This is a genomic window from Methylobacterium sp. V23, from assembly GCF_002917135.1.
GTDB lineage: Bacteria > Pseudomonadota > Alphaproteobacteria > Rhizobiales > Beijerinckiaceae > Methylobacterium.
On record NZ_PDHT01000001.1, the window covers coordinates 503195 to 615455 of the forward strand.

The 112261-nt window shown below is 70.7% G+C and carries 109 protein-coding genes (2 of these 109 cut by a window edge); 63 read left to right on the forward strand and 46 right to left on the reverse strand.

Annotated elements, in window-relative coordinates:
• Positions 1-1546, forward strand: partial view of an efflux transporter outer membrane subunit gene (locus tag CRT23_RS02305; RefSeq protein WP_103708392.1) — the 3' portion only. 14 nt of this gene lie to the left of the window's left edge; 1546 of the gene's 1560 nt are visible here — the last part of the coding sequence; its start codon lies off the left edge, out of view; it ends in the stop codon at positions 1544-1546.
• A 137-nt stretch (positions 1547-1683) separates the two neighbouring features.
• Positions 1684-3210, forward strand: coding sequence for a glucose-6-phosphate dehydrogenase (gene zwf, locus CRT23_RS02310; protein ID WP_103708393.1), 1527 nt, complete (start codon positions 1684-1686; stop codon positions 3208-3210).
• Here zwf and CRT23_RS02315 read toward each other — a convergent pair.
• From CRT23_RS02315 to CRT23_RS02325, 3 genes are all read right to left on the reverse strand, one after another.
• Complete coding sequence (locus CRT23_RS02315; RefSeq protein ID WP_103708394.1) at positions 3190-4005, reverse strand: restriction endonuclease; 816 nt, start codon at positions 4003-4005, stop codon at positions 3190-3192. The two genes, zwf and CRT23_RS02315, sit on opposite strands and share 21 nt — an antisense overlap.
• Before the next feature lie 342 nt (positions 4006-4347).
• Positions 4348-4842 (reverse strand): MucR family transcriptional regulator, encoded by a 495-nt coding sequence (locus tag CRT23_RS02320; protein ID WP_055947609.1) that lies wholly within the window; start codon positions 4840-4842, stop codon positions 4348-4350.
• Between the two features lie 585 nt (positions 4843-5427).
• Positions 5428-6111 carry a class II aldolase/adducin family protein gene (locus tag CRT23_RS02325; RefSeq protein ID WP_103708395.1) on the reverse strand — a complete coding sequence of 228 codons (684 nt, stop codon included), beginning with the start codon at positions 6109-6111 and terminating at the stop codon, positions 5428-5430.
• A 166-nt stretch (positions 6112-6277) separates the two neighbouring features.
• Here CRT23_RS02325 and CRT23_RS02330 point away from each other — a divergent pair, with 166 nt between their 5' ends.
• Complete coding sequence (locus tag CRT23_RS02330; protein ID WP_103708396.1) at positions 6278-8908, forward strand: bifunctional acetate--CoA ligase family protein/GNAT family N-acetyltransferase; 2631 nt, start codon at positions 6278-6280, stop codon at positions 8906-8908.
• 18 nt (positions 8909-8926) lie between these two features.
• On the opposite strand, the gene CRT23_RS02335 is transcribed toward CRT23_RS02330, so the two are convergent.
• Entirely contained in the window at positions 8927-9880 is a 954-nt protein-coding gene (locus CRT23_RS02335; protein WP_103708397.1) for an AraC family transcriptional regulator, read from the reverse strand.
• A gap of 526 nt (positions 9881-10406) precedes the next feature.
• Between CRT23_RS02335 and CRT23_RS02340 the strand changes: the two genes are divergently transcribed.
• The 3 genes from CRT23_RS02340 (at position 10407) to CRT23_RS02350 (ending at position 11481) form a co-directional block, all read left to right on the forward strand.
• A complete protein-coding gene (locus CRT23_RS02340; protein WP_055947623.1) occupies positions 10407-10616 on the forward strand; it encodes a cold-shock protein in 210 nt (69 codons plus the stop codon).
• A 134-nt stretch (positions 10617-10750) separates the two neighbouring features.
• Positions 10751-11113: a DUF6481 family protein gene (locus CRT23_RS02345; RefSeq protein ID WP_280951942.1), complete on the forward strand. Its 363-nt coding sequence runs from the start codon at positions 10751-10753 to the stop codon at positions 11111-11113.
• Between the two features lie 173 nt (positions 11114-11286).
• Entirely contained in the window at positions 11287-11481 is a 195-nt protein-coding gene (locus CRT23_RS02350; protein ID WP_055947626.1) for a hypothetical protein, read from the forward strand.
• Positions 11482-11578: 97 nt separating this feature from the next.
• Here CRT23_RS02350 and CRT23_RS02355 read toward each other — a convergent pair whose 3' ends face one another.
• Positions 11579-12499 carry a L,D-transpeptidase gene (locus CRT23_RS02355; RefSeq protein ID WP_055947629.1) on the reverse strand — a complete coding sequence of 307 codons (921 nt, stop codon included), beginning with the start codon at positions 12497-12499 and terminating at the stop codon, positions 11579-11581.
• Positions 12500-12833: 334 nt separating this feature from the next.
• On the opposite strand from CRT23_RS02355, the gene CRT23_RS02360 reads away from it, so the two are divergent.
• From CRT23_RS02360 to CRT23_RS02370, 3 genes are all read left to right on the forward strand, one after another.
• Positions 12834-13082 (forward strand): hypothetical protein, encoded by a 249-nt coding sequence (locus tag CRT23_RS02360; protein WP_103708398.1) that lies wholly within the window; start codon positions 12834-12836, stop codon positions 13080-13082.
• Between the two features lie 212 nt (positions 13083-13294).
• Complete coding sequence (locus CRT23_RS02365) at positions 13295-16045, forward strand: PAS domain S-box protein (RefSeq protein WP_103708399.1); 2751 nt, start codon at positions 13295-13297, stop codon at positions 16043-16045.
• Between the two features lie 272 nt (positions 16046-16317).
• Positions 16318-17574: an MFS transporter gene (locus CRT23_RS02370; RefSeq protein ID WP_103708567.1), complete on the forward strand. Its 1257-nt coding sequence runs from the start codon at positions 16318-16320 to the stop codon at positions 17572-17574.
• Between the two features lie 10 nt (positions 17575-17584).
• On the opposite strand, the gene CRT23_RS02375 is transcribed toward CRT23_RS02370, so the two are convergent.
• Positions 17585-18349, reverse strand: a complete 765-nt coding sequence (locus tag CRT23_RS02375; protein ID WP_103708400.1) for a ComF family protein — start codon at positions 18347-18349, stop codon at positions 17585-17587.
• 49 nt (positions 18350-18398) lie between these two features.
• The gene (locus CRT23_RS02380; protein WP_103708401.1) at positions 18399-18629 is read right to left on the reverse strand and encodes a hypothetical protein; all 231 of its coding nucleotides are present in this window, start codon (positions 18627-18629) and stop codon (positions 18399-18401) included.
• Between the two features lie 115 nt (positions 18630-18744).
• Here CRT23_RS02380 and CRT23_RS02385 point away from each other — a divergent pair, with 115 nt between their 5' ends.
• Positions 18745-19626, forward strand: a complete 882-nt coding sequence (locus CRT23_RS02385) for a methyltransferase domain-containing protein (protein ID WP_055947643.1) — start codon at positions 18745-18747, stop codon at positions 19624-19626.
• Positions 19623-19982: a DUF427 domain-containing protein gene (locus CRT23_RS02390; RefSeq protein WP_103708402.1), complete on the forward strand. Its 360-nt coding sequence runs from the start codon at positions 19623-19625 to the stop codon at positions 19980-19982. The genes CRT23_RS02385 and CRT23_RS02390 overlap by 4 nt, the downstream gene beginning before the upstream one ends.
• 13 nt (positions 19983-19995) lie before the next feature.
• On the opposite strand, the gene CRT23_RS02395 is transcribed toward CRT23_RS02390, so the two are convergent.
• The 4 genes from CRT23_RS02395 to argJ form a co-directional block, all read right to left on the reverse strand.
• Positions 19996-21504 carry a DUF6880 family protein gene (locus tag CRT23_RS02395; RefSeq protein ID WP_103708403.1) on the reverse strand — a complete coding sequence of 503 codons (1509 nt, stop codon included), beginning with the start codon at positions 21502-21504 and terminating at the stop codon, positions 19996-19998.
• A gap of 125 nt (positions 21505-21629) precedes the next feature.
• A complete protein-coding gene (gene mutT, locus CRT23_RS02400) occupies positions 21630-22052 on the reverse strand; it encodes an 8-oxo-dGTP diphosphatase MutT (protein ID WP_055947651.1) in 423 nt (140 codons plus the stop codon).
• Positions 22053-22054: 2 nt separating this feature from the next.
• Entirely contained in the window at positions 22055-22762 is a 708-nt protein-coding gene (locus CRT23_RS02405; RefSeq protein WP_245435929.1) for an SIMPL domain-containing protein, read from the reverse strand.
• 29 nt (positions 22763-22791) lie between these two features.
• Entirely contained in the window at positions 22792-24042 is a 1251-nt protein-coding gene (gene argJ / locus CRT23_RS02410; protein WP_103708405.1) for a bifunctional glutamate N-acetyltransferase/amino-acid acetyltransferase ArgJ, read from the reverse strand.
• Between the two features lie 383 nt (positions 24043-24425).
• On the opposite strand from argJ, the gene CRT23_RS02415 reads away from it, so the two are divergent.
• Positions 24426-24860 carry a histidine kinase gene (locus CRT23_RS02415; protein WP_103708406.1) on the forward strand — a complete coding sequence of 145 codons (435 nt, stop codon included), beginning with the start codon at positions 24426-24428 and terminating at the stop codon, positions 24858-24860.
• Positions 24861-25069: 209 nt separating this feature from the next.
• Here CRT23_RS02415 and CRT23_RS02420 read toward each other — a convergent pair whose 3' ends face one another.
• Positions 25070-25618, reverse strand: coding sequence for a PRC-barrel domain-containing protein (locus CRT23_RS02420; protein ID WP_103708407.1), 549 nt, complete (start codon positions 25616-25618; stop codon positions 25070-25072).
• A 191-nt stretch (positions 25619-25809) separates the two neighbouring features.
• Between CRT23_RS02420 and CRT23_RS02425 the strand changes: the two genes are divergently transcribed.
• On the forward strand, positions 25810-26403 hold the full coding sequence (locus CRT23_RS02425) for a glutathione peroxidase (protein ID WP_103708408.1): 594 nt from the start codon (positions 25810-25812) through the stop codon (positions 26401-26403).
• A gap of 5 nt (positions 26404-26408) precedes the next feature.
• On the opposite strand, the gene CRT23_RS02430 is transcribed toward CRT23_RS02425, so the two are convergent.
• The gene (locus CRT23_RS02430) at positions 26409-26633 is read right to left on the reverse strand and encodes a hypothetical protein (RefSeq protein WP_103708409.1); all 225 of its coding nucleotides are present in this window, start codon (positions 26631-26633) and stop codon (positions 26409-26411) included.
• Positions 26634-26762: 129 nt separating this feature from the next.
• Between CRT23_RS02430 and CRT23_RS02435 the strand changes: the two genes are divergently transcribed.
• Together CRT23_RS02435 and CRT23_RS02440 are read left to right on the forward strand one after the other, a co-directional pair.
• Positions 26763-26993 (forward strand): hypothetical protein, encoded by a 231-nt coding sequence (locus tag CRT23_RS02435; protein ID WP_245435912.1) that lies wholly within the window; start codon positions 26763-26765, stop codon positions 26991-26993.
• An 86-nt stretch (positions 26994-27079) separates the two neighbouring features.
• The gene (locus CRT23_RS02440) at positions 27080-27319 is read left to right on the forward strand and encodes a hypothetical protein (RefSeq protein WP_055947672.1); all 240 of its coding nucleotides are present in this window, start codon (positions 27080-27082) and stop codon (positions 27317-27319) included.
• A 24-nt stretch (positions 27320-27343) separates the two neighbouring features.
• Here the strand turns inward: CRT23_RS02440 and CRT23_RS02445 are convergent, their stop codons facing one another.
• Positions 27344-28681 (reverse strand): diguanylate cyclase, encoded by a 1338-nt coding sequence (locus tag CRT23_RS02445; protein ID WP_181017234.1) that lies wholly within the window; start codon positions 28679-28681, stop codon positions 27344-27346.
• A 321-nt stretch (positions 28682-29002) separates the two neighbouring features.
• Here CRT23_RS02445 and CRT23_RS02450 point away from each other — a divergent pair, with 321 nt between their 5' ends.
• Together CRT23_RS02450 and CRT23_RS02455 are read left to right on the forward strand one after the other, a co-directional pair.
• Positions 29003-29602 carry a nitroreductase family protein gene (locus CRT23_RS02450; RefSeq protein WP_055947679.1) on the forward strand — a complete coding sequence of 200 codons (600 nt, stop codon included), beginning with the start codon at positions 29003-29005 and terminating at the stop codon, positions 29600-29602.
• Positions 29603-29612: 10 nt separating this feature from the next.
• Positions 29613-31229 (forward strand): AMP-binding protein, encoded by a 1617-nt coding sequence (locus CRT23_RS02455; protein ID WP_103708411.1) that lies wholly within the window; start codon positions 29613-29615, stop codon positions 31227-31229.
• 3 nt (positions 31230-31232) lie between these two features.
• Here CRT23_RS02455 and CRT23_RS02460 read toward each other — a convergent pair whose 3' ends face one another.
• Entirely contained in the window at positions 31233-31640 is a 408-nt protein-coding gene (locus CRT23_RS02460; protein WP_103708412.1) for a hypothetical protein, read from the reverse strand.
• Between the two features lie 243 nt (positions 31641-31883).
• On the opposite strand from CRT23_RS02460, the gene ahcY reads away from it, so the two are divergent.
• The 6 genes from ahcY (at position 31884) to addA (ending at position 45343) form a co-directional block, all read left to right on the forward strand.
• Positions 31884-33314, forward strand: a complete 1431-nt coding sequence (ahcY, locus tag CRT23_RS02465; RefSeq protein ID WP_055948829.1) for an adenosylhomocysteinase — start codon at positions 31884-31886, stop codon at positions 33312-33314.
• 312 nt (positions 33315-33626) lie between these two features.
• Positions 33627-36125 (forward strand): PAS domain-containing sensor histidine kinase, encoded by a 2499-nt coding sequence (locus tag CRT23_RS02470; protein WP_103708569.1) that lies wholly within the window; start codon positions 33627-33629, stop codon positions 36123-36125.
• 192 nt (positions 36126-36317) lie between these two features.
• Entirely contained in the window at positions 36318-37844 is a 1527-nt protein-coding gene (tsaE, locus tag CRT23_RS02475) for a tRNA (adenosine(37)-N6)-threonylcarbamoyltransferase complex ATPase subunit type 1 TsaE (protein WP_103708570.1), read from the forward strand.
• Between the two features lie 77 nt (positions 37845-37921).
• Positions 37922-38659 (forward strand): nucleotidyltransferase family protein, encoded by a 738-nt coding sequence (locus CRT23_RS02480; protein ID WP_103708413.1) that lies wholly within the window; start codon positions 37922-37924, stop codon positions 38657-38659.
• Positions 38660-38726: 67 nt separating this feature from the next.
• Positions 38727-41861: a double-strand break repair protein AddB gene (gene addB / locus CRT23_RS02485; protein WP_103708414.1), complete on the forward strand. Its 3135-nt coding sequence runs from the start codon at positions 38727-38729 to the stop codon at positions 41859-41861.
• Positions 41858-45343, forward strand: coding sequence for a double-strand break repair helicase AddA (gene addA, locus CRT23_RS02490; protein ID WP_103708415.1), 3486 nt, complete (start codon positions 41858-41860; stop codon positions 45341-45343). Before addB ends, addA begins: the two co-directional genes overlap by 4 nt.
• A gap of 121 nt (positions 45344-45464) precedes the next feature.
• On the opposite strand, the gene cobT is transcribed toward addA, so the two are convergent.
• The 3 genes from cobT to CRT23_RS02505 form a co-directional block, all read right to left on the reverse strand.
• Positions 45465-47366, reverse strand: a complete 1902-nt coding sequence (gene cobT / locus CRT23_RS02495; protein WP_103708416.1) for a cobaltochelatase subunit CobT — start codon at positions 47364-47366, stop codon at positions 45465-45467.
• Between the two features lie 37 nt (positions 47367-47403).
• Positions 47404-48387 (reverse strand): cobaltochelatase subunit CobS, encoded by a 984-nt coding sequence (gene cobS / locus CRT23_RS02500; protein WP_055947706.1) that lies wholly within the window; start codon positions 48385-48387, stop codon positions 47404-47406.
• Between the two features lie 254 nt (positions 48388-48641).
• Positions 48642-49268 carry a DnaJ domain-containing protein gene (locus CRT23_RS02505; RefSeq protein WP_055947709.1) on the reverse strand — a complete coding sequence of 209 codons (627 nt, stop codon included), beginning with the start codon at positions 49266-49268 and terminating at the stop codon, positions 48642-48644.
• A 134-nt stretch (positions 49269-49402) separates the two neighbouring features.
• Here CRT23_RS02505 and CRT23_RS02510 point away from each other — a divergent pair, with 134 nt between their 5' ends.
• Both CRT23_RS02510 and arfB read left to right on the forward strand, forming a co-directional pair.
• Complete coding sequence (locus CRT23_RS02510) at positions 49403-49687, forward strand: BolA family protein (RefSeq protein WP_055948837.1); 285 nt, start codon at positions 49403-49405, stop codon at positions 49685-49687.
• Between the two features lie 70 nt (positions 49688-49757).
• On the forward strand, positions 49758-50180 hold the full coding sequence (arfB, locus tag CRT23_RS02515) for an alternative ribosome rescue aminoacyl-tRNA hydrolase ArfB (protein WP_103708417.1): 423 nt from the start codon (positions 49758-49760) through the stop codon (positions 50178-50180).
• Positions 50181-50188: 8 nt separating this feature from the next.
• Here arfB and CRT23_RS02520 read toward each other — a convergent pair whose 3' ends face one another.
• The gene (locus CRT23_RS02520; protein ID WP_055947714.1) at positions 50189-50926 is read right to left on the reverse strand and encodes a YoaK family protein; all 738 of its coding nucleotides are present in this window, start codon (positions 50924-50926) and stop codon (positions 50189-50191) included.
• A 193-nt stretch (positions 50927-51119) separates the two neighbouring features.
• The gene (locus tag CRT23_RS02525) at positions 51120-52055 is read right to left on the reverse strand and encodes a methyltransferase domain-containing protein (RefSeq protein ID WP_103708571.1); all 936 of its coding nucleotides are present in this window, start codon (positions 52053-52055) and stop codon (positions 51120-51122) included.
• Positions 52056-52096: 41 nt separating this feature from the next.
• Between CRT23_RS02525 and CRT23_RS02530 the strand changes: the two genes are divergently transcribed.
• The 3 genes from CRT23_RS02530 to CRT23_RS02540 are packed head-to-tail and all read left to right on the forward strand — an operon-like array spanning position 52097 to position 55328.
• Entirely contained in the window at positions 52097-53140 is a 1044-nt protein-coding gene (locus CRT23_RS02530) for a ligase-associated DNA damage response exonuclease (protein ID WP_103708418.1), read from the forward strand.
• A complete protein-coding gene (locus CRT23_RS02535; protein ID WP_103708419.1) occupies positions 53137-54861 on the forward strand; it encodes a cisplatin damage response ATP-dependent DNA ligase in 1725 nt (574 codons plus the stop codon). Before CRT23_RS02530 ends, CRT23_RS02535 begins: the two co-directional genes overlap by 4 nt.
• Entirely contained in the window at positions 54858-55328 is a 471-nt protein-coding gene (locus CRT23_RS02540) for a secondary thiamine-phosphate synthase enzyme YjbQ (protein ID WP_103708420.1), read from the forward strand. The genes CRT23_RS02535 and CRT23_RS02540 overlap by 4 nt, the downstream gene beginning before the upstream one ends.
• 12 nt (positions 55329-55340) lie before the next feature.
• Here the strand turns inward: CRT23_RS02540 and CRT23_RS02545 are convergent, their stop codons facing one another.
• Complete coding sequence (locus CRT23_RS02545; RefSeq protein WP_103708421.1) at positions 55341-55787, reverse strand: DMT family transporter; 447 nt, start codon at positions 55785-55787, stop codon at positions 55341-55343.
• A 95-nt stretch (positions 55788-55882) separates the two neighbouring features.
• Between CRT23_RS02545 and CRT23_RS02550 the strand changes: the two genes are divergently transcribed.
• The 3 genes from CRT23_RS02550 (at position 55883) to CRT23_RS02560 (ending at position 58685) form a co-directional block, all read left to right on the forward strand.
• Positions 55883-56803: a LysR family transcriptional regulator gene (locus tag CRT23_RS02550; protein ID WP_103708422.1), complete on the forward strand. Its 921-nt coding sequence runs from the start codon at positions 55883-55885 to the stop codon at positions 56801-56803.
• Positions 56804-56879: 76 nt separating this feature from the next.
• A complete protein-coding gene (locus CRT23_RS02555) occupies positions 56880-58052 on the forward strand; it encodes a zinc-dependent alcohol dehydrogenase (protein ID WP_103708423.1) in 1173 nt (390 codons plus the stop codon).
• 33 nt (positions 58053-58085) lie between these two features.
• The gene (locus CRT23_RS02560; RefSeq protein WP_245435913.1) at positions 58086-58685 is read left to right on the forward strand and encodes a cyclase dehydrase; all 600 of its coding nucleotides are present in this window, start codon (positions 58086-58088) and stop codon (positions 58683-58685) included.
• A gap of 147 nt (positions 58686-58832) precedes the next feature.
• On the opposite strand, the gene CRT23_RS02565 is transcribed toward CRT23_RS02560, so the two are convergent.
• Both CRT23_RS02565 and CRT23_RS02570 read right to left on the reverse strand, forming a co-directional pair.
• Complete coding sequence (locus tag CRT23_RS02565) at positions 58833-59819, reverse strand: catalase family peroxidase (protein WP_103708424.1); 987 nt, start codon at positions 59817-59819, stop codon at positions 58833-58835.
• A 92-nt stretch (positions 59820-59911) separates the two neighbouring features.
• Entirely contained in the window at positions 59912-60754 is an 843-nt protein-coding gene (locus tag CRT23_RS02570; protein ID WP_103708425.1) for a porin family protein, read from the reverse strand.
• 641 nt (positions 60755-61395) lie between these two features.
• Between CRT23_RS02570 and CRT23_RS02575 the strand changes: the two genes are divergently transcribed.
• On the forward strand, positions 61396-62148 hold the full coding sequence (locus CRT23_RS02575; RefSeq protein ID WP_103708426.1) for a bacteriorhodopsin: 753 nt from the start codon (positions 61396-61398) through the stop codon (positions 62146-62148).
• A 5-nt stretch (positions 62149-62153) separates the two neighbouring features.
• Positions 62154-63134 (forward strand): Brp/Blh family beta-carotene 15,15'-dioxygenase, encoded by a 981-nt coding sequence (locus tag CRT23_RS02580; RefSeq protein ID WP_103708427.1) that lies wholly within the window; start codon positions 62154-62156, stop codon positions 63132-63134.
• Here CRT23_RS02580 and queC read toward each other — a convergent pair.
• Genes queC through queE form a run of 3 tightly spaced genes read right to left on the reverse strand, consistent with a single transcriptional unit; the run spans position 63089 to position 64877 of the window.
• Positions 63089-63823, reverse strand: a complete 735-nt coding sequence (gene queC, locus CRT23_RS02585) for a 7-cyano-7-deazaguanine synthase QueC (RefSeq protein ID WP_245435914.1) — start codon at positions 63821-63823, stop codon at positions 63089-63091. The two genes, CRT23_RS02580 and queC, sit on opposite strands and share 46 nt — an antisense overlap.
• Positions 63820-64200 (reverse strand): 6-carboxytetrahydropterin synthase QueD, encoded by a 381-nt coding sequence (gene queD / locus CRT23_RS02590; RefSeq protein WP_103708429.1) that lies wholly within the window; start codon positions 64198-64200, stop codon positions 63820-63822. Before queD ends, queC begins: the two co-directional genes overlap by 4 nt.
• Before the next feature lie 44 nt (positions 64201-64244).
• Entirely contained in the window at positions 64245-64877 is a 633-nt protein-coding gene (gene queE / locus CRT23_RS02595) for a 7-carboxy-7-deazaguanine synthase (RefSeq protein ID WP_103708573.1), read from the reverse strand.
• Between the two features lie 368 nt (positions 64878-65245).
• Between queE and CRT23_RS02600 the strand changes: the two genes are divergently transcribed.
• The 3 genes from CRT23_RS02600 to CRT23_RS02610 all read left to right on the forward strand — a co-directional run bounded on the left by CRT23_RS02600 (position 65246) and on the right by CRT23_RS02610 (position 69385).
• Positions 65246-66820 carry a D-alanyl-D-alanine carboxypeptidase family protein gene (locus CRT23_RS02600; RefSeq protein ID WP_103708430.1) on the forward strand — a complete coding sequence of 525 codons (1575 nt, stop codon included), beginning with the start codon at positions 65246-65248 and terminating at the stop codon, positions 66818-66820.
• Between the two features lie 339 nt (positions 66821-67159).
• Positions 67160-68302: a GTP-binding protein gene (locus CRT23_RS02605; RefSeq protein WP_103708431.1), complete on the forward strand. Its 1143-nt coding sequence runs from the start codon at positions 67160-67162 to the stop codon at positions 68300-68302.
• 108 nt (positions 68303-68410) lie between these two features.
• Positions 68411-69385: a hypothetical protein gene (locus tag CRT23_RS02610; RefSeq protein ID WP_103708432.1), complete on the forward strand. Its 975-nt coding sequence runs from the start codon at positions 68411-68413 to the stop codon at positions 69383-69385.
• 38 nt (positions 69386-69423) lie between these two features.
• On the opposite strand, the gene CRT23_RS02615 is transcribed toward CRT23_RS02610, so the two are convergent.
• From CRT23_RS02615 to CRT23_RS02635, 5 genes are all read right to left on the reverse strand, one after another.
• Positions 69424-69744: an HPr family phosphocarrier protein gene (locus tag CRT23_RS02615; RefSeq protein WP_055947757.1), complete on the reverse strand. Its 321-nt coding sequence runs from the start codon at positions 69742-69744 to the stop codon at positions 69424-69426.
• A 117-nt stretch (positions 69745-69861) separates the two neighbouring features.
• A complete protein-coding gene (locus tag CRT23_RS02620) occupies positions 69862-70263 on the reverse strand; it encodes a PTS sugar transporter subunit IIA (RefSeq protein WP_055947765.1) in 402 nt (133 codons plus the stop codon).
• 125 nt (positions 70264-70388) lie between these two features.
• Complete coding sequence (locus CRT23_RS02625; RefSeq protein ID WP_103708433.1) at positions 70389-70910, reverse strand: hypothetical protein; 522 nt, start codon at positions 70908-70910, stop codon at positions 70389-70391.
• A gap of 55 nt (positions 70911-70965) precedes the next feature.
• Positions 70966-72690 carry a sensor histidine kinase gene (locus CRT23_RS02630; protein WP_082512813.1) on the reverse strand — a complete coding sequence of 575 codons (1725 nt, stop codon included), beginning with the start codon at positions 72688-72690 and terminating at the stop codon, positions 70966-70968.
• A 96-nt stretch (positions 72691-72786) separates the two neighbouring features.
• Positions 72787-73497: a response regulator transcription factor gene (locus CRT23_RS02635; RefSeq protein ID WP_055947774.1), complete on the reverse strand. Its 711-nt coding sequence runs from the start codon at positions 73495-73497 to the stop codon at positions 72787-72789.
• A 404-nt stretch (positions 73498-73901) separates the two neighbouring features.
• On the opposite strand from CRT23_RS02635, the gene CRT23_RS02640 reads away from it, so the two are divergent.
• Positions 73902-74717 carry a DUF2470 domain-containing protein gene (locus CRT23_RS02640; protein WP_103708434.1) on the forward strand — a complete coding sequence of 272 codons (816 nt, stop codon included), beginning with the start codon at positions 73902-73904 and terminating at the stop codon, positions 74715-74717.
• Between the two features lie 119 nt (positions 74718-74836).
• On the opposite strand, the gene CRT23_RS02645 is transcribed toward CRT23_RS02640, so the two are convergent.
• The 3 genes from CRT23_RS02645 to CRT23_RS02655 all read right to left on the reverse strand — a co-directional run bounded on the left by CRT23_RS02645 (position 74837) and on the right by CRT23_RS02655 (position 77342).
• Positions 74837-75076, reverse strand: a complete 240-nt coding sequence (locus CRT23_RS02645; RefSeq protein WP_103708435.1) for a hypothetical protein — start codon at positions 75074-75076, stop codon at positions 74837-74839.
• A 137-nt stretch (positions 75077-75213) separates the two neighbouring features.
• Positions 75214-76626 carry an ATP-binding protein gene (locus CRT23_RS02650; RefSeq protein ID WP_103708436.1) on the reverse strand — a complete coding sequence of 471 codons (1413 nt, stop codon included), beginning with the start codon at positions 76624-76626 and terminating at the stop codon, positions 75214-75216.
• Positions 76623-77342: a response regulator transcription factor gene (locus CRT23_RS02655; RefSeq protein WP_245435915.1), complete on the reverse strand. Its 720-nt coding sequence runs from the start codon at positions 77340-77342 to the stop codon at positions 76623-76625. Before CRT23_RS02655 ends, CRT23_RS02650 begins: the two co-directional genes overlap by 4 nt.
• A gap of 388 nt (positions 77343-77730) precedes the next feature.
• On the opposite strand from CRT23_RS02655, the gene lepA reads away from it, so the two are divergent.
• The 3 genes from lepA to CRT23_RS02670 all read left to right on the forward strand — a co-directional run bounded on the left by lepA (position 77731) and on the right by CRT23_RS02670 (position 81273).
• Positions 77731-79536, forward strand: a complete 1806-nt coding sequence (lepA, locus tag CRT23_RS02660) for a translation elongation factor 4 (protein ID WP_055948858.1) — start codon at positions 77731-77733, stop codon at positions 79534-79536.
• 16 nt (positions 79537-79552) lie between these two features.
• On the forward strand, positions 79553-80419 hold the full coding sequence (locus CRT23_RS02665; RefSeq protein WP_103708438.1) for a glycosyltransferase family 2 protein: 867 nt from the start codon (positions 79553-79555) through the stop codon (positions 80417-80419).
• 182 nt (positions 80420-80601) lie between these two features.
• Positions 80602-81273 (forward strand): L,D-transpeptidase, encoded by a 672-nt coding sequence (locus CRT23_RS02670; protein ID WP_055947785.1) that lies wholly within the window; start codon positions 80602-80604, stop codon positions 81271-81273.
• Between the two features lie 66 nt (positions 81274-81339).
• On the opposite strand, the gene CRT23_RS02675 is transcribed toward CRT23_RS02670, so the two are convergent.
• From CRT23_RS02675 to CRT23_RS02695, 5 genes are all read right to left on the reverse strand, one after another.
• On the reverse strand, positions 81340-81747 hold the full coding sequence (locus CRT23_RS02675) for a GGDEF domain-containing protein (RefSeq protein WP_103708439.1): 408 nt from the start codon (positions 81745-81747) through the stop codon (positions 81340-81342).
• A 183-nt stretch (positions 81748-81930) separates the two neighbouring features.
• Entirely contained in the window at positions 81931-82362 is a 432-nt protein-coding gene (locus tag CRT23_RS02680; RefSeq protein ID WP_103708440.1) for a hypothetical protein, read from the reverse strand.
• A gap of 168 nt (positions 82363-82530) precedes the next feature.
• The gene (locus CRT23_RS02685; RefSeq protein ID WP_103708441.1) at positions 82531-82917 is read right to left on the reverse strand and encodes a hypothetical protein; all 387 of its coding nucleotides are present in this window, start codon (positions 82915-82917) and stop codon (positions 82531-82533) included.
• Between the two features lie 66 nt (positions 82918-82983).
• Complete coding sequence (locus CRT23_RS02690) at positions 82984-84843, reverse strand: methylmalonyl-CoA mutase subunit beta (protein WP_103708442.1); 1860 nt, start codon at positions 84841-84843, stop codon at positions 82984-82986.
• Between the two features lie 169 nt (positions 84844-85012).
• A complete protein-coding gene (locus CRT23_RS02695; RefSeq protein WP_055948865.1) occupies positions 85013-85816 on the reverse strand; it encodes an undecaprenyl-diphosphate phosphatase in 804 nt (267 codons plus the stop codon).
• Between the two features lie 255 nt (positions 85817-86071).
• Between CRT23_RS02695 and CRT23_RS02700 the strand changes: the two genes are divergently transcribed.
• The 4 genes from CRT23_RS02700 to CRT23_RS02715 all read left to right on the forward strand — a co-directional run bounded on the left by CRT23_RS02700 (position 86072) and on the right by CRT23_RS02715 (position 90068).
• On the forward strand, positions 86072-86764 hold the full coding sequence (locus CRT23_RS02700) for a glutathione S-transferase family protein (RefSeq protein WP_055947796.1): 693 nt from the start codon (positions 86072-86074) through the stop codon (positions 86762-86764).
• Positions 86765-86898: 134 nt separating this feature from the next.
• The gene (gene queG, locus CRT23_RS02705) at positions 86899-88032 is read left to right on the forward strand and encodes a tRNA epoxyqueuosine(34) reductase QueG (RefSeq protein WP_244477202.1); all 1134 of its coding nucleotides are present in this window, start codon (positions 86899-86901) and stop codon (positions 88030-88032) included.
• Entirely contained in the window at positions 88029-88892 is an 864-nt protein-coding gene (locus tag CRT23_RS02710; protein WP_103708443.1) for an SDR family oxidoreductase, read from the forward strand. The genes queG and CRT23_RS02710 overlap by 4 nt, the downstream gene beginning before the upstream one ends.
• 84 nt (positions 88893-88976) lie before the next feature.
• Positions 88977-90068 carry an acyltransferase gene (locus CRT23_RS02715; protein ID WP_146056309.1) on the forward strand — a complete coding sequence of 364 codons (1092 nt, stop codon included), beginning with the start codon at positions 88977-88979 and terminating at the stop codon, positions 90066-90068.
• Between the two features lie 12 nt (positions 90069-90080).
• Here CRT23_RS02715 and CRT23_RS02720 read toward each other — a convergent pair whose 3' ends face one another.
• Together CRT23_RS02720 and CRT23_RS02725 are read right to left on the reverse strand one after the other, a co-directional pair.
• Positions 90081-91127 carry a GNAT family N-acyltransferase gene (locus tag CRT23_RS02720; RefSeq protein ID WP_103708445.1) on the reverse strand — a complete coding sequence of 349 codons (1047 nt, stop codon included), beginning with the start codon at positions 91125-91127 and terminating at the stop codon, positions 90081-90083.
• Positions 91128-91341: 214 nt separating this feature from the next.
• Positions 91342-91812: a DUF2267 domain-containing protein gene (locus CRT23_RS02725; RefSeq protein WP_280137525.1), complete on the reverse strand. Its 471-nt coding sequence runs from the start codon at positions 91810-91812 to the stop codon at positions 91342-91344.
• 112 nt (positions 91813-91924) lie between these two features.
• Here CRT23_RS02725 and CRT23_RS02730 point away from each other — a divergent pair, with 112 nt between their 5' ends.
• From CRT23_RS02730 to CRT23_RS02795, 14 genes are all read left to right on the forward strand, one after another.
• The gene (locus CRT23_RS02730) at positions 91925-93457 is read left to right on the forward strand and encodes a helicase HerA-like domain-containing protein (protein WP_103708446.1); all 1533 of its coding nucleotides are present in this window, start codon (positions 91925-91927) and stop codon (positions 93455-93457) included.
• Positions 93458-93680: 223 nt separating this feature from the next.
• A complete protein-coding gene (gene rplU, locus CRT23_RS02735) occupies positions 93681-93995 on the forward strand; it encodes a 50S ribosomal protein L21 (RefSeq protein ID WP_103708447.1) in 315 nt (104 codons plus the stop codon).
• 39 nt (positions 93996-94034) lie between these two features.
• Positions 94035-94301: a 50S ribosomal protein L27 gene (rpmA, locus tag CRT23_RS02740; protein ID WP_055947817.1), complete on the forward strand. Its 267-nt coding sequence runs from the start codon at positions 94035-94037 to the stop codon at positions 94299-94301.
• Between the two features lie 149 nt (positions 94302-94450).
• Positions 94451-95485: a GTPase ObgE gene (obgE, locus tag CRT23_RS02745; protein ID WP_103708448.1), complete on the forward strand. Its 1035-nt coding sequence runs from the start codon at positions 94451-94453 to the stop codon at positions 95483-95485.
• Between the two features lie 76 nt (positions 95486-95561).
• Positions 95562-96698: a glutamate 5-kinase gene (proB, locus tag CRT23_RS02750; protein WP_103708574.1), complete on the forward strand. Its 1137-nt coding sequence runs from the start codon at positions 95562-95564 to the stop codon at positions 96696-96698.
• A 108-nt stretch (positions 96699-96806) separates the two neighbouring features.
• Entirely contained in the window at positions 96807-98105 is a 1299-nt protein-coding gene (locus CRT23_RS02755; RefSeq protein WP_103708575.1) for a glutamate-5-semialdehyde dehydrogenase, read from the forward strand.
• A gap of 30 nt (positions 98106-98135) precedes the next feature.
• Positions 98136-98759, forward strand: a complete 624-nt coding sequence (locus CRT23_RS02760) for a nicotinate-nucleotide adenylyltransferase (protein WP_103708449.1) — start codon at positions 98136-98138, stop codon at positions 98757-98759.
• 63 nt (positions 98760-98822) lie between these two features.
• Positions 98823-99266 carry a ribosome silencing factor gene (gene rsfS / locus CRT23_RS02765; protein WP_103708450.1) on the forward strand — a complete coding sequence of 148 codons (444 nt, stop codon included), beginning with the start codon at positions 98823-98825 and terminating at the stop codon, positions 99264-99266.
• A gap of 16 nt (positions 99267-99282) precedes the next feature.
• Entirely contained in the window at positions 99283-99783 is a 501-nt protein-coding gene (rlmH, locus tag CRT23_RS02770; protein ID WP_103708451.1) for a 23S rRNA (pseudouridine(1915)-N(3))-methyltransferase RlmH, read from the forward strand.
• Between the two features lie 29 nt (positions 99784-99812).
• Positions 99813-101135 (forward strand): peptidoglycan DD-metalloendopeptidase family protein, encoded by a 1323-nt coding sequence (locus CRT23_RS02775; protein ID WP_245435916.1) that lies wholly within the window; start codon positions 99813-99815, stop codon positions 101133-101135.
• The gene (locus CRT23_RS02780) at positions 101135-102457 is read left to right on the forward strand and encodes a S41 family peptidase (RefSeq protein ID WP_103708453.1); all 1323 of its coding nucleotides are present in this window, start codon (positions 101135-101137) and stop codon (positions 102455-102457) included. Before CRT23_RS02775 ends, CRT23_RS02780 begins: the two co-directional genes overlap by 1 nt.
• 132 nt (positions 102458-102589) lie before the next feature.
• Positions 102590-103804, forward strand: a complete 1215-nt coding sequence (locus tag CRT23_RS02785; RefSeq protein WP_103708454.1) for a divergent polysaccharide deacetylase family protein — start codon at positions 102590-102592, stop codon at positions 103802-103804.
• A 104-nt stretch (positions 103805-103908) separates the two neighbouring features.
• The gene (locus tag CRT23_RS02790; RefSeq protein WP_103708576.1) at positions 103909-104454 is read left to right on the forward strand and encodes an RNA pyrophosphohydrolase; all 546 of its coding nucleotides are present in this window, start codon (positions 103909-103911) and stop codon (positions 104452-104454) included.
• 14 nt (positions 104455-104468) lie between these two features.
• Positions 104469-105080: a DUF2939 domain-containing protein gene (locus tag CRT23_RS02795; RefSeq protein ID WP_103708455.1), complete on the forward strand. Its 612-nt coding sequence runs from the start codon at positions 104469-104471 to the stop codon at positions 105078-105080.
• A gap of 14 nt (positions 105081-105094) precedes the next feature.
• Here the strand turns inward: CRT23_RS02795 and CRT23_RS02800 are convergent, their stop codons facing one another.
• Genes CRT23_RS02800 through CRT23_RS02810 form a run of 3 tightly spaced genes read right to left on the reverse strand, consistent with a single transcriptional unit; the run spans position 105095 to position 107069 of the window.
• Positions 105095-106171 carry an ROK family protein gene (locus CRT23_RS02800; RefSeq protein WP_103708456.1) on the reverse strand — a complete coding sequence of 359 codons (1077 nt, stop codon included), beginning with the start codon at positions 106169-106171 and terminating at the stop codon, positions 105095-105097.
• A 55-nt stretch (positions 106172-106226) separates the two neighbouring features.
• Positions 106227-106589, reverse strand: a complete 363-nt coding sequence (locus CRT23_RS02805) for a photosystem reaction center subunit H (protein WP_103708457.1) — start codon at positions 106587-106589, stop codon at positions 106227-106229.
• Positions 106590-106640: 51 nt separating this feature from the next.
• Entirely contained in the window at positions 106641-107069 is a 429-nt protein-coding gene (locus CRT23_RS02810) for a response regulator (RefSeq protein ID WP_055947850.1), read from the reverse strand.
• 168 nt (positions 107070-107237) lie between these two features.
• On the opposite strand from CRT23_RS02810, the gene CRT23_RS02815 reads away from it, so the two are divergent.
• From CRT23_RS02815 to CRT23_RS02835, 5 genes are all read left to right on the forward strand, one after another.
• The gene (locus CRT23_RS02815; protein ID WP_103708458.1) at positions 107238-107909 is read left to right on the forward strand and encodes a YoaK family protein; all 672 of its coding nucleotides are present in this window, start codon (positions 107238-107240) and stop codon (positions 107907-107909) included.
• A 33-nt stretch (positions 107910-107942) separates the two neighbouring features.
• Positions 107943-108944 carry a WD40 repeat domain-containing protein gene (locus CRT23_RS02820; RefSeq protein WP_103708459.1) on the forward strand — a complete coding sequence of 334 codons (1002 nt, stop codon included), beginning with the start codon at positions 107943-107945 and terminating at the stop codon, positions 108942-108944.
• Positions 108945-108949: 5 nt separating this feature from the next.
• A complete protein-coding gene (locus CRT23_RS02825) occupies positions 108950-109231 on the forward strand; it encodes a hypothetical protein (protein ID WP_103708460.1) in 282 nt (93 codons plus the stop codon).
• Between the two features lie 73 nt (positions 109232-109304).
• Entirely contained in the window at positions 109305-109832 is a 528-nt protein-coding gene (locus tag CRT23_RS02830; protein ID WP_103708461.1) for a DUF2937 family protein, read from the forward strand.
• Positions 109833-109943: 111 nt separating this feature from the next.
• On the forward strand, positions 109944-111182 hold the full coding sequence (locus CRT23_RS02835) for a peptide ABC transporter permease (RefSeq protein ID WP_103708462.1): 1239 nt from the start codon (positions 109944-109946) through the stop codon (positions 111180-111182).
• A 4-nt stretch (positions 111183-111186) separates the two neighbouring features.
• Here the strand turns inward: CRT23_RS02835 and CRT23_RS02840 are convergent, their stop codons facing one another.
• Entirely contained in the window at positions 111187-111606 is a 420-nt protein-coding gene (locus tag CRT23_RS02840) for a metallopeptidase family protein (RefSeq protein ID WP_103708463.1), read from the reverse strand.
• Positions 111603-112261: the 3' portion of a pyrimidine 5'-nucleotidase gene (locus tag CRT23_RS02845; RefSeq protein ID WP_103708464.1), read on the reverse strand. 70 nt of this gene lie beyond the right edge of the window; only the last 659 of its 729 coding nucleotides appear in the window; its start codon lies beyond the right edge, outside the window; the stop codon is at positions 111603-111605. Before CRT23_RS02845 ends, CRT23_RS02840 begins: the two co-directional genes overlap by 4 nt.

Sequence of the window (112261 nt, forward strand, 5' to 3'; positions counted from 1 at the left end):
TCGGCTGATAGGGCCCGCTCGCGATTCCCGCTCTCCCGCACAGGGCGGTGCGCGCGCGGGCGCCCTCCGCGCCACCGCCATCCTCCTGGCCACCACCGTCTCGGGCTGCATGGTCGGTCCGGACTATGCGCGTCCCTCGGTGGAGACGCCCCTGGCGTTCAAGGAGGGGGGCACCCGCGAGGACAGCGCCGCCTACGTGGCGAGCCGCAAGGGCTGGCGTCCGGCCGCGCCCAATGACGGGGCCGAGCGCGGAGACTGGTGGCGGGTGTTCCGCGATCCCACCCTCGACCGGCTGATCCGCCTCGTGGATGTCGACAACCAGAGCCTACGGGCCCAGGTGGCCGCCTACGAGCAGGCGCGCGCCTTCGTCGCCCAGGCCCGTGCCGCCCTGTTCCCCACGGTCACGGGCGCCCCCAATGTCTCGCGGTCCCGCTCTCTCGGGATCGAGCGCACCAACGTCTCGCTCCAGGGTCAGGCAAGCTGGGAGCTCGACCTGTTCGGCCGCATCCGCCGCAACATCGAGAGCGAGGTCGCCACGGCCCAGGCCAGCGCCGCCGAACTCGCCCTGGTGCGCCTGACGCTCCAATCCGAGGTCGCGATCAACTACCTGACGCTGCGCTACCAGGATTCGCTCCAGCGCGTGCTCAACGAGAACATCGAGGGCTACAAGAAGAGCCTCGCGATCACCGAGAACCAGTACAATGCCGGCGTCGCCGCGCGCTCGGACGTGATCACGGCCCAGACGCAGCTCCAGACCACACAGGCCCAGGCGATCGCCATCGGCCTGCAGCGCGCCACCTTCGAGCACGCCATCGCGCTCCTCGTGGGCCGCCCGCCCTCCGAATTGAGCCTGCCGGTGGCGCCGCTCGCCGCGCGGCCGCCCGCAGTGCCGGTCGGCATTCCTTCGACGCTCCTCGAGCGACGTCCCGACGTCGCGCAGGCCGAACGCACCGTCCAGGCCCAGAGCGAGCAGATCGGCGTCGCCGTGGCGGCGTTCTACCCCACGGTGACGCTCTCGGCCTCCGGCGGGATCTCGGGCAGCCCGGCCAACGGCCTGTTCTCCGCCGTCAATCAGGTCTGGTCGGTGGCGGCCGCCGGCACGGAGGTGTTCTACGACGGGGGTGCCCGCGCGGCGGCCCTGCGCATCACCCGCGCGGCCTATGACGCCAGCGTGGCCAGTTACCGCCAGACCGTGCTCACCGCCTTCTCGGAGGTCGAGAACGGCCTTGCGGGCGTGCGCATCCTGGCCCGGCAGCAGGTGGCCCAGGACGAGGCCGTCGCCTCGGCCCGCCGCGCCGTGGAGATCACCCTGAACGAGTATCGAGCCGGAACGCAGAACTTCACCACCGTGGTCACGGCGCAGGCGCTCGCCCTGAACAACGAGGTCGTCGCCCTGCAGATTCGCCTCAACCGGTTCACCACGGCCGTCTCGCTCATCCGTGCGCTGGGCGGCGGCTGGGACGTCCGCAGCCTGCCGAGCGGCGACGAGCTGAAGAACGCGCGCCTGCCGGTGGATTCCGGCCAGGCGGTCCGCACCGACGAATAGGGGCCTGCCCCGCGTCCCGGTCGGGTCAGCCCATGCGTTCGGACACGACCTTGGCCGGAACGTCGCCGGACGCGGCAGGTTGACGAGCGGATTTGGCCGGCGCGTCGCGCGGCAATCGCGAGTGGAGGCCGTGGGCCATGGACCAGACACCCCCCGCCAAGGCACCCGCCGGGACACCCGAGCATCAGCCCGTCCCGGCGGCACCCCCCTGCACGCTGGTGATCTTCGGGGCCTCCGGCGACCTGACGAAGCGGCTGCTGATGCCGGCGCTCTACAACCTCGCGGCCGGTGGCCTGCTCGACCCGCAGTTCCGCATCATCGGCGTCGATCACAACGCCAACACCGATGCGGGCTGGCGCCAGGACCTGACGGAGACGATGCAGTCCTTCACCACGGACCGCACCTCGGAATTCCACCCCGACCACATCGACCCCAAGGCCTGGGGCTTCGTCGGCGAGCGCCTCAGCTTCCGCCAAGGCGACTTCACCGCCGCCGACACCTTCACAAGCCTCGCTCAGGCGCTGTCCGGCAACGTCATCTTCTACCTCGCGGTCTCGGCCCGCTTCTTCGGGCCGATCGTCGACGCTCTGGGTCAGGCGGGGCTCCTGAAGGAGGACAAGGGCGCGTTCCGCCGGGTCGTCATCGAGAAGCCGTTCGGGAGCGACCTTGATTCCGCCCGAGCCCTGAATGCGCGAATCCTCAAGCAGGGGGCCGAGAGCCAGTTCTTCCGGATCGATCACTTCCTCGGAAAGGAGACGGTTCAGAGCATCCTGGCAATCCGGTTCGGTAATGGACTGCTCGGGCCGGTCTGGCATCGCGACCACGTCGACCACGTGGAGATCACCGCGGCGGAGACGATCGGCGTCGAGGCGCGCGGCGCCTTCTACGAACCCACCGGCGCGCTGCGCGACATGGTACCGAACCACCTGTTCCAGCTGCTCTGCATGGTGGCGATGGAGCCGCCCAAGACGCTCGATGCCGAGGACGTCCGGGACGAGAAGGCCCGGCTGATTCAGGCGGTGCAGCCGGTTCAGCCTGAGCAGGCGGTTCGCGGCCAGTACGGGGCGGGCCAGGAGCACGGGCACGCGGTGCCGGCCTATCGCGACGAGCCCAACGTCGCGCGGGATTCCCGCACCGAGACCTACGTCGCCCTGAAGCTCGCCATCGACAACCCGCGCTGGAAGGACGTTCCGTTCTACCTGCGCACGGGGAAGCGAATGACCGACCGCGTCACCGAGATCGCCCTTCATTTTCGGCCCCCGGCGCACTCGCCCTTCGCCGCTCCGGGCGCGCCCGTCACCCCCGACGTCCTGCGCTTTCGCATCGACCCCGAGCAGGGGATGGACATCGTGATGAACGCCAAGCGCCCCGGACCGCGCCTGGAGCTCGGCCGTGTCACCGCGGCGTTCGATTACGGGGATTTCTTCCAGGAGACGCCGAGCGTCGGATACGAGACGCTGCTCTACGATTGCCTGATCGGCGACGCGACCCTGTTCCAGCGTGCGGACAGTATCGAGGCCGCCTGGGCGGTGGTCGATCCCCTGCTGAAGGCCTTGGCCGATGCACCGGTGGAACCCTACGCCGCCGGGAGCGACGGCCCGGAGAGAGCGACTTTGCTCCTGGCCGCGCAGGGCCATCGCTGGCTACCGCTCGGCAAGGGCTGAGGGCGAAGGCCGAACGCCGCGCCGCTTGGCGCCGGCCGGCGAGGCAAGCGGCGCCGGCTGCATCTCGGCAAGGGCGTCGTGGTGCAGCAGCAGGACACCGGTGGCGGCGGCGAGCTTGCGCGCCGCCGGGGTGAACCCGGCATTCGAGACGACCGCCGCCCTGTCGGCGGACCAGTACCGCATCGCCGCCGCGATCTCCTGCACGGCGCCGTTGCCCACCGGCCGCCCGTAGCGCTTGCACTGGACCACGAGACGGATTCCGGCCTGCTCCGCGACGATGTCGGCGCCCTGGTCGCCGCTGGCCTGGGTGGCGCGCGCGTTCCAGCCGGCCTCGCGCAGGCGTCCCGCACAGTAACGCTCGTAGGCGATGCCCTCCTCGGGGGCTTCGCTCTCGTCCGGCAATTGCACCGCATCCGCCACCCGATCGATGATGGCGAGAATGTCGTCCCAGGCTCCATCGATCTCGCCGCCACGGCCCCGGGCCTCCAACTGCGGCACCACCGTGCGCTCGGCGAAGTAGGTTCGCTCGCGCTCCCAGCCGTCGCTGATCAGGTTGCCGTAGGCATCGATGAAGCATTCCTGCCGCCGCCGCAGGGCCAGGGTCGGCGCATGCGGGCGTGCGATCCTCCGGATCAGCCGGCGCAGGCGCCGCGGCCGGTCGAGATGGTGGAGGACGACACCGGCGAACGCCAGTCCGGCCCCGATGGCGCCGGGCTGCCCGAACCACAGGGCGCAGCCCCCTCCCAGTACGGACGTCCAGAACAGGCGCGCCACGAGGCGCGATCGACCCGACATGTGGTGGTCCCAACCGGAGGTGGGCCGAGATCGTTCGACGCTCGGCCGCGTCGGACCCGACCGTGGCAGCGGAGGGTTGCGCGTTCTCTAACGCCGCCCGGGCTGGGGAGGGCAGGGACGAATCCGGATGCCCGAAGATCTTGCGGACCGGCGCATCGGTTCTGCGATCACGCCGCGGCAAGCCGATTCGAATACCAATCTGATCTATGAAAGGTACGCTTCCACCGTATCTGCCAAGGTCAGGGCAGACGCGGTCGACAAGCTGTGGACAAGACGAACAAGGCCGAGGCAGAGCGCCCCGGCCTTGTTCGTCGCCGGTCCGGCATCCGTTGCTTCCGGACGTCAGGCCTGCGCCGCCACCTTGGGACGACGTCCGCGCGGCGTCGACCCTGCCTTGGCCTCGATCTCGGCCGGCAGGCTCTCCTGCTTCCGACGCTGCTGACCGAGACCCATGTTCTTGGCCAGTTCCGAACGGGCGGCCGCGTAGTTCGGGGCGACCATGGGATAATCGCTCGGGAGGTTCCACTTGGTGCGATACTGCTCGGGCGTCATCTCGTAGCGCGTCCGCAGGTGACGCTTGAGCGACTTGAACTTCTTTCCATCTTCCAGGCAGACGACGTAGTCGGGCGTGATCGAGCGCTTGATGGAAACCGCCGGGGTCAGAGGCTCCGCCTTCTCTTCGGTCCCGACCTGGTTGAGCTTGCCCAGGGTGGCGTGCACCGAGCCGATCAGGGCCGGCAGGTCCGCGATCGGAACCGAGTTGTTGCTCACGAATGCCGATACGATGTCGGCCGCGAGTTCGATGTAGTCCGGCAGGATTCCGTTCTCGGCGCTCATTCTGAATCTCTCGTTGCGTTTTGAAGACCGCCCAGCCCGACGGCGTCCTGCCGTTTGGGAGGTTTGGATGCCGCGGTCTGGTTGTGACTTGCTGGTTGCTATGATGCAGCAAAGCAAAAGGCAAGAGGCTCAGCAGGTCTCGTATAGGTTGCATTGGGCCGATTTCTGGTGAACTCGAATAGACCAGCAACCAGTGCCATTCCGAGAAACCGGACTAAATTTGCGCGATTTTCTCTGATCCTGCACGAACTGGGGGATCGACGGCTCTAAAGCCTCAAGGTTCGTATCGACGAACCGAAAAAATAATTTTCTATGGGAGGGAATATGATCTCATACAGACCAAGTCTGGGGAGAGATTTGAGCCGAAGCGGACCTCAAGGCCCTATTGCGGGCAAAACAGGCCCAAGGACTAATTTGGTTCTTGAATACAAAATCTATACGCACGCATGGCCGTGCAGGCTGTGGAGACCGCGCGTATTTTTTTCTGCAGCCACGCGCGGATCTGCGTAAAAATTTACGTAGGTCGGACCGAAAAGGTCCCGAACGGACGTTTTCAACGCCCGCTTCAGGCAATGCGAGACCTGATCACCCTTCCGTTCGGCTACGCGGACCGTAGGATTTGAACCGTTCTACCGTTCTCCAGATCTCGTCATCTGGCAGCACGACGGGGTTTCCGACCTGAAGCGCGACCGCATATTGGCGGCAGAGCGCTTCCACTTCGACCGCGAGCCAGAGGGCCTTCCGGAGATCGGAGCCGATGGCGATCATGCCGTGATTGGCGAGGAGGCAGGCCATCCGTCCCTCCAGGGCCGTCAGGGCCGCCGCCGACAGGGCTTCGGTGCCGTAGGGCGCGTAGGGGGCACAGCGCACGGTCGGTCCGCCTGCCGCCGCGATCATGTAGTGCACGGCCGGAATGTCCCGACCGCAGATCGCGAAGGCGGTGCAGTGGGTCGGGTGCGCGTGGACCACCGCGTTCACGTCCGGACGTGCTGCGAGGATGTCGCGGTGGAAGTGCCACTCGGAGGAGGGGGCGAGCGGGTGGGTGAACCCGCCGTCGAACTGCATCGCCACGATATCTTCCGGCCGTAGGGTCTCGGCCGGAATCCCGGAAGGCGTGACGAGGAAGCCGTCGCCCGCCCGCACCGATACGTTGCCGGAGGTGCCCTGGCTCAGACCGAGCGTGAGAAGATCACGCATGGCGGCGACGATGTCGGTACGGATCGTTCCGTCCGCTGTTTCAGAGGCGGGCGAGGAGGGCTGGGACGGCATGCAGGTCTCCGGACGCGAACGCCCTACCGGTCGGGCGCAGGCGGTCTATAACACCGCCTGCCGGACGTGCTCGCCGTCCGACCCGGTTACCAAGCCGGTGACGCTCCTGAGGCCGTGACGGTTCAGGGGCGGCCGCCCCGTCACCCGAGCAGAGGCAGTTCGGCCGATGAGTACGTACCGCTTCGAGGCGCTGGTCGCCCCGCGCGCGATCGCCCTGGTCGGCCTTGAGGCAGGTCCGGAGGGGCTGGCCGAGGCGGCCCTGACCAATCTGCGGCGCGGCGGCTTTCCGGGGCCGATCCATTGCCTCGGCTCCGATGCGGCCGCCGGTCAGATCCCGCGCTTCGCCGACCTTCCCGAGGCACCGGACCTCGTCATCCTGGCGACCCCGGCCGGAGCGATTCCCGGTCAGATCGCGGAGGCCGGGCTGCGCGGAGCGGCCAGTGCCGTCATCCTCACGCCGGACGTCAGCGACGCGATCTGCGAGGCGGCGCGGGCGGAGGCTCGCCACCACGGCCTGCGCCTCCTCGGGCCCGGCAGCATCGGCCTCTCGGTTCCCGGCGCCCACCTCGATGCCAGTCTCCTGGCCCGGGCCCCCAAGGCCGGCGACCTGGCGCTGGTGTCGCAGTCGGGCACCGTCGCCGCCGGCATCGTCGAATGGGCGGCACGCCGGGACGTGGGCTTCTCGGCCGTGCTGTCCCTCGGCATCGCCTGCGATATCGACGTTGCGGACTGCCTCGACCACTTCGCCGCCGACATCCGGACCCGGGCGATCCTGCTCTCCCTCGATGCGGTCGTGGATGCGCACAAATTCATGTCGGCCGCGCGGGCGGCCGCGCGCGCCAAGCCGGTCGTGGTGCTGCGGGCGGGGCGCCACCGGGCCCCGGCCCGGCACGCCGCGACCCATACGGGCGCGCTCGCCCGGCCCGACACCGTCTACGAGGCAGCCTTCCGCCGCGCCGGGCTGCTCGCGGTCGAGAGCCTGGATGCGATGTTCTCCGCGGTGGAAACCCTCGGGCGGCAGCGCCCCTTTCCGGGGCATCGTCTCGCGATCCTGGGCAATGGACGCGGCATCGGCGCCCTGGCGGCCGACCGCCTCGCCGATCGCGGCGGCACCCTCGCGGCGGCCGGGACGCTCGGCAATCCCGTCGATCTCGGCGTCGCCGCCGGACCGGAGGCTTACGCCGCCGCCCTCGCGCCCCTGCTGGCGGATCCGGGCAACGACGCGGTGCTCGCGGTCCATGTGCCGACGGCGCGCTCGGACGGCACTGAGGTCGCGGGAGCGATCGCCGACACCGTGACCCGGATCCGTCGAAACGGCGCCCGCAAGAAGCCGGTCTTCGCCGTGACGATCGGTGAGGAAGCCGAGGCGGTCGGACGCCTCGCCGCCGCGGGCATTCCGCGCTTCTCCACCGAGGACGCGGCCGTCGAGGGATTTCTGCACCTCGTGCGCTATCGCGAGGCGCAGGACGACCTGATGCGCACGCCGGATTCGCTGCCGCGCGACTTCTCCCCGGACATCGAGGCGGCCCGCGCCGTCGTCGCGCGCGCCGTGGCCCAGGGGCAGACCTGGCTCGACCCCGTCGCGGTGGCCGACCTTCTCGCCGCCTACCGCATCGACAGCGTACCCCTGACGCTGGCGCCCGACATCGATGCCGCCGCGACGGCCGCATGGCCCATCATCGCGCAGGGCGGCGCCGTGGCCCTCAAGGTCGTCTCGCCCGACATCGTGCACAAGTCCGACATCGGCGGCGTGCGTCTCGATCTCACCAGCGAGGCCGACGTACGGCTGGCCGCCGCCGACATCCTCTCCCGGGCCCGGCGGCTGGCGCCGGAGGCGCGGATCACCGGATTTGCGGTCCAGCCGATGATCCGGCGCGGCAAGCAGCGCGAGTTGATTGCGGGGCTCGCGGAGGACCCGACCTTCGGGCCGGTGGTGGTGTTCGGGCGCGGCGGCACGGCGGTGGAGGTCATCGACGACCGGGCCCTCGGCCTGCCGCCCCTCGACCTGCGCCTCGCCTCGGAGCTGATCGACCGGACCCGCGTCGCCCGGCGTCTCGCGGCCTATCGCGACGTGCCGGCCGTGAACCGCCACGCGGTGGCGCTGGTCCTGGTGAAGCTGGCGCAACTGGCGGCCGACTGCCCCGAGGTGCGCGAACTCGACATCAATCCGCTCCTCGCCGACGAGACCGGTGCTCTCGCGCTCGATGCCCGCGTGATGGTAGGGGCCGAGACCGCGGCCGGCCGGCGCCCCCGGGGCGCCTACCATCCGCGCTTCGCGATCCGGCCCTATCCGGTGGAATGGGAGCGCACCCTTCACCTTCGGGGCGAGACCATCACGGTACGGCCGGTGCGGCCGGAGGACGAGGCGCTGTTCCTGACCTTCTTCCAGTCGGTCAGCGCCGAGGACCTGCGCTTGCGCTTCTTCGCCCCGGTCCGGGACTTCAACCACGCCTTCCTGGCCAAGCTCACGCAGCTCGACTACGCCCGCGCCATCGCCTTCGTGGCGATCGACGCGGCCACCGGGGTGATGCTCGGCGCCGTGCGTCTGCACGCTGATGCCAATCATGAGAGCGGCGAATACGCCATCCTGATCCACGGCGACCGGAAGGGGACAGGCCTCGGCCATGCCCTGATGAGCCTGATGATCGACTGGGCCCGGGTCGAAGGGCTCTCCCGGGTCGAGGGGACGGTCCTGCGCGAGAACCGCGCCATGCTGGCGGTTTGTCGCCAGCTCGGTTTCGCGGTCCGCCCGGACAAGGAGGATGGCGCCGTGGTCAAGGTTTCCCTGGCCCTGTAGCGGTTCGGCCGACCCGCTTCACGCCCGCTCGGTGATCCGGCGGACGCCGCCGGGATCGGCGCTGGCGCTGAATTGCGACGGCGTCATCCCGTAATGCTGTCGGAACAGGCGGCTCAGCTGAGCCGGGCTGCGGAACCCGACTGCCTCGGCCAGCACCGCGATGGGGTGCGGTTGCGCCGGCGCGCTGAGTGCCGCCTTGATCCGCTGCAGCCGGGCGGAGCGGATGAAGCACTCGACCCCGCCGACCGGCTGGAACATCGCGAAGAGCTTGGAGCGCGAGGCGCCGATGCTGCGTGCGACCTCCGCGGCGCTCAAGTCGGGATTGCCGAGATTCGCCTCGATATACAGGCGGGCTTTCTGGTGCAGCCGCGCCGGATCGCTGAGGGAGGTGCCGTGACCGAGGGCGGCGGTGATGGCCTGGGCCATTAGGGTTGCGGTGTGGGCGAGGGTCTCGGCATCGAGCGCGGCCAGATGCGGCAGGCGGTCGCGCAAGCGCAGGAGGTGGGTGGTGTAGGGCGCAGCGATGTCCGGCGGAATGACGAGGCCGTGGAGCGCATCCAGGGGGCCGAACCAGCGGCGGGCGAAGGCGCGCGGCATGCTGACGAAGTTGCGTCGCTGCTGCGGGATGTCCTGGGCGTCGCGGATGATCGCCGGCCGGGAGAAGTCGATGGCGTAGACGGAGCCGGCTCCGGTCCGCACGTCGCGGCCATCGAAGTTGCCGATGATGCTGCCGGTCTCGACATGTTGCAGGATGATCGCGTCGAGGCCGTCGAAGCCGAGTTTCTGCGCGGGCCGGTGAAAGATGAACGGGACGCCGTCCATGAAATGAAATCGCAGGTGTTCCGACCAGAAGCTGGTGATGTCCACGTGGAAGGGCGTCACCAGGGGCGTCACCAGCGCCGCGCTGGCGAACATCAGCTGATAGACCTGCGCGGCGTCGTCCTGTGGGTAATCGCAGCTTGAGAACTGCACGCGTCGGAGCGGGAAAGTCCCGTCTGCAGGGTGTTGGTCCGATGGCGAAGCGTGCAAGGCCGGGTCACGACTGTTGGGCGCGGGATCGACGTCATTACGAGGATCGACGTCATCTGGTTCCGCTCCGTCGACCGTATCGCCTGGAAAGGCTGCGGCGCCGACGGGCGCGGTGCGGTCGGCGCGACCCGCGCCCGACGATCCAGACCGCACGAACCTGATGCCACCGCGGGACTGCGAACAGAATTTCAAGCCGGATTCCAGCAAAGAACGCGGGAGATACACCCTGCGGGCACAGATATCTCGGCCGCGGGATTTGCGCCGTGTGTCGGCTGATTTGAAATTCGATTTGCTAATCGGCTGCGAAGCGCGTAGACATTCAATATCAATTCAGCGGCAGAACCTCGGTGGCGCGGTTTCGTTATGAAATCGTGTGCCAGAGATCTATGTCTTGAGTTGGTAACGGAGACGGCCGCGCATGATCGCGTGGACCTCCGGTAGATGAAGCCCGCAAGGGCGAAGGAATACGATGGCTGTCGGTACTGTTAAGTGGTTCAACGAGACAAAGGGTTTCGGTTTCATCCAGCCGGATAACGGCGGGAGCGACGTGTTCGTGCACATCTCGGCCGTCGAGCGCGCCGGCATGCGCGGCCTCGCGGAAGGCCAGAAGGTCTCCTACGAGATGGAAACCGACAAGCGCAGCGGCAAGCAGTCCGCCGGCAGCCTCCAGACCGTCTGATCACGGCGGGCTCCCTCGTGGAGCCCGACCTGTTTCGAGAGCCGCTTCCCGAATGGGAGGCGGCTTGCTTGTGTTCTGAGACCCGATTCCAGGGGAGCGCGCCCGAGGCGGCCTCCCGCATGACAGGATCCTGTGTGAGCCAATTCAACCCGAACTCGATGACCGACCGCCTCAAGGCCGCGACCGAAGCCCGCGCCGCGGCGCTGGCCCGCTTCCGGGACCGCCCGGCTGCCGATGATCCGGCCGTGCTCGCCCGCAAGGCGGAGCGGGCTCAGATCGCCCGGGAGCGCGAGGTTCGCGTGGCGGCCCGCGAGCAGGCCCGGCTCGAGGCCGAGGCTCAGCGCGCTGCGGAAGCCGAGGCCGAGCGCGAGCGCCAGGCCGCCGAGGAGGTTCGCGCCGCCGAGGAGAAGGTGGTGCAGGCCGCCGCCGCACGCCTGGAGCAGAAGGCTCAGCGCGACGCGCGCTACGCCGCCCGCAAGGCCAAGGCGCGCCGCTGAGGGTTTTCGTCGCCGGGATCGTTCGATCCCGCGACCACACGGCGGATCCGGGGCGGGTCCGCCCGACGGTGCGTCCCTCGGGACGGGCCCGCATCACCGGGACCGCTGCAGCGAGCGGGTCCATCCCGGGCGCGACGTCAGTCCGCCCAACCTCCAGCGAGGAGACAAGCGCCATGTCCCACAAGTTCAAGATCGGCCAGCGCGTGCGCCGCGCTCAGATCGGCTACACCGCCCCGAAGAGCGATATCTCCGACGTCTTCGAGATTGTCCGCCTCGTCCCCGAAGATCAGACCGGCGAGCCGTTCTACCGGATCAAGTCCGGGAGCAGCGAGCGCGCGGTGCGCGAAGGCGAGATCACCGAGGCCTGAGCGGCGTTCCTTCGCGCCCGGCGCGGAGGCACGGACCAGCAGAGCGAAGGTAGGCCGCGGCCTCCCCCTCATGATGCGAGGGGGAGGCCGTTTTTCGTCAGCTCATCACCACCACGCGCGAGCCGATCTCGACGCGGCCGTAGAGATCGATGACGTCCTGGTTGATCATCCGGATGCAGCCCGACGACACGCTCTTGCCGATCGACTCCGGCTCCAGGGTCCCGTGGATGCGGTAGAGCGTGTCCTTGTTGCCCTGCCAGAGGTAATGGGCCCGCGCCCCGAGGGGATTGTGCGCGCCGCCGGGCACGCCGAGGCCGCTCTGGAGCTGGGAGACGGAGCGCGCCAGCTTCGGCGTCCGCGCGATCATCTCCTTGGGCGGATACCAGTCCGGCCACATCTGCTTGGAGTTCACCGTCGAGGCGCCGGACCACGAGAAGCCCTGCTTGCCCACGCCCACGCCGTAGCGCCGCGCCCGGCCATTGGGCTGGACGAGGAAGAGGTGATGCGCCCGCGGGTCGACCACGATCGTGCCCGGGGTCTCGGACCCCGTATAGGCGACCTCCTGGCGGAGGAAGGACGGGTTCGCTTTGCGCCAGTTGAAGGCATAGACCGGAAAGGGCTCATCGGTGATCGCCGCGTAGGCGCGGTTGAAGTCGATGGGGCCATCGTCGATGGGCTTGGCCGGGGCGGCCTGCTGCGCCGAGGCCGGCGGCACCTGCCGCGGGGCGTAGAGATCCGCATCCGGATCATCCGCCACGGCGCGGCCGCGCTGGCTTCGCACCGGATCGAGCCCGCGATCCGCGCCGCGCTCGGAATAGGGCACGTACTGGCCGCCCCGACGACGATAGAGCCGTCCCTCCTCGTCGCGATACAGGCGCTCGTCGTCGTAGGGGCCATCCCCCGCGAGGGCACCGCCGAAGAGGCCACGCCCCTGCGCCAGGGCGGACCCGACAGGCGTGAGGAGCGCGAGGCTCGTCGTCGCCCCGGTGAGAAGCGTGCGGCGGGTCGTCTGGGACATGGACGTTGCTCGGAAGATAGTCAGAGAAGGGTCGTTCGAGCCTGGGCCTAGCAAGTCGACGCAGAGACGTCACGTCATCTGAACGATGGGCAGCCCTGCATGGGCACCAAAGTTCGGGGGCGATGCAGTGCGGGCACAATCATAGGGTTTGGAAACCATCCAGAAAACCTTTCGAAGACCCGCGCGAATACGCCGGCATCGCGCTTTCACCATGTCTGCGAAAAAGCGGTGATCGACCCCCGGCCGGAATGGTCGATCGATTGCAAAACGAAGCGGCGTGCCGACATAGGTGGTCGTCCGCAGAGCCCTCTCCCCAGATCATGGAACGCGACCCGTGCCGGTCCCCCCGCGTCCCCGTCACCGCGCGCGCCCTGCGGCGCTCGCGTTCCTCCTGCTCGTCTGCCTCATGCCCTCGGAAGGGCAGGCGGGCCGCAGCCGAACCGCGCGCGTCGCGGAGCCCGCTGCTCCGGTGACGAGCTGGACCTCCAGCGAGCCGGAGAACCCAACCTGCCAACGCACCCGGCGCAAGCTCTGGCAGGCGGGCGAGGGCTGGGTGGTCCGCAGCATCACGGTCTGCCGGTAGAGCTCCGGGTGCACCGCTCGCTCGCACGCGTGCAAAATTGATTTGCGCGAAATTGATGATCTGCCTGCGGTTGAACGTAGGACAATCGCGCGCGCTTCGCTAAAGCTGGCGGGGTCCGCGTCGGGTCGACCGTCCACGGTCGCGTGCGAGGATCAAGGGCGCAGGATTGTCCGAGGCGCAGTGCATCGGGGGGAGCGTGGCCGGAGGGACGATTGAGTAGGACCGGCGACGCGCCCGAGACGGGCCCCGAGGCCCTGGCGCGCTACGACATCCTGGATACCGGGCCCGAGGACGGGTTCGAGGATATCGTGACGCTCGCATCCCGTCTGCTGGAGATGCCGGTCTCCCTGGTCTCGCTGGTCGATACCGATCGCCAGTGGTTCAAGGCCCGCGTCGGCTTTGCGCGGTCCGAGACCTCGCTCACGGAGTCGATCTGCGCCCACGCCGTGCGGCAGGACGGGCTCTTCGTCATTCCCGACACCACGCGGGATTCGCGCACCGCGGACAATCCCCTCGTCACCGGCGAACCGCATGTCCGCTTCTACGCCGGGATGCCCCTGCGCACGCCGGAGGGGACAGCCCTGGGGACCCTCTGCGTCCTCGACACCCAGCCGCGCCAGCTCTCCGAGGCGCAGGGCTTCATCCTGCGCACCCTCGCGGGCCGGGTGATGACCGAGCTCAACCTGCGGCGCGCCCTGAAGGAGCGTCGCGCGAGCGACCGGCACAATGCGGCGATCATCGGGAGCGCCATCGATTACGGCATCGTCACCCTGGACCTCGCCGGCCGGGTCACGAGCTGGAATACGGGCGCCGAATGTGTCCTCGGCTGGAGCCAGGCCGAGATGCTGGGCCAGCCGGCCGACCTCTTCTTCACGCCGGAGGACCGCGCACGCGGAATGCCCGATCACGAGATGCGCCTCGCCCGTGATCTCGGACGGGCCAACGACGAGCGCTGGCACATGCGCAAGGATGGCTCGCGCTTCTGGGGCATGGGCGAGATGATGCCCCTCAAGGACGAGGCGGACCGGCAGGTCGGCTATCTCAAGATCCTGCGCGACCGCACGCCCCAGCGCCAGGCTGACGAGGCGCTGCGCAGGCAGACGGCCCTCCTGCAGACCGTGACCGACCATCTCAGCGAGGCGGTGGTCCGCCTCAGCGAGGACGACGTCGTCATCTTCGCCAACCCCGCCGCCGAGGCGATGCTCGGCTGGCCCCTCGGCAGCCTGATCGGCCGCAACCTGCACGACACGGCGCATCATCATCATCCCGACGGGCGTCCGTTCCCTCGCGAGGAGTGCGAGGTCGTCCGCTCCCTGCGCAGCGGCGTCGCCCTGCGCGACCGCGAGGCGACGTTCTTCCGGCAGGATGGATCGCCCATCGACGTCATCACCAACAACGCCCCCATCATCGAGGACGGGGTGGTGCAGGGGGCCGTCCTGACCCTGACCGACATCACCGAACGGAAGGCGGCCAATGCCCGCCTGCGCCGGAGCGAGGAGCGTCTGAGCCTCGCCCTCAATGCGTCCGGCATGATCGGCACCTGGGACTGGGACCTGCGCGAGGACGTGATCTATGCCGATCCGAACTTCGCGCGGATCTACACCGTCGATCCGGAGCGCGCGGCCCTGGGCGCGCCCCTGGCGGAGTACATCCGCAACTTCCACCCCGACGACATGCCGCGCTTCCAGGCGGAGCTCGACCGCCTGTTCGCGGGTTCCAAGGAATTCGCCTGCGAGTACCGGATCCTCCAGCCGGACGGCTCCCATCGCTGGGTGATCGCCCGCGGGAGCCTGGTGCGCGCCGCCGACGGGACGCCCCTGCGGTTTCCGGGCGCGTCGGTCGACATCACCGAGCGCAAGCGCGCCGAGGAGCGACAGGCCGCCCTGGTCGAGCTCGGCGAGCGCCTGCGAGAATTGCAGGATCCCGGCGAGATCGCCTTCGTGGCCGCCGAGATCGCGGGCCGGACCCTGGGGCTGACCCGCGCCGCCTACGGCGTCCTGGACGATTCGGGAGCCTATCTCGACGTCGTCCGGGACTGGACCGTGCCGGGGGCGAGTACCCTCGTCGGGCGCCATCGCTACGCCGATTACGGCTCCTACCTGCAGGAGCTGCGCCAGGGGCGCGCCGTCGTCATCGCGGACGTGGAGAGCGACCCGCGCACCGCCGACCGATCCGGCGCCTTCCGCGCCCTCGACGTGCGCACCGTGATCAACCTGCCCTTGATGGAGCGCGGGCAGCTCGTGGCGGTGTTCTGCCTGCACGATTCGAAGCGGCGCGACTGGACGCCGGACATCCTCGATTTCGTGCGCAACGTCGTCGACCGCACCCGCGCCGCCGTGGCCCGCCTCCGCGCCGAGGAGCAGCAGGAGCTGGTCAACCGCGAACTCAGCCACCGCATGAAGAACCTGCTGGCGATGGTGCAGTCGATCGCGACCCAGACCATGCGCAGCGCCATCGATGTCGACACGGCCAAGGAGGTGCTCGCCGGCCGCCTCATCGCCCTCGGCCAAGCCCATGACCTGCTGATGGGCGGCGCCCTCGGCAGCACCCTGATCGGCCCGGTGGTGCGGGGGGCCCTGAAGCTGCATGAGGATCGCGAGGGGCGTTTCCGCCTCGATGGGCCGGACCTCGAAATCGGTGCCAAGCCGGCCCTGTCGCTGGCGCTGATGCTGCACGAGCTCGCCACCAACGCGGCCAAGTACGGGGCGCTCTCGGATGAGGTTGGCCACGTGGCGATCCGCTGGGAGGTCCGTGACGAGGCCGGCGAGCCGACGCTGGCCTTCTCCTGGGCCGAGATCGGTGGCCCCCCGGTGACGCGGCCGACACGCAAGGGGTTCGGATCGCGCTTCATCGAGCGCGGGCTCGCCGGCCAGGTCGGCGGCACCATCGCCCTCGATTTTCCTGCCGACGGCGTCACCTGCGCCATCGCCGCGCCGCTGGCGGCCTTCCAGGCCGACGGCTGACTCCGCGCATGCCTGCTGCGACCCTGGACACTTCCTGGGCACTGCCGTCTCGCGCGGCACTCGGGCGCCGCTGGCAGTGGCAGGTGACGGTCCATGCATCGGCCCGGCCTGACGGCGAACGGCATCCCTGAAACTGGCACGTTCGGTGCTTGGCTCGATCCGTCGCCGCTCGGCGACGCGCGGAGCAAAGGCGCTCCGCATGCGGACGGCGTGAGTCCGGATCCCTTGGCATGCACGGCCGCGCCGCGGCCGCGAACCTCGAGACGCACTCCATGGCCAGCTTCAAGACCGTGATGAAATCCGGTCATCCCCCGACCCTGTTCGCCGCCTTCCTCTACTTCGATTTCTGTTTCGCGATCTGGGTGCTCAACGGCGCCATGGGCCCGTTCATCACCGAGACCTACAAGCTGACCCCCGCCCAGACCGGGTTCATGATCTCGCTGCCGATCCTGGCCGGCGCGATCATGCGCTTCCCGCTCGGCGTGCTGGCGCAGTATATCGGTCGCAAGAACGCCGCCATCACCGAGATGACGTTGATCATGATCGCGATGGCGTTCGGCTTCTTCTACGTGAACACTTACGACGAGGTGCTCGCCATGGGCGTGCTCCTCGGCATCGCCGGGGCCTCCTTCGGCGTCGCCCTGTCCCTCGGCTCGGGCTGGTTCCCGAAGGAGCACAAGGGCCTGGCCATGGGCATCGCCGGCGCCGGCAATTCCGGCACCGTGCTCGCCGTGCTGTTCGCGCCGCCCCTGGCCCAGGCCTATGGCTGGCAGACCGTCTACGGCTTTGCCGGCTGCGTCATGGCGATCCCGCTCATCGTCATGGTCGTCTTTGCCAAGGAGCCGCCGGACGCCGAGCACCAGTCCTTCAAGGAGCACGTCTCCTGCCTGTTCCAGAAGGACGGCTGGGCCTTCAACCTGATCTACATCATCACCTTCGGCGGCTTCATCGGCCTGTCGAACTTCCTGCCGACCTTCTTCTACGAGCAGTTTGCCGTCACCAAGATCGAAGCGGGCCGGTTGACCATGTTGGCGGCCCTGATGGGCTCGGGCATCCGCGTCGTCGGCGGCTACTTCGCCGACCGGATCGGCGGCATCCTGGTGCTGTCCGTCGTCCTGATCGCGGCGGTCGGCTCGTTCCTGCTCCTCACGGCCTCGCCCTCCCTGGCGCTCACCACGGCCCTGTTCATGCTGTGCTTCGCCGCCCTCGGGGCCGGCAACGGCGCCCTGTTCCAGCTCGTGCCCCTGCGCTGGCCCGCCAACACGGCGGTGGCCGGCTCGATGATCGGCGAGGTCGGGGCCCTCGGCGGCGCGATTCTGCCCAACGTGATGGGCCTGTCGAAGCAGTATACCGGCTCCTTCGCCCTCGGCTTCGTCGGCTACGCCATCTTCGCCGCCCTGGTGCTGGTCTGCCTGCTGGTGTGGCAGCGCAAGTGGGTCGGCACCTGGGTCGGTCCGCGCGGCAAGGTGCTGACGCCCGGCACGCCGGCCGCTGCCGAGGCCGGCCGCCTCGATCCGCTGACGGCCTGAACCGCGTCGCTCAGCCGATTTCCTCCGCCACCAGCGCGAAGGTCAGGACATCCACCGCTGCCGCACCGCCGCGCAGGAGTACCCGCGCGGCGGCGTTGGCCGTGGCACCGGTGGTCATGACGTCGTCGATCAGGAGAATGCGCCGGTCCTGCAGCCGGGGGCGCATCGCCTCCGGCACCCGGAAGGCGCCCTGGAGGTTCGTCGCCCGGGCCACCCGGCTCAGCCCCACCTGCGGGCGGGTCGCCTTCACGCGCGCAAGGTAGCCCGGCTCGGAAGGCCGCCCGGCGATCCGGCCGATCCGGCGCGCCAGGAGCGCGGCCTGATTGAAGCGGCGGCGCCACAGGCGCCATCGGTGGAGCGGGACCGGCACGAGGCAATCCGCGCGGGCGAGGAGCTCCGCGCCGGCACCCGCCATCATCCCGGCGAGGACGGGGCCGAGATCCAGACGGTCCTCGTATTTCAGCCTTTGCACGAGGTCGCGGGCGACGCCCTCGTACAGAGCCACCGCCCGCGCCTGGGCGAAGACCGGCGGATCGGCGATCGCGCGGGGAGAGAGCAGCACACCGGTGCCGTGATCGACGGCGAAGGGCGTCCCGAAGCGGTCGCAGCAGGGCGGCGCGATCAGATGCAGCCCCGACCAGCAGCGGGCGCACAGGGCATGCGGATCGGCGATGGCACCGCTGCAGCCCGGGCAGGTCGGCGGATAGATGAGTGCGAGGCCGCCGCGCAGGGCGGCCCGCAATCCTGTGGTGACGGCGCGGGCAGCAGGAGCCATGACGGCGACCCTACCACCCGCGTGAACAATCTGCGACCTCTGGTTGTTCTCAGCGCGCCGGCTGCTGCGGCTGCGCCTGGTTCTGCTCGCGGTCGCGCTTGTTGGCCTGGTGGCGTCCGACGGCGCAGCCCGCGGCGGCACCCATCACACCATGGCCCGCCATGTGGCCGGCAACGCCGCCCACGAGCGCGCCCTTGATGCAGCCCTTGGCCTCGGCCCCGGTGGTGGCAAGGCTGATCCCCGCGAGGGTGAGGGCCGCGCCGAACAAGATGGACTTCATGGTGTCTGATCTCCTTGATTCGTCGTCGAATCGCTGGGCCTTAACAGCGAGGGACGGATTCACGTTCCGTCCCGGTTGCCGCTGGCGCCCGCGGTGTCGGCGCGCCATCTAGATCGTGATGACCGCCCCTCCGTTGTTCGATACGGGCCTCGCCCGCCGCCGCCTCGCCCGGGCCCACCGGGCCGGCTATGCCGACTTCCTGCTGCGCCGGGTCGTCGACGATCTCGACGACCGCCTCGGCGCCGTGCTGCGGACCTTCACCGAGGCCGTCGATCTCGGCAGCCCGTCCGCCCTCGCCGCAGAGCGCCTGCGCGCCTCCGGCCGGGTCGGACGCGTCACCCGCCTGGCACCCCGGGCGGAGGCCGGTGCGGTGCTGGCCGACCTCGAGGCCCTGCCGCTGGCGCCGGCCCGGTTCGACCTCGCCGTCTCGCTCCTCGCCCTGCAGCACGTCAACGACCTGCCCGGCACCCTGGCGCAGTTGCGCCGGTCCCTGCGTCCCGACGGGCTGTTCATCGGCTGCCTTCTCGGCGGCCGGACCCTGACCGAGCTGCGCCAGGTCTTCGGGCAGGCGGAGAGCGAGGTGGAGGGAGGCGTCAGCCCGCGCGTGGCCCCCTTTGCCGAGGTCCGCGAGATGGGCAGCCTGCTGCAGCGGGCCGGGTTCGCCCTGCCGGTCACCGATGTCGAGACCGTCACGGTCCGCTACCGCGACCCCTTCGCCTTGATGCACGACCTGCGCGCCATGGGTCTGACCAATGTCCTGCTCGACCGGCGTCGCACCCCCCTGCGCCGCGACACGCTCCTGCGCGCCGCCGCCCTCTATGCCGAGCGCTTCGCCGATCCCGATGGGCGCCTGCGCGCCAGTTTCGAGATCCTCTGGCTCTCTGGCTGGGCCCCGCACGAGAGCCAGCAGAAGCCCCTGAAGCCCGGAACCGCCCAGACGCGCCTCGCCGAGGCCCTGGGCACCACCGAACGCAAGCCCGAAGGACAAGACCCATGAAAGAGCCCGGACCCGACCACCCGATCACCATCGCGCCGCATCCGGGCCGGTTGCGTCTCCGGCTCGCCGGGACGCTCCTCGCCGAGACCGAGTCCGCCCTGGTGCTCACCGAGGCCAACTACCCGCCGGTGTTCTACATTCCGCGGGCCGACGCCCGCTGGGCGCATTTCAGCCCGAGCACCCGCCGCAGCCAATGCCCGTACAAGGGCGATGCCAGCTACTTCACGCTGACGACGCCGGACGCGACCCGGCCGGACGCGGTCTGGAGCTACGAGGCGCCCTATCCGGCGGTCGCGGCCATCGCCGGGCATCTCGCGTTCTATCCCGACAAGATCGACCCGATCGAGCAGGATTGAGCAGGCTCGGCCTTCAATCCCGAACCTGCGACCAGAACGCGGCCTTGCGCCCGTGCAGCCGGCGCAGCGTGCCGCGGTAGGCCTCCGGATCTTCCGTCAGGCCGTCGAGGGCTTCGAGGTAGCGGGCGGCGTGGCCGTAGGCGGCGCTGCGCCCGTGTTCCAGGATGGCATCGATGAGCAGGCGGTAGAGTTCGGCTGCCGCCTCCGGCTGCGTCCGCTCCAGGGCCTCGGCGGCGGGCGCCAGGATCTCGTAGCGGCTTCCGTCCCAGCGGCCGCGATGGGCCATGACCAGGCGCGCGGCACGAGTGGGATTCGGCCAGTGGGTGAAGAAGGCGAGCGCCCGGTAGCGATCGGGGTGGGCCTGCGCCTGGTCGAAGGCGCGCGCCAGTGCCTCGTCGTCCTCGAAGTCGGGCAGCTTGGCGAGGTAGGCCCGCAGCATCGCGGGATCGAGGTGACGCGCGAAGGCCTCCCAACGCAGGGTCTGTGCGGCCTCCGTCTGGCCGAGGCTGTCGAGGATGCGGATCTCCACGGCCTGTCGGGCCCGCTCGGGGGCGTCGTGGTCGAAATGCCCCGTGAGCAGCGCCTCCCGGGTGACCACCACCGGTCCGCGCTTCTGCGGGCGGCGGATCCAGTCCAGCGCCTCGGGGGCCCGGTTCGCCCCCAGCAGTCGCTCGGCGATCCGCACGCGGTCCGGCTGCTCGGGCGACACCGCCTGCTCGAAGGCGATGAAGGCATCGACATCGCCGGCCCGGTCGGCGAGGGCCTGGCGCATGCGGACGAGGCGGCTGCGGGCGAGCTGAGAGGCCCAGGCCTTCTGGCCGCCGGCCCGGCCTTCGGAGGCCGGGGGTGTGGCATCCGCCAGGGCCGCATCGAGGGGCGCCAGCGCCGCCTCGGGCAGCCGCGGGATCAGGTCGTGCATCAGGGCTTCGACGAAGCCGTGACCGTCGGCGCCGAGGCGGGTCACCAGCCCGGTGGCGACCCCTGCCGCCTCCTCCGCGGGGAGATCGACGATCAGGGCGGCGGCCGCATCGGCCGCGCGTTCATAGACTCCGTGGAGACGTCCGCTCGAATCCTCCGCACGCCCAAGGACGTCGCCGGCTCCGCCGAGGAAGCGGATCAGCCGGTCGAGGGCTGCCCGCGGGTCCAGGGCGGCAAGCTCGGTCACCACCGTGGTGAGCATGGCGTCGAGGTCGGCCGCGAAGGCCCGCTGCTTCTGCCAGTCGATGTAACCCTGGCCCCGCTCCAGGGCGGTGAGGCGCCGGTCGATCAGCGCCGCGATGGCGTCCGGTCCCTGCAGGCTCGCCACCGCCGCCGTCACCAGCTTCTTGAAGGTCGGATTCCGCGCCGTCTCGGACAGGACGAGGCCGATCAGGCGCTCCAGCCCGAGCGCCGTCAGGGTCTCGGGGCTCGGCGTGGTCTTGCGCGAGGCGCGTTTGGGTTTGCTGGCGGCCGACTTGTCCCCAACGGGCGGCTGAACGGAAGCCGCCTTCGCCGCCGGTTTCGCCGCTGCCCTGCGTGCCATGCACTGCGCTCCCTCTCCCGACGGGGCAACTCCGTTCCCGGCCGAGGCAACTTCTTTCCCGACCGAGCAAGTCCTCTCCCGACAGGACAGGTCGCGCCGGACGGGATCGACGCTTCAGAATTGGATCAGGGGCCGAGCAGATCCAGCAGAAAGGGGATCAGCGGGGCATCGGCCGGCGGCATCGGCTGATCCTTGAGATCGCGTGGACGCACCCATTTCAGCGCCTGACCCTCCATCGAGCGCGGCAGCCCTTCCCAGCGCCGGCAGATGTAGAGCGGCATCAGCAGGTGAAAATCCGGATAGGCGTGGCTCGCGAAGGTGAGGGGGGCGAGACAGGCCTCCTGCACGGTGATGCCCAGCTCCTCGGCAAGTTCGCGGATCAGGGTCTCCTCCGGCCGCTCGCCCGGGTCGACCTTGCCGCCGGGAAATTCCCAGAGTCCGGCGAGCTGCTTGCCGGGCGGGCGTTGGGCGAGGAGCACGCGTCCATCGGTGTCGACCAGCGCCACGGCGACGACGAGGAGGATGCGCAGGGGCGCCGGCGTCGTCATGGTCATGGTCGTGGGGCGATCGCGAAGGTCGCGGCGACATCGGCGGCCGTCTCGATGGTGCCGGCGACCAGGGGCACCGGAGCACCGCCGCGCTTGGCGCGCATCGGCGCGGGCGCCGCGAAGGCGATCGGCGGACCCGAGGCCGTCGCCGGCGACTGGATCGACACCACCCGCCCGAGGGTGACGCCGGCGGCCTCGGCCAGCCGCTCGGCCTGGAGCCGGGCATCCTTCATCGCCGCGCTGCGCACGGCGCTCTCGGCCGCGTCGGGATCGCGCAGGCCGAAGCCGACGCCGTCGATGCGGTTCGCGCCCCCGTCGAGGGCCCGGCGCATCAGGTCACCGAGGCGGCCCATGTCGGCGAGGCGCACCCGCACCGTATTGGCGGCCCGGTAGCCGTCCGGTTTCTCGGTGAAGGATCCATCCGCCTGGCGAACCGAGCGCGTGACCGGCTGCAGGGTGACGGCGGAGGTGCCGAGATCCGCATCCGGCACTTTGAACTCGGCGGCCAGGGCCAGGAGCGCCTTGGCGGCGGTGCTGGCACCGTCGAGGGCCGCGGCCGGGGTTGCGCCCCTGACCTCGACGCCGATCTCCACCGAGGCGAAGTCCGGCGCCACCTCGGAGCGTGCGCGCCCGACGACGCTGATACGGCCCTCGGCCGTCCCCGCTGCGTCCTCGGCCCGTGCCTCGCCACCGGGGCCCAGCAGCGACAGGGCGAGGAGGACGGCGGCGCCAGCGCGCCTCACGAGCGGTAATCCCCGTTGATCTCGATGTAGAGCTTGGTCAGGTCGCAGGTCCAGACGCGCCCGCTGCCCTCGCCGAGGCCGAGGTCGACCCGCACGGTGACGTCGGATTCGCGCATCACGGCGCTCGCGGCCGCTTCGCTGTAATCGGGATCGCGGGCGCCCTCGCGGGCGACGCGCACGTCGCCGAACCAGATCGCGAGGCGGTCGCGGTCGGCCGGCTCTCCGGCCTTGCCCACCGCCATCACCACCCGGCCCCAGTTGGCATCCTCGCCCGCGATGGCGGTCTTCACCAGGGGCGAATTCGCGATCGATAGGGCGATGCGATGGGCCGAGGCGTCGCTGGTCGCGCCCGTGACGCGCACGGTGACGAATTTGCGGGCGCCCTCGCCATCCCGGGCGACGAGCTGGGCCAGCTCGACCAGGAGGTCGTCGAGGGCGGCGCGGAATGCGGACAGGCGCGGATCGCCGGCATCGGTCACCGCGGCGTTGCCGGCGGCGCCCGTCGCGAACAGCATCAGGGTGTCGGAGGTGGAGGTGTCGCCGTCGACGGTCACGCAGTTGAAGCTGGTGGCCGTGCCGGCGGAGAGGAGCGCCTGGAGCACCCCCTGGGGCAGGGCGGCATCGGTGAACACGAAGCTCAGCATCGTCGCCATGTCGGGAGCGATCATGCCCGCGCCCTTGGCGATGCCGTTGAGGGTGACGGTGACGCCGTCGATGGCGGCTTGACGCGTGGCGAGCTTCGGGAAGGTGTCGGTGGTCATGATCGCCTGGGCCGCCGCTGCCCAGGCCTCGGCGCCGTCCTGGGTCCGCCCGGCGCAGTCGGCCAGCACGCCCTCGAACTTGGTGGCATCGAGGGGCTCGCCGATCACGCCGGTCGAGGCGATGAAGATCTCTTCCGGCCGGCACTGTGCCGCCTCGGCGGCGATCCGGGCCGTCAGCGTCACGGCCTCGCGCCCGCGCAGGCCCGTGAAGGCATTGGCGTTGCCGGAATTCACCACGAGGGCTCGGGCGCCCGCACTGCCCAGCGCCTCGCGGCACCAGTCCACCGGGGCGGAGGGGCATTTCGAGCGGGTGAAGACGCCGGCAGCCTGCGTGCCCGCGGCGAGCGCGACGTAGAGCACGTCCGTCCGCCCGGAATAGCGGATGCCCGCCTGCGCGGTCGCGAGTCCGACGCCGCGAATCGCCGGCAGCTGCGGTTGCGTCTGGGGCGCCAGCGGCGAGACAGGGGGGCTCTTGGCAGACGACATGGACGAGGGCTCCGGATCTCTGCGGCCGTCTCGGGCGCGCGGCGAGGCCGGTGTTGCCCCGCGGGCGCCATGCCCGTCAACCACGACCACCGTCATCCGTCTGTCGCATCGGACGCGCCGCCCGTGAGCGTTGCCAGATCAGGGACTTGTCTTAGGGATCGGCGTGAAGACGGGCCCGAATGCTGCGGTGCAGCATTCGGGCTGCGACGGCGCTGCCCCGGGGTCGAGCATTCGAGGCGTTGGACGGAGGGGGCGCCCCAAACTCATCGACTTGGACGGAATGGGGGCTTGTCTGTACGAGCGAACGTGACATAGCATGCTGCGACGCACAGTTTCCGAGGTGGTCGGCACGGATGTCCAGGCGCGAGGGGGGAGTCTCGACTATGGAACGACTGACTTCGCCGGGTGGCGCCTACGGCGTTCAGGTCCTGATCGCCGGTCGCCAGAAGCATTGGCGCGACGAGGTGACATCGCAGATCCGACGAGCCGGCTTCGCGGCCACCACGGTGGATTGCGGCATCGACGCGATGACAGTCCTGGCTCTCGGTCTTCCCGTCGATGTTCTCGTCACCGACGTGAGTTTGCAGGGCAAGCTCTGCTGCCAGAAGCTCGCCTTGGAAGCCCGTGCGCTGCGTCCGGACCTCCGCATCGTCTTCGCCAGCGACCTCGAATCGCTGGCGAGCGAAGACGACCCGACGCAGTGGCTCGAAGAGTTGTTCGACGCCCAGTTTCCCGACGACCGCGACGGCCTGATCGCGGTCCGGCGCATCGACAATGTCGCCAGCACGGTGCGGGACGCTCTCCGCAGCCCTGCCTGATCTCATCCGCCCTCGCCGCGCGGATCGCCTTTCAGAAATCTGCCTCTCGGGATCGCGCCGTGGTGCCGTCGGCTCCGCTTGGCGAGCCGGATACCCGAACGACGTGACGGTTTTCTGACGGTCTGGTGCGTCTCAGACCTGGACTGCCCGGAAACGAAGAAAGCCCTCGCGTGGATGCGAAGGCTCCCGTTTCATCGATCCCGACCGGATCACTGCGCCTTGGGGGCGTCCATCGGCTTCGGCTCGGTATTCGTCTTCGTATCCGTGCGCGTCGCGTTGGTATCGGCGTTCGGCTTGGTATCGGCGTTCGGCTTGGCCTTGCCGAGATAGACGTATTCCGGCGCGGCGCGGAGCTGGTCCTTGTTGGTGTCGATCGTCGCCTTCAGGGTGGCGTCGTCGACGCGGACGAGCTTCATGGCGCTCGGGTCGATGGCGACGTACTTCGTGCCGAGACCGAGGAAGCCGCCGACGCCGACCACCCAGGACTTCACCGTATTCTTCTCGTCGAGCACCACGTCGGCGATCTCGCCGATGGTCTCGTTGGCGGCATTCTGGATGGTCAGGCCGACGAGCTTCGACGTGACCATGTCGCTCTTGTTCTGCACCACGAAGGTGGGGCGCAGGTCGTTGGCGAGGGTCGCGGGGGCGGCCTGGACCGGCGCCGACGCGGCGGCGGGCGCGTTGGCATCCGGCGACTGAGCGAGGGCGAGGGTGGCGCTGGCAGCGAGGAGAGTCGTGCCGAGCAACAGGCTGCGCATGGGCGAAGTCTTTCGAAAGGTCGAGCCGAAGGTCGAACGAGGGGGCCGTGATGGCTCACGCTCAAGTTCAAGCTTCCGCCAAAGGTTCCCGCGATACGGCATGGTGAATGGACGAACGCGGCGCGGGCCTTAGTTTCCCCAGCAGAGGGGCAGCGGAACCGGTCCGCGCGCCCGCCACGGGGTGCCGCACCATGTCGAATGTCCTGCTGCCCGACGTCCGGCTCGCGCCGCTGCCACGCCGTCACGCCCTTGCGCTGCTCGGCGCGGCCCTCGTCTGCGGTGTCCGCCCCGCCCTGGCCGATGCCACGAAGGCGGGCGCCTTCGCGTTCGAGAAGCCGGAGGGCGGCACCCTGCCGCTCGCGGCGTATGCGGGCCGGCCCATCCTGGTGGTCAATACGGCCACGGCCTGCGGCTATGCCGGGCAATTCACGGGGCTGCAGGGCCTGTGGACCCGCTTCGGTGACCGCGGCCTCACCGTCATCGCGGTGCCGTCGCCCGATTTCGGCAACCAGGAACCGCTGGACGGCGTCGCCATCGCGGAGGCCGCGCGCAAGAACCATGGTGTGACCTTCCCGGTCACCGCCAAGACCCATGTCCGGGGTCCGAGCGCGCACCCGTTCTATCGTTGGGCCGCCGCCGAGAAGCCCGGCAGCACGCCGGGCTGGAACTTCCACAAGTACCTGGTGGACCGCGACGGCAGCCTGATCGGCGCCTTTCCGTCCTCGGTCGAGCCCAACGATCCGCGCATCGTCACCGCGATCGCCAATGCCCTGCCGGCTGCCTGACGCTTTCAGTGCGGAACGTCTCGCGGCGGGCGAAGGGACCCCGACGGCGGTGGTGCGCGGCGGATGCGCCGTGCCCGCTCCGGGGTCCCGCGCACCGGCGGCGAGGCGTAATTCGAGGCGAAGGGATTGGCCGGCGTGCGATCGGCGCTGCCGAACAGGCTGAACTCTGCTCGGGCGCCCTGGCTCCCGCCCAGCACTGTGAGGAGGAGAGTGAGGAGAAGGCGGCGCATGCGTGTTCCCGGGGGGCGGACTCTCTTGCCCCGATCCTTGCCCCGATACCGCAAACCCCCACATCCCGCGAGAGGCCGCACCGGAATCATTGAGGGCTCGGGCGGCCGCGGGATGGATCGAGGAACGGGATGATGAAGCCGCACCGGTTCAAGCAGGCGGGCACCGTCTTCGAAATCGCCTTCGAACGGGCGCCGGAGGGCTGGGTCGCCCATATCCGCCGTGCCGACAGCGAAACCACCCACGCGATCGGGTTTCCCGATGGGCCGGGCTACGATCCGACCGACGTGCGCGGGTCGCTGATCGCGGGCTGCGAGGCGGCGCTTCCCAACCTGTCCTGGGCGAACCCGACCCGGCACTGAGCGGAACCTCCCGAACCGCCCCGTGTTCGCCCTCCCGTATGCTGCGCTCGCACCGGCGTGGGCGCGCGGAACGGGAAGGAAAGCCGATGTCCGAGATCACCTATCGCATCGTCGAGCACGATGGCGGCTTCGCCTACAAGGTCGGCGACGTATTCTCCGAGACCTATCCGAGCCACGACGAGGCCCTGCAGGCGGCCCAGGCCGCCGCGGCCGAGCAACAGGTTCCGGGCTCGACGGAGGGCATCCGCTACCAGGACAGCAAGGGCGCCTGGCACGACGAGACCGCCCAGGGCAACGATCGTCCGACCGCGCGCGTGGTCGATTGAGATTCGCTTCCGGTCCGGCGGCGCTCAGGCCGAGCGTCGCCGGGCCGGTGTCTCTCCGGCCGGCCAAGCGGCCAGGGCCGGCTCGGCCTCGCGGCCCGGCCCGATCTCCGCGCGGCGCGCGGCCCCCTCGCATCCGGTGCGGTTGCGCCCGGCCGACTTCGCCCGGTAGAGCGCCGCATCGGCGGCCTCGACCAGCGCCGCCGCCGTCACCGCGCCGCCGGGGGTCGCCGCAACGCCGACGCTGACGGTGACGTGATCCAGGCCGTCGCCGCGCCCGGCATGCGGCAGGGCCAGGGCGTTCAACGATTGGCGGACCCGCTCGGCCAGGACGATGGCCGCCGCGCTGTCGAGGCCTGGCAGCAGCAAGGCGAACTCCTCGCCGCCGTAGCGCGACACGAGATCGGCGCTGCCGCAGACGCGGGCGGTCAACAGGCGCGAGATCTCGCACAGGCACGCGTCGCCGGCCCCGTGTCCGTAATGGTCGTTGAAGCGTTTGAAGTGGTCGACATCCACGAGCATCAGCGCGAACGGATCGCCGGTGCGCGAGGCCTGCCACAGGGCATCGAGACGCTGCGAGAAGGCCCTCCGATTGGCCAGGCCCGTCAGCGGATCGGTGGTCGAGAGGCGGGTCAGGCGTGCATTGGCGACCACGAGCTGCTGCGCCCGCAAGGATTCCCGCAACGTGTAGAGGTAGTTGCGCCGGTTGGCGCTCTCGATCTTATGCGCGGCCCCGAGGCTGAAGGCGGTGCCGATCAGCATATCCAGCCGGGCCAGGCCCGCGAGGTCCGGGGCGATCTCCGGGTGGGCGGCGAGGGCGAGGCCACCGGCGAGGGCCGTCATCCCGGACACGATGCAGGCCCAGTTGAACCGGAGCGCCAGGGAGATGTTGGCGAAGATGACCGTCAGCCAGATCGCCGTGGTCGCGTGGGCGACGTTGGGTCCGTGGCCGAGCCACAGCGTGACCACCGGAATCGCCGCCGCCGCGAGGACGCCGAGGCCGCACAGGGCCTCCCGGGTGCGGGCGCTCACCCGGCTGAGGGCCACGAAGATCCCGATCGCGAGCGGCGTCATCACGGCGAACCGCAGGGCCAGGTTCAGCGTCGCGACGTCGGGCGTGGTGACGAAGGCGGCCCAGGCATAGAGGTGGAAGACCGCGAGGCCGATGAGGGTGGTGCGCCGCAGGTGGCGAACCCGCCGGCGTCCGGTCTCCGCCTCGAAACGGCTTTCGAGTTCGTCCGGGAAGACAAGGCGCCAGCGCGTCGCCTGCAGGGTCCGTTCGATGAGCGCCAGCAGACGGTCGCTGGTGCGAAACGACAGGGAACCCGGATCGTCGGACGATCCGGCAGCAGACGAAGCGATCACGCGCGGGGACATCCATGGGCAGGTGGGCGAGGGCCAGGCGAGCGACCTCGACCCCTGCGCCAAGAGTGACCGCAACTCCTGTCGGCATGCTTTCCCCGATCGTTACAATCCGAGCGATCGACGGCGCGGGACCCCTGCATCGCCGCGGGACTCCCCCCGGCATTCGTGGGGTGCGACGGTGCCGGACGGAATGGACGATTGCCTCCCGGGGGCCACCTCGTGCATGCCTCGTCCGGATCCGGGCGTGCCGCCACGGACCGCGTGCGGGCCTGCCCGTCGCCATGACTTGACCCGGATCTCTTCGCCGCCTGGAGCCCGCCCGTGACCGTCTCGAATCCGCGCCAGCCCGATCACGACATCGATCCGCTCTTCATCGAGCGCTGGTCTCCGCGCGCCTTCACGGGCGAGGCCGTGCCGGAATCCGAGCTTCTGCGCATGATCGAGGCCGCGCGCTGGGCTCCGTCGTCCTACAACTCCCAGCCCTGGCGCTTCGTCTACGCCCTGCGCGGCACGCCCGCATGGGAGACCTTCCTCGACCTGCTGGTGCCGGGAAACCGCAAGTGGGCGGAGGGGGCCGGCGCCCTCGTCATCCTGGTCTCGAGCAAGCTGATGAAGACCGGTGACGGGCTGAAGCCCTCGGCGAGCCATTCCCTCGACACCGGGGCCGCCTCGGCGAACTTCCAGCTCCAGGCGATCCGCCAGGGCTGGCACGTGCACGGCATGGGCGGATTCGACAAGGAGCGCTCCGTCAGCGTGCTCAACGTGCCGCCGGACCATCAGGTCGAGGCGGCCTACGCCGTCGGACGCGCGGCGAACCCGGCCGATCTCTCCGAGGAGCAGCGGGCCAAGGAGGTGCCGAACGGCCGGCGTCCGATCACCGATTTCGCCTTCGCCGGCGCCTTCAAGGCCCGCGAAGCCTGAGTCGTCCGCCGTGCTGAGGCCCGCCCCCGACTATGCCGGGCTCGTCGCCGGTTTCGCCTGGGACATCCCGGAGCGGTTCAATATCGGCGTCGATGTCTGCGACCGCTGGGCCCAGCGCGAGCCCGGCCGGGTCGCGATCCAGGAGGTCGTCGGGGCGCAGGTCTCGGAGATCACCTTCGGGGACCTGCGGGATCGCTCCGACCGTCTCGCAGCCGGATTGCGGGCGAGGGGCGTGGTGCCCGGCGACCGCGTCGGCGTCCTGCTTCCGCAATCGGCGGCCGTGGTGATCGCCCATGCGGCCGCCTACAAGCTGGGAGCGATCGCCCTGCCGCTCGCCGGCCTGTTCGGGCCGGACGCCCTCCGCTACCGCCTCGCCGACGCCGGCGCCCGCGTCCTCGTCACCGACGCGGCCGGCCTCTCCAAGGTCGAAGCCCTCCGCGCCGATCTGCCGGCGCTCGAGCTCGTGGTCTGCGTGGACGGCGCGCGGGGCGCGGCCCTCGACTACGAGACCCTGCTCGCCGAGGCGCCGGGCGGGTTCGTCCCGGTCGACACCCGGGCCGATGATCCGGCCCTGATGATCTACACCTCCGGCACAACCGGGCCGGCCAAGGGCGCGCTGCATGCCCACCGGGTGCTCCTGGGGCACCTGCCGGGCTTCTGCATGATGCACGATTTTCCCCCGAAGGCCGGCGACCGGATGTGGACGCCCTCCGACTGGGCCTGGGCCGGCGGCCTGCTCAATGCGGCTCTGCCGAGCCTGCATTTCGGCGTGCCGGTGGTGGCCTGCCCGAGCTTCCGGTTCGAGCCGGACGCCGCGTTCCGGCTGATCGCCGAGCGGGCGGTCACCCTCGCATTCCTGCCGCCCACGGCCCTGCGCATGCTGCGCGGCGTCACCGATCCGCGCGGGCGCTTCGACCTGTCTCGCCTGCGCAACATCGCCTCCGCCGGCGAATCCCTCGGTCCGGAAACCTTCGACTGGGCGCGGCGCGAGCTCGGGCTCACCATCGGCGAGGCCTATGGCCAGACCGAGTGCAACCTCGTCCTCGCCGCCTGCCGGTCGGCCGGGGTGGCGCGGGCGGGCTCCACCGGACGCCCGGTTCCCGGGCACCGGGTCGCGATCCTGCGGCCGGACGGCCGCGAGGCCGCCACCGACGAGCCCGGCGAGATCGCCGTTGCGCGGCCCGACCCGGTGATGTTCCTGCGCTACTGGAACCAGCCCGAGGCGACGGCGAGGAAGTTCTCCGGCGACTGGATGCTGACCGGCGACACCGCCCGGCGCGACGCCGACGGCTACGTCCATTTCGTTGGGCGCGAGGACGATCTCATCACCTCGGCGGCCTACCGCATCGGTCCCACCGAGATCGAGGATTGCCTCGGCGCGCACCCGGCCGTGGCCCTCGCCGCCGCGGTCGGCAAGCCGGATCCCCTGCGCACCGAGATCGTGAAGGCCTACGTCGTCCTGCGCCCGGGCTACGAAGCCTCGGAGGCCCTGGCCGCCGAGATCCAGGCCTACGTGCGCACGCGCCTCTCGGCCCACGAGTACCCGCGCGAGATCGCGTTCCGGGACAGCCTGCCCATGACCACCACGGGCAAGATCATCCGTCGGCAGCTGCGGGACGAGGTGTGAGCCTTACCGGACCGTGACGCGGTAGCGCGCACGGCCGACGTTTCCCGCCGGATCGACGATTTCGATCGCGAAGTCGTCCGGTCCGGTATAGCCGGGCGTCGCGGTGTAGAAGACGAAGGTCGCGGGCCGCTTGCGGACATTGCAGCGCGCGCGGGCGTTGAACATCGGGAAGTTCGGAAAAGCCTGTCCCTGCCCGACCTGGACGTGGCCGTCATGCGGCGGGTCGATGATGCTGATCGTCATCCGACCGAGGGACCGACAGGTCGGGTCGAGCGACGAGAACGAGCCCAGCGTGAGCCGGCTGCCCGACAGGGCAACTTTCTCGAAGGTGGCCATGCGCATCGGGGCGGCCTCGGCCGTCTCGAGCGGGGCGAGACCGAGGGCGATGGCGAGGACAAGGTATCGGTGCATGGCTTGCCGCTCCGCTCTTCGTGCGAACGCGCCGGAGCATGCCCGAGTCGTGCGTCGAGGAAAGCCACAACCGCCCGTCTGCGATACACGTTATGGGCGATTTGTCAGTCGGCTTGAGCGAGCCGCTCGGGGAGCCCCAGTTGGAATCGTTCGCATAAAGACATCTTTATATCTTGATTGCTTCCCGTCCGGCGCCCTGCTATAGGCCACGCCGACACGTCACGCGAGATGGAGCGAACCGCCATGGCCCAGACTTCCCCGGCCCAGACTGCCTCGGCCCAGGATTACATCGTCAAGGACATCGGCCTGGCCGATTATGGTCGCAAGGAGATCTCGATCGCCGAGACCGAGATGCCGGGCCTGATGGCGACGCGCGAGGAGTTCGGTCCGTCGCAGCCCCTGAAGGGCGCGAAGATCGCCGGCTCGCTGCACATGACGATTCAGACGGCCGTGCTGATCGAGACCCTGAAGGCGCTGGGCGCCGACATCCGCTGGGTCTCCTGCAACATCTACTCGACCCAGGACCATGCCGCCGCCGCCATCGCCGCCGCCGGCATCCCGGTCTTCGCCATCAAGGGCGAGACCCTGGGGGAGTACTGGGACTACACCGCGAAGCTGTTCGACTGGCATGACGGCGGCATGCCGAACATGATCCTCGACGACGGCGGCGACGCCACCATGTTCGTGCACCTGGGCCTGCGCGCCGAGAACGGCGACACCGCCTTCCTCGACAAGCCGGAATCCGAGGAAGAAGAGATCTTCTTCGCGCTCCTCAAGAAGAAGCTCGCCGAGAAGCCGAAGGGCTGGTTCGCGGGTCTGGCCGATTCGATCAAGGGCGTCTCCGAGGAGACCACCACCGGTGTGCACCGCCTCTACAACCTCGCCAAGGAGGGCAAGCTGCTCTTCCCGGCGATCAACGTGAACGACGCCGTCACCAAATCCAAGTTCGACAACCTCTACGGCTGCCGCGAGTCGCTGGTCGACGGTATCCGCCGCGGCACCGACGTCATGATGGCCGGCAAGGTCGCCATGGTCGCGGGCTTCGGCGACGTGGGCAAGGGCTCGGCCTCGTCGCTCCGCCACGCCGGCTGCCGCGTCCTCGTCTCCGAGGTCGATCCCATCTGCGCGCTCCAGGCCGCGATGGAAGGCTACGAGGTCGTGACGATGGAGGACGCCGCTCCGCGCGCCGACATCTTCGTCACCGCGACGGGCAACAAGGACATCATCACCATCGAGCACATGCGGGCGATGAAGGACCGCGCCATCGTGTGCAACATCGGTCACTTCGACAACGAGATTCAGGTCGCGGGCCTGAAGAACCTCACCTGGTCGAACATCAAGCCGCAGGTGGACGAGATCACCTTCCCCGACGGCCACCGCATCATCCTCCTGTCGGAGGGACGCCTGGTGAACCTCGGCAACGCCACCGGCCACCCGTCCTTCGTGATGTCGGCCTCGTTCACCAACCAGACCCTGGCCCAGATCGAGCTCTGGACCAACCCGGGCAAGTACGAGAAGCAGGTCTACACCCTGCCCAAGGCCCTCGACGAGAAGGTCGCGCTCCTCCACCTCGAGAAGATCGGCGTCAAGCTCTCCAAGCTCCGTCCCGACCAGGCCGCCTATATCGGCGTCTCCGAGAACGGCCCGTTCAAGCCCGACCACTACCGCTACTGAACACCGCTCCGGCGCCCCTCGCGGGGCGCCGCGACCCGTCGAATCCCGTCCGCGAAGCCCGGTCCCGTGCCGGGCTTCCGCACGTTCGGGGGCGCCGCCCGCCCGCCTGCGCAGTGTGGCTTTTCTGCGCTCCTGCGCGGCCATCGCCTCTGAAGCCTCTAAAGTTAAGCTTAACCCTCTTCCGGGACGATTCCGCCTCGCGCTAGTGTGGGCTGATTCCTCAGATGGAGTGGCTCGCAGCCGGCCTCCGGCCTGTTGCGGGATGGGCGCCTTTCGGCGTCTCATCGAAGATTCGTGGAGGCGGGACGGATCATGAGGGTCGAACGAACGGCGCGCGCCCTGCTGTGCGCCGGCTCTCTGGTCGTTGCCGTGGCCGGTCTCCCGGCGCGGGCGGCCGGGACGGGGATGGATGCCGGCGCTGCCGTCTCGGGGTTCGGGCAGCACACGCACAACGCCGCCGGGCTCGCCATCCTGATCGGCTTGACGGTGTTCTCCACCATTGTCGCCCTGCTGCACATGCGCGAGCGCAGCCGCTGGACCCGGCGCGAGCGCGACCTCGTCACCGAACTGTCGGCCCTGCGCGAGTCCCACGACCGCGCCGAGATGCTCCTGAACGCCGAGCGTCAGGTCCTCATCACCTGGTCGGGCCGCGGCGCCCCGACCATCGAGGGCGATCTCGGACTCATCGATGCCCGGCGCGCGCCCGGCGACACCGATCTCGGCCTGCCCGGCTTCGAGACCTGGCTGCACGCGGTCGATGCCGATGCCCTCAACACCGCCGTCGAGGCGCTCCGCGCCCGCGGCGCCGGCTTCCGCCTGAGCCTGCGCACCCAGTCTGGCCGCTTCATCGATGCGCATGGGCAGGCCCTGTCCGGCCGCGCGATCCTGCGCCTGCGCGAGACGACGGACGAGAAGCGCGAGCTCATCGACCTGCGCCTCACGCTGTACGAGGCCAAGCGCGGCCTCTCGGCCCTCGGCAGTCTCCTCGACGCGATCCCGCAGCCGGTCTGGCGCCGCAACCGCGACGGGGCGCTCGCCTGGGTCAACTTCGCCTACGTCGCGGCGGTGGAGGCCGGCACCCGGGAGCATGCGCTCGAGGGCGGCGTCGAACTCCTCGACCGCCAATCCCGCGACCTCATTGCCCGCGACGATTCCGGCCGCCTGGCCACCGGGGGCCGCGTGCCGCATCGCCTCTCGGCGGTGGTGGCGGGTGGGCGGCGCACCCTCGACGTCACCGAGAGCGCGATCGAGACCGGCCGTGTCGGCATCGCCGTCGACGTCTCGGAGCTCGAGAGCGTCCGTGCCGACCTGCAGCGGCAGATGGATGCCAACGTCCGCACCCTCGACCAGCTGCCCACCGCCGTGGCGATGTTCGACGCCCGCCAGCGCCTGATCTTCCACAATGCCGCCTATCGCCAGCTCTGGGACCTCGATCCGGTCTTCCTCGACGGCCGCCCCCTCGACGGCGAGATCCTCGACCGGCTGCGCGCCGCCCGGAAGCTGCCCGAGCAGGCCGACTTCAAATCCTGGAAGGCCGACGTGCTCGCCGCCTACCGGGCCGTGGAGGCCAACGAGGCCTGGTGGTATCTGCCCGACGGACGCTCGCTGCGCGTCGTCGCCGATCCCAACCCCCAGGGCGGCCTGACCTACCTGTTCGACGACGTCTCGGAGAACATGAAGCTCGAATCCCGCTACAACGCGCTGATGCGGGTGCAGGCCGAGACCCTCGACACCCTCAAGGAGCCCGTGGCGGTGTTCGGCGCCGACGGCCGGCTCACCTTCGCCAACCGCGCCTTCGCGACCCTGTGGCGCCTCGACCCCGAAACCCTGCGCGAGCGCCCCCGGGTCGATGCCGTCATCGCCGCCTGCCAGACCCTCTCGCCCGACGAGGACCCGTGGATCGACATCCGCGGCGCCATCACGGGCCTGGAAAGCCGCGCCGGCCTGACCTGCCGCCTGGAGATCGTCGACGGCACCGTCCTCGACTGCGCCGCCCAACCGTTGCCCGAGGGCGCGACGCTGCTCACCCTGATCGACGTCACCGCCAGCGTGAACGTGGAGCGCGCCCTCACCGACAAGAACGACGCCCTGGAGCGCACCTCGCAGCTGCGCGACACCTTCGTGAACCACGTCTCCTACGAGCTGCGCTCGCCGCTCACCAACATCATCGGCTTCACCCAGCTCCTCGGCGACGAGACGGTGGGCGCCCTGAACGAGCGCCAACGCGAGTATTCGGGCCACATCATGCGCTCGTCGGGGGCGCTGCTCGTGATGATCAACGACATCCTCGACCTCGCCTCCATCGACGCGGGCTCCCTCGAGCTCACCCGCGAGGTGGTCGACGTCCGCGCCACGGTCGATGCCGCCGTGCGCGGGCTCGAAGATCGACTCGCCGATTCTGCCATCGCCCTCGATCTCGACGTGCCCGACGACGTCGGGAGCTTCGTGGCCGACGGCAAGCGCGTCCGGCAGATCCTGTTCAACCTGCTGTCGAACGCCGTCGGCTTCTCGGCGCCGGGCCAGCAGGTCCGCGTCGAGGTCCGCCGCAACGCCGCCGAACTGACCCTGGCGGTGGCCGACCAGGGGCAGGGCATGCCGCCCGACGTCGCCTCGCGGGTCTTCGACCGGTTCGAGAGTCACACCCTCGGCACCCGCCATCGCGGCGTCGGCCTCGGCCTGTCGATCGTGCGCTCCTTCGTGGAACTGCATGGCGGGCGCGTCAGCCTGGAATCCGCCCCCGGCGCCGGCACCCGCGTCACCTGCACCTTCCCGATCACCGAGCCGACCGCGCGGCGGGATGCCGCCGAGTAGGGGCTCCGGGCGGGGGCGTCCCGATGGAGCCTTCGGTCTGTCCGCGATTTGGTTAAGGATGCTCCGGTATGACAGCGGGGCTCCGCGCGATCCGGATCCGGCCGCGGCGGCGCACGGCCATGGAGGAGTTGGGCGTTGAACGAGGATGGTGCCGACACGCCCCAGCGTGAGGTGAAATCGGCCTGGGAGATCATGCTCCCGGAAGAGAGCGCCACCGAGGATCTCGGCCGTTTCCTCGCGGGGCTTCTCGTGCCGGGGGACATCGTCGCCCTGTCCGGCGGCCTCGGCGGCGGCAAGACTACCCTCGCGCGCGCGCTGATCCGCGAACTCGTCGGCGATCCCGACCTCGACGTCCCGAGTCCGACCTTCACGCTGATCCAGCCCTACGAGGCGGCCGACGGGCGCGCCATCGTGCATGCCGATCTCTACCGCCTGCGCAGCCCCGACGAACTCGTGGAGCTCGGCTTCGACGAGATGGCCGAGACCGCCATCACCCTGGTGGAGTGGCCCGAGCGCCTCGGACCCCGCGACGCGCCGATGCTGATCGTCGACCTGTCCCTTCGGGCCGAGTTCGGGGACGGGGCGCGCTTTGCCCGCATCGACGGCAGCGGCGGCATGGTCGCCCGGCTGAAGCGGGCGCGGGCGCTGCGCATCCTCCTCGTCCGCAGCGGCTGGGACGAGGCCACCCGCATCAACATGCAGGGCGACGCCTCCTCGCGCGCCTATGAGCGGCTGGTGAAGCCGGACGGCAAGAGCGCCGTGCTGATGATCTCGCCGCCCCGCGCCGACGGCCCGCCGGTCCGCAACGGCCGCCCCTACAGCGCCATCGTCAAGCTCGCCGAGAGCGTGCACGCCTTCGTCGGGATGGACCGGGGCCTGCGTGCCCTCGGTTTCTCGGCCCCCCGCATCTACGGCGAGGACCTCGCCGAGGGCCTGCTGATCCTGGAGGATCTCGGCTCCGAACCGGTGGTCGACGCCAATGGGCCGCGCCCGGAGCGCTACGCCGAGGCGGTGCGTCTCCTGGCCAAGCTCCACGCCACCGAGTTGCCGGGCGTGCTGCCCGTGGCCGACGGCATCGACCACGTGCTGCCGCCCTACGATCTCGAAGCCCTGGTGTTCGAGACCGAATTGCTGCCCGACTGGTACTGCCCGGCCATCCGGGGGGCCGATCTGCCCCACGCGGCCCGGTCCGAATTTGTGGCCCTGTGGGCGGAGGTGCTCGACAGCATCAAGCTCGACCGCCCGACCTGGACCCTGCGGGACTACCACTCGCCGAACCTGATCTGGCTGCCCGAGCGCGAGGGACTGGAGCGCATCGGCGTCATCGACTTCCAGGATGCGGTCCTGGGCCATCCCGCCTACGATGTCGCGTCGCTGCTCCAGGACGCGCGCGTGGACGCCACGGCGGAGTTCGAGCTGCGCCTCCTCGGCCTCTACGTGCGCGAGCGCCGGGCCCGCGAGCCCGACTTCGACATGCAGGCCTTCGCCCGGGCCTACGCGGTACTGGCGGCCCAGCGCGCCACGAAGATCCTCGGCATCTTCGCCCGCCTGGATCGGCGCGACGGCAAGCCGGCCTACCTCGCGCACCTGCCGCGCATCGAGGGCTACCTGGCGCGCAACCTCAACCACCCGGCCCTGACCCACCTGCGCCTCTGGCACGAGGCGCACCTGCCGCACCTCGTGCCGAAGGCCGCGGGCGAGCCGGCCGAGGGCGCCTGACGATCCGCGATGCCCGCGCAAGGCTGCCCGAGGGCGCCCGCGCCCGCCCGAGACCTCTCCGACGAGACGAAGCCGCCATGTCCGACACAGCCCCCATCACCCGCGCCTTCGTCCTCGCGGCGGGTCTCGGCAAACGGATGCGCCCGATCACCGCGACGGTGCCCAAGCCCCTGGTGGAGGTGGCCGGCCGGGCGCTCCTCGACCACGCCCTCGACCGGGCGGCCGAGGGAGGCATCACCGAGGCGGTGGTCAACGTCCACTACCTGGCCGACCTGATCGAGGGGCATGTGCGCAAGCGCCAGACCGCCCCGAAGATCGTGCTCTCCGACGAGCGCGACGCCCTGCTGGAGACCGGCGGCGGCGTGAAGAAGGCCCTGCCGCTGCTCGGCGACCACCCGTTCGTCGTGTTCAACGCCGACTCGTTCTGGCTGGAGGGCCCGGAATCCAATCTCGGACGCCTGATCGCCGCCTGGGACCCGGCCGCGATGGACATTCTCCTCCTCGTCGCCCCGACCGCGACGAGCCTCGGCTACGAGGGCAACGGCGACTTCGCGATGGATTCGTCCGGGGCTCTGGAGCGCCGCGGCGAGCGCGAGGTGGCGCCCTTCATCTATGCCGGCGTCGCCATCCTGAAGCCCGGCCTGTTCGCCGAGACCCCCGAGGGGGCCTTCTCCCTCAACCTCCTGTTCGACCGTGCCATCGCGACCGGCCGGCTGCACGGCCTGCGCCTCGACGGGCAATGGCTCCATGTCGGCACGCCGGAGGCGATCACGGCCGCCGAGGCCCGGGTGAAATCGACGGCACCCACGCCCTGAGGGCCGATCGGCGATTCGACGCGCCGCCGCATTCCCGGGCCGGGGATTTGGTGGCATGGAGGGTGGGATGCCGACCTCAGACGTCTCCACCGCCCACATCTTCTCGATCCCGCCCGGCGCGCCCTTCCTGCCGACCCTCGCCGACGCCCTGATTTCGGGGCGCCTCGTGGGCGCGATCGGCGACGATCCCTTCGCGCTTGCCTCCATCACCCTCTACCTGCCGACCCAGCGGGCGGTGCGGGCGCTGGCCGCGATCCTCGCCGCGCGCCTCGGGCACGCGGCCCTGCTGCCCCGGATGGTCCCCCTCGGCGAGGCCGACGAGGCGGAACTGGACCTGGCCGCCAACCCGCTCCTCGAGAACGGCCCCGATCTCCTCGCGCCGGCGATGCCGCCCCTGGAGCGCCGGCTCATCCTCGCCCGGCTCGTCCAGGGCTGGGCCGAGGCGGTGGACCGCACGCTGCTGCCCATCGACGACGACGTGCCCTTCCTGGTGCCGTCCTCCCCCGCCGACGCGATCGGGCTTGCCGCCGACCTGGAACGGCTGATGGACGCGCTCACCGTCGAGGGGCTGCCCTGGGCCGAGATCGGCGGCGCCGTCGAGGCCGAGTACTCGCGCTACTTCGGCCTGACCCTGGACTTCGTGAAGATCGCCGCCGAGGCCTGGCCCGGGATCCTCGCCGAGCGGGGCATGAGCGACCCGGTTTCGCGCTCGCGCCGCCTCGTCCTGGCCGAAGCGGACCGGCTGATGCGCGAGCGGCCCGCCACCCCGGTGATCGTGGCGGGCTCCACCGGCTCGGTACCGGCGACGGCCCGGCTGATCGCCGCGGTGGCGGCGCTGCCCCGCGGCGCCGTGGTGCTGCCCGGCCTCGACTCCGAACTCGATGCCGCCGGCTGGGACGCCATCGAGACCGGCGAGGGCGTTTCGCGGGAGATCGCCCATGGCCACCCGCAGGCGGTCCTGCATCGCCTCCTCGGTCCCGCCGGTCTCGACCGCGACCGGACGCAGGTCGCGTCCCTCGGAGACCCCTCCGCCGAGTCCCGAGCCCGCTTCGGGTTGCTGTCCCAGGCCCTGCGCCCGGCCGAGACCACCGAGGCCTGGGCGGCCCTCGACCCGGCCGAGCGCGCCCGGCTGGCGGAGGAGGGCATGCAGGGCCTCGCCGTGGTCGAGGCCAGCGACGAGCGGGAAGAGGCGCTGATCATCGCCATCGCCTTGCGCGAGACCCTCGAAATGCCCGGCGCGACGGCGGCCCTGGTGACGCCGGACCGCGCCCTGGCTCTGCGCGTCGCGGCCGAACTGGCCCGCTGGGGCATCGTCGCGGAGGATTCCGGCGGCGAGGCCCTATCGCGCAGTCGGGCCGGGCGCTTGGCGCGCCTCGCCGCCGAGGTCGCGGCCGATCTCGAGCCGGCCCGGCTGATCACGCTCCTGTCCCATCCCTATGTCCGCCTCGGCATGCCGCGCAGCGACGTGGTCCGGGCCGCCGCCGCCCTGGAGATCGGGACCCTGCGCGGCCCCGCCCCGGCGCCGGGCTTTGCCGGGCTGCAACAGGCCCTGGCCGATCAGCGCACCGCCACCGGGCGACGGCCCCGGGCCAAGCGCCGCCTGACCGAGCGCGACTGGGACCTCGCCGCCGATCTTCTGAACCGTCTGGAGGTGGCCTTCGACGGTTTCCTCGACGCCGATCACCGCGGCGTCGGAAACCTCGTCGCCTACGCCGCCTGCCACCGCGCCACCTTCGACAGGCTGATCGACGCGGCCGAGGGCGAGGCCGTCGACGATGCGTCCCTGGGCGTCCTCGACACCCTGTTCGACGACCTGGAACTGGCCGAGCCCGGCCTGCTTCCGGGCCGTTTCGGCGACTATCCCGCCTTCTTCACCGCCTTGGCCCGCGAGCGCATGGTGGCTTGCAGCGACGGGCGCCCGCATCCGCGCCTGCGGATCCTCGGTCTGCTGGAGGCGCGGCTGATGAGTGTCGACCGGGTCGTGCTCGGCGGCCTCGACGAGGGCGTCTGGCCGATGCAGACGACCACCGACGCCTTCCTGAACCGACCCATGCGCGAGCGCATCGGCCTCAACCCGCCCGAGCGCCGGATCGGCCAGAGCGCCCACGACTTCGTCCAGGCGCTGGGCCACCACGACGCCCTCATCACCCGGGCGGCCAAGCGCGAAGGCGCGCCGACGGTGCCCTCGCGCTTCCTGCAGCGCCTGCGCGCCTTCACGGGCGACGCCTGCTGGAGCCAGGCCCTCGCCGCCGGGCGCCGCTTCTCGGCCTACGCCGCCGCCCTCGACCAGGGCACGGGTCCGGCGCAAGCCCGCTTGAAGCAGCCCCGGCCCAAGCCCGATCCGGCCCTGTTCCCCAGGTCTCTGAGCGTCACCGAGGTGGAGACCCTGGTGCGCGACCCCTACGTGATCTTCGCCCGGCACGTCCTCGGCCTCGATCCCCTGGATCCGGTGGCGGCCGAGCCCGGCGCCGCCGACCGGGGCACGCTGATCCACGAGATCCTGGGCCAGTTCGCCCAGGACCATCCCGAGGCGCTGCCCGAGACGGCGGTGGAGCGGCTGTTCAGCCTGGCCCTGAACGCCTTCCAGCCGATCTCGGACACCTATCCCGAACTCTACGCGGAGTGGTGGCCGCGCTATGAGCGGCTGGCCGCGCACTTCCTCGCCTGGGAGGTGGAGCGCCGGGCGCAGCTGACGCGGGTGCACCCGGAAATCTCCGGCAAGTGGGTGATCCCGATGGGCACCGAGACCTTCACCCTGCGGGCGCGGGCCGACCGGATCGAGCGGCGCCGCGACGGCGGGGCCTGCATCGTCGACTTCAAGACCGGGCTGCCGCCGAGCAACAAGGAGGTCTTCGCCGGCTTCTCGCCCCAGCTCACCCTGGAGGCGGCGATGCTCATGGCCGGGGCCTTCGACGGCTTCCCCGCCACCACGCTGACGCCGGACCTCCTCTACGTCCACGCCTCGGGCGGCCGCAAACCCTTCGAGCCCCTCGCGGTGAAGCCGCCGCGCGGCGACGAGCGCGAGGTCGCCGCCATCGTGGACGAGCACGTGGCGCGCTTCCGCGGCCTCGTGGCCCGCTTCCTCACCGGCGAGGCCGCCTACACCTCGCGGCCCTATCCGAAATACGCCAAGTCCTACGGCGACTACGACCACCTCGCTCGGGTGCTGGAATGGTCGCTCGGCGGCGAGGGAGATTCATGATGTCGGGCCGCGAAGCCTTCGTCGTCGACGACCTCACAAAGGCGGCGCAGCGCAAGGCCGCCGATCCCCGCGCCTCGGCCTGGGTCTCGGCCAATGCCGGCGCGGGCAAGACCAAGGTCCTCACCGACCGGGTGGTGCGGCTGCTCCTCGACGGCGCGCCGCCCGCCCGCATCCTCTGCCTGACCTTCACCAAGGCGGCGGCGGCCAACATGTCGATCCGGGTGTTCCGGGTGCTCGGCCGCTGGGTGACGCTGGACGAGGCCGCCCTCTCGGCCGAACTGACGGAGCTCACGGGGGAACGCCCAGCGCGCAAGACGCTGCAGGTGGCCCGGCGCCTGTTCGCCCGTGCGGTCGAGACGCCCGGCGGCCTCAAGATCGAGACGCTGCACGCCCTCTGCGAACGCCTGCTGCACATGTTCCCCTTCGAGGCGAACGTGCCGGCCCGCTTCGTGGTGCTGGACGAGACGCAGGCGGCGGAGGCCTTCCGGATCGAGACCGGGAACGTGCTGGCTGACGCCATCGGCGGCCGGCATCCGCATCTCGGCGAGGCCCTCGCCGTCGTCGGCCCCGAGGCGACGGGGGATGCCCTGCGCAAGGCGATCCGCAGCGCCATGCGGGCGCGGGACGTGCTGGACAGCCGCTTCGGTCTCGAAGGGCCCTTCGCAGCGCTGGCCGACGCCCTCGGGGTCCGGGCGGGCGAGAGCGCGGCGGCGATCGAGGCGCGCATGCTCGACGGGGTCCTGGGCGATCTCACAGCACTCGCCGGTCGCCTGCGCACCGGCAAGGCCACCGATGACGGCGTCGCCGACAAGCTGCTCGTGGTGGAAGCGGCGGCCTCACCGGCCGAAGCCCTGGAGACGTACCTCGGCATCTTCTTCACCAAGGAGGGCACGCCGAAAGCCGACCGGAGCCTCGGCACGAAAGCGGTGCCGGAGGACGCCAAGCAGGCGCTGTGCGACGAGCGCGACCGCCTTGAACCGCTGCAGGACACGCTCCGCGGCGTGCGCGCCCTGGAGCGCACCCACGCCCTCTTCACCCTCGCGGGCGAGATCCACCGCCGGGTCGAAGCCCAGAAGGCCCGCCTCGGCGCCCTCGACTTCGACGACCTGATCCACAAGACCCTCGACCTCCTCGGCCGGGTCGATTCCACCTGGGTGCTGTACAAGCTCGACCGCGGCGTCGACCACGTGCTCATCGACGAGGCGCAGGACACCAACCCGCACCAGTGGGAGATCCTGCGCCGCATCACCGCGGAGTTCGCCTCCGGCGAGGGGGCTCGCGAGGTCGCACGGACCCGCTTCGCCGTCGGTGACCCGAAGCAGTCGATCTACAGCTTCCAGGGCGCCGAACCGCGCGAATTCGAGACCACCCGCCGTGACTGGCAACGGGCGGCCGCGGGCGCCGAGCTCGCTTTCGAGGACGTGCGGCTCGAACTCTCGTTCCGCTCGGCCGGCGGTGTCCTGCGCGCGGTGGACGCGACCTTCAAGATCGCAGCCCATTACGAGGGCCTGTCCTTCGACGACACGGCCGTCGGCACCACCCACAGTACCGCGCGCAAAGCCGCGCCCGGCACCGTCGAACTCTGGCCCATCGAGGAGCCGGCGGACGAGCCCGAGCCCGACGCCTGGGCCGCTCCCGTCGACGCGCCCGAGACCAACGCGCCGGCCATCGTCACCGCCCGCCGGGTCGCCCGGGCGGCCCTGACCTGGATCACCAGCGGCGACGAGACCGGCCGGGTCTGGCGGCCGGGCGACATCCTCATCCTGGTGCGCAAGCGCTCGGCGGCCTTCGAGGAGGTCATCCGCGCCATGAAGGCCCTCGGCGTGCCCGTCGCCGGCCAGGACCGCCTCGACATCGCCGCCCACATCGCCGTCAACGACCTCGTGGCGGTGGGCCGCGCCGGACTCCTGCCGGCCGACGACCTGACCCTGGCCGGTGCCCTGAAGACGCCCCTCGTCGGCTTCGACGACGACGACCTCGTGCGCATCGCGGCCCGTCGCGACCTGCACGAGACCCTGGAGGATGCGCTGGCCCGGCACGCCGCCGCCGGCGACCCGGCCGCGATCCGGGGCCATGCGGCCCTGACATCCTGGATCGCACTGGCGGCCTGCGAGGGACCGTTCGGGTTCTACGCCGCGCTGCTCGGCGCGCGGGGCGGCCGGCGCGCCCTGGTCTCCCGCCTCGGCGGCGAGGCCGGCGACGCCATCGACGTCTTCCTGATGACGGCGGCGCAGGCCGAGCAGGCGCCCGACGCGCCCTCCCTCGGCGGATTCCTGGCCCGCTACGACACCGTTCCGGGGCGCGGGGAGGGCGGCCACACGGTCAAGCGCGATCTCGATTCCGGCCGCGACGAGGTCCGGGTGATGACGGTGCACGGGGCGAAGGGGCTGGAGGCGCCGGTGGTCGTCGTCATCGACGGCTGCGAGGCCCTGGGCCGCAACGATCCGCCGCTCCTGCCGCTCCTGTCGGGGGTCCAGCGCTTCGGCCAGGGCGCGGCGCCGCTGCCGCCGATCTGGGCCGGGGCCAAGGCGGGCGACTGCGAGGCCGTGACGGAGGCCCGCGCCACCCTGCAATCCCGTGCCCGCGAAGAGCACAACCGTCTGCTCTACGTGGCGATGACCCGGGCCGCCGACCGCCTCGTCATCGCGCCCCATCGGGGGCACGAGGCTCCGAGCGAGGCGGCCTGGTGCGAGATGATCCGCACGGGCATGGAGGAGTCCTTCGGCTCCGGGGAGGTCCTGGAGACCGCCTACGGCGCCGCGACGCTGTGGCGCGAGGGCGGCGCGGCGCAGCCGGCGGCCCCGGCTCCCTCGATGCCGGAAGGGCCGCCGGAGCTGCCGGCCTGGCTGGAGGCGCCCGTCCCGGCCGAGGTCGAGGCCGCCCCTCCGGTGACGCCATCCGGCGCGCTGGGAGCCGCCGATACCCGCCGCGAGCCGGGCCAGCGCCAGGCCGACAGCGAGGCGCGCCGGCGCGGAACCCTGATCCACTCCCTGGTGGAGCACCTGCCGCGGATCGACCCGGCTCAGCGGGAGGCCGCCGCGACGGCCTTCGTGCGCGCCCGTGCCCCCGGATTCGACCGGGCCAAGCAGGACGGCATCGTCGCCGCGACCCTGCACCTCTTCGCGGAACCGGACCTGGCCCCGCTCTTCGCACCGGAGGCGCGGGCCGAGGTGACGCTGTCGGGACGGGTCGTGGTCGGAGGCGTCTCGCGTCCGGTCTTCGGTCGGGTCGACCGCCTGGCCATCGCCGAGGACACGGTCTGGGTCGCGGATTTCAAGACGGGCCGGCCCCCGCGGGCGGGCGCGCCGCTGCCCCGCGCGGAAGCCGGGCAGATCGCCCTCTACGCCGCGCTCCTGGCGGAGATCTACCCGCGCCACCGCGTGGTCCCGATGCTGGTCTGGACCTCGGGCCCCGTCATCCGGCGGCTCGATGCCGACGCGGTGGCGGCCGCCCTCGACGCGCTGGCGCAGAGGGCGGCGTGAGCACTAGACTCTCTCAGGTTCATCTTGAGCCGGACAGACCCTCGATGCCTGACTCGACGCGCGTCTCTCCGGGATAACCGGGTCTCGCTGATCCCTGACAGACGTGAGGCCTGGGCAAACGCTAGCGCCGCCCGCCGGCGGCCCGCTTCTGCGGCGCCGGCGTGCCCGAATCCTCCTCGAAGAGTTCGGCGAGCTTCTCGGTCATCGCACCGCCGAGCTCCTCCGCATCGATGATCGTCACCGCGCGGCGGTAGTAACGCGTCACGTCGTGGCCGATGCCGATGGCCAGCAGTTCCACCGGCGACCGGGTCTCGATGTCCTCGATCATCCAGCGCAGGTGGCGCTCGAGGTAGTTGCCGGGATTGACCGACAGCGTCGAATCGTCGACCGGCGCACCGTCCGAGATCACCATCAGGATCTTGCGCTGCTCGGGCCGGCCCAGCAGGCGCTTGTGCGCCCAGTCCAGCGCCTCGCCGTCGATGTTCTCCTTGAGCAGGCCCTCGCGCATCATCAGCCCGAGGTTCTTGCGCGCCCGGCGCCAGGGCGCGTCGGCGCTCTTGTAGACGATGTGGCGCAGGTCGTTGAGGCGGCCCGGGGTGTTGGGCTTGCCGCCGGCGAGCCACGCCTCGCGCGACTGTCCGCCCTTCCAGGCGCGCGTGGTGAAGCCCAGGATCTCGACCTTGACGCCGCAGCGCTCGAGGGTACGCGCCAGGATGTCGGCGCAGGTCGCCGCCACCGTGATCGGCCGCCCGCGCATCGAGCCGGAATTGTCCAGCAGGAGCGTGACCACCGTATCGCGAAAGTTCGTGTCCTTCTCGCGCTTGAATGAGAGCGGCTGGAACGGATCCGTGACCACGCGCACGAGGCGCGCGGGGTCGAGCTGACCCTCTTCGAGGTCGAAGTCCCAGGCACGGTTCTGCTGGGCCAGGAGCCGACGCTGCAGCCGGTTGGCGAGGCGCCCGACCACGCCCTGGAGATGGGCGAGCTGCTTGTCGAGGTAGCTGCGCAGGCGCGCCAGCTCCTCGGCGTCGCAGAGGTCCTCGGCGTGGATGATCTCGTCGAAGCGCGGGTTGAAGACCTTGTATTCCGGGCCGCGCGGCTCGTTCGTCAGCTGCGACGGCGGGCGCCAAGCCTCCGACGCCTCCTCGGATTCGGCGTTCTCGGCCTCGTCGGGCAACTCACCGGAGGGCGCATCGGCGGCCTCGGTGGCGCCTTCCTGCAACTCGTCGGTGGCCTCCTGCGAGGTCTCCATCTCGGAGCGGTCGCCCTGGGACTGCTCCTCGGCCTCGCCCTCGCTCGGGGTCTGCTCATCGTCCTGGGCGTCGTTCTCGTCCTCGTTCTCGTCGTCCTCGGGGTCGAACGGCGTCTCGTCCGCCATGTCGAGGGAGGTGAGGAGGTCGCGGACCGAGCGGGCAAAGGCGCGCTGGTTCTCGATCGCGCCGATCAGCCCGTCGAGATTCGTGCCCGCCTTCTCCTCGATATGCGGGCGCCAGAGGTCGACGATCTTCCGGGCCGCGTCAGGGGGGGCCGCGCCGGTGAGGCGCTCGCGCACCATCAGGGCGACGGCATCCTCCATCGGGGCGTCGGCCCGGTCGGTGATGTCCTCGTACTTGCCGCCGCGATGGTAGCGGTCCTCGAGCATCGCCGAGAGGTTCGCGGCGACGCCGGCCATGCGCCGCGAGCCGATGGCCTCGACGCGGGCCTGCTCGACCGCGTCGAAGACCGCCCGGGCGCCGGCATTCTCCGGCGCCAGCCGGCGATGCACGGCGACGTCGTGGCAGCCGAGCCGCAGGGCCATCGAGTCGGCGTTGCCCCGCAGGATCGCGACGTCTTCCGGCGTCAGCTTGCGCGGCGGCTCGGGCAGGCGTGCCTTCTCGCCCGTCAGCGCCGGGCGGTCGCTGGCATAGACCACCTCGATCTCGGAGCGCTTGGCGATGGCGCGCAGGCAGCCCGCCACCGAGCGCTTGAGCGGTTCGGCGACGGGCTCGCGCCGGTCGCCGGGCTTGCGGTTGGAGATCGACATGCGGGTCGACGGTTTCCTCGAAACGGACGGAAGGGGCTCAGCTCAGGGCGACGTTCGAGGCGCTCTCGGGCAGGTCCTTGCCGAAGGCGCGCTGGTAGAACTCCGCCACCAGGGTGCGCTCCAGCTCGTCGCACTTGTTGAGGAAGGTCACCCGGAAGGCGAAGCCGATGTCCTGGAAGATGTCGGCGTTCTCGGCCCAGGTGATCACCGTGCGCGGGCTCATGACGGTGGAGAGATCGCCGTTCATGAACGCGTTGCGGGTCAGGTCCGCCACGCGCACCATGCGGTTGACGATGTCGCGGCCGCCGTCGCGCTGGTAATGCGCTGCCTTCGACAGGACGATGTCGACCTCGCGGTCGTGGGCGAGGTAGTTCAGGGTGGTGACGATCGACCAGCGGTCCATCTGGCCCTGGTTGATCTGCTGGGTGCCGTGATAGAGGCCGGACGTGTCGCCGAGGCCCACCGTGTTGGCGGTGGCGAACAGGCGGAAGGCGGGGTGCGGGCGGATCACGCGCTTCTGGTCGAGCAGCGTCAGGCGGCCCGACAGCTCGAGCACGCGCTGGATCACGAACATCACGTCGGGGCGGCCGGCATCGTACTCGTCGAAGACCAGGGCGACGTTGTTCTGCAGCGCCCAGGGCAGGATGCCGTCCTGGAAGGCCGTGACCTGCTTGCCGTCCTGCAGCACGATCGCGTCCTTGCCGACGAGGTCGATGCGCGAGACATGGCTGTCGAGGTTGATCCGGATGCAGGGCCAGTTGAGGCGCGCCGCGACCTGCTCGATATGGGTCGACTTGCCGGTGCCGTGATAGCCCGTGACCATCACGCGCCGGTTGCGGGCGAAGCCCGCCAGGATCGCCAGGGTGGTCTCCCGATCGAAGATGTAGTCCGGATCGAGGTCCGGCACGTGCTCCTCGCTCTGCGAGAAGGCCGGGACCCGGAGGTCGAGGTCGATGCCGAAGGCCTCTCGGACGGAGACATCCCGGTCGGGGAGCGAGGCGGGCGAGACGTCAGAAAGCATAAGGACCTCGTCGGGGCGCGGGTGCCGTGGGGGTGTCACGGAACACGCGGGCTGTGTCGGACTTCGGGGCCTGGCGGTTCGGGAAGGATGAACCGCGCGCGACCGCCATCTAAAGGTCGACGCCGGGCGGCGCCAAGGGGTGTCAGGGCTGCATATAGGGCCTCGCCCGGCGATTGCCGCCCACCCAGAGCAGGGGAGCCCCGGAAAACGTGCATCGATCATGCCGGAACCGCACCGATCCGGCGATCGGCGCGTCAGCAGAGGCCGGCGGCGCGCAGGGCATCGTGGGCCCGGATGATGTCGCGCAGGCGCTCCTCGAACGAGCGGTCGCCGCCATTCGCGTCGGGATGGAAGCGCTTCACCAGGGTCTTGTACTGCGCCTTGATGGCGGCCGAATCCGCGTTCTCGTCGAGGCCGAGCACGTCGAGGGCCTTGAGGGTCGCCGCCGAGTGCCGGGGCCGACGCGGCTCGGGCGCCGCCTTGCGCCGGGCGGTCTCACCGACACCCTCGGCACGCAGGATGTCCAGGGGATCGACATAGGCCCAGTCGCGCTTCGGCGCCGCCTTGCCGCGCTCGCCGGCGGTGGCCGGGTTCACCCCCATCGCCCAGGTCGGGCGATGCCCGATGATCGCGTCCTTCTGGAAGGCCTGCACGGCGGCATCGTTCATGCCGTCGAAGTAATTGTACGTGGCGTTGTAGGCGCGCACGTGGTCCATGCAGAACCGCCAGTACTGCCCCTCCGCCTTGCGCCCCTTCGGCGCGCGGTAGAGCCCGGGGTTCTTGCACCCGGGAGTCTCGCAGGTCTGGGTCGCGGCCGTCTTCGGCTCGTCGCAGGACGGCTTGATGCGGATGCTGTCGAACAGGGGCGAGTTGAGATCCATGATAGGGCGATTATGAGGGGGTGGGTCGGAGACACAATAGCGGCGGGCCTGATGCCGCATGCGGTGTTCGGGGGTTGACGCGCGAGACCGGGCGCCAGCGCCCGACCCCCAGCAACAACGAGGAGACGTCCGCGATGACCGAGACCGTGACCCTGAAGGATTGGATCACCGACACGCTCCAGGCGCAACTGACGCCGCAGGACCTGGCGGTGATCGACGAATCGCACCTGCATGCGGGCCATGCGGGTGCGCGGCCCGAAGGGGAGACGCATTTCCGACTGGACGTGGTTGCCGCCGTCTTCGAAGGCAAGAGCCGCGTCGAACGGCATCGCCTGGTCAACGCCGCCCTCGCGCCGGCCTTCCAGCGCGGCCTCCACGCCCTGGCGGTGCGGGCCCGCACGCCTGCCGAAGCCTCCTAGCAGCGTCCTAGAAGCGTCCGAGTAGCGTCCAAGAAGTGTCCTGGACGCGCAGCCTGCGAGAGACCCCGCCGTGGCCCTGCAATGCACGCCCCACATCGCCATCGACGAGGCGGAGCTGGAGGAAACCTTCGTGCGGGCCTCGGGCCCCGGCGGACAGAACGTCAACAAGCTCTCGACGGCCGTGCAGCTGCGCTTCGACGCCCGGCACTCGGCCTCCCTGCCGGATGCGGTGGCCGTGCGCCTGATGCGGCTGGCCGGCCGCCGCCTCACCGTCGACGGGGTGATCGTGATCAGCGCCCAGCGCTTTCGGACCCAGGACCGCAACCGGGCTGATGCCCGCGAGCGCTTGGCCGAGCTCGTCGCCGAGGCCGCGGTGCCGCCCACCCCCCGACGCGCCACCCGCCCGACCCTGGCCTCGAAGAAGCGCCGCCTCGACGACAAGTCGAAGCGGAGCGCCACCAAGCGGCTGCGCGGGAGCGGGGGAGCCGATTAGCTCGCCGGTTAGATCTGGGCCGCGGCGGCGCCGTCCGGCGGATGCCGCTCCACCTCGCCGCTGACGTAGCGGCTGCCCGGCTTCAGGATCGTCAGCCCCAGAGCGATGATGGCCAGAAGCGCCGAGAGCGCGGCCGGGAACAGGAACGCATCCTCACCGTAGCGCATCTGCAGGAAGCCGCCGATCACCGCGCCGGTGCTCAGGGCCGCCCAGAGGGGGGCCTGGATCCAGAACGAGGGCGCCACCGTGCCGAGCATGAGGTTGGCGAGCCCGGTCCCGAACCGCACCACGGCGCCGGTGACGTAGGTGAGCGCGAGGCTGCGCCCGCCCTCGTCCTGCAGCGTCGCGTTCTGCAGGCCCAGCGCGATGACGATCGGATAGGCGTGGAGCGGGAAGGCGAAGGAGCCGTGCGGGATGATCAGCCCGATGGTCAGGAACACGGATTGCAGCAGGAGCAGCACCGAGAGGCGCCAGCGCCCGACCCAGGCCGCGATCAGGGTGCCGGCGAAGGCACCGAAGCAGAACAGCACGATGACCGAGGCGACGCGCGACGTGCTCTCCCAGTCGAAGCGGCTGACCGAGACGCCGAAGCGTGTCGTGTTGCCGCTCATGAAAGACATGAACAGCTGCGAGAACTCGAGGAATCCGATCGAATCGGCGCAACCGGCCACGGCCGAGAGCGCCAAGGCGAAGGGGATGCGCGTCGCGGCGCTCGCCGGAAATGACTTGTTCTGCGTCTCTGCCATAGGTTTGCTATCCTCCGTCCCGTGTGGCGGCTGAACTACGGTGGCGTAAGGCCGATACGCTCGGTGCGGGGCCGGACCTCGACGTCAGGTCACGGGCGGGGTGCTCCGATGCGTCCGGGGCAACAGTCACGCTCCCGTTTGGTTCAACCGCGTCGTGCGCCAGCGCTCAAGGCCTGCAACGCAAACGTGAACGTTACCGCCGCCGGGCCACGATCACCCGGCCGGGGACGTCGGCACCGTTTTCCCGCCGCACGACGGCCGGTTGGGCGAACTCGCGGCTGAGGCCCGCCGCCGCCAGGGTCTCCTGCACCAGCGCGTCGCCGTGGGCGTAGCGGGCATCCGCGCCCAGGATGAGGCCGTCGCCCGCATGGGACTGCACCGTGAAGGCGAAGCGCCCGCCCCGGCGCAGGACGCGGGCGCTGCCGGAGACCATGCCGGAAAAGTCGCCCACGTAGATCATGACGTCGGCGGCCGTGACGCAATCGGCCGAGGCGGCGGGCTCGGCCGCGAGCGCCGCCACCAGTTCGCCCTCCACCAGGCGATGGTAGCAACCACGCCGCCCGGCCTCGGCCAGCATGCCGGGTGAGAGGTCGATCCCGGTCAGGTGCGCCGGCCGGCCGGCGAGGGCGGCCCCGACGAGGCCCGTGCCGCAGCCGAGGTCGATCACCCGCCCGAGGGGCGTCGCCGGACCCGCCGCGGCATCGAGTGCTTCGGCGACGAGCGCGTGCCCGCGATAGCGCAGGCCCTCCACGAGGTGGCGATCGAAGCGGGGGGCGTAGGCGTCGAACAACGCCCGGACGTAGCCCGGCGAGATCGCGGTGATCGCATCGCCGGCGCCGATGCGCACCAGGGCGAGGCGCGCCCCCTGGGCATCCTCGGGATCGATGTCGAGGGCATTGGCGTAGGCGCGCAGGGCCGCGTGGTGATCGCTCGCCTGCCCGCCCTTCGCGTAGCGGGCTTCGCGGGCGAGCCCGAGCAGGAACCAGGCCGGAGCGAAGCGGGGGGCGATCTCCAGGGTCTGCTCCGCCATCTCGGCGGCACCGTCCGGGTTGCCCTCGTCGAGGCAGCCCTGGGCGTAGGCGTAGCGCCGGTCGGCGCGAAGGTCGCCGGAGGTGATCGTACGGGACATGTGGCTGCGCATGGGCTTCGGGCGCCCTATATGCCGCGCCGATGAGTTTCAGCGCCAGCGATCTTCTCACCCTGACCCGCGAGGGCCTGTACTGTCCCCTCGGCGGCTTCCATGTCGATCCGACCTGGCCGGTGCCGCGCGCCCTGATCACCCATGGGCATGCCGACCACGCCCGGGCCGGCCACGGGCGGGTGCTCGCCACGGGCGAGACCCTGCGCATCATGGCGGTGCGCTACGGGGCGGAGTTCTGCGAGAGCCGCCAGGAGGCGCCCCTCGGGCAGGAGATCCGCATCGGTGACGTGACCGTGCGCTTCGCGCCGGCCGGGCACGTGCTCGGCTCGGCCCAGATCGCGATCGAGGCGCAGGGCGTCCGGGTCGTCGTGTCGGGCGACTACAAGCGCGCCTACGACCCGACCTGCCTGCCCTTCGAGGTCATGCCCTGCGACGTCTTCATCACCGAGGCGACCTTCGGCCTGCCGGTGTTCCGGATGCCCGACACCCGCGACGAGGTGAAGAAGCTGCTCGATTCCGTGGCCCTGTTCCCCGAGCGCGCCCACATCGTCGGGGCCTACGCGCTGGGCAAGGCGCAGCGCGTGATGGCGCTGCTGCGGGAGGCCGGCTACGACCGGCCGATCTACCTGCACGGCGCGATGGAGAAGCTCACCGAGCTCTACAAGCAGGAGGGCATCCCGCTGGGCGAGACCCCGAAGGTCGTGGCGACGGAGCGCGCCAAGCTCCACGGGGCCATCGTGCTCTGCCCGCCCTCCTCGATCCAGGACGTCTGGTCGCGCAAGTTCCCCGACCCCGTGACCTCCTTCGCCTCGGGCTGGATGCGGGTGCGCGCCCGGGCCCGCCAGAAGGGCGTCGAGCTGCCCCTCTGCATCTCCGACCATTCGGACTGGCCCGATCTCTGCCGCACCATCCTGGAGACCGGGGCCGGGGAGGTCTGGGTCACCCACGGGCAGGAGGACGCCCTGGTCCATTGGTGCGGGACGCAGGGCATCAAGGCCAAGCCCCTGCACCTGCTGGGCTACGGCGACGACGGAGAGGCCGAGCCGGCCGCCGCACCGGAGGAGGCCGCGTGAACGACTTCGCCCACCTCCTCGACCGCCTCGCCTACGAGCCGCGCCGCAACGCCAAGCTGCGCCTGCTGCAGGATTATTTCGCCCACGCCCCCGACCCGGAGCGCGGCTACGCCCTCGCGGCGATGACCGGGGGCCTGACCTTTCGCGAGGCCAAGCCCGCGATGATCCGCGGCCTGGTCGAGGCGCGCATCGACCCGGTGCTGTTTGGGCTCTCGCACAACTACGTGGGCGATCTGGCCGAGACGACGGCCCTCATCTGGCCGGCGCCCACGTCGCGGAGCGACGAGGCGGTCGTCGGCCCCGGCCACAACAACCCGCCGCCGCACGTGCCGACCCTGGCCGAGGTGGTCGAGACGCTGGGCACCGTGAAGAAGGCGGACCTGCCCGCCCGCATCGCCGAATGGCTCGACGCCCTGGACGAGACCGGGCGCTGGGCGCTGCTCAAGCTCATCACCGGCGCGCTCCGGGTCGGCGTCTCGGCCCGTCTCGCCAAGACCGCGATCGGGGCGCTCGGCGGCCACGAGGCCGACGCCGTCGAGGAGGTTTGGCACGGGCTGGAGCCGCCCTACGCCACCCTGTTCGCCTGGGTCGAGGGAAGGGGCGAGCGGCCCACCACCCTGAATCCGGCGCCGTTCCGGCCGCCGATGCTCTCCCATCCCATCGACGAGGACGGCGATTTCGAGAAGCTCGATCCGGCCGCCTTCTCCGGCGAATGGAAGTGGGACGGCATCCGGGTCCAGCTCGTGGGCGGCCGCGACGCGGCCGGCGCACAGGTCGCCCGGATCTACTCGCGCACCGGCGAGGACATCTCCGGCGCCTTCCCGGATCTGACCGAGGCCATCACCTTCTCGGGCGCCATCGACGGCGAATTGCTGATCCTGCGCGAGGCCCGGGTGCAGAGCTTCAACGTGCTGCAGCAGCGCCTCAACCGGAAGGCCGTGACCCCGAAGCTCCTGGAGGAGTTTCCCGCCCATGTCCGCGCCTACGACCTGATGCACGCCGAGGGCGAGGACCTGCGCCCGCTGCCCTTCAGCGAGCGCCGGGCCCGCCTGGAAGCCTTCGTGGCGGCCCTCGACCATGCCCGGATCGACCTCTCGCCCCTGGTGCCGTTCGCGACCTGGGCGGATCTGGCCGCGGCCCGCGCCGACCCGGCCGCCGTGGGGGCGGGCGAGGATGCCGACGCCATCGAGGGCGTCATGCTCAAGGCCCGCGACAGCGCCTACCTGCCGGGGCGCCCCAAGGGGCCGTGGTGGAAGTGGAAGCGCGAGCCGTTCCGGGTCGACACCGTGATGATGTACGCCCAGCGCGGGCACGGGAAGCGCTCGTCGTTCTACTCCGACTACACCTTCGGGGTCTGGCGCGCGCGCGAGGACGGCGCGCCCGAGCTGGTGCCCGTCGGCAAGGCCTATCACGGCTTCACCGATGCCGAGCTGCAGAAGCTCGACCGCTACGTCCGCAACAACACCACCAAGCGCTTCGGCCCGGTGCGCGAGGTCGCCTACGGGCTCGACCACGGCCTCGTCCTGGAGATCGCCTTCGAGGGAGTGCAGCGCTCGACCCGGCACAAGTCCGGGGTCGCCATGCGCTTCCCCCGGGTGGCACGCATCCGCTGGGACAAGCCGGCGGCGGAGGCCGACCGGATCGAGGCCCTGGAGACCATCCTGGCCCGCGGCGAGCGCGAGATCGCGCCGGGCGAGACCCTGACGGAGGCGCAAGGATGAGGCGTGCGGGGACGATCGGTACCTTGGAGGGCTTCGCCAGCGGCGGTGTCGAGCGGCAGGCGGGCGCGACCCTCACGGTCTCGACCCCGGGCCAGGGCTTCACCGACATCACCCGGTCGGTGGCCGAGTTCCTGGGGCGCAGCGGCATCGGCACCGGGCTCGTCACCGTGTTCTGCCGGCACACCTCGGCCTCCCTGACCATCCAGGAAAATGCCGATCCCGACGTGCAGACCGACCTCCTCACCGCCCTCGACGGGCTGGCGCCGCGCCACGCCGGCTACGTCCACGGCGCCGAGGGCCCGGACGACATGCCGGCCCATATCCGCACGATGGTGACGGATTCCGCCCTCGGCGTGCCGGTGCGGGGCGGGCGCCTCGCCCTCGGGACCTGGCAGGGGATCTACCTCGTTGAGCACCGCGACCGGCCGCACCGCCGGGAGATCGTCCTGCACGTGGTCGGGGCCTGAGGGCCGACCGGTTCAGCGCCGGATCAGCACCACGCCGCCGATCAGGAGCGCCACGCCGAGCACGCGGGTCGTGTCGAGCTCGCGCTGGGCGAGGCCGAGCCAGCCGAAATGATCGAAGGCCACCGAGGCTAGCATCTGGCCGGTGACAAGGAGAGCCAGGAAGGTCGCCGCGCCGAGCTCCGGCACCAGGATCGTGGCCAGCGCGATGAAGACCGCGCCGAAGAAGCCGCCGCTCCAGGCCCACCACGGGATGCGCGCCGTCAGGCTGGACGCCGGCAGCGGGTCGCGCAGGGCCAGGGCCAGCACCACCATGGACAGGAGGCCGACGAAGTAGCTCGCGAAGCCGGCCCAGGCGGAGGAGTTCAGGGCAATCCGGAGATTCGCGATCAGCGCCTGCTGCACCACGATGCTGGCGCCCGCCATGACGGAGAGGGCCACGGGAAGCAGGAGGTTGAACATCGGCCTGGCACCTGTTCGGGACACGGGCGCCTTGACAACCATTCCGCGGCCATGCCGTCAAATGACGGATCGGCGCGTTTCCATGCGGGCGAGGCATGATCAACCCGGGCCACCTCGATCTCTTCCGCGCGGTGATGCGCCACGGGGGCATGACCCGGGCTGCGGCGGCGCTGGGGATCGGCCAGCCCCACGTGAGCCGGGCGATGGCGCAGCTCGAGGCCGAGACCGGCCTGTCGCTGTTCGTGCGCGGCCACGGCACCGCCCGCCCCACGCCGGAGGGGGAGGCCTTCGCCCGCGAGGTCGAGCGCAGTCAGGCCGGCCTCGAGCAGCTGACCCGCGCCGCCCGGCAGATCCGCGAGCTCGGCACCGGGCCCCTGCGCGTCGCCTGCCAGCCCTCCCTGGCTTCCCGCCTGCTGCCGCGGGCGATCCGGCGCCTCATGGCGGAGCATCCCGGGGCCCGCGTCGCCGTCCACGTGCCGAGCCCCGACACGATCTGGGCCTGGACCGCCTCGGGCCGGTGCGACCTCGGCCTCGCCCGGCCACGCGCCGGCCATGCGGGGGTGACGGCCGAGCGCTTCCTCACGGTCGATGCGGTCTGCGCCCTGCCGCGCCGGCATCCCCTGGCGCGCCGGCGCTCCATCGCGGTCGCGGACCTGGCCGGCGAGACCCTGATCGCCGGCGGGCCCGGCCTGTTCCAGGAGGCGGTCGAGGCCCGCTTCGCCGAGGCCGGGTGCGTGCCGCGCTTCCCCCTGATGGCCCAGTACACGGCGGCGCGCTGCGGGCTGGTGGCGGAGGGCCTGGGCCTCGCCATCGTCGATCCGGTCCCGGCGGGCGAACTCACCGGCCTGCCGATCGTGCTGCGCCCGTTCCGGCCGGCCCTGTCGATCGAGACCACGCTGATCCGGCCGGCGGGCCACCCGCCGGGACGCCTCGCGGAGCGCCTGATCGACTTCCTGCGGCGGGAACGCGACGCGCTGGTCTCGGAGCCGAGCCGCCTGCCCGATGAAGGCCTGTAACCCGGGACCGAACCCACGTCCCGTCGCCGGGTTCTCAGCGTATCGGCGACACGAAACCGTACGTGGGAGAGATGCGATGAAGGCCCTCGTCTGGCACGGAACCCAGGACATCCGCTGCGAGTCCGTTCCCGATCCGCGGATCGAGGACGACCGGGACGCGATCATCAAGGTCACGGCGTGCGCGATCTGCGGCTCCGACCTCCACCTCTACGACCACTTCATGCCCGGCATAGAGAAGGGCGACGTCATGGGCCACGAGTTCATGGGCGAGGTCGTCGAGACCGGCAAGGGCGTCAACGGCAGCCTGCGCAAGGGTGAGCGGGTGGTGATCCCGTTCACGATCGTCTGCGGCGCCTGCGACCAGTGCAAGCGCGGCTTCTTCTCGGTCTGCGAGCGCTCCAACCGCAACAAGCACCTCGCCGCCAAGGCCTTCGGGCACACCACCGCGGGCCTGTTCGGCTACACCCACCTCACCGGCGGCTACCAGGGCGGACAGGCCGAGTACGTGCGCGTGCCCTTCGCCGACACGACCCACATCAAGGTGCCGGACGAGCTCACCGACGAGCAGGTGCTGTTCCTCGGCGACATCTTCCCCACCGGCTGGCAGGCGGCGGTGCAGGCCGACATCCAACCCACCGACACCGTGGCGATCTGGGGCGCGGGCCCCGTCGGGCAGATGGCGATCCGCTCGGCCATCCTGCTCGGCGCCAAGCAGGTGATCTGCATCGACCGCGTGCCCGAGCGCCTGGACATGGCCCGCGCGGGCGGCGCCATCACCATCGACAACGGCACGGAGAGCACGGTCGAGCGGCTCAACGAACTGACCGGCGGCAAGGGCCCCGAGAAGTGCATCGACGCCGTCGGCATGGAGGCGCACGCCCCCCGCGCCCTGGAGCAGGCCTATGACCGCGTGAAGCAGGCGATGATGCTGGAGAGCGACCGGGCCACGGTGCTGCGGGAGATGATCTACGTCTGCCGCCCGGCCGGCATCCTCTCGATCCCGGGCGTCTATGGCGGCCTCGTGGACAAGATCCCCATGGGCGCCCTGATGAACAAGGGGCTGACGGTCCGCACCGGGCAGACCCACGTCAACCGCTGGACCGACGACCTTGTGAAGCGCATCGCCGACGGGCAGATCGACCCCTCCTTCGTCATCACCCACCGGGGCGGCCTCGAGGACGGGCCCGAACTCTACAAGACGTTCCGCGACAAGAAGGACAACTGCATCAAGGTCGTGCTCCGGCCCTGAGCGCCGCCCGTTTTCCCGATCGAGGAGGTCCGCATGCCCGCATCCGCGTCCCGTCCGAATCCGCCCGCTCGTCCCGGCCGGACAAGGCCCGAACGCCCACCCTCCCGGCTGTCCTCGGACCACCGGCGCCGGCCCGATCCGGCCACGCGCCAGGTGGCGCAGGGCCTCGGCTGGTTCTCCCTCGCCCTCGGAGTCACCGAGCTGACCTGCGGCGACGCGATCGCGCGCTGGCTCGGCATGCCCCGCGCCGGCGCGCTGGTGCGTGCCTACGGCGTGCGTGAGATCGTCCAGGGCGTCGGCATCCTCGGCTCCCGCGATCCGACCCCCTGGATCTGGGCCCGGGTGGCCGGTGACGGCCTCGACGTCGCCACCGTCCTGCCCGGGCTCACCGGCGATCCGCGCCATCGCGCCAACACCGCCATCGCCCTCGGCGCCCTGGCGGGCGTCGGTGTGGTCGACGTGCTCTGCGCCCAGGCCCTCTCCGACGCCCCCCTGGCGCCCTCGGAGCGCGTGCGCGCGGATTACCGGAGCCGGAGCGGTTTCCCGAAGGGCATCGCGGCGACGCGCGGCGCCGCCCGCGACGTCCGGCCGCCGGACTTCACGACCCCGGAGGCGCTCAGGGCCTGGGCCTAGGGCGTGGGCCTCGGGTGTGGGCCCGGCGCGGCCGCCGGGCGACCCGACGGACACCTTTCTGCGGGCACCTTTTCTCGGGCACCCGTCGCGACCGGCGTGACGCCCCGGGGAAACGCCCAGGAAAACGTCTTCGGGTTCCGCTCGGGCTCAGTTGGCGCGCCGCGACAGCGAGATCGCGTAGGCCGGCGAGCGGATGGCGAACATCGGGTCGTCGGCCGGCCCGGCGACGCCGTCGGGGAGGTCTGTGACCGGGTCGAAGGTGGCCGCGTCGCAGGTGGCTGCCGGTTCGAGGGCGTCGATCGCCACGGTGCCGAGCCGGGTCGCCTTGCGGTTCTCCTCGGGCCAGAGAACGGTGGGATCGTGGGTCGGATCGCCGGGCTCGCCGCGGATCGCCACGAGGTCGAACGTGGCCGGCCCCTGGGCCAGCCGCTCCGTCAACTCGTCGGCGTAGAAGGCGTCGGGCTTGGCCTTGGCCTCGTCGTCCGTCAGGCCGAGCTGGCCCGCTGTCGCCACGGTCTTCAGCTTGGCCACCGTGGCCGTCCCCTTGGCGTCGGTGAGCGTGTAGGCGTGGACGCCCCAGTAATCGACGCCCGCGTAGCTCGCCGGCACCGGGCGCGCGGTGAGCCAGGCCGCCTGGCGCGTCGTCTCGGGGTTGGCCGCTCCGAAGGCCTTGATCTTCTCGGCATCCGGCTTTCCGTCCGGTCCCGGCGCCCGCACCGTGGCGAACTCGAGCAGCTGCTGCGGGGTCTTCGTGCCGAAGACCGGGGCCGAGATGAACACGAACACCATGTCGCCGGTCGGGTGGGTGATCCGCATGGAGAAGCCGCGCGTGACCGGCTTGGCCTTGTCGGACGCCTTCGGGTTGCTGCCGCCCATGGAGAAGCGGGCCGTCATCGGCAGGGGCTTGCCGGAGGCGCTCGTGAAATGCGGAGCCTTGGACAGGCCCTGCGCCTCGGCCGAGGGCGTGAAGCTGCCCTTGACGCAGACGCCCTTGGCCCCGCTCCCGCGCACGTTCGGCTGATTGCCGCCGGCCTTGAACAGGGCGTCGACGATGGCCTCCGTCTCGGGCTCGGCACGGGCGTGCGTGGCGACGGTGAGGGCGGCGGCGGCGAGAAGCAGCAGGTTCGGTTTCATCACGGGCGCACCCCACGGGCAAACGGATCGCGGTCGGGAGACAACGGAGCCGGCACCCCGGGTGCGATCCCGGGGTGCCGGCTGGGTCGGGCCTAGTAGCTGCCGAACTTGTAGTTCAGGCCGGCCCGGGCGATGCTGCCCTCGGTGGAGATGCGGCTGTTGTAGCCGACCCCGGGACCGCCGACGCTGGCGACGAGCAGATTGCGGCTGCCGAGGTCGTAGCGCAGGTATTCGGCCTTCAGGGTGACGGCGCTGGACTTGAAGAAGTTGAAGAACGAGTCCGTGGGCAGGGCGTACTCGATGCCGCCGCCATAGGCGTAGCCGGTCTCGATGTTGGAGCGCGACCCCGCATAGGTGACGGGCACGCCCGTGGTGAAGGCGATGCGCTGGGTGACATCGCCGTAGGCGAAGCCGCCGGTCCCGTAGATCAGGAACTTGTTGAAGGCGTAGCCGATCCGGCCGCGGACGGTGCCGAGGAACGACAGTTCGGTGCGGTAGCTGTTGGTCAGCTGGTTCGGATTGAAGACCGGGTTGAAGATGACCTGGGTCGTGGTGCGCTGGAGGTCGGTGTACTGCGCATCGGCCTCGAGGCCGACCACGATGCCGCTGCCCGGCGTGAACTGATAGTTGTAGCCGACCTGGCCGCCGCCGGTGAAGCCTTCGGTCGCGTTCCGCACGGACGCCTGACGCAGGCCGTTGAGGACGTTGTTCTGCAGCTGAGCGCCGCCCGGGGTGTTGATGCCCGTGGTGCGGATCGTGTCGTTCTCGCTGAAGACGTAGCCGGCGTTGATACCGAAATAGGCGCCCGTCCAGGTGAAGACCGGAATGGGCGTGAAGACCGGCGGCGGGGCCTGACGGCGAGGCAGGTCGGCGGCAGCGGCGGCACTGGTGAGGAGGGCCGCGGCACTGCCGGCAAGGAGCAGCGTCTTGAGCATCGGAAAGGGCCTTCGGGTTCAGGACTTTCGGGATGGAGGGACGGTGCCTGCCCACCCTCGACATGCCGATGTCTGGCGGTGGCGCATAGATCTGATGGCGTTCAAAGGTCATCTTCCGAAGCAGATTGCCTGCTTTCCGGCCTAGACGTGATCCATAGGCAACAGAAATGACAGTTGATCTTGCGGTTATAAACTTTCCGTGATGACGGATTAAATGCGTAACTTCGATTTTACTGCGCCGTCGACGGTCGTGTTGACTTGAGCAACGGATCGCGGCGTTCGGAAGAGCGGTCTTTGCGGTGCGACTCCGCCATGCCGAAGGCCCGCGCGTCGCCGGGGGCGCCGGGACCGCTTTCCCGATCTTCGCGCTGGCCGACGGGGCGCCGGCGGCCTGCGGGAATCCTCGCCGAGCGCGCCGGCCGGCCTCCCGGTCTCGACCGCTCGGCGCGGTGCCGGGATCGGGACGAGGCCGGCCCCTCGTCCGATCCCGCGCCCCGATGCGTCGGGCCCGGCTCGGCGGGCGTTCCGGTCTCACTCGACTGTGACCATGCGTCCCCGCAACGAACGGCGCCGACGCCAATTGGGCAGGAGGGCCGCCACGTTCCGGGCCGGCCTTTCATCCCCGTACCGACGAGATAGTGATGACGCCTCAATTCTGGCTTTGGCTCGGCTTCGCCGGCATGGCGGCGGGTGCCGCCGCGATCCTGTTCCTCGGGAAGCGGCGGACGCCCGCGGAGGAGGCGGATGCCATCATCCACGGGATCGTGCCGATCATCGCGGCCTGTTCCTACTTCGCCATGGCGACGGGGCAGGGGAGCATCGCCCTGCCGGCCGGTCCGGAGGCCGCGGATGTCGCGCGGCAGTTCTACTTCGCCCGCTACCTCGACTGGACCTTCACCACGCCCCTGCTCCTCGTCGGCCTCGCCCGCACGGCGATGCATTCGGGGATGCGTCGTCCGGCCGTCGTCTGGGGCCTCGTCGGCTCCGACCTGATCATGATCGTCACCGCCCTGGCCTTCGGCCTGTCGACGGTCGCCTGGGTGAAGTGGACCTGGTTCGCCATCTCCTGCGGCGCGTTCCTGGCCGTGTTCTACGGGATCTTCGTGCAGCTGCGGGAGGAGAACGCCACGGAACGGGCCGATGTTCGGTCCGCCTTCCTGCGCAACGCCGTGTTCCTCTCGGTGGTCTGGTGCGCCTATCCCGTCGTGCTCCTCGTCGGCCAGGACGGCCTCGGCATCCTGTCCCCCGCCGTGGCCCTGGCCGTGGTGGCGATCCTCGATCTGACCGCGAAGGTGGTCTACGGCGTGATGGCGACGCTGCAGACCACGCGGGCGGTCGACCGGGACCTCGCGGAAGGCAAGGCCACGGCCGCGCCCCTGCGCCGGGCGGCCTGACCCGGATGGCGGCTCGCCCGGTCCTCCCGGTTCTCGGGACGCCCGTCCGGGCGCGCCGCCGGCGCGTCGGTTCGGGGGGAGCGGGCGTGCTGCCCCTGGCGGGCGCCGGCGTGGCCCTCGCCCTCGTCGCCTCCGCGGCCCTGCCGCGCGAGGCGTCCTGGCTCGCGGCCCTGGCGGTGGTGATCGGGCTCGGCGTGCCGCACGGCGCCCTCGACGGGGCCGTGGCCGCGCCCCTGCTGCGCCCCCGCTTCGGACGCGCCTGGTTCGGGGTCTTCGCGGTGCCGTATCTCGGCCTCGCCGGCCTCGTCCTGCTCGCCTGGCACGTCGCCCCGATGGCGACCCTGGCGGGCTTCCTCGCCCTCTCGGTGCTGCATTTCGGCGAGGAGGATGCCGGCCCGGGCCGGCCGCTGGAGATCCTGGTGCGCGGCGGGCTGCCGGTCGCGCTGCCGGCCCTGCTGCGCCCCGAGGAGACCGCCGGGCTGTTCGCGGCCGTCACGCGCCTGCCGATGCCGCTGCTCCCCGGCTGGTGGGTGGCGGCGTCCTGGCTCTGGCTCGCCCTCGCGGCGTACTGGGTGCTCGTGCAGGCCCGGTCCTGGTCCGTGCGCGGCGAGATCGCCGGCCTGGCGGCCGCCTTCTGGCTGCTGCCGCCGCTCACCGCCTTCACCCTGTACTTCGTCGGCCTCCACGGCCCCCGGCACATGCGCGCGCTGGTGAACGATCCGACCCGGGCGCCCGGCATCGACAGCCTGGGCAAGGCCGTCCGCGCGTCGCTGCCGGTCTTCGGCCTGACGCTCCTGCTCGGCGCGGCCCTGTGGCCGCTCTACGCCGCCGGCTCCGGCTCCGGCGCCGGCACCCTCCTGTGCCTCACCCTGCGGATGCTCTCGGCCCTGACGGTGCCGCACGTCCTCCTCGACCGGATCGCGGCCCGGTCGCCGGCGGTTCAGGCGGGCGGCGGTGTCACCGGCTCGGCGACGAACTTGGCATAGCCATTCGCCCGCAGGTCGCAGGCGGGGCACTGGCCGCAGCCGTGGCCCCAGGGATGGCGGTCGCCGCGGGTGCCGAGGTAGCAGGTGTGGCTGTCCTCGACGATGAGGTCGACCAGCGCCGGGCCGCCGAGGTCCTCGGCCAGCCGCCAGGTCTCGGCCTTGTCGATCCACATCAGGGGCGTGTGCAGGACGAAGCGACGGTCCATCCCGAGGTTGAGTGCCACCTGCAGCGCCTTGACGGTGTCGTCCCGGCAATCCGGGTAGCCGGAATAATCGGTCTCGCACATGCCGCCGACGAGGTGGGTCAGCGACCGGCGATAGGCCAGAGCCGCCGCGAAGGTGAGGAACAGGAGGTTGCGGCCCGGCACGAAGGTGTTGGGCAGGCCGCTGTCCTCGAACGCGATGGCGGTGTCGCGGGTCAGCGCCGTCTCGGAAACCTGGCCCAGGGCGTCGAGGGCCAGCGTGTGGTCGTCGCCGAGGCGCGCCGCCCAGGCGGGCTTCAGGGCCGCGAGGCCCCGGCGCAGGGTGTCCCGGCCATCGAGCTCGATGCGGTGGCGCTGGCCATAGTCGAAGCCGAGGGTCTCGACCCGGTCGAAGCGCTCCAGCGCCCAGGCGAGGCAGGTGGTGGAATCCTGGCCCCCCGAGAACAGGACCAGGGCGCCGCCGCCGCTCATCGCAGGGCCCCTCATGGCGGTGCCTCGCGGCACGAGGCCTCGCCCTCGTACTCGGCCCAGGACATCGGCGTCTCGTAGACCTTCACGGAGGAGAGGGCCGGCAGCGCCGCCTTAGTGCGGTCCCAGATCCAGGCCGCGATGTGCTCGGCGGTGGGGTTCTCCAGCCCCTCGATCTCGTTGAGGCAGTAATGGTCGAGGCGGGCCAGCACCGGCGCGAACGCGTGCTCGACGTCGAAGAAATCCACCACCCAGCCGGTGGCCGGGTCGACGGCGCCCGAGAGGGTGAGCTCGACCCGGTAGGAATGCCCATGCATGCGGTGGCAGCGATGGCTCTCGGGCACGTTCGGCAGGCGGTGGGCCGCCTCGAAGGTGAAGGCTTGGGTGATCTTCATCGAGCAATCTTCATGGTGCGAGCGGGCGGGATCCTCCGGGATCCTCAGGGAATCCCGATGATCTTGTGCGTCTGGAGCGAGAGGCGCCAGCGCGCGTCGCGCCGGCAATAGGCCACCGCCGCGGCCGTGTGGGCGACCCGGTCCGGCCCGTCCATGGGCTGGAGCCAGTGGTGGCGGAAGTCGAGATCCGCGAAGGCGTCCGGGGCGGCCTCCCCCTGCGGGAAGACGAGCTTGAGTTCGTGCCCGCTGCGCTGGACCAGGGGATTGCCGGCCTTGGGGCTGACGCAGATCCAGTCGATCCCGGCCGGGGCCGCCAGGGTGCCGTTGGTCTCCACCGCGATCTCGAAGCCGGCCGCGTGGACGGCCGCGATCAGGGCCTCGTCGAGCTGGAGCAGCGGCTCGCCGCCGGTGAAGACGACGTAGCGGTGGCGCGGCCCGCCCATCCAGGTCCCCGCGATGGCGTCGGCCAGGTCCTGCGCCGTGGAAAAGCGCCCGCCGCCCTCGCCATCCAGGCCGACGAAGTCGGTGTCGCAGAACCGGCAGGCGGCGCCGGCGCGGTCCTCCTCGCGGCCGGACCAGAGATTGCAGCCGGCAAAGCGGCAGAACACCGCGGCCCGGCCCGTCTGCGCGCCCTCGCCCTGGAGGGTGTGGAACACTTCCTTGACTGCGTACGCCATCACGTCCTCGGCACCCGCCCCGGCGAACCGTCCCGGCGAGCCCACTCCATCCTCTGAAACACGCTTCGACCGCCGCAGCGCCTGACGCGCACATAAGCGGTCGAACGCACGGGCACCACGGGCCGCGGACGGCCCCCACCCATGCGGAGGGCGGCGGTATACCATGATTCCGCCGGCTTCTCGCATCTGCGAGAGGGTCTGCCATCCTCCTGCCACGGAACGCGGCTTTGTGGAGACCATGTCACGATCCGGCGAGACGCGCTTGCCGTCCCTCCTGGAGGGGTGGCATGCCAGCTTGGCCGTTGACCGGCTTCCCGCCAGGGCCGATCATCGATCGGGCCGGGGCGTTCCTTCTTGAGACAGGCCTGATGTCGAACGGATTGTTGAGGCGCCTCGTCGTCGGTCTCGCGGTGGCGGCGAGCCTGCTGGGTGCGGGCGCCGCGAACGCCACCACCGCACCGATCCTCGTGGTCGATGTCGATTCCGGCAAGGTGATCTACGGGCAGGCTGCCACGGATCCGTGGTTCCCGGCCTCCATCACCAAGCTGATGACCACCTACGTCGCCCTGGACCTCGTCCGGCAGGGCAAGCTCTCCCTCGACACGCTGATCACCATCTCGCCGGCCGCCGCCGCCGAGCCGCCCTCCAAGATGGGCTTCCGCCCGGGCACCAAGCTGACCCTCGACAACGCCCTCAAGATCATCATGGTCAAGTCGGCCAACGACGTGGCCTGGGCGATCGGCGAGAATCTCGGCGGCTCCGTCGAGGGCTTCGCCCAGATGATGAACGAGACCGCCCAGCGCATCGGCATGCGCGAGAGCCGCTGGACCAACCCCAACGGCCTGCCGGACGCCCGCCAGTGGACCTCGGCCCGCGACATGGCGGTCCTCGGGCGCGCCCTGATCCGCGATTTCCCCGACAGCCGCGGCCTGTTCTCGATCAGCGCGATCCAGTTCGGCCGCTCGGTGATGGCCAACCACAACGGTCTCCTGGGCCGCTATGCCGGCGCCGACGGCATGAAGACCGGCTTCATCTGCTCGGGCGGCTTCAACGTGGTGGCCACGGCGACCCGCAACGGGCGCCGCATCCTCACCGTGGTGATGGGCCAGCCGAGCGCCCGTGAACGCGACCTCAAGGCGTCGGACCTGTTCGACTACGGCTTCAGCCAGTCCCCGGGCTGGGGGGCGCAGACCCTCGACGCCCTGCCGGTCTCCGGCCTCTCGGAGCCGCCGGACATGCGGCCCTACATCTGCGACCGGAAGAAGCCGATGCCGGTGGACGAGGGCCAGGGCGCCATCACGGCCAGCGCCGGGGCGGCCGGCGCCAGCGCCGACAACGCCAATGCGCAGCTGATGGCCGCCGCCGCTCCGCCCTCCGCGGCGCTGGCCTTCGCCACCATGAACAGCGCCGCCCTGCGCAATCGCGCCCTGCCGCCCCGCGCTCCGCTGCAGCCGATCCTGGTCTGGATCGGCCGCGACCCGGCCGAGGGCGCCATCGCCCTCAACGAGCAGGAAGAGGCCGAGAAGGCGGAGAAGGCGGCCAAGATCGCCGAGGCCCGCAAGGCCAAGCTCGAGGCGGTCGCGGCCAAGCGCGAAGCGGCCCATCAGGCCAAGGCGGCCGCCACCGCCTCAAAGGCGACCGCCACCGCTTCAAAGGCTGCCTCCCCCGCCACGAAGGCGGCCGCCAAGCCCGAGCCGAAGAAGGCGCTCGCCCGCGGCAAGGCCGGCGTTCCCGCGACGGCGAACGCCTACGCCCCCGCCGAGTCGACGCCCGTGATGGAGGGCGCCCCGAAGCTGAAGGTCGGCGCCGTCAAGAAGCCCGCGGCGAAGGCGGCCCCCAAGGCGGGTGCCAAGACCGACGCGAAGACCGACGCGAAGGCCGAGCACAAGCCGGCCGGTGCCGCCGCGAAGGCGAAGTCGACCAAGTCGGCCAGCAAGACCTAGGCGGACGAGTAGGACGGTCTCCGGATCGTCCGCCTCTGGCAGGCGCCCCACGCGGGGCGCGCGCAGTGCCGACGGCCGTGTTTCAGCCCCGCGACATTCCGGGGCCGCAAAGCGGAGCCCGGGATCCCGACACGCATGGGGTGCGGGACCGTCCACCGTCGGCGGCTTTGGAGTCCGGGCTCGCCTGGGGCGCCCCGGACCGCTGGTGTGGGGCCGACGACGCGCCGACCGACAGGTCGGCCGCAGGCCCACCGACGCCACCCCGCGCGCGTGCGTTCTGTAACTTTATAACATCGACGCAGGATTGAGCGGAACCGCCGGGAGGGCTAGGTCAGGGGAATGACCGACCTGTCCAAGCCCGATCCCCGCGCGCCCGAGCCGATCCCGCTCACCGTCCTCACCGGATTCCTCGGAGCCGGCAAGACGACGCTGCTGAACCGGATGCTGCGCGATCCGGCGCTGGCCGACACCGTGGTCATCGTCAACGAGTTCGGCGAGATCGGCCTCGACCACCTGCTGATCGAGCGGATCGACGAGGACATGGTCCTGCTCGGGGCCGGCTGCCTGTGCTGCACCGTGCGGGGCGACCTCATCGCGACCCTGGAAGACCTGCTGCGCAAGCGCGACAACGGCCGCATCCAGCCCTTCCGCCGGGTCGTGATCGAGACCACGGGCCTCGCCGATCCTGCCCCGATCCTGCACGCGCTGATCTACCATCCCTATCTGGTCATCCGGTACCGCCTGCAGGGCGTCGTCACCGTGGTCGACGCGGTGAACGGGGCCGCGACCCTCGACGCCCATGGCGAGGCCGTGCGGCAGGTGGCGGTGGCCGACCAGATCGTCGTCACGAAGCGGGATCTGGCGGACCATGACGGCCGTGCCCTGGCGGCGCGCCTGCGGGCCCTGAACCCGACGGCGCCCCTGCGCGAGGCCGCGGTGGCGCCCGCCGACCTCCTCGGCGGCCTGTTCGGCCTCGACGGCAAGAGCGACGACGTGCGGGCCTGGCTCGGCGCCGAGGCCGCGCGCGAGGCCCATCACGATCATCCCCACGATGGGCACCCTCACCACGGCCATCACCATCACCAAGGCCATCATCACGACGTGAACCGGCACGATGCCACGATCCGGGCCTTCAGCCTGACCAGCGACGCGCCGGTGCCCCGGGCCGCCTTCGAGATGTTCCTGGATCTCCTGCGCTCGGCCCACGGCCCGAACCTGCTGCGCCTGAAGGGCCTCGTGGCGCTGGCCGACGCGCCCGACCGGCCGCTGGTGGTGCACGGGGTGCAGCACGTGATCCACGCTCCGGTGCATCTCGAGGCCTGGCCCGATGCCGACCATCGCTCGCGTCTGGTCCTGATCCTGCGCGACCTCGACCCGGCCTTCGTCACCCGCCTGTGGGACGCCTTCCTCGGAAGGCCCCGCATCGATGCGCCCGACGCGGCGGCGCTGACCCAGAATCCCCTGGCCATCCCGGGCGGCTAGGCCGCGCCGTCCGGAAACGGGCGGCACCGATCTTGAAGCCTTAACGCCGACTGGCGCCTCGAGGCGCCCCCTTGTCCCAGGACGGGACGCGGCGGATCGGATCGGCACATGAGACAGCGCTTCACGGTGATCGAGGGCGGCGCGGCGACCCGCAATTCGGTGGCCCAAGGTTCACTGACCCAAGGTTCACTGGCGCAAGGTTCGGTGATTGAAGGTTCGGTGATCGAAGCTTCGCCGGCCGAGGCGGCCCTGAACGCGCACGCCCCCGCTTCGCCGATCGCAGCGTCGGTTTCCTGGCGGGTCGACCTGCGTCGGGCGGTGGCGGTGAGCGAGGGGGAGATCGCGGCGTGGCGTGCGCTGCTGGTGCGCGCGCGGGTCGCCGATCCGGTCCGGTCCGATCCCGACTACCTGCTCTCGGCGGCCCAGCATCAGGCGGGGGGACGCGACCTCGTCTTCGCCCTCGCTTGGGCGACCGGGCAGGGCCCCGACCAACTCGCCGCCGTCCTGCCGCTGGCGATGCCCCACACCCTCTGGGGCCAGGAGCGGATCGGCCTCTGGCAGCCCTACGGCACCGCGCTCGCCCCGGTCATCGCGCCGGCCTGCTTCACGCCCGTGCGCGCCGCCGTGGCCGATCGCCTGCGGGCGCTTCGTCCCCGCTCCGTGCTGGTGCTCGAGCCCATGGCCGCGCCCGTGGCGGACAGCGCGGTCGCGCCGCTCCGGGCCGTCCCGCAGCGCGCCGGGATCCCGGCGCACAGCTTCATCGGCGTGCGGGCGAACCCGGCGCCGGTCCAGGTGGAGCGGGTCAGCGAGCCAGGTCTCGTCCGTGACGCGGTGGAAGAGTTCCTGCTCCTCGATGCCGAGGTCTCGGCCGCCCCGATCATCGGCGATCCGTCGGAGGCGGCCCTGGTGCGGGTGGTGACGCGGCTGTTCGCGCAACGCCGGCAGGTCACCGTCGCCCTGACGCGGCGGGACGATGCCATCGTCGCGGCGACGATCACGCTCGGCCACGGCGCGCAGGCGGTCCTCTGGCGGCAGGTCGCGGGCGAGGCGGGGGTGCCGGAGCGTTACGGCCGCCGCGCCTGAGCGGGACGCGCGGCGCGCGATGCCCCGTGCGCCGGCGCCTACTCGTCCTCGCCGAACTTGTTGGCGAGGAGGTCGGTGATCGCCGTCATGCAGGCCTCCGCGTCGCCGCCCGAGGTGACCACCGCGATCGTGGTCCCCTGCGCGGCGCCGAGGGTGAGGAGGCCCATGATCGAGCGGCCCCCCACCGTCTCGCCGGAACGGGTCACCGTGACGGCGGCATCGAAGCGCTCGACGGTTTGGACGAACTTGGCCGAGGCCCGGGCATGCAGGCCGCGCCGGTTGATGATCGGCAGGACCTGGATCAGCCCGCCCTCGGGCACCGGCGGCAGGCTGTCCTCGGCGTCGTCGTCGTAGCTCATGGGCGTCGGCCGTCCCCTCGCTGGCGCGCCGGGCCGCATTCTGCGGCCTCGGCAGGCCCTCCGTTCACGCCGGGGGCCCGAGATTGCCTGTAAGCCGTGGCGGCAAGGGAAGAAAGCCTATTTGCCGGCCAGCACGCGGGACGCGACATTGATGTACTTGCGGCCGGCCTCCTGGGCGTGGAGGACGGCGTCGCCGAGGGGCTCGGCATCGCGCACGCTGGCGAGCTTGATCAGCATGGGCAGGTTGATGCCCGCCACGACCTCGACCTGTCCGCCGTTCATGCACGAGAGGGCGAGGTTCGAGGGCGTACCGCCGAACATGTCCGTGAGCACGACGACGCCCTTGCCGGTGTTCACGCGGCTGACCGCATTCATGATGTCGAGCCGGCGCAGTTCCATATCGTCCTCGGGACCGATGGTGATGGTCTCGATCTGCTTCTGAGGCCCGACGACGTGTTCAAGGGCAGCCTTGAACTCCGTCGCCAACAGCCCGTGGGTGACGAGCACCATTCCAATCATCGACGCGGGTTCCAACGCCTTGTGAGCGGAGCCGCCATTTTGTGCAGCGCAAGGTCGAGCGCAAGGTGAATGCGGCATTTTGTGTGCTCGAACGTCATGATCATGCCACGTGGGTGGCACCGGCGCTACGGTCTCGGGAGCGGCGTCAGACGCAAGACCGGGCAGTGCGTCCCGCTTGCCACGCCGGCGCACGCCGCCAGGGCGTCGAGGACCAGGCGCGGCGCGAGGCCGGAGCGCCGCAGGGCCGCGTCGAGGCACAGGCTCGGCAGGTCGACGTCGAGGAGCCGCGTGCGGCTCAGCGGATTCTCCGGCAGGCGCGGGGCGTCGGCGACGCAGTCGACCACCAGCCGAATCGGAACGCTGGGCAGGACGTCCGCGACCGGCAGCAGGCCGAGGCCCCGCACCTCGATCCGATCGCCCAGGGTGGGGTCGGCATGGGCCAGCACGGTTCCGCCCTGGCGGGTCAGCCGGACCCGATCGTCGGCCACGAGGCTCGCCGGCCTCTGCATCAGGGCGGCCCGGTCGAGGAGGAGCAGCGCGAGGGTCGACTTGCCGGCGCCCGACGGTCCCCGGATGAGCAGGCCCGCCTCGCCGAGGGCGATGCAGGTGGCGTGCACCGAATCGGTCCGGCTCGACGGATCGTTCATGAATGTCTCACGGCTTGCTCATGGCGCAGCCCTCATGGCTCGGCCGGTCCCCGGCTCAGCGGGTCACCGCCGGCAGGCGCACGATGAAGCGGGCGCCGCGCACCGTCGGCTCGCCGTCCTCGTCGGCCGGACCGGGCCGGTTCTCGGCCCGGATCGTGCCGCGATGGGCCTGGACGATCTGGCGCGAGATCGAGAGGCCGAGGCCGGAATTCTGGCCGAAGCCCTGCTCCGGGCGGTCCGTGTAGAAGCGCTCGAAGATCCGCTCCAGGGCGTGCTCGGGGATGCCGGGGCCCTCGTCCTCGACGATGAGCTCGACATCGTTGCGCACCCGGCGCAGGGCCACCCGGACCTTGGCATCGGGGGGCGAGAACGAGCGGGCATTGTCGAGGAGGTTGTTGACCACCTGGCCGAGGCGGCTGTCGTGGCCGAAGATCGTGAACGGCGAGTCCAGCTCGCCCGCGAGCGTGTCCACGTCGAACTGGATCGGCGCGTCCTTCGCGCGCCGGCGCTCGTTGGCCACCGAGACCACGGTGGTCATCAGCTTGCGCATGTCGACCCGGCGCGCCTCGGCGCGGGCGAGCTCGGCATCGAGGCGCGAGGCATCGGAGATGTCGGAGATCAGGCGGTCGAGGCGCTTCACGTCGTGCTGGATGATGGCGAGCAGGCGCCCGCGCGAATCATCCGACTTCGCCAGGGGCAGGGTCTCGACGGCGCTGCGGAGCGAGGTGAGGGGGTTCTTCAGCTCGTGGCTGACATCGGCCGCGAAGCTCTCGATGGCGTCGATCCGGCGATAGAGCGCCTGGGTCATGTCGCGCAGCGCCCCCGAGAGGTGGCCGATCTCGTCGGTGCGCCCGGTGAAGTCGGGGATCTCCTCGCGGGACTTGATGCCCAGCCGCACCTTCTCGGCGGCGTCCGCGAGGCGCCGCACCGGGCCCGCGATGGCGCCCGCCAGCAGGATCGAGAGCACGAGCATCACCGCCGCGGCGATCAGGAAGACCTGCAGCAGGCCGAAGCGCTCCGAGGCGATGACGCGGTCGATGTCGCCCCCTTGCGTGGACAGCATCAGGGCGCCGCGCACGGAGTTGGCCCGCTGGATCGGCACCGCCACGGAGACGATGGTCTCGCCGACCGGGTTGCGGCGGACGATGGTGCCGCGGGCGCCGGCGAGCGCCACCTGGACCTCCTTCAGGCCGTGGCCGCTGGCCGGGCCGACATCCTCGGTCACGCCCGGGGCCGCGCCGTCGCCGCCGAGCTGCGTCCCGAACTTCGCCTGGACGGTCTCCCAGGCCTTCTCCAGCCAGGTGCGCTTGCGGGGCCGCACATCCGGGTCGCTGCGGTTCATCTCGCCCCGCGCCGAGAGGGTGCGGGTGTCGAACAGCAGGCCGCCTTCCTGGTCGTAGACCCGGGCGCGGTTGCCGGTGGGGGTGATCAGCCGGCGCAGCAGCGGGGCCACGCGCTCCGGGTTGAGCGAGAAGGTGAGGGGGGAGGAGGGCTCCTCGGCCTCGCCGGCCTGGAGCTGGAGCAGCTTGTCGGGGTCGATCCGGATCGCGTCGGTCTCGACGGAGGCCGAGGAGGCGATGGCGCCGGCGATGATCTCGCCCTGGATCAGGAGGCTCTGCACCCGGGCCTGGATCAGGCCCTGGCGGAACTGGTTCAGGTAGAGGAAGCCGAACAGGAGCGCGATGAGCCCGACGAGGTTGAGCACGACGATGCGTCGCGTCAGGCTCGATGAGGCACGCTGACCGATCCCGTTCCAGATCTGGCGCGGCCAGCCCAGCATGCCGCGCGACGGGATTTCGGCTTGGTCTGTGGTGGCCACGAGCGTCCGGTGGTGAGGGAACAGCGTTGCGGGAGGGGAAGAGACCCGGGCCGGGTCTCAGCTCTCCTTGAAGCGGTAGCCGACGCCGTAGAGCGTCTCGATCATGTCGAAGCTCGTGTCGGTCACCTTGAACTTCTTGCGCAGGCGCTTGATGTGGCTGTCGATGGTCCGGTCGTCGACGTAGACCTGGTCGTCGTAGGCCGCGTCCATCAGGGCGTTGCGGCTCTTCACGACGCCCGGGCGATGGGCCAGGGCCTGCAGGATCAGGAACTCCGTCACCGTCAGGGTCACGGGCTCGCCCTTCCAGGTGCAGGTATGGCGCTCGGGGTCCATCATCAGGAGGCCGCGCTCCAGGGAGCGGGCGGCGGCGTCGGCCTCGCGGGCGGCGGCGCCCGGGCCGTCCTTCGGGGCGAAGCGCCGGAGCACCGCCTTCACGCGCTCCACGAGGAGGCGCTGCGAGAACGGCTTATGGATGAAGTCGTCGGCGCCCATCTTGAGGCCGAACAGCTCGTCGATCTCCTCGTCCTTCGAGGTCAGGAAGATCACGGGAAGGTCGGATTTCTGCCGCAGACGCCTGAGAAGCTCCATCCCGTCCATGCGCGGCATCTTGATGTCGAAGATCGCGAGATCCGGCGGGGAATGTTTCAGGCCGTCCAGCGCCGAGGCCCCGTCGGTGTAGGTCTGGATCCGGTACCCCTCGGTCTCGAGGGCGATCGAGACGGAGGTGAGGATGTTTCGGTCGTCGTCCACGAGGGCGATGGTCGGCATGCGCGTGTCCTGTTGCTCGGATGCGGCTCGGCGGACGTCTGATGGCGCCAGCCCCTCCGCATCCCACCCCATCCTCCGTCGCGGACGGAGGGCAGAGATCGGCAAAAACGCGGTGGCGACCGTGCCGGGGAGGCGGGCCGCGTTCGCGCGGAGAGTCAGGCTGTGTAATGGCTCTATGCTGAAAAAGCGAGCGACCTCGGTCGTTTGTTCGTTTGGCGCTTGACTGATGCCAACGGGCCGCAGTCCGGTGCCCTCGTGCGGAGCCCCGATCCCTGGCTATGATCCCCCGGCTGAACGCGGCCTGAGCGCCGGTTCGCCAGCACCGAATCGAGGGGATCTTCATGGCCGCAGGCGAAATCAGCAGTGCCGGAGGCGAGGCCAGCAGGGCCGCAGGCGAGACCGCAATGGCCGAGGGCGGAACCGGGACCGCGGGTGCGCGGCGCGGGCCGGCGGTGCCGCTGCCGGCCTCCGAGGCGCCGTTCGACGCGATCGGCCTCGCCCGCCATCTCCTGCGCAGCATCCGCTCCGGCGCCCTGGCCACCCTCGACCCGGAGGACGGCACGCCCTTCGCCTCCCTGGTGACCATCGCCACGGACGTCGACGGGACGCCCCTGATGCTGCTCTCGCGGCTCTCGGCCCATACCCGCAACCTGCTGAAGGACCCGCGGGCCTCGCTGCTGTTCAGCGCCGGCGGCAAGGGCGACCCGCTCGCCCATCCGCGCCTGACCGTGACGGGACGGGTGACCCAGACGCCGGACCCGCGGGCCCGTGCCCGCTTCATCGCCCGGCATCCGAAGGCGAAGCTCTATGCCGACTTCCCCGATTTCGGCTTTTTCGCCCTCGAACCCGTGGCCGGGCATCTCAACGGCGGGTTCGCCAAGGCCGCCGTGCTGACGGCCGACGAGCTGCGCCTCGACCTCACCGGCGCCGAGGGGCTGGTGGCGGGCGAGGCCGGCGCCGTCGAGCACATGAACGCCGACCATGCCGACGCCCTCGCGCTCTACGCCCAGGCCGCCGGCGCCGAGCCCGGCCCCTGGCGGCTCACCGGCCTCGACCCGGAGGGCATGGACCTCCTCACCGGCGACCGGACCGCGCGGGTGCTCTACCCGGCGCCGGTCCGTGAGATGGGCGCCCTGCGCAAGGTGCTGGTGACGATGGCGGCCCAGGTGCGCGCCGGGGAGGCCGCGCCGGCGGACGAGGGTCCGTCCGGCTCATCCTGAGCCAGACGGACCCTTCTGTCCGGTCTTGACGGTTGGCGTTCCGGGAGAACCGGGTCCCCCTGAGCCCCGACAGACGCCGGGCCCGGGCGCGACGCCCTCGGCCGGACCGGCACGCGTCCTTACTGCTTGTCGGGGCTGTGCGTGTGGGTGTGGCCATCCTTGGCCGCCTGCACCGGCTTGCTGCGCCCGGTCACCGCGCCGCGCTCGGCGTGGTGGTTCGGGCCGCCCGAGACGCCGCCGGTGTTCGGGAAGGCCTGCGACGGGTTGTCGGAGTTTCCGTTGCCCTCGGTGGCGGAGGCCTGGCCCGCCAGGGCGGTCATCAGGGCCAGGGACAGAAGCGTGATGCTGATGCGCGACATGGTCTCGTCCTCGTGTCTCGCAGCCCCGTTGGCTGCGTCGAGACCTGATGTAGCCGCGGCGCTTGGCTGGCCGATGCCGGGTCTGTGACGAAGTGTGGCGCGCGGCGCCGGACCCCCGTCGCCGACCGAATCCCGCCTCAGCCGGCCGGGCGCGGCAGGGTGATCCGGACCCGCAGGCCGCCGCCGGGCCGGGTCTCCAGGCCGATCTGGCCGCCCTCGGCCTCGATCACCCGGCGGGCGATGGTCAGGCCGAGCCCGGTGCCGCCGGTGTTGCGGTTGCGGGAGGTTTCCAGGCGGGTGAACGGCGCGAAGGCCCGCTCGACCGCGTCGGGCGACAAGCCGGGGCCGTCGTCGTCGACCTGCAGCTCCAGGGTCGAATCCGTGATCGCCAGGCCGATCCGGGCGCGCTCCCCGTACCGGACGGCGTTGTCGACCACGTTGTCCAGCGCGCGCCGGAGCGCCACCGGCCGGATCGCGGCGAGCGCCCGCCCGGGCCCCTCGTACACCACCGCGTGCCCGGCATCCTGCCCGGCATCGGCGATGCTCATCAGCAGGCTGGCGACGTTGGTGACCCTCCGGACCTCCGGGTCGGCGTCGCCGCGCAGGTAGGCCAGGGTCGAGTCGATCATCGCCTGCATGTCGTCGAGGTCGGACGCCATCGCGCGGCGCTGCGCGTCGTCGGCAAGGGCGTTGTTGGGAAGGGCGTTGTCGGCAAGTTCTTTGTTGGCAAGTTCTTTGTTGGGAAGGGCGTTGTCGGCCAGCGCGTCGAGGCGCAGGCGCAGGCGCGCGATCGGCGTCCGCAGGTCGTGGGACACGGCGGCGAGGGCCTGGGTCCGCTCGGTGACGAGGTCGCGGATGCGCAGCTGCATGCCGTTGAGGGCGCGGGCGATCGCGCGGGTCTCGTCGGGGCCGACCTCGGGCACCGGCACCACCCGGCCCTGGCCGGCGGCGTCGCCGATCAGCCCGGTGATGCGGCCCAGCGTGCGCAGCGGCCGGGCGATCCGGTGGGTCAGGAGCACGGCGGCGAGGCCGACCAGGATCGCCATCGCGGTCGCCAGCACGGCCCAGGGATTGCGCAGGGCCATGCCCGAGGCGTGGGCGGAGTGGAAGGTCAGCTGGCTGCCGTCCGCGAGCGCCAGCGTCCCGCCGAGATCGAGCCGGTGCATCGGATCCGCGTCGCCCTCCATCGCCAGGGACAGGCCGGTCCCGAGGCTGGGGTCGAGGGCGGCCAGGCGCTGGTGCAGGGGGGCCAGGGCCGGGTCGCTCCGGGGCTGGGCCGGGGCGGGGGCCTCCGTCCAGGCCAGCTCGAAATGCGGGTTGGACAGGGCCTTGGCCTCGGCGTTCCGCTCCGCCGGCGGCCGCCGCATCACCGCCTCGCGGGCCAGGGCGAGCTGCGTCGCCACCTGGGCGGCGAAGGCCTCGGCCGCGGCGGCCGCCGCCGACTGGCGATAGAGCAGCAGGGCCCCGCCATGCACCACCAGGATGGCGACGAGGAGGACGACGAGCGTCCGGGCCTCGAGGCTGCGCGCCAGGGCGAACAGGCGTCTCACCGGCGCTCGACCTTGGCGGCCAGCATGTAGCCCGACCCCCGCACCGTCTTGATCACCGGCGGCTCGCCCTCGGGCGGGTCGAGCTTGCGCCGCAGGCGGCTGACGAGGGTGTCGACGCTGCGGTCGGACGGCGATCCGAGGCGGGCGCGGGACAGTTCGAGGATCTGCTCGCGGCCGAGGACCCGCCCGGGATGGTCGAGGAACACCAGCAGGAGGTCGTATTCCGCACCGGACAGGTCGACGCCGGCGCCGCCCGGGTCGACCAGGGTGCGGCTGCGCAGGTCGAGGCGCCAGCCCGCGAAGGCCAGGGTCTCGCCGCCGAGGGGGACCGCCGGTGCCACGACGGAGCGCCGCAGCACCGCCCGGATGCGGGCGAGCAACTCCGGGCGCCCGAACGGCTTGGCGAGGTAGTCGTCGGCGCCGAGTTCCAGGCCCAGCACCCGGTCCGCCTCCTCGCCGCGCGCGCTGACGATGATGACCGGCACGGTGGAGCGCGCGCGCAGGGCCCGCAGCAGGTCGAGGCCCGAGGCACCGGGCAGCATGACGTCGAGGAGGATCAGGTCGACCCCGCCCTGCGGCAGCAGCCGCCACATCTCGGCGCCGCTCCGGCAATCGGTGACCCGGTAGCCGCTGTCGCGCAGGGCCCGGGTCACCAGGATGCGCAGGCCGTCATCGTCCTCCACCAGGAGGACGTGGCCCAAGACAGTCTGGCCCAAGGTAGTCTGATCCAAGGCGGCCTCGCCCAAGGCGGTCTGGTCCCGATCCGGCCTCGGCCCGGCGCCCTCCGGAGGAGACATGGTTCTGGCTCGGCGTCCTGACGGCGCCCGGGACCGCGAATCGGCGGGCGTCGCGACTCAGCCGGAAATCGCCGGCGCGCTGGTGCGGCGCGCGGCCGGCGCTGCCGGCGTTCGGGCCGCGGCGCCTACCTTTGGGCCGCGGCGCTTACTTGTGGGCCGCGGCGCTTACCTTTGGGCCGCGGCGCGTGCGCTTGGCGCAGGGGGCCGGCGCTGCTATCTGCGGGCGACCTGTTTCCCATTCCAAGAAACCGTGCGCCGGGTCCGTCCCTTGGACGGCGGGCCGCGCGCGCCGGAGATCGCATCCTCGATGACAACGACCCCCATCGACAACATCCGCAACTTCTCCATCGTCGCGCATATCGACCACGGCAAGTCGACCCTCGCCGATCGCCTGATCCAGACCACCGGCACGGTGGCCCTGCGCGACATGAGCGAGCAGATGCTCGACTCGATGGACATCGAGAAGGAGCGCGGCATCACCATCAAGGCGCAGACGGTGCGGCTCGAATACAAGGCCGAGGACGGCAAGGACTACGTCCTCAACCTGATGGACACGCCCGGCCACGTCGACTTCGCCTACGAGGTGTCCCGCAGCCTCGCCGCCTGCGAAGGCTCGCTGCTGGTGGTCGACGCCTCGCAGGGCGTCGAGGCGCAGACGCTCGCCAACGTCTACCAGGCGCTCGACGCCAACCACGAGATCGTGCCCGTCCTCAACAAGATCGACCTGCCGGCGGCGGAGCCGGAGCGCATCCGGGCCCAGATCGAGGAGGTGATCGGCATCGACGCCTCCGAGGCGGTGGCGATCTCGGCCAAGAGCGGCCTCAACATCGAGGCGGTGCTGGAGGCCATCGTCACCCGCCTGCCGCCGCCCAAGGGCGACCGCGACGCGCCGCTCAAGGCCCTGCTGGTGGACAGCTGGTACGACGTCTATCTCGGCGTCGTCGTGCTGGTGCGCATCGTCGACGGCGTGCTGAAGAAGGGCATGAACATCCGCATGATGCGGGCCGATGCCGTCCACGGCGTCGACAAGATCGGCGTGTTCCGCCCGAAGATGGCCGATATCGGTGAACTCGGCCCCGGCGAGGTCGGCTTCTTCACCGGCTCGATCAAGGAGGTGGCCGACACCCGCGTGGGCGACACGCTCACGGAGGACAAGCGCCCCTGCAAGGAGATGCTGCCGGGCTTCAAGGACGTGCAGTCGGTGGTGTTCTGCGGGCTCTTCCCCGTGGACGCGGCCGAGTTCGAGACCCTGCGCAGCGCCATGAGCAAGCTCCGGCTCAACGACGCCTCGTTCTCCTACGAGATGGAAACCTCGGCCGCCCTCGGCTTCGGCTTCCGCTGCGGCTTCCTCGGCCTGCTGCACCTGGAGATCATCCAGGAGCGCCTGGAGCGCGAATTCAACCTCGACCTGATCTCCACGGCGCCCTCCGTGGTCTACCGCCTGCAGATGACGGACGGCACGATCAAGGAGCTGCACAACCCGGCCGACATGCCGGACGTGATGAAGATCACCGCCATCGAGGAGCCGTGGATCCGCGCCACCATCCTCACCCCCGACGAGTATCTCGGCGGCGTGCTGAAGCTCTGCCAGGATCGGCGCGGCACCCAGGTCGACCTCAACTACGTCGGCAAGCGCGCCATGGTGGTCTACGACCTGCCGCTCAACGAGGTGGTGTTCGATTTCTACGACCGGCTCAAGTCGATCTCCAAGGGCTACGCCTCGTTCGACTACCACATCTCCGACTACCGCGAGGGCGATCTGGTGAAGATGTCGATCCTCGTGAACGCCGAGCCGGTCGACGCCCTCTCGATGCTGGTCCACCGCACCCGGGCCGAGCATCGCGGCCGGGCCATGTGCGAGAAGCTCAAGGACCTGATCCCGCGCCACCTGTTCCAGATCCCGGTCCAGGCGGCGCTCGGCGGTAAGATCATCGCCCGCGAGACCATCAAGGCCCTGTCCAAGGACGTGACCGCCAAGTGCTACGGCGGCGACATCTCGCGCAAGCGCAAGCTCCTCGACAAGCAGAAGGAGGGCAAGAAGAAGATGCGCCAGTTCGGCAAGGTCGAGATCCCGCAGGAGGCGTTCATCGCCGCCCTGAAGATGGACGATTGAGCCGGGCCGCCCGACCGTGGATCCCCATTCGGACCCCCATTCGGACCCGACCGCGCCGATCCCGCTGACCGTCCTGATCCGCACGCTGAACGAGGCGGACCGGATCGCGGCGGCGATCCGCTCGGCGCTGCCGCTGCACTGCGAGATCCTCGTCATCGACGCGGGGTCGACGGACGCCACCGTCTCGATCGCCGAGGCCCTCGGGGCCCGGGTGGTGGTGAACCCCTGGACGGGGTTCGGCCCCCAGCGGCGGTTCGGCGAGGCGCTCTGCCGGCACGACCACGTCTTCAGCGTCGATGCCGACGAGATCCTGACGCCGGAGATCGTCCGCGAGATCCGGGGGATCTTTCAAAGGCCCGCGATTCCGCCCCTGATGATCGTCCGCAAGGCGATGGTGCTGCCCCACCACGCGCGCCCCTCGCCCTGGGCCTTCTGCACCGAGAACATCTACCTCTACGACCGCCGCGTCGCCCGCACGACCGACAACCCGAACTGGGACAAGCTCGCGATCACCACGGACGCGAAGCCGGTGACGATCCGGTCCGTGGTCTGGCACCACACCTTTCGCGACTGGAACCACGCCATCGCCAAGTCGAACTATGTCGGGCAGCTCGCCGCCGACACGCAGCCGATCGGCTCGCGCTTCGAGACCGGCCTGCGGCTGGTGTTCGAGTATCCGCTCAACTTCCTGAAGTTCTACGTCCTGCGGCGCTTCTTCCTCGCCGGCCTCGACGGCTTCGTGATGGCCAGCGTGCTCGCCTATGGCCGCTTCATCCGGATCGCGAAGATGCACGAGGCGACCCGCGGCCAGCCCTCGACGGGACTGCCGTTCCTGCGCCGGGCCAAGCGCCCGCCCGCCGACACGCGGGCCGGATCCGGCTGAGGCCCCGCCGCACCCGCCCGGTCATATGCGCGACGCAATCGGCCGGCTCCTGTTCGCGGTTGACGTCCGCCCCGGCGCCCGGCTTGCCAGCCGGCGCGGGGACCGGCACTGTCAGCTTGGCCATAAGGCCGCGCGGGGTCGATCGGTCGGCCCGCCGCGCGACGGAAGACGGGACGCCTGCGATGACGAGGGACACGAGGACCATGGAGTTCGGCCGCCTAAGCCGCCGGTCGTTCCTGGCCGGCACGGGCGCGGGACTCGGCGCCCTGGGGCTTGCCGGCTGCGTCGCCTCGGACGGCGCCCTGCGCGCCGAGGCGGCCAAGATCTACGGCCCGATGCCGGAGGAGAAGTTCCCGATCCCGGCCACCGACATCAGCAAGGTCGATCCGAAATACTTCCGCCGCACGGTCCCGTACGAGACCAAGGAGGCGGCCGGCACGATCATCGTCGATCCGGCCAACTACTACGTCTACCGCGTCGAGGGCGACGGGACCGCCACCCGCTACGGCGCCAATGTCGGCCGCGACGGATTCCGGTGGAGCGGCGACGCCTATGTCGGGCGCAAGTCCGAATGGGCCACCTGGACCCCGCCCGCGGAGATGATCCGGCGCCAGCCCGAGGCGGCCAAGTACGCCCGCGGCATGCCGGGCGGCCTCGACAATCCGCTCGGCGCCCGCACCCTGCATCTCTACCAGAACGGCGCCTACACCCTCTACACGATCTACGCCTCCGGCGAGCCCGACACGATCGGCTCGGGCATCACCAGCGGCTGCGTCGGCCTGCTGAGCCAGGACATGATCCACCTCTACGCCCGCACGCCCGTAAAGACGAAGGTGGTGGTCCTCCCGGCCTGAGGCCGGGGATCGCGGGCCGCCGGCGACCGGGCTCTTTCTCCGCGGGGCGCCGAAGGCAGGGCGGGCTCAGCGCGGCGGGGCCATGCGCAGGGTGCCGCGGCCCGCGGCCTTGGCCGCGTACAGAGCCGCGTCCGCGCGGATGAAGAGATCCGCCGGCGCCGAGGCGGCGGCCCGGGCGATACCCACGGAGGCCCCGAACCGGAGGCAGAGGCCGCCATGGGGGTAGGGTTCGCGCATGGCCGCGACGATGCGCCGGCCGATCGCCTCGCAGAGCGGCCCGTCGGCCCCCTGCGCCACCAGGACGGCGAACTCGTCGCCACCGATGCGGGCGACGAGGTCCGTGTCCCGGCAGGCCGCCCGGAGGCGCCGTGCCGCCTCCTGCAGGCAGGCATCGCCCACGGCATGCCCGTGGCTGTCGTTGATCGCCTTGAAGCCGTCCAGATCGACCAGGAGCAGGGCCCCGGTCTCCGACATCTGCGCCAGGCGGTCGTCGAAGGCGTGCCTCCGGGTGGAACGGACCTCGCTGGCGACGTCCCGCCGTGTCCGACACGTCCCGCCGTCGTCAGGACGTCCCGCCGTGTCCCAGATGACCCTGGACCGTGACGATCGCACGGCGCCGGTTAATGGAGGCCAACCCCGCGGCGCCGGCGCCGCGTCCTACTCGGCGGGCTTGTCCATCTCCTGCGCCTCGGCCTTGTCGACCGGCGGCTCGGCGCTCGCCACGGACTTGCGCTCCAGCATCGGCTGCAGGCGCTCGGCGAGCTGCTGACCGAGATGGCGCGTATAGGCGTTCTGGAAGTAGCGGGCGCCGGTGCCGCGGCCGTAGAGGCGGTCATGCGCCTGGATCATCGCGTCGACCTCCGGGCGGCACAGGAACCCCGTGATGCCGGCGGCCTCGTACCAGCGGCCCGCGCGGGCGTGACGGGTCGCGGCGGGGTTCGCCAGCACGGTCTCGGCGAAACAGTCCGTCGCCGCCCCCTCGAGGGGCGACATGACCGCGTGTGGGTGGGTCGGATTACGCCCTGCCGCCTCCGCCGCGGCGCCCCATCCCAAGGTCGTCACCAACGCGCCGAACAGCAAAGCCTTCATCGTCGGAAGCCCCGTGCGAAATCGATCTCGATTCGACGCGAGTATTCACCAGCGATTCGGTCCGGAGAAGGGCAGAAGTCCGGCCGTTGGAGGCCCGACGATGATCGGTGCGCGATTGTGGCGCGCCCATCACAGGGCCGTCACGCGAGGGCCGTCACGCGAGGACCGTCAGCCCCGACGCTCGGCGTTCCAGCGACCGCTGCAGGCGATCAGCCCGGTGGTGTTCCAGGTGCCGTTGCCGGTGCCCGAGCGGCCCAGCCGGCCGACCACGTCGGCGGCGTCGTTGCCGCGGGAGATCACCGCCCGCACCGCGCCGCTCTGCGAGACGCGCCCGTTGATGTTGAACTCGCCGCCGGCATAGCTCGCCTCGCCGCGCCGGATCTGGACGCCGTAGCGGTAGGCGCGGTCGCAGGGACCGTCGAGGGTGACCACCTCGATGCTCCAGGTGCCGTCGTAGCGGTTCGGAACCTGGACCTTCTTCTTGGCGGCGTCCGCGACCCCGGCGGAGGCGGTCAGGAGGGCGAGGGTGGTCGCCGCGAGGGCTGCGCGTCGCATGGAAATCCGTTCGTGATTCGACTCGATTGGGTCGAGAACGAGCGTGGCCGCCCCCGGGTTGCGCGCCTACGCGTTCGTCGCGTGCGCCAGCGCTCCCGTCAGCAGCGCCAGGACGTCGCCGCCGGCATGGAGATAGCCGTCGACGCCGGCCGCCGTCAGGGGCTCGGCGAGGTCGCCCGCCTTGCCGGCGAGGTACAGGGTGGTGGCCCCGGCCGCCTTGAGGGCGCGGGCGGCCTCCACCGCGTGGCTGGCGTAGAGCGCGTCGGAGGAGCACAGGCAGGCGATGCGGGCGCCGGAGGCGCGGAAGGCCTCGGCCAGGAGCGCCGGGTCGGTGAAGCCCTCCGCGTTCACCGCCTCGATGCCGCCGGCCGCGAAGGCGTTGGCGGCGAAGGTCGAGCGGGCGTTGAAGACCGCCACGGGGCCGAGATTGGCCAGGAACACCGTGGGGCGTCGGCCGTTCGCGGCGAGGGCCGCATCGGACGCGTCGCGCAGGGCCTCGTAGGGTTCGGCGAGGCGCAGGGACGGCAGGGGCGCGGCGGTGAGGACCGCTCCGCGGCCGAAGCCCGCGGCCGGAGGCGCCGCCACGGGGGGGACGTCCAGGACCGTGACGGGCTTCTCGGCGAGGTAGGGGAACTCGCTGGCGCCGGTCAGGGCCTCGCGCCGGGTGGCGACGTTCCGGGCCCGGGTCGCCTGGATCGCGGCGATCCGTCCCTGGATCGTGCCGGCGCGCAGGCTGGCGACGATGCCGCCCTCGCGCTCGATCGCCTGGAAGGCGGCCCAGGCCGCCTCGGTCAGCTCGCCCGTCAGGGTCTCGAAGCTGCCGGCACCGGCGGCCGGGTCGGCCACGCGGGCGAGGTTCGATTCCTCGATGAGGACGATCTGGCTGTTGCGCACCACCCGGCGGGCGAAGGCGTCGCTGAGGCCCAGGGCCGCCGTGTAGGGCAGGGCGGTGATCGCGTCGGCGCCGCCGAGGCCGGCCGAGCAGGCGGCCATGGCGGTGCGCAGGATGTTCACGAAGGGGTCCCGCCGGCTCATCATCCGCCAGGCGGTCTCGGCATGGAGGCGCAGGGGGGCGGGGGCGAGCCCGCAGGCCGATTCCACCCGCGCCCAGAGACGGCGCATGGCCCGGAACTTGGCGATGGTCAGGAACTCGTCGGCATCGGCCGTGAGCAGGACGGCCACGGCGTCCCGGGCGCGCTCCAGGGCCTGCCCGCCGGCTTCGAGGGCGCGCAGGTAGGCCACCGCGGTGGCGAGCACGGCCGCCAGCTCGGTCGCCTCGCTGGCACCGGCCTCGTGGTAGGGCCGGCCGTCGGCGAGGCAGGCGCGTCCCGAGAAGCCCTCGGCGTCGAAGGCCGCCAGGGTGCGGGCGAGTTCGGCGCCGTAATCCTCCGCCAGGGCACCGCCCGCCGCGAGGGTGCCGATGGGGTCGAGGCCGAGGTCGAGGTCGAGGCCCTTGAGGGTCTCGCCGCGGGCCTTGACCATGTCCTTGATCAGGAAGGCGGCCTCGGTCCCGCGTGCGCCCGCATCGAGACGGGTGGCGATCAGCGGCAGCATCACGTTGCCGAGCGCGGCGTCGAGGTCCGCGGCGTTGGTGGCGGTGAGGCCGTAGCCCCGCGCCGCGGGGGCGCCGGCGAAGACCAGGGTGAGGGCGTCGGCGCCGCCCTCGAGATCGGCCAGCGCGAGGGCGCTCGCCTGGTCGCCGTCCGGATGGTCGACCCGCTGGGCCACGCGCCACGGGCCGGGGGCCCGCACGGGCTGCGCCACCGGGGCCGCGGCGTCGTAGAGCGGTTCGATGCGGATGCCGTCGGCCGTCTTCGAGACGAGGCGCTTCTCGAAATCGCCGCCCTTCAGGACTCCGTCGACGAGGCCGAGCCAGCGCGCGCGGGTCGCGGGCGGGAACAGGTCGGCGAGGGGACGGTCTTCCATCGGGGCGGGCCTCCGCAGATGCTTGGCTTTGGCCAAGCGGCGTTGCGCCGGCCGCGCGCAGCCGGACATTCTGATCCGGAGAGCCCTTGCACGGGGCGGCGCGCGGACGCAATCGCCTCCCCGTCCTGTATTCTTTATCCCGTCCGATCCGGCGCTCGGGCGCTCCGCGTCAGCCGAAGATGATCAGGCCGGCGAAGCCCAGCGAGCCGACGATGATGCGCCACCAGGCGAACAGCCGGAACCCGTGGGAGGCGACGTAGTCGAGCACCGTCCGGACCACGATGAAGGCCGAGATGAAGGCGACGATGAAGCCGATGACGATCAGGCCGGTGTCGTCCCGGGACAGGTTCTTGTAGTTGTCGAGCAGGTCCTTGGCGAAGGCGCCCGCCATGGTCGGGATCGCGAGGTAGAACGAGAATTCCGTGGCCGAGCGCTTGTCGGCGCCCATGAGCATCGCGCCCACGATGGTGGCGCCCGAGCGCGACACGCCCGGGATCATCGCGAGGCACTGGAACAGGCCGATCCTGAAATCCATCGGCAGGGTGAAGTCGAAGACGTCGCGCTTCTTCACCTCGAGGTCGGTCTCGTCGAGGACGAGGAGGACGATGCCGCCGGCCACCAGGGTCGCGCAGACGATCCAGGGATTGAAGAGGTAGTACTTGATGTACTTCGAGAAGAGGCCGCCGATGATCGCCGCCGGCAGGAAGGCCACCAGGATCCCGAGGACGAAGCGACGGGCCTTGGGGTCGTTGGGGAGCGCCAGGGTGATGCCGAGCAGCCGGCGGAAGTAGACGGCCAGGATCGCCAGGATCGCGCCGAGCTGAATCAGCACCTCGAAGGTGTTGTTCGGTGATTCGAACCCGATGAAGTGTCCGACGAGGAGCTGGTGCCCGGTCGAGGAAACCGGAATGAACTCGGTCGCGCCCTCCACCACGGCAAGCACGACCGCCTTCGCGATGCCCATCGCATCCATCATCTCAGCGCCTCGAGGGTTGGAGGTGTTTCGTGGGACCGGGCCGGTCCGGAGCGAGCGGTGCGGATCCACCTCGCGCGGCCTTCGCGGATCGAGCCTGATCCGTCAAGGTTGACGGATGGTTATCGCGTTCGCCGCAGGCATGTTAATGAGGCGGCAACCCTCGGGCCATAAGTGTGATCGCCGCCGACCATCCCCGCGGGGCACCGACGCGGCCCGTCCCCCGGCAAACCCTCCCCGTTCGAAACGGCCTCGATGGCGACGCTTTACCACTCTCCTTTCTGCCCGCACTCACGCTTCATCCGCCTGGTCCTGTCCGAGATGGGCATGGAGCCGACGCTGATGGAGGAGCGTGCCTGGGACCGACGCGAGGCCTTCCTGCTGATCAATCCGGCCGGGACGACGCCGGTGCTGGTGGAGCAGAGCGGGCTCGCCGTGCCGGGGGCCGGGATCATCGCCGAGTATCTCGACGAGACCCGCGGGCTCGGCCTCAGCGGCCGGCGCCTCCTGCCCGAGACCACGGCGGCCCGGGTCGAGGTGCGCCGCCTCCTCGACTGGTTCCTGGTCAAGTTCAACGCCGAGGTGACCGAGTACCTCGTCACCGAGAAGATCTCGAAGCGCTTCATGACCAGCGCCAACGGCGGCGGCCCGCCGGACATGAACGCCATTCGCGCCGCGCGCACCAACGTGCGCTACCACATGAAGTATATCGGCTACCTGATGTCCCGCCGGAAATGGCTGGCGGGCGACCATCTGACCTATGCCGATCTCGCGGCGGCGGCCCACCTCTCCTGCGTGGATTATCTCGGCGACGTGCCATGGGACGAGGACGAGACGGCCAGGGACTGGTACGCGCGGGTGAAGTCCCGCCCGTGCTTCCGCACCCTGCTGGCCGACCGGGTGCCGGGCATGGCGCCGGCGGACCACTACGCGAACCTGGATTTTTGAACGCACCGGGGCCGCCGCAGGCACGCGCCGCGAGCCGGCCGTCGCAGGAACGCGCCGCGAGCCAACCGTTGCAGGCACCTGCCGCACGCAAGACACCCCGAAAAATTCTCGCGGGCGCCGACCTGCGTCGCGCCGTGGAGGCGCGCGCCCGCCTCCTCGGCTTCGAGGCCGTCCGCGTCACCCGCCCGGACGCGGTTCCCGAGCTTCGGACCCGGCTGCCCGCCTGGCTCGCCGCCGACCACCACGGCGAGATGGACTGGATGGTGGAGCGGGCCGACCAGCGGGCCGATCCCGCCACCCTGTGGCCCGGTGTCCGCAGCATCGTCATGCTGGGCATGAATTACGGCCCGGAGGTCGATCCCCGCGCCGTCCTGGCGCGGCGGGACCGGGGCGCCATCGCGGCCTATGCCCAGCGGCGCGACTACCACGAGGTGGTCAAGGGCAAGCTGAAGGAGCTCGGCGGCTACCTCTCGGCCAAGGGCGACGTCCGCGTGAAGGTCTTCGTCGACACGGCGCCCGTGATGGAGAAGCCCCTGGCCGCCGCCGCCGGCCTCGGCTGGCAGGGCAAGCACACGGTCCTGATCTCGCGCGCCTTCGGCAACTGGCTGCTGCTGGGGGCGATCTACACCTCGGCCGAGCTGGAGCCGGACACGCCGGAGACCGACCATTGCGGCTCGTGCCGGCGCTGCCTCGACATCTGCCCGACGAACGCCTTCCCGGCACCCTACCAGCTCGATGCCCGCCGCTGCATCGCCTACCTCACCATCGAGCATGCCGGGCCGATCCCGACCGAGTTCCGCGCCGCCATCGGCAACCGGGTCTTCGGCTGCGACGATTGCCTGGCCGTCTGTCCCTGGAACAAGTTCGCGGCGGCGGCCGCAGAGGGCCGCATGGCCGCCCGGGCCGACCTCGCCGCACCGGCTCTGGCCGACCTCGCCGGCCTCGACGAGGCGGCCTTCCGGGTCCGCTTCGCCGGCACGCCCGTGAAGCGGACGGGCCGCGACCGCTTCCTGCGCAACGTCCTCATCGCCATCGGCAACTCCGGTGAGCCCGGCCTCGCCGCGGCGGCCGAGGCGAACCTGTCCGACCCGTCGGCCCTGGTGCGCGGCATGGCGGTCTGGGCCCTCGGCCGCCTCGTCGCCCGGCCCCGTCTGCAGGACCTTTTCAACGCCCGGGGTTTCGGCGAAACCGACGACGCCGTCCGGGCCGAGTGGCGGTGCGCCCTCGATCCCGCCGGCTCCGAGACGACAGGACACGCCGCCTCATGAACCTCTTCGTCTTCGGCCTGGGCTTCACCGCCCGGCGCTTCGTGGAGCGCGCCCGCAGCCGCTTCGACACGGTGCGCGCCACGGTCACCGATCCGGGGCGGACCGGACCGGGCGACATCGCCGAGATGCGGGCCTTCGGACCCGATTCGGACGACCCCCGCATCGCGGCCGACCTCGCCGATACGGACGTGCTCCTCGTCTCGGCCCCTCCGGTCCGTGACCTCGACACGACCCTCGGCGTATACCGCGACGCCATCGCCCGGAGCCGCATCGGCTGGATCGGCTATCTCTCGACCATCGGCGTCTACGGCGACCACGGGGGCGCCTGGATCGACGAGGACACCGCCCCCAGCCCGGTGAGCGGCCGCTCGCAGGGTCGCCTCGCCGTCGAGGCGGCCTGGCTGACCCTGGGCCGCGAGACCGGCAAGCCCGTCCAGGTGTTCCGCCTGTCGGGCATCTACGGCCCGGGCCGCAACCCGATCGTCAAGCTGCGCGACGGCAAATCGCAGCGGATTATCAAGCCGGGACAGGTGTTTAACCGCATCCACGTGGACGACATCGCCACGACGCTGCTGGCCTCGATCGACAAGCCCCGGAACGGCGCGGTCTACAACGTCACCGACGACGAACCCACGCCGCCGCAGGTGGTCACGGAGTACGCCGCCAAGCTCGCCGGCCTGCCGCTGCCGCCGGAGATCGATTTCCAGACCGCCGACCTCAGCCCGATGGCGCGCAGCTTCTACGGCGAGAACAAGCGGGTCCGGAACCGCCGCATCCGGGACGAACTCGGCGTCGACCTCGCCTATCCAACCTACCGCGAAGGCCTCGCCGCCCTCACCGCCGATGCGCGAACGGCCTAGCGTCCCGGCCTGCCCCATGGGCGCCCGGGTTCGGTCGCACCGGCCATCGCGACGGTTCGGCCCGCATCACCGGGGGACCACGCCGTGAGAGTGCTCCATTCCCTCCAGGCAATGCGGGGGCTCGCGGCGTGCCTGGTCGTCTACGCCCATGCCTTCGACCTCGCCAAGACCCTGAGTTCCGGGCCGGCCGTCCAGGCCCGCCTCGGCTACCTCGAGGATTTCGGGGCCATCGGCGTCGACATCTTCTTCGTCATCAGCGGCGTCATCATCACGCTCACAGCGCAGCGCATCGTCGATCTGCCGTCCGCACATCGCTTCGCCCGGCGCCGCGTCCTGCGCGTCGTGCCGTATTACTGGCTCCTCAGCGGCCTCGTCGTCGGCCTGACGCTCCTGTCCGGGCTGCCCGACGTGCGCCGAATTCCGGCGACGGTGCTGTTCTTCCCGTTCAGTGCACGCGGCTTCGAGATGCCGTACCTGGCGGTCGGCTGGACGCTCTGTTTCGAGATGCTGTTCTATCTCTGCGTCTATCTCGCCCGGGCGTGGCTGTTCTGGACGCCGACGCTCCGGTTCTCCGTGGCGCTCATCCTCTTCGCCGGGCTCTTCGTGCTGGCGCGGCCCGAGCCCGTCACCCTGTTCCTCCTCAACCCGATCATCCTCGAGTTCGGCTTCGGCATCGGCCTCGCCCGGCTCTATCGGCGCGGTACCGTCGGGCGCGCGGAGGCCCGGTATCTCTTCGCCTTCGGTCTGATCGGCTTTGCCCTCAACCTGATCTTCGGCTTCGGTCAGGCCTCGGAGCTGGAATACACCGTCGCCCTCCCGGGGGCCGCCTACCGGGTGCTGGTCTTCGGCGTTCCGAGCGCCGCCGTGGTGGGCGGCCTGCTGCTCATGGAGGGGGCCGGCGTGCGGATCGGAACGGCGCTGGAGGGACTGGGGAACGCGTCCTACTCGATCTATCTCACGCACCCGCTCACGTTCGAAGTCATCCGGGCTGCGGTGCCGCGGAACAGCCTGGCGCCCGACCTCGCCATCGCCCTGGCGCTGGTCCTCGGCGTCGCGCTCGGGTTCGTGGCCTACCACGTCCTCGAGCGGCCGCTCCTGCGGGCCCTCGGGAGCCTTCCTGCCCCCGCCGGTGAGGGCCGTTCGAGGCCTGCCGCCACCGGGACGGCGAGCCCCTGAACGGAAGGAGCGTCAGGCCGCCCTGCGGTTTGCCGCCGGCCCGAAATGATCGCGGTAGCGTTCCGCGATGGCCGAGACGGGCAGCACCACGAAGACGTCCGTGGTGCCGAACTGGTGGTCCACCACGGCTCCGTCGCCGAAGGTGGCACCGACGCGCAGGTACCCCTTGATCAGCGGCGGCAGCGCTTGGAGCGCCGCCTTGGGATCCACGGCCTCGCGGGCGAGGCGGTCCATGGCGACATAGCGCTCGGGCAGGGCCCGGGCGCACCAGCCCTCCGCCGCCCGGGCATGGTGGTGCAGGAAGCTCAGGGGGAGGGCGAGACGGTCGGGGTCGGTCCCTTCCAGGCTGGCGCAGCCCAGCATGGCGTCGATGCGGTGATGCTGCACATAGGCCCAGATCCCGGCCCAGAGCAGTTCCACCGTCCGCTTCGTCCGATAGGGCTTCAGCACGCAGGAGCGCCCGAGCTCGAGGAAGCGCGCGCCCGGGTTGGCCGCCATCATCGGGGCGATGTCGTACTCGCCCGCGGTGTAGAAGCCGAAGTGACGGTCGGCCGCCTCCTGGCGCAGGAGGCGGTAGGTGCCGACCACCTTCGGCCGGGCCCGGCGGAAGGGCTTTGTGGCGAAGGGCGTCGTGTCCACGGCCGCATGGTCGATGACGAGGAGGTGGTCGCAGACCGCGTCGTAATCGTCGATGTCCCGGCGCGACAGCATCGCGAGGCCGCTCGGGACCGCCGACATCTCCTCGTAGAACACCCCGTAGCGCAGCCGCTGCGCCCGCCGGATTTCCGAGACGGTGGTGGCGAGACGGACCTCCAGGGTGCCGATCCGGCCCAGGGTCGCAGGGAGGCCCGGAGCTGCCAGGGGCTTCTTGAGGCGGGGCTTGAATCGGATCGGCGCCGCCCCGGGGGGGAGCAACAGGCCGCGGGAATGGAGGGCCGGAAGGCCGGCACGGCCCGCCTCTGCGGTGCGCTGCTTCAGCCGGGCAAAGGGGGCGTGCACATGCGCCTCCCAGCCATTGAGCCACGCCGTGGAGGCATCGCGCGCGAAGTTCGGAACCATCGTCCAATCCGCCCTGTCGGGACACCGAGGCGGCTCCGCGGGAGCCCCTGGCCTCGTGCCTTCGGGAGGTCACAACATCACGAAGCCCACACGCTTTTATGACACAGATTGCCGTTTAGCCAGAGAGGTTTGCGACGGGATGAGCCCGACCCTCGGCGACGGCCCGGTGGGTAGTCGCCGAAGGATCAGGCCCGCCGATCGCAGACGAATGGGCTCAGACGAACTGGTTCAGGCCCGGGATCGAACCGACGATCGGTCCCATCACGTCCTCGCCGGCCTTCTCGCGGCCGTAGGCGAACAGCTCCTGGCCGAGGGGCTGCATCTGGCCCATCGGCACGCCGGCCGACATCAGCTTCTGGCCGAGAGCCATGACGCCGCCGCCACCCATCATGCCGCCGAGCATGCCCATCAGGCCGCCGCCGCCCTCGCCGGCGTTGGCTTCGGCGATCGTGGCCTCAGATCCCGGCAGGGCGCTGAGCAGCTGGCTCACCTCGGTGGCGGGCCCCTCCTTTTGCAGGAAGGCCAGGATATGGCCGATGGCGGTCTGGGCCGTGGCGGCATCGAGGCCGGTCCGGTTCGTCACACGGGCGATCAACTCTTCCATCTCAAACGGGCTCCTGGGTGGCCGGCTCTTCCACGCGGCCGGGATTGCTACGCGGTCGGGATGTTGTCCTTCCGGCCTCATCGCCCCGAAATCAAGGCCGGCCCGCGAAGCGCTGGAAAATGCCGCGGCCGCAGCCCATAACCGGCACGGTCGATGCCGCCGCGCCTAGGCCGGCGAAGAGGAGCGGACGGTCATGCAGGACGACGGCACGATCCTGGTGGGCAAGGCGCCGCTGAAGGACGGCACCCTGAAGTCCGAGGGCCTGACCCTCCGGCTCGCCAATCGCCACGGCCTGGTGGCGGGGGCCACCGGCACCGGTAAGACCGTGACCCTGCAGGTCATGGCCGAGGGGTTCTCCAACGCCGGCGTTCCCGTCTTTGCTGCGGACATCAAGGGAGATCTTTCGGGCCTCGCCGCCGCCGGGGAATCGAAGCCGGTCTTCGTCAAGCGCGCCGCGGAACTGGGGATTTCCTACGAGCCCGACCGGTTCCCGACGGTGTTCTGGGACCTGTTCGGAGACCAGGGCCATCCGATCCGCTGCACCGTCATCGAGATGGGGCCGCTGCTGCTCGCACGCCTGCTGGAGCTCAACGACACCCAGGAAGGCGTCCTGAACATCGCCTTCCGGGTCGCCGACGACAACAAGTGGCCGGTCCTCGACCTCAAGGACCTGCGCGCTCTGCTCCTCTACCTCACCGAGAACCTGAAGGCGGTCTCGGGCCAGTACGGCAACGTCTCGGCGGCCTCCGTGGGCGCGATCCAGCGCCAGCTCCTGATGCTTGAGAACCAGGGGGCGGACCGCTTCTTCGGGGAGCCTGCCCTCGACCTCAACGACTTCATGCGGGTGGACCGCGAGGGCCGGGGCATCGTGAACATCCTGGCCGCCGACAAGCTGATGCAGCGGCCCCGGCTCTACGCCTCGTTCCTGCTCTGGATGCTCTCCGAGCTTTTCGAGCAGCTTCCCGAGGTCGGCGACCTCGACAAGCCGAAGCTGGTGTTCTTCTTCGACGAGGCGCACCTCCTGTTCGACGACGCTCCGAAGGCGCTCCTCGATGCGGTGGAGCAGGTGGTGCGCCTGATCCGCTCGAAAGGCGTCGGCGTCTACTTCGTGACGCAGAACCCCCTCGACGTGCCGGAATCGGTCCTCGGCCAGCTCGGCAACCGGGTGCAGCATGCCCTGCGCGCCTTCACGCCCCGCGATCAGCGCGCCGTGAAGGCCGCGGCCGAGACGTTCCGCGAGAATCCCGGCTTCGACGTCGCCGAGGCCATCACCGAGCTCGGCGTCGGCGAGGCCCTCGTCTCGTTCCTGGAGGCGAAGGGCACGCCCTCGGTCGTTGAGCGCGCCTTGATCGCCCCGCCCCAGGGCCGCGTCGGCCCGATCACCCCGGCCGAGCGCGCCGAGCTCATGGCGAAGAGCCCCGTGCGCGGCAAGTACGACCAGTCGGTCGACAACGAGAGCGCCTACGAGATGCTGGCTGCCCGCAAGGGCCTCGACGGAGGGGCGGGCGGGGCCGAGCCCGCGGAAGGGGGCTTGGGTGGAATGCTCGGCGGCTGGCTCGGGGGTGTTCTCGGCAGCAAGCCGGCCGGCAAGAGCGGCCGCCGGCCGGCCCCCGGCCTCGCTGAGCAGGTCCTTGGCAACGCCGCCCGCTCGATGGCCCGCAAGGTTGGGACCGAGGTGGGGAACGCGATCCTGCGGAACGTGCTGGGCGGCCTGACGAAGCGGTAGGTCGTCGGTGCCGACGCTCGGGCGCCCGCATTGACAAATCACCCTGTCCCCGCCTATCCACCGCCTCTCGCGCGGCTTCCTCGACGAAGTCCGCGCGTTTCGCGTTCGCGCTCGGCCCAGGCAGCAAGCCCCGATCCGGTGTCGCGGATGACCTGAACAAGAAGACGGTCCAGGCTCACCTCGCCGTGAGCGGGAGGCCGGCAGAGAACACGAAGAGAGAACGATGTTCGCAGTCATCAAGACGGGCGGCAAGCAGTATCGCGTTGCCGCCAACGACACCATCACGATCGCCACCCTCGAGGGTGAGGCCGGTTCGGCCGTCACCTTCGGTGACGTGCTCCTGTTCACGAATGGCGAAGGCACCACCCAGGTCGGCGCGCCGCTGCTCTCGGGCATCAGCGTCACCGGCGAGATCGTCAGCCACGGCCGCGACGCGAAGGTCATCGCGTTCAAGAAGCGCCGCCGTCAGAACTCGCGCCGCAAGCGGGGCCACCGCCAGCACCACACGGTGGTCCGCATCACCGGCATCAGCGCCTGACGATCCGACCTGAGATCCAAGAATTCGGAGTAATTCCCCATGGCCCATAAAAAAGCAGGCGGCTCGTCCCGCAACGGTCGCGACTCGGCCGGTCAGCGCCTCGGCGTTAAGAAGTTCGGTTCCGAGGCCGTGATTCCGGGCAACATCATCGTGCGCCAGCGGGGCACCAAGTGGCACCCCGGCACCAATGTCGGCATCGGCACGGACCATACCCTGTTCGCCAAGGTCGCCGGCCGGGTGCTGTTCGAGACGAAGCGCGGCCGCGCCTTCGTCACTGTCGTGCCGATGCAGGAAGCTGCCGAGTAAGGCGCCGAACCAGGGCCTTCCGCGAGGCGGGCCCGACCACCAGATGATCCCGGGGAAGATGGGAAACCGTCTTCCCCGTTGTCGTTTCTCCCCTCGACGTTTCGGTGGCGCGCTCGCGCCCCGAGAGCCAACCTGACCTGAGTCCGCCCGTGAAATTCCTCGACGAAGCCAAGGTCTATGTCCGCTCCGGCGACGGTGGCGCCGGCTGCGTGGCCTTCCGCCGTGAAAAATTCATCGAGTTCGGCGGACCGAACGGTGGCGACGGCGGTCGCGGCGGCGACGTCTGGGTGGAGTGCGTCGACGGCCTTAACACCCTGATCGACTACCGCTACCAGCAGCACTTCAAGGCCAAGAAGGGCGAGCACGGCATGGGCTCGAACCGCCACGGGGCCAATGGCGCCGACGTGGTGCTGAAGGTGCCGGCCGGCACCGAGATCCTGGCAGAGGACGGCGAAACCCTGATCGCCGACATGACCCATGTCGGCCAGCGCGTGCGCCTCGCCAAGGGTGGCAACGGCGGCTTCGGCAACGCCTATTTCACGACCTCGACCAACCGGGCTCCGAAGCACGCGAACCCGGGCCTGGAAGGCCACGAGCAGTGGGTCTGGCTGCGCCTGAAGCTCATTGCCGATGCGGGACTGGTCGGGCTGCCGAATGCCGGCAAGTCGACCTTCCTCGCCACGGTAACGGCGGCCAAGCCCAAGATCGCCGATTACCCCTTCACGACGTTGCACCCGGGCCTCGGCGTGGTGCGCTCCGACGAGCGCGAGTTCGTCCTCGCCGACATCCCGGGCCTGATCGAGGGGGCGCATGACGGTGTCGGCCTCGGCGACAAGTTCCTCGCCCACGTGGAGCGCTGCCGGGTGCTGCTGCACCTCGTCGAGGCCACCAATGAACATGCGGGCCAGACCTACAAGCTCGTTCGGCGCGAGCTCGAAGCCTACGGCCACGGCCTCGACGAGAAGCCCGAGATCGTAGCGCTCTCGAAGGCCGACGTCGTCGATCCGGACGTGCTCAAGGAGCAGGTCGCCCGCCTCAAGCGCGCGTCCAAGAAGAAGCCCCTCATTCTGTCCTCGGCCACGGGCCTCGGGGTGCAGGACGCCCTGCGGGCGCTGGCCCGGGAGATGGAGGCCGCCAAGCTCGCCGAGGCCGAGGCGCAACCGGCAGAGGCGTGGCAGCCCTGAGGAGGGGAAGCCAGGTCTTGTGCGGTGGCCAACCGGTCGTCACAAGCGCTCCATCGCCCTCTCGCCGATGCTGCCGATGACCTCCGACGTTCCGCCCCCGAACCTCCAAGACTTCCGTCGCATCGTCATCAAGGTCGGTTCGGCCCTCCTGGTCGACCGGACCCGTGGGCGCCTGCGCCATGCCTGGCTGAGTGCGCTCGCCGAGGACATCGCCGATCTTCATGCCAGCGGTGCCGACGTCCTCGTCGTCTCCTCCGGGGCCATCGCCCTGGGACGCACGGTGCTCGGCTACCCGCCCGGGACCCTGCGCCTGGAGGAGAGCCAGGCGGCGGCGGCCGTCGGGCAGATCGCCCTCGCGCGCCACTGGTCGGAAGCGTTGGGGCATCACGGCATCGCCGCCGGCCAGATCCTGGTTACGCCCCAGGACACGGAGGAGCGCCGGCGCTACCTCAATGCGCGCGCCACGGTGCTGAAGCTCCTCGAGGTGCGGGCCGTGCCCGTCATCAATGAGAACGATACGGTGGCCACCAGCGAGATCCGTTACGGCGACAACGATCGCCTCGCCGCCCGCGTCGCCACGATGATCGGGGCCGACGTGCTCGTACTGTTCTCGGACATCGATGGCCTCTACACAGCGCCGCCGCACACCGACCCGGAGGCGCGCCACCTGCCCCTGATCGAGCGGATCACTCCCGAGATCGAGGCCATGGCGGGTGGGCCGGCCTCGGAGCTTTCCCGCGGCGGCATGCGCACCAAGGTCGAGGCGGCCAAGATCGCCGCGAGCGGCGGCACCCATATGATCATCGCCGACGGGCGCGAGAAGAATCCCCTGCGCAGCATTCTCCGGGGTGGGCGCTGCAGCTGGTTCCTGTCCGGCTCGAACCCCGTCACCGCGCGCAAGGGCTGGATCGCCGGCTCCCTGGAGCCGCGCGGCATTCTCACGGTCGATGCCGGCGCGGCGCGGGCCCTTCAGGGCGGCGCAAGCCTGTTGCCGGTGGGCGTCACGAAGGTCCAGGGCGGCTTCGGGCGCGGTGACGCGGTGGTGATCCGCGACGAGGCCGGGCGCATTCTCGGACGTGGGCTCGTAGCCTATGACAGCGATCAGGCCCTGCGCATCATCGGGCGGCCGAGCCGCGAGATCGCGGACCTCCTCACCCATCCGGGTCGGGCCGAGATGGTGCACCGCGACGACCTCGCCATGGTGGGGGAATAGCAGCTCTGTCAGCGGCAATGCTTGTTTTGACGGTATCCGGCATGGCATGACGAGCGGGAACACATGGCGGCCGCGCCCCTTTCCGCGACGGTCGCGAGGATGAAGGCCGTGCCCGTTCTGAACCTGCGAACCGATTTTGCGCCGCCCGGCGATCTCTCCGAGGAGATGAACGCCATCGGCCGTCGCGCCCGCGCCGCCGCCCGCCAGATCGCCCTCGCGCCAGCCCAGACCAAGGACACGGCCCTGCGCCTGATCTCCGAGCGCCTGCGCGCCGAGCGAGACGTCATCCTGGCCGAGAACGCCCTCGATGTGGAAGCGGCTCGTGCCGCCGGCCAGACGCAGGCGCTCATCGACCGCCTCACCCTCGATGCGGGCCGCCTGAACGGCATCGCGGATGCGGTGGCCAAGATCGGTGCGTTGCCCGATCCCGTCGGCCGGCAGGTCGCGGCCTTCGAGCGGCCCAACGGCCTGCTCATCGAGCGCATCGCCGTCCCCCTCGGCGTGATCGGCGTCATCTTCGAGAGCCGGCCCAACGTCACTGCCGATGCCGGTGCGCTCTGCCTGAAGGCCGGCAACGCCGCGATCCTGCGGGCAGGTTCGGACAGCCATCGCTCCGCCATGGCCATCGCCCGCGTCATGCGCGCCGGGCTGGAGGCTGCCGGCCTGCCCGCCGACGCCATCCAGATCGTACCGACCCGCGACCGGGCCGCGGTGGGAGCGATGCTCACCGGTCTCGACGGAGGTATCGACGTCATCGTGCCCCGCGGCGGGCGTGGGCTGGTGGAACGCGTGCAGGTGGAGGCCCGGGTTCCGGTCTTCGCCCATCTCGATGGGATCTGCCACGTCTACGTGGCGGCCGGTGCCGACCTCGACATGGCCCGCACCGTCCTGCTCAACAGCAAGATGCGCCGCACCGGCATCTGTGGGGCCGCCGAAACCCTGCTCGTCGACCGCGCTTGTGCCGACACACACCTGGCCCCCCTCGTCGCCGCTCTGCTGGACGCCGGGTGTGCGGTGCGCGGTGACGCCGCCGTCCAGGCGGTCGACGACCGGGTCACGGCCGCCATTGAGGCGGACTGGCGCACCGAGTACCTCGATGCCATTATCTCGGTGCGGGTGGTCGACGGCCTCGACGCCGCAATCGAGCACATCGAGACCAACGGCTCGCACCACACCGACGCGATCATCACCGACGATATCGCCGAGGCCACGCGCTTCCTCGCCGAAGTCGATTCGGCGATCGTGACCCACAACGCCTCGACCCAGTTCGCCGATGGCGGCGAGTTCGGCTTCGGCGCCGAGATCGGCATCGCGACCGGACGGATGCACGCACGTGGGCCGGTGGGCGTCGAGCAACTGACGACCTTCAAGTACCGCGTTCACGGGAACGGGCAGACGCGTCCTTGACGCGGCCACGCCCGACCCGACTCGGCCCCGATGCGCTTTGATGCGTCGGGGCCGGCGCACCTGCCCCCCGTGACGCCGGGCCTGCGCATCGGCCTCTACGGCGGCTCGTTCAACCCGGCCCATCTGGGGCACCGGCATGTCAGCCTTGTTGCCCTGAGGCGCCTGCGACTCGACCGCCTCTGGTGGATGGTGACACCGGGCAATCCGCTGAAGGACCGCGAGCAACTCGCGGCCATCGACCGGCGGGTCGCTCGCGCTGACCGCGTCGCCGACCATCCGCGCATCGACGTCACCGATTTCGAATCACGGATCGGCGCGCGCTACACCCGTCAGACCCTGCGCTTCCTCACCCGTCGCTATCCCTCGGTGCGCTTCGTCTGGATCATGGGGGCGGACAGCCTCGCGACATTTCATCGCTGGCAGGGATTTTCTGAGATCGCCCACCTGATGCCGATCGCGATCGTCGACCGGCCGGGCTTCACGCTGAAGGCCCCGGCCGCTCGCGCCGCTCAGGCCCTAGCGCGCTGGCGCATACCCGAAGCGGATGCGCCTACCCTGGCCGACCGGACCGCTCCGGCCTGGATGTTCCTGCATGGGCCGCGCTCGACCCTCTCGTCGACGGCTCTGCGGGCCAGGGCGGAGAGCGATGCATAGGCCGGTCATGGAAAAGGCAAGAGCCACGTTCCACTTTATCCTCATACAGGGTACGATCACGGGATGACGATGGCGATTGCAGGAACCCAGACACTGAACGACGCGGTTCATACCGGAGCCTTAGGCTCTGACGACTCCACCAACCGGAAGATCAATAATCTCCGGAGCCTGGCTCTCGATTGCCTCGAGGACATGAAGGCCGAAGAGACGATCGAGATCGATCTGATGGGCCGGACCTCCCTGGCCGACACCATGATCATCACCTCGGGCCGCTCCCAGCGCCATGTCGGCGCCATCGCCGACCGGGTCCTTCAGGAGATGAAATCGAAGGGGCTCGGTACCGCCCGCGTCGAGGGTCTCCCGGCCTGCGACTGGGTGCTCATCGATGCCGGTGACATCATCCTGCACATCTTCCGGCCGGAGGTGCGCGGCTTCTACAATCTTGAGAAAATGTGGGGCGCCGATCGTCCGACCAGCGATCGTCCCCTCTCCGTCGTCGCCGAGTGAGCGCCGGCACCGCTTCGTGCGCCTTCTCGTGGCGGCAGTCGGCCGCCTGAAGCCTGGACCCGAGCGCGACCTCGCCGTCCGTTACCGTGAGCGGGCCGCGCAGCTCGGGCGCGGCCTCGGCTTCACAGCCTGCGACATTGCCGAGATCCCCGAAAGCCGAGCCCGCCGCGCGCCGGACCGCGCTGCCGAGGAGGGGGCTGCAATCCTGGCTCATGCGGCCGCTGGCGCGGTGCTGGCCGTCTATGACGAGCGCGGCCGCGCCGATCTCACGAGCGAGACCATTGCGACGCGCATCGGAGGCTGGCGCGATGCGGGTCGCTCCGTCCTCGTCCTCGCCATCGGGGGCGCCGACGGCCTTGACGCCGTGGTGCGAGATCGCTCTGACCTCGCCCTGTCCTTCGGAGCCGCCACCTTGCCGCACGGGCTTGTGCGCGTCCTCGCCCTGGAGCAGGTGTATCGCACGCTGACGATCCTTGCCGGCCACCCGTACCACCGCGGAAACCTCGACGAGCGATGAACCCGGCCACGCGACGCAGGCGAGACGGCATGAGGGGCGGCCTGCTGGCGCTCGTCCTTCTGACGCCATCGTTCCTCGCCGCGCCGGCCGCGCTCCGAGCCGAGGAACCGGCAACGCCGGAAGCGGTCCAGAAGGCACTCGAGGAGAAGACCCGCCGGGCGGAGAACCTCAAGCGCATCGAGGAGGCCCTGGCTGCCAGCACCGGGACCCGCGCCAAGTACGAGGCGGAGATCGCCAGTATCGGCGGCGATCGGGCCAAATTGAACACAGCGCTTCTCGACGCCACGCGCCAGGCGCAGGCCACCGAGGTTCGAATGAGCCGGCTGGAGGAGCGTCTGAAGACGCTTGGTGCCAGTGAGGCCGCCCTGCGCCGCTCGCTGGATTCCCGCCGCGGCGTCATCGCGGAAATCCTGGCAGCCCTGCAGCGGATGGGGCGGCGGCCGCCCCCCGCCGTGTTGGTGCGGCCGGAAGACGTGCTCGCGGTGATCCGTACCTCGATGCTGCTTGGAGCCGTGGTGCCCGAACTGCGCGGCGAGGCCGAGACTCTTGCCGCTGACCTCTCGGAGCTCGTGCGCCTCAAGGGCCTCATCGCCGCCGATCGCGAAGGATTGACCAACGATCTCGCGGGCTGGGCCCGCGAGCAGCAGCGCCTGAACGCCCTCATCGCCGCGCGCCGCACCCGTCAGGCCGAGGTCGAGAGCGGCCTCGCAGCCGAGCGGACTCGCACGGCCGAACTGTCGGTGCAGGCCCGCAGCCTCAAGGATCTACTCGACCGGATGGAGGGGGAGGTCGCCTCCGCCCGCCGGGCTGCGGAGGAGGCCAGGGCCGCCGAGACGCGGGAGGCCCGTGCGACGCAGGAGCGCTTCGCCGCCGCCGGGGCCCGAGATCCCGCCCGGCTTTCCCCGAAAGTGCGCTTCGTCGACACCCGTGGCGACCTGCCACGTCCGGTCAGCGGAGCACTCCTGCGCAGCTTCAACCAGCCTGACGGGAACGGCGGCACCACCCGCGGCATATCGCTCGCGACTCGCCCGAAGGCCGTGGTTTCGTCACCGGCCGATGGCTGGGTGTCCTTCGCGGGGCAGTTCCGCTCGTACGGGCGACTCTTGATCATCAACGCCGGCGATGGCTACTATCTCTTGTTGGCCGGGATGGACCAGATCAACGTCGAAGTCGGCCAGTTCGTGCTCGCGGGCGAGCCGGTGGCGGCGATGGGGGAGGGCGGTACCGGCACCGATGCGGCGGCCGCAGACCGCGGCGATCCGGTCCTGTACGTAGAGTTCCGAAAAGACGGCGGCTCCATCGATCCGGAGCCTTGGTGGGCGAAAAGCCCCAGCGAGAAGGTTCGCGGATAATGCGCAAGGTTTCCCTCGTTCTGCTCGGCGCGTTCGTCGGCGTCGGGTCCTCCATGGTGGCGACCCAGACCCGTCTGCTCTCGGGGACGAGCGCGGTCGCGGCCTCCGCCGAGACCTACCGCCAGCTCAGCCTGTTCGGCGACGTGTTCGAGAAGGTGCGCACCGATTACGTCGAGAAGCCCGACGAGGCGAAGCTGATCGAGGCAGCCGTCAACGGCATGCTGACCTCGCTCGATCCGCATTCGAGCTACATGGATGCCAAGAGCTTCCGCGACATGCAGGTGCAGACCCGCGGCGAGTTCGGCGGTCTCGGCATCGAGGTTACGATGGAGGACGGCCTGATCAAGGTCGTCACTCCGATCGACGACACGCCGGCCTCGAAGGCCGGCATCCTCACCAACGACATCATCACCCAGATCGACGAGGATCAGGTCCAGGGCCTGACCCTGAACCAGGCCGTGGACAAGATGCGGGGCCCGGTGAATTCGCCGGTCAAGCTGAAGATCAGCCGCAAGGAGTCTAAGGATCCGATCGAGGTCACGCTCAACCGCGACGTGATCAAGATCAAGCCCGTGCGTTCCCGCGCCGAGGGTGGCGACGTCGGCTACATTCGCCTGACCCAGTTCAACGAGCAGACCTTCGACGGCCTGCGTGCGGCGATCGACAAGCTGAACACCGATATCGGCGCCGATAAGCTCAAGGGCTACGTGCTGGATCTCCGCAACAATCCGGGCGGCCTCCTCGATCAGGCCGTGATGGTTTCGGACGCCTTCCTCGACCGGGGCGAGATCGTCTCCACGCGTGGGCGCAACCCCGACGAGACGCAGCGCTTCTCGGCCAAGGCCGGCGACCTGACCAAGGGCAAGCCGATCGTCGTGCTGGTGAACGGCGGCTCGGCCTCGGCCTCCGAGATCGTGGCTGGCGCCCTGCAGGATCACAAGCGCGCCACGGTGCTCGGCACGCGCTCGTTCGGCAAGGGCTCGGTGCAGTCGATCATCCCCCTGGGCGGCAGCGGCGCCCTGCGCCTGACCACGGCGCGCTACTACACGCCGTCGGGCCGCTCCATCCAGGCCAAGGGCATCGAGCCGGACCAGGAGGTCCTGCAGGAGGTGCCGGACGAGCTGAAGGGGAAGGACGAGACCAAGGGCGAGGCCGGCCTGAAGGGGCATCTCAAGCAGAAGGACGTCGAGGAGCGCGGCGGTTCGTCCGCCTACGTCCCGCCGGACCCGGCCAAGGACAAGCAGCTCATCGCCGCCTTCGACTTCCTGCGCGGTATCCAGAAGGGCGCAGCCAACACGCCGAAGGCCGCCGTCCCGAACTGAACACGATCCGGCTCGCCTTAGCGAAGCGTTAACCATGACGGCCCCCAATGTTGGTTCAGGACCGACGCTGGGGGCCGTCGCCGTTTCGGCCAGTCCCTCTGCGAGCCTCGGTCCAGGAGCCTGGGGAAGCGGCTGCGCGTGGCCACCGACGATATCCTGACCCGTCCGCTCGGCGGCAAGCCGACCGCCGGCCAGCGTCTGCGGGCCTTGCGGCAGGCGCGCGTGACCGCCCCGATGGTGCTCGGCGGTCTCGTGGCGGGCCTCGTCCTCGGTGCCAGTATCCTCGTCGTGGCAGGTGACCCCGAGGGCGGCGAGCCCAGCGCGGTGGCGGTGATCGCGCTCCGCGAGCCGGTCGCCCCGGAGCCGACGACACAGGCGCCGAAGCCAGAGGCGGTGAAATCCGGTCCGAGCAGCGCCAGTGACGTCGAGACCGCCTCCGGCGTTATCGTTGTTCGCCCGACCGGCACGGCCGCCCCCACCGATGCCGTGGTCATCCAGGTTCCGTCCGCGGCCGCCGTGAAGCTGAGCACCGCTCCGGATCCGCGGCTTGTCGAGCGCGGTCGCCACGGCAACATCCCCCGCCTCGGCGACGGGCGCCTGCGCGCCCTCGACGTCTATGCGCGGCCGGATGCCGGCGGTTCCGGGCCCCGCATCGCCATTCTGGTCTCGGGCCTCGGGATCGGCCAGGCGGCCACCGCCGGCGCGATCACCCACTTGCCCCCCGCGATCAGCCTTGGCTTCGCACCCTACGGCACCGACCTCGAGCGGACCGTTGCCCGGGCTCGCGAGGCCGGGCACGAGGCCCTGCTCCAGGTGCCCATGGAGCCCTTCGACTATCCCGACAGCGATCCCGGTCCTCAGACGCTCCTGACCAGCTCGCGCCCTCCGGAGAATCTGGATCGCCTGAGTTGGGTCATGAGTCGGTTCTCGGGCTTCGTCGGTCTCGTCAACTACATGGGCGCGAAGCTCACCAGCGATCCGGGCGCCCTGGAGCCGGTTCTGCGTGAGATCGGAGCCCGCGGCCTGGGCTTCGTCGATGACGGAACCTCGCCGCGCTCGGTTGCCCCCGCATTGGCCGCCAAGGCCAAGGTACCCGTCGCCCGAGCCGAGATCGTCCTCGACGCCCTGCCGCGGCCCGAGGCGATCGACCGGGAACTGGCCCGGCTCGAATCGCAGGCCCAACAGAAGGGTTTCGCCTTCGGCTCCGCTTCGGCCCTGCCGATGAGCATCGACCGAATCGCCCGCTGGGCCGCCGAGGTGGAGGCGCGCGGCATTCGTCTCGTTCCGGTCAGTGTCGCCCTGCGCGGAAGCGGGCCGAACCCCCGGCTCACCAGCGCCAAGCCCTGACACGGCCCGCTCGACGGCTCGGGCCTGACAGGCCGGCCCGGAATTGCGCTGCGGCGCCGTTTCGTGCGTTGCGGCACATCCCCCGCCTGCCTATGGTCGCCGCCATGACCGCATCCCCGATCACCGACGGCGCCGACCTTCCCTACCGTTCCTGCGTCGGCATCACGTTGATCTCGCGCACAGGTCTCGTCTTCATCGGGCGGCGGCGGGCTGATGCCGGGCCGGAGCACGTGTCTGACGGACGGGCCTGGCAGATGCCCCAGGGCGGGATCGACGACGGCGAGGATCCGGGAGCGGCCGCCCTGCGCGAGCTCTATGAGGAGACCAACGTCGCGGCCGGCTCGGTGGTGCAACTCGGCGAGACCCCGGGATGGCTCTCCTACGACCTGCCCCCGGAGGTCCTGAAGCAGGCCTGGAAGGGGCGTTACCGCGGCCAGACGCAGAAGTGGTTCGCCTTCGGCTTCCTTGGTTCAGACGACGAGATCGATGTCGCCACGCCCGGCAACGGCGCCTTCAAGTCCGAATTCGATGCCTGGCGCTGGGAGCCGATGGCCGGATTACCGGACCTGATCGTACCCTTCAAGCGGCCCGTCTACGAGGGCGTGGTCGATGCCTTTTCCGGGCTGACGACTTGGCGCGTTCCCGCGTGACGGCCTGACGCCCGATGCGGTGGTGGTCGATCCCGATCCTGTTGGTGCTCGGCTGGTTCGCGTACACGCTGACGCCGCTCTGGGCGCTCTATGACATCGCTCGCGCGGTCCAGGCGCACGATACCGACTACATCGCGCAGCACGTCAATTTCCGATCCCTGCGCCTCTCGGTGATCCGCCAGGCCGCCGCGGCGGCCCAGACGCGTGATCCCGCTACGCCCGATGCGGAGCCCAGGGAGCGCCAGCGCATCGCCGAGGCCGCCGCAGGTCTCGCGATCCCGATTGCCGAGGCCCTGGTGACGCCCAGGACCGTCGTCGACCTCCTCGACGACGGATGGCCGCAATCGGTGGAGCTCGGCCGCGACGCGCCCGAGGAGAAAGCGGCCGGCGGGGGCCTCCGGATCGACTCCTTTCGCCGGCTGATACCCTTCTATCTCGCTTCCGAGATGCGGGGTTTTCGCACCGTGGTCGTCGGCGTGCCGCCGGAGGCGGGCCGGGACCGTCGTCTGCGGATCCGCCTGCGCCTGCGCGCCTGGACTTGGCGCATCGTCGATATCGAGCTGAACGATGAGCTGCGCGAGCGCATCGCCCAGGCCTTCGCGCGCACCGGCGCGAAAGCGCGCTGAGGCCGCCGCGGCGGCTAGTCCTCGTCCTCCGTGCCGCGGTTGGTGAACCTGGCGTTGCCGAGGCCCGTGCCGATGGTGAGCACACCCCATCGCGTCACGTCCGTCCGGTGCGGGACCTCGCTGAGGCCCTGCACCACGGCGTCGTTGTGCATGACCACCATGGCCGGGTGTTCGCCGATCCGGGGGATCGCGGCCGTCACACGCTCGGCAAGGTTGAAGTCGCGGCCCTCCCAGTTGCCGGGCAGGTTCTGGCCCCCGCGATCGATCGTGCCGTCGGCCTCGATCATGCCGGGGCAGCCGATGCCAATGAAGGGCGCGAGGGTGAGGTTGGCGCGGTCCGCTCGGCGGATCAGGTCGTTGAGCATGCTCACGAGGCGCTCGACCGCTTCGTCGCGGCTCGGCATCGGATCCTCGTCGCAGTGGCGCCAGATCTCTGAGCGCCAGACCTCGCTGCGCGAGAGGTCGGCAGCCTTCCTGAGGTTCGTGACCACGACGCCCGCGCGAATGTTGCTGCCGCCGATATCGACGGCCAGCAGGCTGTCATAGCCGGAGAACATCCAGGACGGCGCCAGGTGCACGGCGCCGATCAGGCCGCCCTCGTCGGGATGGTGCCGGATCGGTTCGAGGGTGATGTCGAGGCCCCCGGCGCGCAGCAGGAAGCCTGCCCGCGCGACCGCGAGGCGTCCGGCCCGGCTGTCGCTGAAGCCACCGCCCACCACGATCGCCTGCGTGCCCTCCCAGCCATCCTGGCCAAGGAAGAGGCGGGCCACACGAGCCAGCTCCTGCGCGAAGTCCTCGATCGCGCTGAACACCACGCCCGCGGCGAGGGGATCCTCGCCGAGAAGGATCTGGTCGATGCGACGCTTCGAAAAATCGCAACTCGCCTTTTCGCCCAGCGGATCGGCGCCGAGGGCACGCAGGCGCTCCCGGCACGCTTCCAGCATCTCGCGAAACGCCGACTTCGAAACCCGGTCGCCAATGAAGCCTTCGCCGTCCTTCAGCTCGATGTTGTAGTCGTCGACCACCACCGACGGCAGCCGTTGTGCCGCGTGCGCGATGCCCGCCTCGCGGATCTGAGTGTCCTTCGCCATGCCGTTTCGCTTACCCCTCGTCGTGTCGTCCCGCGCAGCTCAACGCACCGCGCATTCATTTGGGCTTGGCGGTTTCGGCCGGGGTCGGCGCTTTCGGCTCGCGGGCCTCCATCAGGTCCTCGGCCTTGTCCTCGTCGGTATCGCCGCCGCGCTCGATCGTCTTCTCGGGGTTCGCGGCGAGGGCCCGCACGATCTCGACCAGGCGCTCGCACTCGGTGGAATACTTGTAGGTCTCCAGCACGATGGCCGCGTCGCGCAGCGTGCGCAGGTCGCGCACCGTCTGCTTGTTGGCTGTCTCGCGCAGCTCGGCCTTGGCCGCGATGGCCTCCTCCAGCTTGGCGCCCTTCACGTCGCAGACGGCCGAGGCCGTCGTCGTGCCGGCCAGGAGGACGAGGAGAGGGAGGAAGAGATTGCGCATCGGAAGACTCTGGGCTCCGGCGGCCGAACCCGCGCCGCGCGCGGTCCGGTCTCAGCCGTGGTGGGGGTGGGAACGCAGGATCTCGTTGGCGAGGGCCACGAGATGGCTCAGGCGGTAGGGCTTCGGAACGAAGACGGACTGGGTGACGGCGTCGGCCTGCGAGAGGTGGCCGCGTCCACCCGAGGTGTAGACCACCGGCAGGTTCGGCAAGTGCCGGCGCGCGCGACGCGCGAGGGCGATCCCGTTCGTGTTGCGGGCCAGATCGATATCGGTGAAGAGCAGGTCGACGCGCTCCCGCGCCAGGATGTCCTCCGCTGCGTCGGCATCGGCGGCGGTGAGGACGCGGTAGCCCTCGTCGAGCAGCGCCTCGGCGGCGAGCTCGCAGACCATGGCTTCATCCTCGACCACCAGGACGGTCTCGGCGGCGGCACGCGGGCTGAAGGCGGGATGGGCGGGAAACGCGCAGGCGAAGGAAATCATGACGCAACTCCTACTCACCCGGCGTGAGCCCCTGGGGGCTGGGCCGGATCGCAAGACAAACGGGTCGCCGAGGCGCATCGTTCGCCGCCGATCACTCCAATTGCGCGGACTTGGTAAGCGAAGCTTTAACCCTGCGGCGACGCCGGTGAATGGGTGCGTGCCCCGTCCATGACTCGTCCCTGGCATCTCGGCTTCGGCCTCGTCCTCACGGCCCTGGCCGGCTACGTGGACGCCCTCGGGTTCATCCGGCTCGGCGGCCTCTACACCTCGTTCATGAGCGGGAACACGACCCAGTTCGCGGTCTCCCTCGGGCACGGCGATCCCCATCACGCCATTCTGCCGGCGCTGCTGATCGTGGCCTTCCTCACCGGCGGCATCTGTGGCGGTGGCCTCTCAGCCCTCACGCCCGCGCGCTGGGTCACTCCGGTGATTCTCGGCTTCGAGACCGCAATCGTCGGCGCTGCCTTCGAGGCCGCGACGGCCGCGCCGGATTCCGGTGTCGCCTCGCTGATGCTGGCCTTGGCGATGGGCGCGCAGAACGCCGTCCTCTCCCATGTCCAGGGCTTCCGGGCCGGGACCACCTTCGTGACCGGCGCCTTGTTCGGCTTCGGCCAGAAGCTCGCTCTGGCGCTCGCCCGGCGCGGCGCGCGCACCGCCTGGGTCGGCGACGGCGTCGTCTGGTTCGCGCTCCTCCTCGGATCCGTGGCCGGGACGGTCGCCTACGGGAAGCTGGCGTTGTATGCCCTCGCCATTCCCGCCGGCATCGCCGGCCTCCTCGCGCTCGTCGCGACGGTCCTGACGGCGCGCGCGGCGCCGGCGAAGGTCGCCGTCGTGAAGTGAGCGCGCGAGCCCCTGGTTGAGAGACCCGTTGCGATGAGTGCCCCCTCCCTCCTCGATCACGTCGCGCCGCTATCCGCCGGTGCCTACGTCACCGCCACGGTCTGGCTGAAGGACACCCTGGCCCTCGCCCTCGGAGACGGCGGCGTGCTCTTGGCCTCCGGAGCCGAACTCCGCCGGGTCGAGGCGCATCCGGAGGCCGGCATCCTCGTGGCGGCCGGGGACGGACGACGCCTCGTCACGGGCGGCGACGATGGCCGGGTGGTGGCGACCTCCGAGACGGGCGACGTCGTCGAGGTCGCCCGTGCGAAGAACGGTGCCTGGATCGACGCCCTCGCCCTGCATTCCGAGGGCGGCCTCGCCTACGCGGCCGGGCGCAACGTCGTCGCCCGCGACGCGAAGGGACGGGAGAAGAGCTTCGCGGCGCCCTCGACCGCCCGCGGCCTCGCCTTCGCGCCCAAGGGCTATCGCCTGGCGGTGGCGCACTACAACGGCGCCACCCTCTGGTACCCCAATCTCGACACTGCCCCCGACTTCATCGAGTGGAAAGGCTCGCATATCGACGTGACCTGGTCGCCGGACGGCCGGTTCGTCGTGACCACGATGCAGGAGAACTCCCTGCACGGCTGGCGCTTGCAGCCCGACCGCGGTCACATGCGGATGTCGGGTTATCCTGCGAAGGTGCGCTCAGTCTCCTGGTCCGGCGACGGACACTGGCTGGCCACCAGCGGCGCCGAGGCGGCCATCGTCTGGCCCTTCGATTCGAAGGAAGGCCCCACCGGCAAGGCCCCCCGCGAGTGCGGGGTGCGGCCCGCCCGCGTCTCGCGGGTGGCGTTCCACCCCAAGGCCCTGGTTCTGGCCATCGGCTACGAGGACGGCTGCATCCTTCTCGTGCGCTTTGCCGACGCGTCGGAACTGCTGGTCCGACCCGCGGTGAAGGGCAGCGCCATCTCGGCCCTGGCCTGGGACGGACGTGGCAGCCGCCTCGCCTTCGGCTGCGCCGACGGGCAGGCGGGCCTCCTGACCCTCCCGGCCTGACGCCGATGGCCCTGTTCAGCTTCGGCAACCGCCGCCCGCCGGCGGATCAAGGTGTCCGCACGAGGGTCGTCGATTGGGTCCGCCGCTGCGGCGGCTTCGACGCGGCCGTCACCGTGAAGGCGAGCGAGATCGTCTGTGCCGACCCGGCTTGCCCGGGTATCGAGACCGTCATTCTCATTCTCGTCCCCGGGCGCCCGACCCGCGCCCTGAAAGTGGCCCGTCCCCTCCCAGAGGTCACCGAAGCGGACATCGCTGCGGCGTTCGCGGGGGAGGGGACGGCGGCTTGAGGCCGAGCGGTCCGCCGGAACCCGCCGCGCCGTCGCGCCCTTGTCCCCCGTCACCACCCACGCGGAGAGGCCGGTGTTTCGCGTCCTACGCACCCTGGGGCTTGCCCTCGGACTGATCGGCGGTGCCCTGGCGGCGCAGGCGCCGGAATTCGCCCAGCAATACGCGCAGCGCCTCGGCGGCACCCTGGACGAACTGCGCCGCGTGGTTTCCGGTTTCGAGGCCGATGCCGTCGCGACCGGGCGTAGCCGCGACGATGCGGTGGCGCGCCTGCGCAGCGACGGCGACCCTCTCGTCGCCCGGCGCGGCGAGGCGGCACGCCAGGATATCGTGCGTCTCGCCGCCCTCGATCGGCAGCGCCGAGAACTCGCGGAGGCCGGCGGCCCTCTCGGCCGCGTCGTCGCCCTGATGCGCGATCCCGATCCCAGCCTCGCGCGGGCCACCTACCAGGACTACACGCCCGCGATCCCCACCACCGCCGACGGCCTGACAGCGGGCCTGGTGGGCTTCCTCGCCACCTGGGCAGGCTGGCGCATCCTCGCCGACCTCATTCGGCGCCTCGTGTCGGGCCGTGTCCGGCGGTCCGTGACCCGGCCGGCGTGAAGACGCGACTGTTGCCCGGCGTCTACAGCGTGGCCCCCGCGGCTGCACTAGGGTCTGGCGGTTAGCGCGCGGGCCTCATCCTGGCGCCGTTTCACGGCCTCCTTCGAACCCATGGCGCGCCTTCCTTCCACTTCGGTCGACCCAGCCATCGATGCCGCGGCCCTGCTGCGTCGCATCGGCTTCATCGGCCTGTTCGTGATCATGCCGGTGGCGGCTCAGGTCGCCCGACGCGCGGTGGTCATCCTCGCGCCGATCTCCATCGCACTTCTGCTCCTGGCGAGCGCCATTGACGGCCGCGCGCGGCCGGTCCGCCCGGCCTCCACCCGCCTCTTGCGCTCGCCCGCCTTCCTGGCCGGCTGCTTGGTGATTCTCTGGTCGGCCCTGTCCCTGGTCTGGACGCCGTTTCTGAGCCTGGCGACCGAGCGGCTGCTCAACGTGATCGCCACCTTGCTGATGACGATGGCGGCCTATCTCGCTCTGCCGGACCGTATGCGTTCGGCGAACCTCTATCTTTTGCCGGTGGGCGTGGCGGCGGCGGCCATCTTCGCCATTGGGCTCGGGCTCACGGGGCAGGGGCCGTTCGGCCAGGGCCTGCTCGGACCTGACGAGGACGCGATTCTCGACCGGGGCTTGATCCTGCTCATCCTATTCGTCTGGCCGGCTGTGTCTTGGCTTCGCTCCCGTGGGCGCAACGGCGAGGCCCTCGGGCTCGCCCTGCTCGTCTCGGTCGCGCTCCTGGTCTCGCCCGGCCCGACCACCCTGGTCGCCTTGGCGGTGGGGGCCATTGCCTTCGCGCTCGCAACGTTCCGGCCCATGCTGACGCCGCGCCTCCTCGGCGTCACGGCGGCGACCCTGCTGGTGCTGGGACCGGTCCTGCCCTTCATTGCCCGACCGATCGGCGCGACGGTGTTCGGCGGGCGGGCGCCCGGCGTCCTGAGCCTCAAGGCCTGGCAGACCATCGTCACCGGCGAGCCGCTGCGTCTCGTCACCGGGCACGGCCTCGAGACCGCCCTGCGGGGTCGTTACGTCAACCTGCTGCCGATCAACGCACCGCGGACCCTGCTGTTCGAGCTCTGGTACGAACTCGGCTTGGTCGGGGCCTTCGCGGCCGCCTTCGCCCTGCACGCCGCGATCCGCCGCGCGGGACGTGAAGCATCGGTGCTGGTGCCCGGTGCCATGGCAGCCTTCGCCTCGGCCTTCCTCATCGCCTGCATCGGCGTCGGGATGACGGTGATGTGGTGGCTCACCACCTTGGCGCTCGCCGTCCTGGTCTTCGTCGCGGTGGAGCGCGGGCAGTTCCGCACCCGCCGACCCAAGGCCAGCCTGTTGCCGTCCGCCCAGAAGGCCTGACGCCTCAGGTGTCCGCGGCCGCCTCGATCGCCTCCATGTCGGCGTCGGAGAGCCCGAAATGATGCCCGATTTCGTGGACCAGGACGTGCGTGACGAGGTGGCCGAGGGTCTCGTCGTGCTCGGCCCAGTCGTCTAGGAGGGGGCGACGGTAGAGCCAGACCTGATTCGGCATCTGCCCGGTCGCCGCCTCGCCGCTCTGGGCGAGACCGATCCCGCGGAATAGGCCGAGGAGATCGAACGGGCTCTCGCACTCCATCTCTCGCAAGGTCTCGTCGTCGGGGAAGTCTTCGACGTGGATGACGAGGCCGGCACAGAGATTCCGGAAGGCCCGGGGCAGGTTGGCGAAGGCCGCATGCGCCAGATCCTCGATCGCACCGAGGTCCGGTGCCCGAGCCGACGTCCAGTCCGGTTCGCCGCCGCTCACGCGAGTTCCGGCAGCACGCGCTGCGCGAGGAAACCGGCGAGATCGCTGGTGATATGGTCGATATGCGCTTCGCGAACGGCCTCCTGCTCGAAGGCTTCCCGGAAGGGGTCGATCGTCGGCGGGACCACCAGGACCGTGGACATGCCGATGTCGTGCGGCACGATCAGGTTGCGGGCAATGTCCTCGAACAGGGCCGCCCGGCGCGGCTCGACACCGTGGCGCTTCAGGAACCGCTCGTAGGTGGAGCGCTCGGGCTTCGGAATGAAATCGGCATCGGCGATGTCGAACACGTCCTCGAAATGGTCGAGGATGCCGAGCTTGGCCGCCACGTTCTCAGCGTGCCGGCGCGATCCGTTGGTGAGGATGAGCTTGCGGCCGGGCAGGCGCTCGATGGCGTCGCCCAGCGCCGGGTCGAGGCGGATCGACGAATGGTCGATGTCGTGGGCGAAGTCGAGGAAGTCGTGCGGATCGATGGCCGATTCCACCATCAGCGCCTTCAGGGTCGTCCCGTAGCGATGGTAGAAATACTTCTGCAGGGCCCGGGCCGAGAGGCCGTCGAGGCCATAGAGGCGCATGACGTAGAGGGTGATGCGCTCGTCGACCTGCGGCCAGACCCGGGCGTCGCTCGGATACAGCGTGTTGTCGAGATCGAACA

Excerpts from the sequence above, each read along its gene's own strand:
- zwf (WP_103708393.1), top strand. The coding sequence starts at position 1,684 with ATGGACCAGACACCCCCCGCCAAGGCACCCGCCGGGACACCCGAGCAT.
- CRT23_RS02315 (WP_103708394.1), bottom strand. The coding sequence starts at position 4,005 with ATGTCGGGTCGATCGCGCCTCGTGGCGCGCCTGTTCTGGACGTCCGTA.
- CRT23_RS02320 (WP_055947609.1), bottom strand. The coding sequence starts at position 4,842 with ATGAGCGCCGAGAACGGAATCCTGCCGGACTACATCGAACTCGCGGCC.
- CRT23_RS02325 (WP_103708395.1), bottom strand. The coding sequence starts at position 6,111 with ATGCCGTCCCAGCCCTCCTCGCCCGCCTCTGAAACAGCGGACGGAACG.
- CRT23_RS02330 (WP_103708396.1), top strand. The coding sequence starts at position 6,278 with ATGAGTACGTACCGCTTCGAGGCGCTGGTCGCCCCGCGCGCGATCGCC.
- CRT23_RS02340 (WP_055947623.1), top strand. The coding sequence starts at position 10,407 with ATGGCTGTCGGTACTGTTAAGTGGTTCAACGAGACAAAGGGTTTCGGT.
- CRT23_RS02350 (WP_055947626.1), top strand. The coding sequence starts at position 11,287 with ATGTCCCACAAGTTCAAGATCGGCCAGCGCGTGCGCCGCGCTCAGATC.
- CRT23_RS02355 (WP_055947629.1), bottom strand. The coding sequence starts at position 12,499 with ATGTCCCAGACGACCCGCCGCACGCTTCTCACCGGGGCGACGACGAGC.
- CRT23_RS02370 (WP_103708567.1), top strand. The coding sequence starts at position 16,318 with ATGGCCAGCTTCAAGACCGTGATGAAATCCGGTCATCCCCCGACCCTG.
- CRT23_RS02375 (WP_103708400.1), bottom strand. The coding sequence starts at position 18,349 with ATGGCTCCTGCTGCCCGCGCCGTCACCACAGGATTGCGGGCCGCCCTG.
- CRT23_RS02380 (WP_103708401.1), bottom strand. The coding sequence starts at position 18,629 with ATGAAGTCCATCTTGTTCGGCGCGGCCCTCACCCTCGCGGGGATCAGC.
- CRT23_RS02390 (WP_103708402.1), top strand. The coding sequence starts at position 19,623 with ATGAAAGAGCCCGGACCCGACCACCCGATCACCATCGCGCCGCATCCG.
- CRT23_RS02395 (WP_103708403.1), bottom strand. The coding sequence starts at position 21,504 with ATGGCACGCAGGGCAGCGGCGAAACCGGCGGCGAAGGCGGCTTCCGTT.
- mutT (WP_055947651.1), bottom strand. The coding sequence starts at position 22,052 with ATGACGACGCCGGCGCCCCTGCGCATCCTCCTCGTCGTCGCCGTGGCG.
- argJ (WP_103708405.1), bottom strand. The coding sequence starts at position 24,042 with ATGTCGTCTGCCAAGAGCCCCCCTGTCTCGCCGCTGGCGCCCCAGACG.
- CRT23_RS02415 (WP_103708406.1), top strand. The coding sequence starts at position 24,426 with ATGGAACGACTGACTTCGCCGGGTGGCGCCTACGGCGTTCAGGTCCTG.
- CRT23_RS02420 (WP_103708407.1), bottom strand. The coding sequence starts at position 25,618 with ATGCGCAGCCTGTTGCTCGGCACGACTCTCCTCGCTGCCAGCGCCACC.
- CRT23_RS02425 (WP_103708408.1), top strand. The coding sequence starts at position 25,810 with ATGTCGAATGTCCTGCTGCCCGACGTCCGGCTCGCGCCGCTGCCACGC.
- CRT23_RS02430 (WP_103708409.1), bottom strand. The coding sequence starts at position 26,633 with ATGCGCCGCCTTCTCCTCACTCTCCTCCTCACAGTGCTGGGCGGGAGC.
- CRT23_RS02435 (WP_245435912.1), top strand. The coding sequence starts at position 26,763 with ATGATGAAGCCGCACCGGTTCAAGCAGGCGGGCACCGTCTTCGAAATC.
- CRT23_RS02440 (WP_055947672.1), top strand. The coding sequence starts at position 27,080 with ATGTCCGAGATCACCTATCGCATCGTCGAGCACGATGGCGGCTTCGCC.
- CRT23_RS02460 (WP_103708412.1), bottom strand. The coding sequence starts at position 31,640 with ATGCACCGATACCTTGTCCTCGCCATCGCCCTCGGTCTCGCCCCGCTC.
- ahcY (WP_055948829.1), top strand. The coding sequence starts at position 31,884 with ATGGCCCAGACTTCCCCGGCCCAGACTGCCTCGGCCCAGGATTACATC.
- CRT23_RS02470 (WP_103708569.1), top strand. The coding sequence starts at position 33,627 with ATGAGGGTCGAACGAACGGCGCGCGCCCTGCTGTGCGCCGGCTCTCTG.
- tsaE (WP_103708570.1), top strand. The coding sequence starts at position 36,318 with ATGCTCCCGGAAGAGAGCGCCACCGAGGATCTCGGCCGTTTCCTCGCG.
- CRT23_RS02480 (WP_103708413.1), top strand. The coding sequence starts at position 37,922 with ATGTCCGACACAGCCCCCATCACCCGCGCCTTCGTCCTCGCGGCGGGT.
- addB (WP_103708414.1), top strand. The coding sequence starts at position 38,727 with ATGCCGACCTCAGACGTCTCCACCGCCCACATCTTCTCGATCCCGCCC.
- addA (WP_103708415.1), top strand. The coding sequence starts at position 41,858 with ATGATGTCGGGCCGCGAAGCCTTCGTCGTCGACGACCTCACAAAGGCG.
- cobT (WP_103708416.1), bottom strand. The coding sequence starts at position 47,366 with ATGTCGATCTCCAACCGCAAGCCCGGCGACCGGCGCGAGCCCGTCGCC.
- cobS (WP_055947706.1), bottom strand. The coding sequence starts at position 48,387 with ATGCTTTCTGACGTCTCGCCCGCCTCGCTCCCCGACCGGGATGTCTCC.
- CRT23_RS02505 (WP_055947709.1), bottom strand. The coding sequence starts at position 49,268 with ATGGATCTCAACTCGCCCCTGTTCGACAGCATCCGCATCAAGCCGTCC.
- CRT23_RS02510 (WP_055948837.1), top strand. The coding sequence starts at position 49,403 with ATGACCGAGACCGTGACCCTGAAGGATTGGATCACCGACACGCTCCAG.
- CRT23_RS02520 (WP_055947714.1), bottom strand. The coding sequence starts at position 50,926 with ATGGCAGAGACGCAGAACAAGTCATTTCCGGCGAGCGCCGCGACGCGC.
- CRT23_RS02525 (WP_103708571.1), bottom strand. The coding sequence starts at position 52,055 with ATGTCCCGTACGATCACCTCCGGCGACCTTCGCGCCGACCGGCGCTAC.
- CRT23_RS02530 (WP_103708418.1), top strand. The coding sequence starts at position 52,097 with ATGAGTTTCAGCGCCAGCGATCTTCTCACCCTGACCCGCGAGGGCCTG.
- CRT23_RS02540 (WP_103708420.1), top strand. The coding sequence starts at position 54,858 with ATGAGGCGTGCGGGGACGATCGGTACCTTGGAGGGCTTCGCCAGCGGC.
- CRT23_RS02545 (WP_103708421.1), bottom strand. The coding sequence starts at position 55,787 with ATGTTCAACCTCCTGCTTCCCGTGGCCCTCTCCGTCATGGCGGGCGCC.
- CRT23_RS02550 (WP_103708422.1), top strand. The coding sequence starts at position 55,883 with ATGATCAACCCGGGCCACCTCGATCTCTTCCGCGCGGTGATGCGCCAC.
- CRT23_RS02555 (WP_103708423.1), top strand. The coding sequence starts at position 56,880 with ATGAAGGCCCTCGTCTGGCACGGAACCCAGGACATCCGCTGCGAGTCC.
- CRT23_RS02560 (WP_245435913.1), top strand. The coding sequence starts at position 58,086 with ATGCCCGCATCCGCGTCCCGTCCGAATCCGCCCGCTCGTCCCGGCCGG.
- CRT23_RS02565 (WP_103708424.1), bottom strand. The coding sequence starts at position 59,819 with ATGAAACCGAACCTGCTGCTTCTCGCCGCCGCCGCCCTCACCGTCGCC.
- CRT23_RS02570 (WP_103708425.1), bottom strand. The coding sequence starts at position 60,754 with ATGCTCAAGACGCTGCTCCTTGCCGGCAGTGCCGCGGCCCTCCTCACC.
- CRT23_RS02575 (WP_103708426.1), top strand. The coding sequence starts at position 61,396 with ATGACGCCTCAATTCTGGCTTTGGCTCGGCTTCGCCGGCATGGCGGCG.
- CRT23_RS02580 (WP_103708427.1), top strand. The coding sequence starts at position 62,154 with ATGGCGGCTCGCCCGGTCCTCCCGGTTCTCGGGACGCCCGTCCGGGCG.
- queC (WP_245435914.1), bottom strand. The coding sequence starts at position 63,823 with ATGAGGGGCCCTGCGATGAGCGGCGGCGGCGCCCTGGTCCTGTTCTCG.
- queD (WP_103708429.1), bottom strand. The coding sequence starts at position 64,200 with ATGAAGATCACCCAAGCCTTCACCTTCGAGGCGGCCCACCGCCTGCCG.
- queE (WP_103708573.1), bottom strand. The coding sequence starts at position 64,877 with ATGGCGTACGCAGTCAAGGAAGTGTTCCACACCCTCCAGGGCGAGGGC.
- CRT23_RS02600 (WP_103708430.1), top strand. The coding sequence starts at position 65,246 with ATGTCGAACGGATTGTTGAGGCGCCTCGTCGTCGGTCTCGCGGTGGCG.
- CRT23_RS02605 (WP_103708431.1), top strand. The coding sequence starts at position 67,160 with ATGACCGACCTGTCCAAGCCCGATCCCCGCGCGCCCGAGCCGATCCCG.
- CRT23_RS02610 (WP_103708432.1), top strand. The coding sequence starts at position 68,411 with ATGAGACAGCGCTTCACGGTGATCGAGGGCGGCGCGGCGACCCGCAAT.
- CRT23_RS02615 (WP_055947757.1), bottom strand. The coding sequence starts at position 69,744 with ATGAGCTACGACGACGACGCCGAGGACAGCCTGCCGCCGGTGCCCGAG.
- CRT23_RS02620 (WP_055947765.1), bottom strand. The coding sequence starts at position 70,263 with ATGATTGGAATGGTGCTCGTCACCCACGGGCTGTTGGCGACGGAGTTC.
- CRT23_RS02625 (WP_103708433.1), bottom strand. The coding sequence starts at position 70,910 with ATGAACGATCCGTCGAGCCGGACCGATTCGGTGCACGCCACCTGCATC.
- CRT23_RS02630 (WP_082512813.1), bottom strand. The coding sequence starts at position 72,690 with ATGCTGGGCTGGCCGCGCCAGATCTGGAACGGGATCGGTCAGCGTGCC.
- CRT23_RS02635 (WP_055947774.1), bottom strand. The coding sequence starts at position 73,497 with ATGCCGACCATCGCCCTCGTGGACGACGACCGAAACATCCTCACCTCC.
- CRT23_RS02640 (WP_103708434.1), top strand. The coding sequence starts at position 73,902 with ATGGCCGAGGGCGGAACCGGGACCGCGGGTGCGCGGCGCGGGCCGGCG.
- CRT23_RS02645 (WP_103708435.1), bottom strand. The coding sequence starts at position 75,076 with ATGTCGCGCATCAGCATCACGCTTCTGTCCCTGGCCCTGATGACCGCC.
- lepA (WP_055948858.1), top strand. The coding sequence starts at position 77,731 with ATGACAACGACCCCCATCGACAACATCCGCAACTTCTCCATCGTCGCG.
- CRT23_RS02670 (WP_055947785.1), top strand. The coding sequence starts at position 80,602 with ATGACGAGGGACACGAGGACCATGGAGTTCGGCCGCCTAAGCCGCCGG.
- CRT23_RS02675 (WP_103708439.1), bottom strand. The coding sequence starts at position 81,747 with ATGTCGGAGACCGGGGCCCTGCTCCTGGTCGATCTGGACGGCTTCAAG.
- CRT23_RS02680 (WP_103708440.1), bottom strand. The coding sequence starts at position 82,362 with ATGAAGGCTTTGCTGTTCGGCGCGTTGGTGACGACCTTGGGATGGGGC.
- CRT23_RS02685 (WP_103708441.1), bottom strand. The coding sequence starts at position 82,917 with ATGCGACGCGCAGCCCTCGCGGCGACCACCCTCGCCCTCCTGACCGCC.
- CRT23_RS02690 (WP_103708442.1), bottom strand. The coding sequence starts at position 84,843 with ATGGAAGACCGTCCCCTCGCCGACCTGTTCCCGCCCGCGACCCGCGCG.
- CRT23_RS02695 (WP_055948865.1), bottom strand. The coding sequence starts at position 85,816 with ATGGATGCGATGGGCATCGCGAAGGCGGTCGTGCTTGCCGTGGTGGAG.
- CRT23_RS02700 (WP_055947796.1), top strand. The coding sequence starts at position 86,072 with ATGGCGACGCTTTACCACTCTCCTTTCTGCCCGCACTCACGCTTCATC.
- CRT23_RS02710 (WP_103708443.1), top strand. The coding sequence starts at position 88,029 with ATGAACCTCTTCGTCTTCGGCCTGGGCTTCACCGCCCGGCGCTTCGTG.
- CRT23_RS02720 (WP_103708445.1), bottom strand. The coding sequence starts at position 91,127 with ATGGTTCCGAACTTCGCGCGCGATGCCTCCACGGCGTGGCTCAATGGC.
- CRT23_RS02725 (WP_280137525.1), bottom strand. The coding sequence starts at position 91,812 with ATGAGGCCGGAAGGACAACATCCCGACCGCGTAGCAATCCCGGCCGCG.
- CRT23_RS02730 (WP_103708446.1), top strand. The coding sequence starts at position 91,925 with ATGCAGGACGACGGCACGATCCTGGTGGGCAAGGCGCCGCTGAAGGAC.
- rplU (WP_103708447.1), top strand. The coding sequence starts at position 93,681 with ATGTTCGCAGTCATCAAGACGGGCGGCAAGCAGTATCGCGTTGCCGCC.
- rpmA (WP_055947817.1), top strand. The coding sequence starts at position 94,035 with ATGGCCCATAAAAAAGCAGGCGGCTCGTCCCGCAACGGTCGCGACTCG.
- proB (WP_103708574.1), top strand. The coding sequence starts at position 95,562 with ATGACCTCCGACGTTCCGCCCCCGAACCTCCAAGACTTCCGTCGCATC.
- CRT23_RS02760 (WP_103708449.1), top strand. The coding sequence starts at position 98,136 with ATGCGCTTTGATGCGTCGGGGCCGGCGCACCTGCCCCCCGTGACGCCG.
- rsfS (WP_103708450.1), top strand. The coding sequence starts at position 98,823 with ATGACGATGGCGATTGCAGGAACCCAGACACTGAACGACGCGGTTCAT.
- CRT23_RS02775 (WP_245435916.1), top strand. The coding sequence starts at position 99,813 with ATGAGGGGCGGCCTGCTGGCGCTCGTCCTTCTGACGCCATCGTTCCTC.
- CRT23_RS02780 (WP_103708453.1), top strand. The coding sequence starts at position 101,135 with ATGCGCAAGGTTTCCCTCGTTCTGCTCGGCGCGTTCGTCGGCGTCGGG.
- CRT23_RS02790 (WP_103708576.1), top strand. The coding sequence starts at position 103,909 with ATGACCGCATCCCCGATCACCGACGGCGCCGACCTTCCCTACCGTTCC.
- CRT23_RS02795 (WP_103708455.1), top strand. The coding sequence starts at position 104,469 with ATGCGGTGGTGGTCGATCCCGATCCTGTTGGTGCTCGGCTGGTTCGCG.
- CRT23_RS02800 (WP_103708456.1), bottom strand. The coding sequence starts at position 106,171 with ATGGCGAAGGACACTCAGATCCGCGAGGCGGGCATCGCGCACGCGGCA.
- CRT23_RS02805 (WP_103708457.1), bottom strand. The coding sequence starts at position 106,589 with ATGCGCAATCTCTTCCTCCCTCTCCTCGTCCTCCTGGCCGGCACGACG.
- CRT23_RS02810 (WP_055947850.1), bottom strand. The coding sequence starts at position 107,069 with ATGATTTCCTTCGCCTGCGCGTTTCCCGCCCATCCCGCCTTCAGCCCG.
- CRT23_RS02815 (WP_103708458.1), top strand. The coding sequence starts at position 107,238 with ATGACTCGTCCCTGGCATCTCGGCTTCGGCCTCGTCCTCACGGCCCTG.
- CRT23_RS02820 (WP_103708459.1), top strand. The coding sequence starts at position 107,943 with ATGAGTGCCCCCTCCCTCCTCGATCACGTCGCGCCGCTATCCGCCGGT.
- CRT23_RS02825 (WP_103708460.1), top strand. The coding sequence starts at position 108,950 with ATGGCCCTGTTCAGCTTCGGCAACCGCCGCCCGCCGGCGGATCAAGGT.
- CRT23_RS02835 (WP_103708462.1), top strand. The coding sequence starts at position 109,944 with ATGGCGCGCCTTCCTTCCACTTCGGTCGACCCAGCCATCGATGCCGCG.